109 protein-coding genes and 3 riboswitches (2 of these 112 running past the window's edge) are annotated in these 115,089 nt (G+C 54.9%); of the genes, 31 read left to right on the top strand and 78 right to left on the bottom strand.

The features are described from left to right. Positions 1 to 1,261, bottom strand: the 5' portion of a protein-coding gene (locus MYS68_RS10415) for a spore germination protein (RefSeq protein WP_420852212.1). It extends 290 nt beyond the left edge of the window; only the first 1,261 of its 1,551 coding nucleotides appear in the window; the start codon lies at positions 1,259 to 1,261; its stop codon lies beyond the left edge, outside the window. 267 nt (positions 1,262 to 1,528) lie between these two features. Here MYS68_RS10415 and MYS68_RS10410 point away from each other — a divergent pair, with 267 nt between their 5' ends. Next, positions 1,529 to 2,539, top strand: coding sequence for an asparaginase (locus tag MYS68_RS10410; RefSeq protein WP_248925779.1), 1,011 nt, complete (start codon positions 1,529 to 1,531; stop codon positions 2,537 to 2,539). Positions 2,540 to 2,595: 56 nt separating this feature from the next. Here the strand turns inward: MYS68_RS10410 and MYS68_RS10405 are convergent, their stop codons facing one another. Then, positions 2,596 to 2,940: a winged helix-turn-helix transcriptional regulator gene (locus MYS68_RS10405; RefSeq protein WP_248930868.1), complete on the bottom strand. Its 345-nt coding sequence runs from the start codon at positions 2,938 to 2,940 to the stop codon at positions 2,596 to 2,598. Positions 2,941 to 3,133: 193 nt separating this feature from the next. On the opposite strand from MYS68_RS10405, the gene MYS68_RS10400 reads away from it, so the two are divergent. Beyond that, positions 3,134 to 3,448 carry a hypothetical protein gene (locus MYS68_RS10400; RefSeq protein WP_248925778.1) on the top strand — a complete coding sequence of 105 codons (315 nt, stop codon included), beginning with the start codon at positions 3,134 to 3,136 and terminating at the stop codon, positions 3,446 to 3,448. Positions 3,449 to 3,559: 111 nt separating this feature from the next. Here the strand turns inward: MYS68_RS10400 and MYS68_RS10395 are convergent, their stop codons facing one another. Beyond that, entirely contained in the window at positions 3,560 to 4,777 is a 1,218-nt protein-coding gene (locus MYS68_RS10395; protein WP_248925777.1) for a metallophosphoesterase, read from the bottom strand. A 239-nt stretch (positions 4,778 to 5,016) separates the two neighbouring features. Next, complete coding sequence (locus MYS68_RS10390) at positions 5,017 to 6,108, bottom strand: citrate synthase/methylcitrate synthase (RefSeq protein WP_248925776.1); 1,092 nt, start codon at positions 6,106 to 6,108, stop codon at positions 5,017 to 5,019. A gap of 242 nt (positions 6,109 to 6,350) precedes the next feature. Here MYS68_RS10390 and MYS68_RS10385 point away from each other — a divergent pair, with 242 nt between their 5' ends. The 4 genes from MYS68_RS10385 to MYS68_RS10370 all read left to right on the top strand — a co-directional run bounded on the left by MYS68_RS10385 (position 6,351) and on the right by MYS68_RS10370 (position 9,966). Beyond that, positions 6,351 to 7,208: a MurR/RpiR family transcriptional regulator gene (locus MYS68_RS10385; RefSeq protein WP_248925775.1), complete on the top strand. Its 858-nt coding sequence runs from the start codon at positions 6,351 to 6,353 to the stop codon at positions 7,206 to 7,208. A 3-nt stretch (positions 7,209 to 7,211) separates the two neighbouring features. Then, on the top strand, positions 7,212 to 7,940 hold the full coding sequence (gene nagB, locus MYS68_RS10380; RefSeq protein WP_248925774.1) for a glucosamine-6-phosphate deaminase: 729 nt from the start codon (positions 7,212 to 7,214) through the stop codon (positions 7,938 to 7,940). Beyond that, positions 7,937 to 9,127 carry an N-acetylglucosamine-6-phosphate deacetylase gene (nagA, locus tag MYS68_RS10375; RefSeq protein ID WP_248925773.1) on the top strand — a complete coding sequence of 397 codons (1,191 nt, stop codon included), beginning with the start codon at positions 7,937 to 7,939 and terminating at the stop codon, positions 9,125 to 9,127. Before nagB ends, nagA begins: the two co-directional genes overlap by 4 nt. Before the next feature lie 194 nt (positions 9,128 to 9,321). Continuing rightward, positions 9,322 to 9,966, top strand: a complete 645-nt coding sequence (locus MYS68_RS10370; RefSeq protein ID WP_420852107.1) for a thiamine diphosphokinase — start codon at positions 9,322 to 9,324, stop codon at positions 9,964 to 9,966. 7 nt (positions 9,967 to 9,973) lie between these two features. On the opposite strand, the gene MYS68_RS10365 is transcribed toward MYS68_RS10370, so the two are convergent. Then, positions 9,974 to 10,459 carry an LURP-one-related family protein gene (locus MYS68_RS10365; protein ID WP_248925771.1) on the bottom strand — a complete coding sequence of 162 codons (486 nt, stop codon included), beginning with the start codon at positions 10,457 to 10,459 and terminating at the stop codon, positions 9,974 to 9,976. Between the two features lie 151 nt (positions 10,460 to 10,610). Between MYS68_RS10365 and MYS68_RS10360 the strand changes: the two genes are divergently transcribed. Next, on the top strand, positions 10,611 to 11,882 hold the full coding sequence (locus tag MYS68_RS10360) for a PAS domain-containing sensor histidine kinase (protein WP_248925770.1): 1,272 nt from the start codon (positions 10,611 to 10,613) through the stop codon (positions 11,880 to 11,882). Between the two features lie 63 nt (positions 11,883 to 11,945). On the opposite strand, the gene murQ is transcribed toward MYS68_RS10360, so the two are convergent. The 7 genes from murQ to MYS68_RS10325 form a co-directional block, all read right to left on the bottom strand. Beyond that, the gene (murQ, locus tag MYS68_RS10355) at positions 11,946 to 12,854 is read right to left on the bottom strand and encodes an N-acetylmuramic acid 6-phosphate etherase (protein ID WP_248925769.1); all 909 of its coding nucleotides are present in this window, start codon (positions 12,852 to 12,854) and stop codon (positions 11,946 to 11,948) included. Continuing rightward, on the bottom strand, positions 12,838 to 13,884 hold the full coding sequence (locus MYS68_RS10350; protein ID WP_248925768.1) for an N-acetylglucosamine kinase: 1,047 nt from the start codon (positions 13,882 to 13,884) through the stop codon (positions 12,838 to 12,840). Before MYS68_RS10350 ends, murQ begins: the two co-directional genes overlap by 17 nt. Next, positions 13,871 to 14,695, bottom strand: a complete 825-nt coding sequence (locus MYS68_RS10345) for a carbohydrate ABC transporter permease (protein WP_248925767.1) — start codon at positions 14,693 to 14,695, stop codon at positions 13,871 to 13,873. The genes MYS68_RS10350 and MYS68_RS10345 overlap by 14 nt, the downstream gene beginning before the upstream one ends. A gap of 18 nt (positions 14,696 to 14,713) precedes the next feature. Then, a complete protein-coding gene (locus MYS68_RS10340) occupies positions 14,714 to 15,670 on the bottom strand; it encodes a carbohydrate ABC transporter permease (protein ID WP_420852106.1) in 957 nt (318 codons plus the stop codon). 49 nt (positions 15,671 to 15,719) lie between these two features. Next, the gene (locus tag MYS68_RS10335) at positions 15,720 to 17,033 is read right to left on the bottom strand and encodes an ABC transporter substrate-binding protein (RefSeq protein WP_248925766.1); all 1,314 of its coding nucleotides are present in this window, start codon (positions 17,031 to 17,033) and stop codon (positions 15,720 to 15,722) included. A gap of 88 nt (positions 17,034 to 17,121) precedes the next feature. Next, a complete protein-coding gene (locus MYS68_RS10330; RefSeq protein ID WP_248925765.1) occupies positions 17,122 to 17,982 on the bottom strand; it encodes a MurR/RpiR family transcriptional regulator in 861 nt (286 codons plus the stop codon). Positions 17,983 to 18,183: 201 nt separating this feature from the next. Continuing rightward, on the bottom strand, positions 18,184 to 18,582 hold the full coding sequence (locus MYS68_RS10325) for a hypothetical protein (protein WP_248925764.1): 399 nt from the start codon (positions 18,580 to 18,582) through the stop codon (positions 18,184 to 18,186). 196 nt (positions 18,583 to 18,778) lie between these two features. Here MYS68_RS10325 and uraA point away from each other — a divergent pair, with 196 nt between their 5' ends. After that, positions 18,779 to 20,059: a uracil permease gene (uraA, locus tag MYS68_RS10320; RefSeq protein WP_248925763.1), complete on the top strand. Its 1,281-nt coding sequence runs from the start codon at positions 18,779 to 18,781 to the stop codon at positions 20,057 to 20,059. Positions 20,060 to 20,178: 119 nt separating this feature from the next. Then, positions 20,179 to 20,631: a hypothetical protein gene (locus MYS68_RS10315; RefSeq protein WP_248925762.1), complete on the top strand. Its 453-nt coding sequence runs from the start codon at positions 20,179 to 20,181 to the stop codon at positions 20,629 to 20,631. Between the two features lie 87 nt (positions 20,632 to 20,718). Here the strand turns inward: MYS68_RS10315 and MYS68_RS10310 are convergent, their stop codons facing one another. Next, positions 20,719 to 21,528, bottom strand: coding sequence for a hypothetical protein (locus MYS68_RS10310; protein WP_248925761.1), 810 nt, complete (start codon positions 21,526 to 21,528; stop codon positions 20,719 to 20,721). A gap of 216 nt (positions 21,529 to 21,744) precedes the next feature. Between MYS68_RS10310 and MYS68_RS10305 the strand changes: the two genes are divergently transcribed. Beyond that, positions 21,745 to 22,590, top strand: coding sequence for a chitosanase (locus tag MYS68_RS10305; RefSeq protein WP_275983455.1), 846 nt, complete (start codon positions 21,745 to 21,747; stop codon positions 22,588 to 22,590). 42 nt (positions 22,591 to 22,632) lie between these two features. Here MYS68_RS10305 and MYS68_RS10300 read toward each other — a convergent pair whose 3' ends face one another. Then, positions 22,633 to 23,355, bottom strand: a complete 723-nt coding sequence (locus MYS68_RS10300) for a glycosyltransferase family 2 protein (RefSeq protein WP_248925760.1) — start codon at positions 23,353 to 23,355, stop codon at positions 22,633 to 22,635. 125 nt (positions 23,356 to 23,480) lie between these two features. Between MYS68_RS10300 and MYS68_RS10295 the strand changes: the two genes are divergently transcribed. After that, entirely contained in the window at positions 23,481 to 24,122 is a 642-nt protein-coding gene (locus MYS68_RS10295) for a polysaccharide deacetylase family protein (protein WP_248925759.1), read from the top strand. A 401-nt stretch (positions 24,123 to 24,523) separates the two neighbouring features. Here the strand turns inward: MYS68_RS10295 and MYS68_RS10290 are convergent, their stop codons facing one another. Further along, positions 24,524 to 24,844 (bottom strand): hypothetical protein, encoded by a 321-nt coding sequence (locus MYS68_RS10290; protein ID WP_248925758.1) that lies wholly within the window; start codon positions 24,842 to 24,844, stop codon positions 24,524 to 24,526. Between the two features lie 152 nt (positions 24,845 to 24,996). Here MYS68_RS10290 and MYS68_RS10285 point away from each other — a divergent pair, with 152 nt between their 5' ends. Further along, positions 24,997 to 25,980, top strand: a complete 984-nt coding sequence (locus MYS68_RS10285; RefSeq protein WP_248925757.1) for a YpdA family putative bacillithiol disulfide reductase — start codon at positions 24,997 to 24,999, stop codon at positions 25,978 to 25,980. Between the two features lie 40 nt (positions 25,981 to 26,020). After that, a complete protein-coding gene (locus MYS68_RS10280; protein WP_248925756.1) occupies positions 26,021 to 26,890 on the top strand; it encodes a pentapeptide repeat-containing protein in 870 nt (289 codons plus the stop codon). On the opposite strand, the gene MYS68_RS10275 is transcribed toward MYS68_RS10280, so the two are convergent. The 5 genes from MYS68_RS10275 to MYS68_RS10255 all read right to left on the bottom strand — a co-directional run bounded on the left by MYS68_RS10275 (position 26,862) and on the right by MYS68_RS10255 (position 32,226). Next, positions 26,862 to 27,536 (bottom strand): FMN-dependent NADH-azoreductase, encoded by a 675-nt coding sequence (locus MYS68_RS10275; protein WP_248925755.1) that lies wholly within the window; start codon positions 27,534 to 27,536, stop codon positions 26,862 to 26,864. The two genes, MYS68_RS10280 and MYS68_RS10275, sit on opposite strands and share 29 nt — an antisense overlap. Positions 27,537 to 27,706: 170 nt before the next feature. Then, the gene (locus MYS68_RS10270; protein WP_248925754.1) at positions 27,707 to 28,432 is read right to left on the bottom strand and encodes a phosphonate ABC transporter ATP-binding protein; all 726 of its coding nucleotides are present in this window, start codon (positions 28,430 to 28,432) and stop codon (positions 27,707 to 27,709) included. 120 nt (positions 28,433 to 28,552) lie between these two features. Next, positions 28,553 to 29,539, bottom strand: a complete 987-nt coding sequence (locus MYS68_RS10265; RefSeq protein WP_248925753.1) for an ABC transporter permease — start codon at positions 29,537 to 29,539, stop codon at positions 28,553 to 28,555. Beyond that, positions 29,536 to 31,044 (bottom strand): sugar ABC transporter ATP-binding protein, encoded by a 1,509-nt coding sequence (locus tag MYS68_RS10260; RefSeq protein ID WP_248925752.1) that lies wholly within the window; start codon positions 31,042 to 31,044, stop codon positions 29,536 to 29,538. The genes MYS68_RS10265 and MYS68_RS10260 overlap by 4 nt, the downstream gene beginning before the upstream one ends. A gap of 81 nt (positions 31,045 to 31,125) precedes the next feature. Further along, positions 31,126 to 32,226 (bottom strand): sugar ABC transporter substrate-binding protein, encoded by a 1,101-nt coding sequence (locus tag MYS68_RS10255; RefSeq protein WP_248925751.1) that lies wholly within the window; start codon positions 32,224 to 32,226, stop codon positions 31,126 to 31,128. A gap of 392 nt (positions 32,227 to 32,618) precedes the next feature. Here MYS68_RS10255 and MYS68_RS10250 point away from each other — a divergent pair, with 392 nt between their 5' ends. From MYS68_RS10250 to MYS68_RS10225, 6 genes are all read left to right on the top strand, one after another. Continuing rightward, a complete protein-coding gene (locus tag MYS68_RS10250; RefSeq protein WP_248925750.1) occupies positions 32,619 to 32,813 on the top strand; it encodes a hypothetical protein in 195 nt (64 codons plus the stop codon). 111 nt (positions 32,814 to 32,924) lie between these two features. Further along, positions 32,925 to 33,548, top strand: a complete 624-nt coding sequence (udk, locus tag MYS68_RS10245) for a uridine kinase (RefSeq protein WP_248925749.1) — start codon at positions 32,925 to 32,927, stop codon at positions 33,546 to 33,548. 125 nt (positions 33,549 to 33,673) lie between these two features. Further along, the gene (locus MYS68_RS10240) at positions 33,674 to 34,552 is read left to right on the top strand and encodes a polysaccharide deacetylase family protein (protein WP_248925748.1); all 879 of its coding nucleotides are present in this window, start codon (positions 33,674 to 33,676) and stop codon (positions 34,550 to 34,552) included. A 126-nt stretch (positions 34,553 to 34,678) separates the two neighbouring features. Next, the gene (gene namA, locus MYS68_RS10235) at positions 34,679 to 35,692 is read left to right on the top strand and encodes an NADPH dehydrogenase NamA (protein WP_248925747.1); all 1,014 of its coding nucleotides are present in this window, start codon (positions 34,679 to 34,681) and stop codon (positions 35,690 to 35,692) included. 27 nt (positions 35,693 to 35,719) lie between these two features. Next, positions 35,720 to 36,457, top strand: coding sequence for an ABC transporter ATP-binding protein (locus MYS68_RS10230; RefSeq protein ID WP_248925746.1), 738 nt, complete (start codon positions 35,720 to 35,722; stop codon positions 36,455 to 36,457). A gap of 5 nt (positions 36,458 to 36,462) precedes the next feature. Further along, a complete protein-coding gene (locus tag MYS68_RS10225) occupies positions 36,463 to 37,704 on the top strand; it encodes an ABC transporter permease (RefSeq protein ID WP_248925745.1) in 1,242 nt (413 codons plus the stop codon). Between the two features lie 240 nt (positions 37,705 to 37,944). Here the strand turns inward: MYS68_RS10225 and MYS68_RS10220 are convergent, their stop codons facing one another. The 8 genes from MYS68_RS10220 to MYS68_RS10185 form a co-directional block, all read right to left on the bottom strand. Continuing rightward, complete coding sequence (locus MYS68_RS10220) at positions 37,945 to 38,178, bottom strand: hypothetical protein (protein ID WP_248925744.1); 234 nt, start codon at positions 38,176 to 38,178, stop codon at positions 37,945 to 37,947. A gap of 60 nt (positions 38,179 to 38,238) precedes the next feature. After that, on the bottom strand, positions 38,239 to 40,071 hold the full coding sequence (locus MYS68_RS10215) for a copper amine oxidase N-terminal domain-containing protein (protein WP_248925743.1): 1,833 nt from the start codon (positions 40,069 to 40,071) through the stop codon (positions 38,239 to 38,241). 37 nt (positions 40,072 to 40,108) lie between these two features. Beyond that, positions 40,109 to 40,798 carry a YdeI/OmpD-associated family protein gene (locus MYS68_RS10210; RefSeq protein WP_248925742.1) on the bottom strand — a complete coding sequence of 230 codons (690 nt, stop codon included), beginning with the start codon at positions 40,796 to 40,798 and terminating at the stop codon, positions 40,109 to 40,111. A 49-nt stretch (positions 40,799 to 40,847) separates the two neighbouring features. Continuing rightward, positions 40,848 to 42,125, bottom strand: coding sequence for an erythromycin esterase family protein (locus MYS68_RS10205; RefSeq protein WP_248925741.1), 1,278 nt, complete (start codon positions 42,123 to 42,125; stop codon positions 40,848 to 40,850). Positions 42,126 to 42,201: 76 nt separating this feature from the next. After that, positions 42,202 to 43,989, bottom strand: a complete 1,788-nt coding sequence (locus tag MYS68_RS10200) for a stalk domain-containing protein (protein ID WP_248925740.1) — start codon at positions 43,987 to 43,989, stop codon at positions 42,202 to 42,204. A 39-nt stretch (positions 43,990 to 44,028) separates the two neighbouring features. Then, on the bottom strand, positions 44,029 to 45,159 hold the full coding sequence (locus tag MYS68_RS10195) for a glycerate kinase (protein WP_248925739.1): 1,131 nt from the start codon (positions 45,157 to 45,159) through the stop codon (positions 44,029 to 44,031). A 360-nt stretch (positions 45,160 to 45,519) separates the two neighbouring features. Beyond that, the gene (locus MYS68_RS10190; RefSeq protein ID WP_248925738.1) at positions 45,520 to 45,666 is read right to left on the bottom strand and encodes a hypothetical protein; all 147 of its coding nucleotides are present in this window, start codon (positions 45,664 to 45,666) and stop codon (positions 45,520 to 45,522) included. An 87-nt stretch (positions 45,667 to 45,753) separates the two neighbouring features. Beyond that, positions 45,754 to 45,915 carry a hypothetical protein gene (locus MYS68_RS10185; RefSeq protein WP_248925737.1) on the bottom strand — a complete coding sequence of 54 codons (162 nt, stop codon included), beginning with the start codon at positions 45,913 to 45,915 and terminating at the stop codon, positions 45,754 to 45,756. A 170-nt stretch (positions 45,916 to 46,085) separates the two neighbouring features. Between MYS68_RS10185 and MYS68_RS10180 the strand changes: the two genes are divergently transcribed. The 4 genes from MYS68_RS10180 (at position 46,086) to MYS68_RS10165 (ending at position 49,666) form a co-directional block, all read left to right on the top strand. Beyond that, complete coding sequence (locus MYS68_RS10180; RefSeq protein WP_248925736.1) at positions 46,086 to 47,690, top strand: glycoside hydrolase family 26 protein; 1,605 nt, start codon at positions 46,086 to 46,088, stop codon at positions 47,688 to 47,690. A 117-nt stretch (positions 47,691 to 47,807) separates the two neighbouring features. Then, a complete protein-coding gene (locus MYS68_RS10175) occupies positions 47,808 to 47,966 on the top strand; it encodes an aspartyl-phosphate phosphatase Spo0E family protein (RefSeq protein ID WP_248925735.1) in 159 nt (52 codons plus the stop codon). A gap of 215 nt (positions 47,967 to 48,181) precedes the next feature. After that, the gene (locus MYS68_RS10170) at positions 48,182 to 48,367 is read left to right on the top strand and encodes a hypothetical protein (protein WP_248925734.1); all 186 of its coding nucleotides are present in this window, start codon (positions 48,182 to 48,184) and stop codon (positions 48,365 to 48,367) included. Positions 48,368 to 48,487: 120 nt separating this feature from the next. Beyond that, positions 48,488 to 49,666, top strand: a complete 1,179-nt coding sequence (locus MYS68_RS10165) for a M20 family metallopeptidase (RefSeq protein ID WP_248925733.1) — start codon at positions 48,488 to 48,490, stop codon at positions 49,664 to 49,666. Positions 49,667 to 49,742: 76 nt separating this feature from the next. On the opposite strand, the gene MYS68_RS10160 is transcribed toward MYS68_RS10165, so the two are convergent. The 5 genes from MYS68_RS10160 to MYS68_RS10140 form a co-directional block, all read right to left on the bottom strand. Then, a complete protein-coding gene (locus tag MYS68_RS10160) occupies positions 49,743 to 50,783 on the bottom strand; it encodes an NADH:flavin oxidoreductase (RefSeq protein ID WP_248925732.1) in 1,041 nt (346 codons plus the stop codon). 86 nt (positions 50,784 to 50,869) lie between these two features. After that, positions 50,870 to 51,451 carry a TetR/AcrR family transcriptional regulator gene (locus MYS68_RS10155; protein ID WP_248925731.1) on the bottom strand — a complete coding sequence of 194 codons (582 nt, stop codon included), beginning with the start codon at positions 51,449 to 51,451 and terminating at the stop codon, positions 50,870 to 50,872. 202 nt (positions 51,452 to 51,653) lie between these two features. Continuing rightward, positions 51,654 to 52,376: an amino acid ABC transporter ATP-binding protein gene (locus MYS68_RS10150; RefSeq protein ID WP_248925730.1), complete on the bottom strand. Its 723-nt coding sequence runs from the start codon at positions 52,374 to 52,376 to the stop codon at positions 51,654 to 51,656. Beyond that, positions 52,373 to 53,050 carry an amino acid ABC transporter permease gene (locus tag MYS68_RS10145; RefSeq protein WP_248925729.1) on the bottom strand — a complete coding sequence of 226 codons (678 nt, stop codon included), beginning with the start codon at positions 53,048 to 53,050 and terminating at the stop codon, positions 52,373 to 52,375. The genes MYS68_RS10150 and MYS68_RS10145 overlap by 4 nt, the downstream gene beginning before the upstream one ends. A gap of 15 nt (positions 53,051 to 53,065) precedes the next feature. Then, on the bottom strand, positions 53,066 to 53,932 hold the full coding sequence (locus tag MYS68_RS10140) for a transporter substrate-binding domain-containing protein (RefSeq protein ID WP_248925728.1): 867 nt from the start codon (positions 53,930 to 53,932) through the stop codon (positions 53,066 to 53,068). Positions 53,933 to 54,120: 188 nt separating this feature from the next. Here MYS68_RS10140 and MYS68_RS10135 point away from each other — a divergent pair, with 188 nt between their 5' ends. Next, positions 54,121 to 55,011: a DMT family transporter gene (locus tag MYS68_RS10135; protein WP_248925727.1), complete on the top strand. Its 891-nt coding sequence runs from the start codon at positions 54,121 to 54,123 to the stop codon at positions 55,009 to 55,011. Positions 55,012 to 55,748: 737 nt separating this feature from the next. On the opposite strand, the gene MYS68_RS10130 is transcribed toward MYS68_RS10135, so the two are convergent. The 10 genes from MYS68_RS10130 to MYS68_RS10085 all read right to left on the bottom strand — a co-directional run bounded on the left by MYS68_RS10130 (position 55,749) and on the right by MYS68_RS10085 (position 63,617). Further along, positions 55,749 to 56,063 carry a hypothetical protein gene (locus tag MYS68_RS10130; protein ID WP_248925726.1) on the bottom strand — a complete coding sequence of 105 codons (315 nt, stop codon included), beginning with the start codon at positions 56,061 to 56,063 and terminating at the stop codon, positions 55,749 to 55,751. Positions 56,064 to 56,104: 41 nt separating this feature from the next. Further along, positions 56,105 to 56,665 (bottom strand): NADPH-dependent FMN reductase, encoded by a 561-nt coding sequence (gene ssuE, locus MYS68_RS10125; RefSeq protein ID WP_248925725.1) that lies wholly within the window; start codon positions 56,663 to 56,665, stop codon positions 56,105 to 56,107. Positions 56,666 to 56,779: 114 nt separating this feature from the next. Further along, complete coding sequence (locus MYS68_RS10120) at positions 56,780 to 56,983, bottom strand: YezD family protein (protein WP_248925724.1); 204 nt, start codon at positions 56,981 to 56,983, stop codon at positions 56,780 to 56,782. A gap of 63 nt (positions 56,984 to 57,046) precedes the next feature. Then, on the bottom strand, positions 57,047 to 57,877 hold the full coding sequence (locus MYS68_RS10115) for an alpha/beta hydrolase (protein ID WP_248925723.1): 831 nt from the start codon (positions 57,875 to 57,877) through the stop codon (positions 57,047 to 57,049). Positions 57,878 to 57,900: 23 nt separating this feature from the next. After that, a complete protein-coding gene (locus MYS68_RS10110; protein ID WP_248925722.1) occupies positions 57,901 to 58,962 on the bottom strand; it encodes a sulfate/molybdate ABC transporter ATP-binding protein in 1,062 nt (353 codons plus the stop codon). A gap of 3 nt (positions 58,963 to 58,965) precedes the next feature. After that, positions 58,966 to 59,847 (bottom strand): sulfate ABC transporter permease subunit CysW, encoded by an 882-nt coding sequence (gene cysW / locus MYS68_RS10105; protein WP_248925721.1) that lies wholly within the window; start codon positions 59,845 to 59,847, stop codon positions 58,966 to 58,968. 19 nt (positions 59,848 to 59,866) lie between these two features. Further along, positions 59,867 to 60,703 carry a sulfate ABC transporter permease subunit CysT gene (cysT, locus tag MYS68_RS10100; protein ID WP_248925720.1) on the bottom strand — a complete coding sequence of 279 codons (837 nt, stop codon included), beginning with the start codon at positions 60,701 to 60,703 and terminating at the stop codon, positions 59,867 to 59,869. Between the two features lie 13 nt (positions 60,704 to 60,716). Next, positions 60,717 to 61,817, bottom strand: a complete 1,101-nt coding sequence (locus tag MYS68_RS10095) for a sulfate ABC transporter substrate-binding protein (RefSeq protein ID WP_248925719.1) — start codon at positions 61,815 to 61,817, stop codon at positions 60,717 to 60,719. 221 nt (positions 61,818 to 62,038) lie between these two features. Continuing rightward, positions 62,039 to 62,482 (bottom strand): Fur family transcriptional regulator, encoded by a 444-nt coding sequence (locus tag MYS68_RS10090; protein WP_248925718.1) that lies wholly within the window; start codon positions 62,480 to 62,482, stop codon positions 62,039 to 62,041. Between the two features lie 76 nt (positions 62,483 to 62,558). Beyond that, positions 62,559 to 63,617: a CobW family GTP-binding protein gene (locus tag MYS68_RS10085; protein ID WP_248925717.1), complete on the bottom strand. Its 1,059-nt coding sequence runs from the start codon at positions 63,615 to 63,617 to the stop codon at positions 62,559 to 62,561. A 205-nt stretch (positions 63,618 to 63,822) separates the two neighbouring features. Between MYS68_RS10085 and MYS68_RS10080 the strand changes: the two genes are divergently transcribed. Further along, positions 63,823 to 65,163, top strand: a complete 1,341-nt coding sequence (locus MYS68_RS10080; RefSeq protein WP_248925716.1) for a glycoside hydrolase family protein — start codon at positions 63,823 to 63,825, stop codon at positions 65,161 to 65,163. A 158-nt stretch (positions 65,164 to 65,321) separates the two neighbouring features. Next, complete coding sequence (gene trhA / locus MYS68_RS10075) at positions 65,322 to 65,942, top strand: PAQR family membrane homeostasis protein TrhA (RefSeq protein ID WP_248925715.1); 621 nt, start codon at positions 65,322 to 65,324, stop codon at positions 65,940 to 65,942. Positions 65,943 to 65,965: 23 nt separating this feature from the next. On the opposite strand, the gene MYS68_RS10070 is transcribed toward trhA, so the two are convergent. The 3 genes from MYS68_RS10070 to thyX form a co-directional block, all read right to left on the bottom strand. After that, positions 65,966 to 68,353 carry a type IA DNA topoisomerase gene (locus tag MYS68_RS10070; protein WP_248925714.1) on the bottom strand — a complete coding sequence of 796 codons (2,388 nt, stop codon included), beginning with the start codon at positions 68,351 to 68,353 and terminating at the stop codon, positions 65,966 to 65,968. A 320-nt stretch (positions 68,354 to 68,673) separates the two neighbouring features. Then, on the bottom strand, positions 68,674 to 69,201 hold the full coding sequence (locus MYS68_RS10065) for a DinB family protein (RefSeq protein ID WP_248925713.1): 528 nt from the start codon (positions 69,199 to 69,201) through the stop codon (positions 68,674 to 68,676). 87 nt (positions 69,202 to 69,288) lie between these two features. Further along, the gene (thyX, locus tag MYS68_RS10060) at positions 69,289 to 69,993 is read right to left on the bottom strand and encodes an FAD-dependent thymidylate synthase (protein WP_248925712.1); all 705 of its coding nucleotides are present in this window, start codon (positions 69,991 to 69,993) and stop codon (positions 69,289 to 69,291) included. Positions 69,994 to 70,637: 644 nt separating this feature from the next. Here thyX and MYS68_RS10055 point away from each other — a divergent pair. The 3 genes from MYS68_RS10055 (at position 70,638) to MYS68_RS10045 (ending at position 72,879) form a co-directional block, all read left to right on the top strand. After that, a complete protein-coding gene (locus tag MYS68_RS10055; protein ID WP_248925711.1) occupies positions 70,638 to 71,192 on the top strand; it encodes a DUF1697 domain-containing protein in 555 nt (184 codons plus the stop codon). Between the two features lie 322 nt (positions 71,193 to 71,514). Continuing rightward, complete coding sequence (locus MYS68_RS10050) at positions 71,515 to 72,558, top strand: hypothetical protein (protein WP_248925710.1); 1,044 nt, start codon at positions 71,515 to 71,517, stop codon at positions 72,556 to 72,558. A gap of 60 nt (positions 72,559 to 72,618) precedes the next feature. Further along, the gene (locus MYS68_RS10045; protein ID WP_248925709.1) at positions 72,619 to 72,879 is read left to right on the top strand and encodes a hypothetical protein; all 261 of its coding nucleotides are present in this window, start codon (positions 72,619 to 72,621) and stop codon (positions 72,877 to 72,879) included. 105 nt (positions 72,880 to 72,984) lie between these two features. Here the strand turns inward: MYS68_RS10045 and MYS68_RS10040 are convergent, their stop codons facing one another. From MYS68_RS10040 to queD, 16 genes are all read right to left on the bottom strand, one after another. Next, positions 72,985 to 74,022, bottom strand: coding sequence for a BtrH N-terminal domain-containing protein (locus MYS68_RS10040; protein WP_248925708.1), 1,038 nt, complete (start codon positions 74,020 to 74,022; stop codon positions 72,985 to 72,987). 28 nt (positions 74,023 to 74,050) lie between these two features. After that, a complete protein-coding gene (locus MYS68_RS10035; protein WP_248925707.1) occupies positions 74,051 to 74,314 on the bottom strand; it encodes an acyl carrier protein in 264 nt (87 codons plus the stop codon). After that, a complete protein-coding gene (locus MYS68_RS10030; protein ID WP_248925706.1) occupies positions 74,229 to 75,596 on the bottom strand; it encodes a UDP-glucose dehydrogenase family protein in 1,368 nt (455 codons plus the stop codon). Before MYS68_RS10030 ends, MYS68_RS10035 begins: the two co-directional genes overlap by 86 nt. Next, positions 75,593 to 76,738 (bottom strand): NAD-dependent epimerase/dehydratase family protein, encoded by a 1,146-nt coding sequence (locus MYS68_RS10025; protein WP_248925705.1) that lies wholly within the window; start codon positions 76,736 to 76,738, stop codon positions 75,593 to 75,595. The genes MYS68_RS10030 and MYS68_RS10025 overlap by 4 nt, the downstream gene beginning before the upstream one ends. Then, positions 76,678 to 77,469, bottom strand: coding sequence for a glucose-1-phosphate cytidylyltransferase (gene rfbF, locus MYS68_RS10020; RefSeq protein WP_275983812.1), 792 nt, complete (start codon positions 77,467 to 77,469; stop codon positions 76,678 to 76,680). The genes MYS68_RS10025 and rfbF overlap by 61 nt, the downstream gene beginning before the upstream one ends. A 15-nt stretch (positions 77,470 to 77,484) precedes the next feature. Then, the gene (locus tag MYS68_RS10015) at positions 77,485 to 78,501 is read right to left on the bottom strand and encodes a Gfo/Idh/MocA family protein (protein WP_248925704.1); all 1,017 of its coding nucleotides are present in this window, start codon (positions 78,499 to 78,501) and stop codon (positions 77,485 to 77,487) included. A 16-nt stretch (positions 78,502 to 78,517) separates the two neighbouring features. Next, positions 78,518 to 79,708, bottom strand: a complete 1,191-nt coding sequence (locus tag MYS68_RS10010) for a radical SAM/SPASM domain-containing protein (protein WP_248925703.1) — start codon at positions 79,706 to 79,708, stop codon at positions 78,518 to 78,520. 34 nt (positions 79,709 to 79,742) lie between these two features. Further along, the gene (locus MYS68_RS10005) at positions 79,743 to 80,852 is read right to left on the bottom strand and encodes a radical SAM/SPASM domain-containing protein (RefSeq protein WP_248925702.1); all 1,110 of its coding nucleotides are present in this window, start codon (positions 80,850 to 80,852) and stop codon (positions 79,743 to 79,745) included. Between the two features lie 19 nt (positions 80,853 to 80,871). Further along, positions 80,872 to 81,981, bottom strand: coding sequence for a glycosyltransferase family protein (locus MYS68_RS10000; protein ID WP_248925701.1), 1,110 nt, complete (start codon positions 81,979 to 81,981; stop codon positions 80,872 to 80,874). Between the two features lie 34 nt (positions 81,982 to 82,015). Then, positions 82,016 to 83,359, bottom strand: a complete 1,344-nt coding sequence (locus tag MYS68_RS09995) for an ATP-grasp domain-containing protein (protein ID WP_248925700.1) — start codon at positions 83,357 to 83,359, stop codon at positions 82,016 to 82,018. Beyond that, on the bottom strand, positions 83,356 to 83,595 hold the full coding sequence (locus MYS68_RS09990; RefSeq protein ID WP_248930865.1) for an acyl carrier protein: 240 nt from the start codon (positions 83,593 to 83,595) through the stop codon (positions 83,356 to 83,358). The genes MYS68_RS09995 and MYS68_RS09990 overlap by 4 nt, the downstream gene beginning before the upstream one ends. 32 nt (positions 83,596 to 83,627) lie before the next feature. Further along, positions 83,628 to 84,473, bottom strand: a complete 846-nt coding sequence (locus MYS68_RS09985; protein ID WP_248925699.1) for a class I SAM-dependent methyltransferase — start codon at positions 84,471 to 84,473, stop codon at positions 83,628 to 83,630. A 194-nt stretch (positions 84,474 to 84,667) separates the two neighbouring features. Beyond that, positions 84,668 to 86,434, bottom strand: coding sequence for an ABC transporter ATP-binding protein (locus MYS68_RS09980; protein ID WP_248925698.1), 1,767 nt, complete (start codon positions 86,432 to 86,434; stop codon positions 84,668 to 84,670). Continuing rightward, complete coding sequence (locus MYS68_RS09975) at positions 86,406 to 88,214, bottom strand: ABC transporter ATP-binding protein (RefSeq protein ID WP_248925697.1); 1,809 nt, start codon at positions 88,212 to 88,214, stop codon at positions 86,406 to 86,408. Before MYS68_RS09975 ends, MYS68_RS09980 begins: the two co-directional genes overlap by 29 nt. 27 nt (positions 88,215 to 88,241) lie before the next feature. Further along, a complete protein-coding gene (locus tag MYS68_RS09970; RefSeq protein ID WP_248925696.1) occupies positions 88,242 to 89,309 on the bottom strand; it encodes a hypothetical protein in 1,068 nt (355 codons plus the stop codon). 759 nt (positions 89,310 to 90,068) lie between these two features. Further along, the gene (gene queD, locus MYS68_RS09965; RefSeq protein WP_248925695.1) at positions 90,069 to 90,488 is read right to left on the bottom strand and encodes a 6-carboxytetrahydropterin synthase QueD; all 420 of its coding nucleotides are present in this window, start codon (positions 90,486 to 90,488) and stop codon (positions 90,069 to 90,071) included. A 362-nt stretch (positions 90,489 to 90,850) separates the two neighbouring features. Here queD and MYS68_RS09960 point away from each other — a divergent pair, with 362 nt between their 5' ends. Next, positions 90,851 to 93,007, top strand: coding sequence for a HelD family protein (locus tag MYS68_RS09960; RefSeq protein WP_248925694.1), 2,157 nt, complete (start codon positions 90,851 to 90,853; stop codon positions 93,005 to 93,007). A gap of 49 nt (positions 93,008 to 93,056) precedes the next feature. On the opposite strand, the gene MYS68_RS09955 is transcribed toward MYS68_RS09960, so the two are convergent. From MYS68_RS09955 to MYS68_RS09920, 8 genes are all read right to left on the bottom strand, one after another. Beyond that, a complete protein-coding gene (locus MYS68_RS09955; protein WP_248925693.1) occupies positions 93,057 to 95,372 on the bottom strand; it encodes a helix-turn-helix domain-containing protein in 2,316 nt (771 codons plus the stop codon). 71 nt (positions 95,373 to 95,443) lie between these two features. Next, positions 95,444 to 96,322 (bottom strand): carbohydrate ABC transporter permease, encoded by an 879-nt coding sequence (locus MYS68_RS09950; RefSeq protein ID WP_248925692.1) that lies wholly within the window; start codon positions 96,320 to 96,322, stop codon positions 95,444 to 95,446. A 17-nt stretch (positions 96,323 to 96,339) separates the two neighbouring features. Further along, entirely contained in the window at positions 96,340 to 97,305 is a 966-nt protein-coding gene (locus MYS68_RS09945; protein ID WP_420852105.1) for an ABC transporter permease, read from the bottom strand. A gap of 84 nt (positions 97,306 to 97,389) precedes the next feature. Next, on the bottom strand, positions 97,390 to 99,000 hold the full coding sequence (locus tag MYS68_RS09940) for an extracellular solute-binding protein (protein ID WP_248925691.1): 1,611 nt from the start codon (positions 98,998 to 99,000) through the stop codon (positions 97,390 to 97,392). A 218-nt stretch (positions 99,001 to 99,218) separates the two neighbouring features. Then, positions 99,219 to 99,722: a hypothetical protein gene (locus MYS68_RS09935; protein ID WP_248925690.1), complete on the bottom strand. Its 504-nt coding sequence runs from the start codon at positions 99,720 to 99,722 to the stop codon at positions 99,219 to 99,221. A gap of 139 nt (positions 99,723 to 99,861) precedes the next feature. After that, positions 99,862 to 100,662, bottom strand: a complete 801-nt coding sequence (locus MYS68_RS09930; protein WP_248930863.1) for an ABC transporter ATP-binding protein — start codon at positions 100,660 to 100,662, stop codon at positions 99,862 to 99,864. Positions 100,663 to 100,665: 3 nt separating this feature from the next. Continuing rightward, positions 100,666 to 101,469, bottom strand: coding sequence for an ABC transporter permease (locus MYS68_RS09925; protein WP_248925689.1), 804 nt, complete (start codon positions 101,467 to 101,469; stop codon positions 100,666 to 100,668). A gap of 17 nt (positions 101,470 to 101,486) precedes the next feature. Then, a complete protein-coding gene (locus MYS68_RS09920) occupies positions 101,487 to 102,524 on the bottom strand; it encodes an ABC transporter substrate-binding protein (protein WP_248925688.1) in 1,038 nt (345 codons plus the stop codon). A gap of 66 nt (positions 102,525 to 102,590) precedes the next feature. Then, positions 102,591 to 102,693, bottom strand: a riboswitch (guanidine-I (ykkC/yxkD leader). Between the two features lie 199 nt (positions 102,694 to 102,892). Continuing rightward, a riboswitch (guanidine-I (ykkC/yxkD leader) is annotated at positions 102,893 to 102,995 on the top strand. A gap of 70 nt (positions 102,996 to 103,065) precedes the next feature. Here MYS68_RS09920 and MYS68_RS09915 point away from each other — a divergent pair. Further along, the gene (locus MYS68_RS09915) at positions 103,066 to 104,409 is read left to right on the top strand and encodes an APC family permease (RefSeq protein WP_248925687.1); all 1,344 of its coding nucleotides are present in this window, start codon (positions 103,066 to 103,068) and stop codon (positions 104,407 to 104,409) included. An 88-nt stretch (positions 104,410 to 104,497) separates the two neighbouring features. On the opposite strand, the gene erm is transcribed toward MYS68_RS09915, so the two are convergent. The 8 genes from erm to larE all read right to left on the bottom strand — a co-directional run. Beyond that, positions 104,498 to 105,358, bottom strand: coding sequence for a 23S ribosomal RNA methyltransferase Erm (erm, locus tag MYS68_RS09910; RefSeq protein ID WP_248925686.1), 861 nt, complete (start codon positions 105,356 to 105,358; stop codon positions 104,498 to 104,500). A 334-nt stretch (positions 105,359 to 105,692) separates the two neighbouring features. Continuing rightward, entirely contained in the window at positions 105,693 to 107,483 is a 1,791-nt protein-coding gene (gene atzF / locus MYS68_RS09905) for an allophanate hydrolase (RefSeq protein ID WP_248925685.1), read from the bottom strand. Continuing rightward, the gene (gene uca, locus MYS68_RS09900) at positions 107,480 to 111,130 is read right to left on the bottom strand and encodes an urea carboxylase (RefSeq protein ID WP_248925684.1); all 3,651 of its coding nucleotides are present in this window, start codon (positions 111,128 to 111,130) and stop codon (positions 107,480 to 107,482) included. Before uca ends, atzF begins: the two co-directional genes overlap by 4 nt. A 33-nt stretch (positions 111,131 to 111,163) precedes the next feature. Beyond that, the gene (locus MYS68_RS09895) at positions 111,164 to 111,814 is read right to left on the bottom strand and encodes an urea amidolyase associated protein UAAP2 (protein WP_248925683.1); all 651 of its coding nucleotides are present in this window, start codon (positions 111,812 to 111,814) and stop codon (positions 111,164 to 111,166) included. 53 nt (positions 111,815 to 111,867) lie between these two features. Next, complete coding sequence (locus MYS68_RS09890) at positions 111,868 to 112,587, bottom strand: urea amidolyase associated protein UAAP1 (protein ID WP_248925682.1); 720 nt, start codon at positions 112,585 to 112,587, stop codon at positions 111,868 to 111,870. A 47-nt stretch (positions 112,588 to 112,634) separates the two neighbouring features. Then, positions 112,635 to 112,785, bottom strand: a riboswitch (guanidine-I (ykkC/yxkD leader). A gap of 242 nt (positions 112,786 to 113,027) precedes the next feature. Next, entirely contained in the window at positions 113,028 to 113,564 is a 537-nt protein-coding gene (locus MYS68_RS09885) for a GrpB family protein (protein WP_248925681.1), read from the bottom strand. A 72-nt stretch (positions 113,565 to 113,636) separates the two neighbouring features. After that, the gene (locus MYS68_RS09880) at positions 113,637 to 114,623 is read right to left on the bottom strand and encodes a 2-hydroxyacid dehydrogenase (RefSeq protein WP_248925680.1); all 987 of its coding nucleotides are present in this window, start codon (positions 114,621 to 114,623) and stop codon (positions 113,637 to 113,639) included. Continuing rightward, positions 114,616 to 115,089, bottom strand: the 3' portion of a protein-coding gene (larE, locus tag MYS68_RS09875) for an ATP-dependent sacrificial sulfur transferase LarE (protein WP_248925679.1). It continues 369 nt past the right edge of the window; the window shows 474 of its 843 coding nt (coding positions 370-843); the start codon falls outside the window, past its right edge — the gene reads right to left on this strand; the stop codon is at positions 114,616 to 114,618. Before larE ends, MYS68_RS09880 begins: the two co-directional genes overlap by 8 nt.

Genomic DNA, 115,089 nt, shown 5'->3' with positions numbered 1-115,089 from the left:
TAACCATGATCGGACTGACGATGCCCGCTTGAACGGCGGCCTGGCCTATGACCAAACCGCCGACGATGCCGACGGCTTGGCCGATCGGTTTGGGAAGCCGGATGCCGGCCTCCCGGAGTATTTCTATCGTCATTTCCATCATCAGCGCTTCGATCAGCGAAGGAAAAGGAACTCCTTCCCTGCCCGAGGCTATGGAAATCGCCAGCTTCGTCGGAATAAGCCCATGATTATAGGAAATCATCGCGATATAGATGGAAGGCAGGAAAAGCGCCATAAACACTGCCAAGTAACGCAGCAGCCGAATGAGCGACCCCGCAAGCCAGCGGTCGTAATAATCGTCCGGCGCCGTGACGAACGTTTGAAACGTAACCGGGACGATAAGCGCTTTGGGCGAGCCGTCCGTCAATATGGCGACGCGGCCCTCCAATAAGGCGCTCGCCGCGCGATCGGGGCGTTCTGTGCTTTGAACCTGCGGAAAAAAGGACAAGTAATTGTCTTCGATCATCTGCTCGATATAACCCGATTCCAAAACGTCATCGATATCCATCGCTTCGATGCGCCTTCTAACTTCGTCTACGAGCTGATTTTCGCATAAATCTTTGATATAAATAACCGCTACGTTCGTTTGCGATCGGCGGCCCGTTTTGTAAGGAATAATCGTGAGGTTCGGGTCTTTGATTCGCCGGCGAAGCAAAGGTATGTTTTGATGCAAAATTTCCACAAAACCTTCATGGGGCCCGCGTATAACCGCTTCGGTAACCGGTTCGTCTATCGATCGTCCATTCGGTTTGGAAGTATTCAGGACCATCATGTCGTTTGCTCCGTCGATAAGAAGAACGCAATTTCCGGATAAAATCTCTGAAATACAAGCATCTAACCGAGTCTCCATCTTCAAATGGCCAAGCGAAATAACCGTTTTCATAAAATATTCCTTAAGCGGATCCAGAAGCGGCAAACCGGATTCGGGGTCGGCCATCACCTTTTCGGCCTGCATCAGCGGCTTGATCACTTGTTCCTGAATGGCAGCCATATCGACCAACCCATCTATGTAAACGATAGCGGCATTCCTGCTGCCCTTCTCAAGCAAAAAGGACCGGAAAACGACATCGGGGTTATGCCCGATCGCTTCGTTCAGTATGTGCAGTTTATCTCCGAGTACGCCGGTAACCGATTTGGCCTCATCGTTCCCGGAGCTTTCGGATTGTGTCCCGGAACCGCCGTCTTTTAAATCGGAGCCTCTTCCCTTCTTTCCCCACGTCATTCTGTAGGCCAACAGCAGCCGGAACATACGGGAAAGCCCCCATGGCACGAGAAAAGCAACCAAACCGCCTATCCAAACCCGCTCGTTTGATAAAAAGTCCAGAAGCTGTTGAACCATCCCGCCATATTCCGTCCTTCCCTGCCCGTTGTACATTTATCATTACCACAAAAATCTATTTTATGAACTTGCTTCCGATCAAAGGATAAATTCGTTTATTATGCGGAACCCTGAGGGAAAATCAGTTTCGAAGGAAGAGGCTGTCCAAGAATGAAGAAAATATTGCTCACCGGGACAGGCGGTACGATCGCATCCGTTCAGGGACCCGAAGGATTGACGCCGGTGCTCGGTCCCGACGATATCATCCGATATTTGCCGAAGGCAACGATGGGGCACTACAATATCCACTGCCTTCCTCTCATGCAGCTGGATAGCGTCAACATTCAACCGAGGCATTGGCAAGTGCTGGCCGAAACGATCCGTGAACATTACGAGTCGTATGACGGCTTCGTCATCACCCACGGAACCGACACGATGGCTTATACATCGGCGGCGCTAACCTACATGCTTCAAGGAATCGGCAAACCGGTCGTACTTACCGGCTCGCAGATTCCGATTCGCTTCGACGGAACTGACGCCATTCGCAACGCTACGGACGCTCTGCGTTTCGCAAGCGAGCCGGTCAGCGGGGTTTATGTGGTTTTTAACGGCAAAGCCATTCTTGGAACAAGAGCGGTTAAGCTTCGTTCTAAAAGCCTCAATGCCTTTGAGAGCGTTAACCATCCTTATATCGCCGCCGTTGAAAACGGGGTCGTCCACTATTTGTCTGCAGTTAATCCCGGACATCATGAGCAGTGGAAGTTGGACGTCGGTTTTTGTACGGGTGTATTTCTTCTGAAGTTATTTCCGGGGTTGGGCCCTCAAATTTTTGATTTGATCCGGCATCGCTATAAAGGGGTCGTTATTGAAAGCTTCGGAAACGGCGGCGTTCCGTCGCGGAGCCATCCGGACCTCATCAAACCGCTGGCGGAGCTTCTCGATGATGGGGTGGCCATAGTACTGACGACACAATGTCTGGAGGAAGGCCAAGATTGGAATTTGTATGAAACGGGAAAAAGGCTCGACAAGAAACGCTTGATCGACGGCGGGGATATGATTACGGAGGCTCTTGTTGCCAAGCTGATGTGGGCCTTGGGGAAAACGGATAATTTGTACGAGGTAAAAAAGTTGGTGGAGACGCCGATTGCCGGCGACAGGAGCGGCGGAACTTTCCGGTTCTAGCCGGAAAATCCGGTTGTTCTCCGCTGAGCGGCACAACGGGTTCTCGATGGCTGGTCCTACCTGAGATCCGTTTCTCTTTTCTTTAAACCGATATAGTGCTCTCCCACGGCGATCATTTGTTCGAGAACGGGCTGCAAGCTCTTGCCGAATTCGGTTATGCTGTACTCTACTTTCGGGGGAACGGAAGGGTACACCTTTCGCTCAACAATTCCGCTTTCCTCCAGCTCCCTTAACTGTACAGTCAAAACATGCCTGGATACTTGTGGAATCAAGCGATTCAGTTCGCCGAATCGCCGTGTTCCTTGAAATAATTCAAATAAAATACGCGGTTTCCACTTTCCGCCGAGCATCTGCAAACCTACTTCAACCGGGCAGCCGTACATTCCATCTTGATAGGGCATATCCATCTCCATGCAGCCCGACGGAAGTTGGCGGTATATCGTTGATCACCCGTTCGGAGCGGATCGTTTAGACCGTCTGGCAATTTTGCCGGAAAAAGCTCAAAAAGCCCACTCATAGGAATAGTGGCCAAGCATTGTTCATACGCTTTTACAGATTCCCCTCATTCATAAAACGAATGGAGTGTGGTCTGTGATGAAAGCGTTAAAAGCTAAGGTTTCCGCATTTGCCATCTGCTCTTCATTGATGCTGCTGGCAGCAGCGGGTGAAGCCGCAGCCGCTTCAGCCGAAACGTCGAACGCTTCTTCGGCCAGCGTGTCAACCGGCAAAGCTGCCCCCATCGCAACGATTTCGATTCCGCAAACCAATGTGAACGGAGTGAATGTGCCCGGTATTTACGTGGTGACGAAAGATTCGAAGGTTGCGTTTATTCCCGGAATCGGATTGGTCGTAGTCGATAAAAGCATTCCTCTGCCTAGCGGAGCTTATTATGTAAAAAATGACCGCTAGTCCATACGTGAACAAAGTCCCTCATTTCCTGGCAAAAAGCCCGCCTGTCGCGGCTCCGACTCGACTTACAGCCGAATCGCCGCAGTTGGCGGGCTTTTTTTGCATTATGGTTTATTTTACAATCTTCTCCTGTTTCTTGTTCCCCGGGATCGGAGCCGGTTCCACGCTTTGGTCGTTCGCCGTCAGATCGATGCCGTAATCTTTGGCGAACACCATATGGGTATCGACCAAAACGTCCGGAGCCTTTTCATCGAGCAGGAACACCCTGGCGCCGCGAAGCCGGTTTCGATCGGCGCCGGGCAAACCGTAAGTGCCGAAACCCGCGCTTCCGGCATAGCCGAGCAGCACGCCGTAATAATTGCCATGATATGTATTGACATGATCATGACCGCAGAAGACTCCCTTGACATCGCCCCGGGCAAGAATCGCCGAGAACATACCGCTGTTGATCGGACCGGGGCACTCGTCTTCGTTCCGCTCCCCGACGATCCGGTGTTTTGCGAGAGCTCTCGCGTGATCCTCCTCCGACCTTCCGTCCACGCTGGCAAACCACATGAATCGGTGCTCCCAAAGCGGAATATGAATGAACATGAGCGACGGCACTTTAAACCCAAACTTCTCCTCCAGCTTCTTGGAGGTTTCGTAATACCACGCCACTTGATCGAACCGAAGCCAGTCCCAAATCGGGTATCCTTCAAAGTCTTGACCGGCTATTTCATTCGGCGCGTACCTTCCGCTGTCGAGCAGCCATACGTTAAAAGCCGGTTTGGACCCTTTGGAGGCCCGGATCAGCAAATGACCGTTCCCTGTTCCGGTAATTCCCCGTTCTCCGGGAGGGTTCACGTTAAACTTGTACGCCATATAAAATTTGAGCATGTCCGCTTCGTCCAGCCCGCCGCTCGGAGTCGAATCTTCATCGTGATTGCCGAACGTGACGGCCCACTTGATGCCGCGTTTTTCCATCGGCTGAGCGATGTTGTTCATCGCCTGCTTCATTTCCGCCGCCGTATCGCAGCCGCCGGTGATGTTGTCGCCGTTAAGGACGACGAGATCCGGTTTTTCGGCATCGAGCACCTTCTCCATCAGCTCCACGGTTCTTCGGTCGATATGCTCGTCATCCTGCATGTCGTTAAACTGAACGATTTTGAACTTTCCGTCGGCGTTGAACTGCAGCTTCCCATTGTCGCCGGCAGCAGCCTGTACCGTGCCGCCGCCGATCCATTCCCCGGGTATGCCGGCCGTTCCGAGCGTAAGGGCCAGCGCCCCGGCCCCGCCCGCTTTAATGAATTCCCTCCTGCTCATACTTTTACTGGCTTCGTCACGGCTCATCGAACCTATACCTCCTGCCATTTCATGGAATCGGAACATTCTCAATCTACCGAATATTTGTAAGACGGAGATTAGCCCGATTTAAAAGTTAAGTAAAATCAAGATCGCAATAAACGCCTTTCCTTTTATAGTTAGCCGTTTCGCCGGTTATAAGCCGCCGCTAACATATAAAGGAAAGGCGTTTTTTCAACGTGCATGTTTGCCTAAGGAAATTCCGCCGATAAGGATACGTGCGCAAATCACTCGGGCATGTCGCCCGTATATACCGACTGCGGCCGGAAGATGCGGTTGTTCTCCGCTTGCTCCAAAGCGTGAGCGGTCCAGCCGACAACGCGGGCAACCGTAAATGTCGGCGTAAACAGCTCGGCCGGCAAACCGATCGAGCGCATCACGGCCGCCGCATAAAACTCCACGTTCGTATAAAGCCTGCGCCCCGGCTTGTATTCCTCCAGCAGCCGGATGCCGGTTTGCTCGACGTGCAGCGCCAGATCGAGCCACGGATCCTGGCCGTTCAATTCTGCGGCCACAGCTTGCAGCGCTTCCGCGCGCGGGTCTCTCGTTCTGTAGATCCGATGGCCGAAGCCCATCAGCCTGCCGCCCTGCTCGAGTACGTTTCGCAGCCATGCTTCGGCACGATCCTTCGTGCCGATCTCCTCCAGCATCGCAGTCACCTCGGACGGCGCCCCGCCGTGCAGCGGCCCCTTCATCGTGCCGATTCCTCCGCATACGGCAGATACCAGATCGGACTGCGACGACAGAACAACCCGAGTGGCGAAGGTCGATGCATTCATGCCGTGCTCCATGCCGAGCACCAAATACGCATTTAAAGCTCTCACATGCGCTTCTTCGGGCTGCTTGCCCTTCAGCATGTACAAATAATTGGCCGTATGGCCGAGAGCCTCATCCGGGCCGGACCAAGGGGCTTTTGATAGTTTGGCATGCCGGTATGCGATGATCGTCGGCAGCTTCGCCGTCAGCGACATTGCCTGCTGCGTTGTCGGAGGCCACGCGAACTCGGGCTGGGCGAGCGCTGATACCGCCGTCAGCAGCACCGACATCATGGACATATCGTCCGGCAGCGCATCGATCAGGGTCAACACATGATCCGGCAGCTCGCGTAATGCCGCCATTTGGGCGGTAAAGCGCTGCAGCTCGTCTGCTTCCGGAAGCTTGCCGAACCAGAGCAAATAGGCAGCCTCTTCGAAGCTGCACCTGACAGCCAAATCTTTCGCCCAATAACCCCGGTATACGAGCTGCCCCTTCTCGCCGTCCACCAGACCGATCGCGGTTTCGGCGGCGACGACTCCTTCCAAACCGGTTACTTTTGCCATATGAAAAACCTCCCTCGAGAATTTCTGATTTGATTTCATCATAAACCCTCCGGATGATAATGTATATTTTTATGTTTTTATAGTATTGATAGTATTTATTTATTGGGACGCCACTCTTTTCGAAATCTAAATATTATGCGGATTGCAAGCAATTAAGTAATCGTATATATTAAATATGTAAATAATTTTCGAATCAATGCGTTAATTTGTGTAAATTATTTTCTTGACGAGGTGACCGAAAATTGTCCGCCATCCTCCAAACGATCCGCGAGCTTAGTGCCGGGATGAATCCCAAGGAGCAGGAAATCGCCGGATTTATCCTGGAGCACGCCGGCGACGTCGTCTCTATGTCGATCACCGAGCTGGCGGAAAAATCCGGAGGCAGCACGGCAACGGTTTCGCGGTTTTGCCGGATGCTGCATTTTAACGGGTTTGCCGAATTTAAAATGAAGCTCGCCGCCGAGCTCGCCCAACCCGATCCTCGGCAGTCGTATCAGGATATCGTCGCCGGAAATCCGTTATCCAGCATCATCTCGGCGATGGAAGCCAATCACCTTCGCTCGATTACCGATACGACGAGGCTGCTCGATGTAAAGCAGCTGCAAAAAGCGCTCGGTGCGCTGAAAAACGCCCGGCAAATCGATTTGTACGGCGTGGCGACCTCCAGCGTCGTGGCGATGGATTTTTACCAGAAGCTCGTTCGGATCGGACTGAGAGCCGTCACCTTCGCCGATCCGCACATGCAGATCACATCGGCATCCACGCTGACCCGGGAAGATGTCGCGATCGGCATCTCCTACTCCGGGGAAACGCCGGAAACGTGCGCCGCCCTGCGCTGCGCTGCGGAGAACGGGGCGACCACGATTTCGCTGACCAAATTCGGCGCAAGCACGCTGGCCGGCTTGTCCGATATCCAGCTGTTTACGTCGACGCTTGAGGAAGGCATGCGCCGCGGCGACATGGCCTCCCGCATCGCGCAGCTGCACGTGATCGACATTTTGTTCATGGGGCTGGTCAGCGAGCAGTTCGAGGTGCATGTCCCGCGACTCGAGAAGTCTTTTCAAATGGTGAAAAAATATGTCGGCAAAGGAGAGCTGTAAGCCGTGAACCTGCTTAAATTCGATTCCACGGAAAAATTAAACGAAGCCGGCGCAGGCATTATAACCGGCCTGATCCAAACGAACCGCCGCGCCGTGCTGGGGCTCGCCACAGGCGGAACGCCGGTAGGCATCTACGGGGAAGTGGTCGCTTCCTACCGCCGCGGGCTCGTCAGCTTCAAGGAAGTGACCACGTTTAATCTCGACGAATACGTCGGATTGCCCGAGGAGCATCCGGAGAGCTATCATTCCTATATGGAGCAGCACCTGCTTAGGCATATCGACCTGCCTCGGGAACAGGCCCACATCCCCAACGGCAACGCCGCCGATTTGCAGGAGGAATGCCGCCGTTACGACGCCCTGCTCGACAAAGCCGGGCAAATCGATCTGCAGCTGCTCGGCCTTGGACATAACGGTCACATCGGCTTTAACGAGCCGGATCATGCGCTGATCAGCGGCGCTCATGTCGTCACGCTGCGCGAAGAAACGCGCCAGGCGAACGCGCGGTTTTTCCCTTCGCTGGCCGATGTGCCGACGCAGGCGATCACGATGGGCGTGGGCACCATTTTGAAGGCGAAAATGATCCTGCTTGTCGTTCGCGGCGCAGACAAAGCGGAAATCGTGCATCGCGCGCTGACCGGCCCGATTACGACCGACTGTCCCGCCTCGCTGCTGCAAACGCACCCTCATCTCGTCGTGTTGCTCGATAACGAAGCCGGGAGGTTGTTCCCATGAGCTCCATATTAATCTTTAATGCCAAAGTCGTAACGCCTCAGGGTGTGAAGGAAAACGGCTGGATTTTATGGCGGGACGGCCGCATCGCGGACATAGGCTCGATGCCGGCGCCGGCTGCGCAAAGCTGCGAGAATTGGCCCGCCATGGAGAAAATCGATGCCCGCGGGGGCTGGGTGCTGCCGGGCTTCATCGACGTCCATGTGCATGGCGGCTATGGCTGCGACTTTATGGACGCGGACGCCGAGGGGCTTGACGCGATTACGCGTTTTCATGCAGCGCACGGCACGACCGCCATGCTGGCCACTACGGTGACTGCGCCGAAAAACGACATCGACGGCGTGCTGGAGCGCGTCCACCGTTACATGCAGGGTCCGATGCCTTACGCCCGGCTTGCGGGCGTGCACCTCGAAGGCCCGTTCATCAGCGCCAAATGGCCGGGCGCGCAAAACCCGGCCCACATCGTCCCGCCCCAGCCGGCCTGGCTGGAGGAGTGGGTTTCCGCGCATCCGGGCGTGATCCGGATGCAGACGCTCGCGCCGGAGACGGACGGCGCTCTGCCCTACATCGCCGCGCTGCGGCGGCACGGCATCGTCGCCGCGTGCGGCCACACCGACGCGCTTTATGCGCAGATCGAAGCGGCCGTGGAGCACGGGCTCAGCCACGCGGTGCATACGTTCAACGCGATGCGCGCGCTGCATCACCGCGAGCCGGGCACCGTCGGCGCGGTGTTGAGCGATGAGCGCATCGCCGCCGAGGTGATCGCCGACGGCCACCACGTGCATCCGGCGGCGATCCGCCTGCTCGTGCGCGCGAAAGGCGCGGACCGCGTCGTGCTGATCACCGACGCGATCTCCGCGGCCGGCCTTGGCGACGGCGACTACGAGCTCGGCGGCCTCGCCGTCGTCGTCAAAGGCGGCGTCGCGCGGCTCGCGGACGGCTCCAGCCTCGCCGGCAGCACGCTGACGATGATCGGCGCGCTGCGCTTCGCCGTGCGCGAGGTCGGCGTGCCGATCGAGGACGCCAGCCGGATGGCGAGCGGCAATCCCGCCCGCGCCATCGGTCTGTACGGCGAGACCGGCTCGCTCGAGCCCGGCAAGCTGGCGGACGTGCTGCTGCTGGACGCCGATTTGAACCTGCAGCGCGTCTGGGTTAGCGGCCGCGAAGTTGCTTTAAACATCGGCGGCTGACGGCCGCGCCGCCCGTTATGGCCGATGACGTTCGTCATTCCGGCTGCCTGCTTTATTGCAGCAAACGGAGCGTTAGAGGATATCGTTCTCCTCTGACGCTCCGTGTTTTATTCCGATGCCGCTGGAAACCCGGCAATCTATGGTATAATCGCCTTATCCGTTTTTTCGGCCTTATAAGAGTAAGGGGGATGGCAATGTCCGAACGAATCGTAATATTTTCAGGAGGAAATCTCGGCGAATGGGCGTTCGAATATGCCCGGTCCGGCGATATCCTTGTCGGAGTGGACCGCGGCGCCTGGTTTCTCGTTGGGCATGGCCGCGCGCCGGCGCTGGCGATCGGAGACTTCGATTCCGTTTCGCCGGACGAGCTGAGGCAGATCGAAAACGCAAGCGGGCAGTTTATTACGTGCGATCCGGTGTTCAAAGACTTGACCGATACGGAGATGGCGTTCGAATGGGCGCTTCGCCGACGTCCGGAGGAAATCGTCATGCTCGGAGTCCTCGGCACACGGTGGGACCATTCCCTTGCCAACGTCCATCTGCTGAGAAAGGCTGCAGACGCCGGAATATCCAGCTTCATCGCCGACGAGCATAACCGGATTGCCATGGTGAGCGGACCGGGCATTCATCGCGTCACGCGCAGCCGCTTTGCGCAGGTTTCCCTTCTTCCGCTAAGCCTGGAAGTTCGCGGCATTACACTGCGCGGTTTTCAATACCCGCTGGAACGTGCAGCACTCGCATTGGGCCAGTCGCTCGGCATCAGCAACGTGCTCGTCTCCGAATCCGGCTCGGTGGAAGTGGCGGAAGGACTTTTGCTTGTGATCGAAAGCATCGACTAGATCAGTTTCAGCTGCTCCTGTGCCTCTTCTGGATTTCGTGCATGCCGAGAATGACGGCGATCCACTCAAAGCTGTCGATTTCGCGGGAGCGGTTTTCAAGGCAAAATGCAGAAGCCTCAAAAAAGCCGTTCACCTTTGCAAAAGCCGCGACCATAACCCCGGTTTCATGGTGAATTTCGTATTCGCGGGAAAACGCAGGGGATGTAATTTCATAAAGTCCTCTTCCAAACGCATCGTATTCATATTTTTTATTAAAAAAAGACAGTCTATGCCTAAGCTGACCGAGCTCTTCCCCCTCCTCCCCCGTCACCAGCCACCTGCCGGACATAAACGGAAATTTCCCGCCGAATAGCGGCTTGCCGTTTCGGTCATATATATCGAGAGTGGAACCGAACGCGCTGCGCAAATCAACCTCTCCTACCCGTTCATTTCTTTCGTTTAAAATGTCCGTCTGACCGGCATTAAAAAAGTTATCGCGAAAATATAACTTCATCACGGCCACGCTCCTTTCTGCATTTCAGACGAAATGAAGCCATAAAAAGTTACCTTCGGCAAGCGTCATAAATGTTGCATAACGGTTCGAATGGAGGTACGATAGGTTTTGTAAGAATTTGTTGAAAAATGTTGATTTGTTGGAGATGAATATGAAAAAAACGGGCCGTATCGCCGGTGTGATGTTTACTTCGATCGTCGGTGTATGCTTTTTCTTATATTATTACTTTATCATTAAAAGCGCCTGGGAAGGGCAACTTCTGGGGGCCGTCGCCTGCAGCGTCGTCGCCTGGTGGCTTGGCGGTTATTACGACAAAGCCCGGTATTACGCAAGCGAACTGGAATCGAGAACGAAGGAACTGGAGCGCAGCCGCGAAGAGCTGCAAAATTATTTTGACAGCAGCAACATCATGATATGGGAATACTCGATTTCGACCAAAGCGTTTAACATGTCGTCGGGGGCCAAAGAGACTATCGGCATCTCTTCCGACGTACTGCTTGATCCGACGGAATGGGCCGATACGGATCTGTTCCATAAGGATGACAAAGAAGCCGTCCGCAGTTTTGTAAACGATTTTTTGTCCGGTAAACCGGCCAAGCTGCAGCACCGCATTTTGCCCCCGGACCGCGATGAGGTCCTATGGGTCGAATCGATCGCCAATCCGATATTCCGGGGCGGCGTTTTCACTAAAGTGATCGGTTCCTTAACCGATATTACGGAAGAAAAAGCGGCGGAGGAAATGCTGCGGCGCTCGGACAAACTTCATGTCATCGGCGAACTTGCGTCCGGAATCGCACATGAAATCCGCAATCCGCTCACGACCATCCGCGGATTTATGCAGCTGATCAAGCCGAAGCTCGAGCAGCAGCATTACATCGACATCGTTTTGGAAGAAATCGACCGGATCAATCAAATCGTCAGCGAGCTGCTGGTGCTCGCCAAGCCTTATGCAGCTCATTTTCGCAACAAAAACATCATCGACCTGATCCGCGATACCGTGTCGTTTATGCAGCCCCAGCTCATCCTGCATTCCGTGCAGCTCGATATTCAGGTTCAGCCCGGGGAAGGGTCGCCGATTGTTTACTGCGAGGAAAACCAGTTAAAGCAAGTGTTTATCAATATTATTAAAAATGCCATTGAAGCGATGCCCGGAGGCGGAGACATCTCGATTTTGATCCAAAGAACGGGCTCCTATATTTCAATTCAGGTGAAGGATCAAGGCTGCGGGATTGAAAACGAACGGCTCAGCCAAATCGGTCTTCCTTTCCACACGACGAAAGAAAGCGGCACCGGGCTCGGGCTCATGGTCAGCAATAAAATTTTGCAAAACCATAACGGCTCAATTGCGATAGCAAGCGAGGTCGGCAAAGGGACGACGATTCGCATATTGCTTCCTGCCGTAGAAAACGTCTTTAATGAATAAGCACCGCAAAAAAAGGCCGCCCTTCATACTCGTTCAATCGCGAGCACAAGGGACAGCCTTTTTTTATTTTCTCTCCAACAGCTTCATCGCTTCGCCGAAATGCTCGCCGCTGCTTCGCAGCGCGTTCAGAGCCTGGGTGCGGTCGATGCCGAATTTCAGCATCAAAATCGCCACCCGGGCATCGCCGTCTGCACGCAGACTGTACGCTTCCGCAGTTTCGCGGTCCGCGCCCGTCGCGTCGATGACGATGCGCACGACGCGGTCTCGCAGCTTCAGATTCGTCGCCTGCACGTTCACCATCAGGTTGCCGTATACTTTGCCGAGCTGAATCATCGCCGTCGTCGAAATCATGTTCAGCACCATTTTTTGCGCGGTGCCGGCTTTGAGCCGGGTTGAGCCGGTGACGACCTCGGGCCCGACGGGCACCTCGATGCCGTGCACAGCGGCGCGGCTGAGCGGCGTCCCTTCGTTGCAGGAAACGCCGACCGTGAGCGAGCCGATCCGGTTCGCTTCACGTATGGCGCCGAGCACATACGGCGTGCGACCGCTGGCCGTGATGCCGACGACAGCGTCGCGCGGAGAAACCAACGCAGCGATATCGCGGACGCCGGCCTCCTCGTCGTCCTCCGCGTTTTCGACCGCGTTTACGATTGCGGTTTCGCCGCCGGCAATGATGCCGGTGACGAGCTCCTTCTCTACACCGAACGTCGGCGGGCATTCGGAAGCGTCCAAAATCCCGAGCCGGCCGCTAGTTCCGGCGCCGATATAGAACAGCCGGCCGCCCTGCTTCATGCGCTGCACGATGGCGATAACGGCGGCCTCCACCTGCGGCAGCGCCTTTTGCACCGAGACGGCAACCGTCTGATCTTCGGCATTCATCACTTCCAGCGTTTCTCTAATGCTTAAGCGGTCCAAATGAACCGTCCGTTCATTTCTTTGCTCCGTGACGGGTTGACTAACGCCTAAGTCCATGATGTGTTCCCTCCTCGTCCCCCATAAATCCTATCCGTTGTCTGATCTGTTCGCTGATCTCGATTCCCGCTTGCTTGAGCGCCAGTATATAACAGCCGGCGACCGGCGGGATACGCAGCTGCCGCAGCTCGAAGCCGGCAGCCGCTAGATCGGCGGCCGCCTGCAGGCGCGCAGCGAACCATTCGTCCGCAAACACGCCTCCGCTCAGCACAAGCGGCAGGCGGCGGTCCTCCGCCGGCCCGCCGTCAAGCAACCTCGCGCGAACCGTCTGCGCGAGCTCCAGCAGCTGCCGGATAGCCTCGCTCACAATGCGCTCAGCCACGGCATCACCCTGCTTAGCCGCAGCAAGCACAAGCTTCGACGCATCCGCGATCGATGCGCGTACATTCGGCTGCGCATAGATATAAGTGATAAGCTGCTCGGGCCGCTCCAGCCCGAAATGCTCCAGAGCCAGCGCCGTCAGCGCCGTTTCCTCGCCTCTGCCGTCGAACTGCCGCATGACGGCGGCGAGCGCCTGCCGGCCGATGTCGAAGCCGCTGCCCTCGTCACCGAGCAAATAACCCCAGCCGCCGACGCGCACATACCTCTGCGTTTCCGGCAAGTAGCCGCAGGCGATCGAGCCGGTACCGGCGATCAGCACGATACCGGCTTCGCCCCAGGTGCCCGCAGCCAGCGCCGTCACCGCGTCGTTCTGCAGTGTCACCGGCACGCCGGGCGGCAGCAGCTCGCTCATGTACGCGAGCACGGGTCCTTTCTCCTCCGGGCGGTCCGTACCGGCCAGACCGAGAAAGACGCCGGCGAGCTGCGAACGGTCGCTGCCCGATGCCTTGAGCGCCTGCCCGAGCAGACCGCTCAGCACCGCCTTCACCTCGTCCCATGGCTTCGACTTCACGTTGCTTGAATCGCCATGAACCACAGCAAGCACATGCCCGCATTCGTCGCCGATGACGCACGCCGTCTTCGTTCCGCCGCCGTCGATGCCGATAAACCTGCGCTCTCCTATAAGTCGATCTGCGTTATTTGACGGCACCTGCGGTCATCCCTTCCATAAACTGCTTCGAGGCGATCGCAAACAGCACGATCATCGGCAGCGAAGATAACGTAAGCCCTGCGAAAAGCACGCTCCAGTCGGTTGAATATTCGCTGAACAGCGTCAGCATGCCGACCGGAATCGTCTTTTTCATTTCATCCTGAATGAAAATAAGCGGGAAAAAGAAATCGTTCCATACGGTGATAAAATTTATGATCATGACCGTTCCGAGCGCCGGCCGCATAAGCGGAGCCAGGATGCTCGTGAGCACGCGCATATCGGAGCAGCCGTCGATTTTTGCGGCCTCCTCCAATTCCTTCGGCAGCGTCCGGAAAAATCCGGTCAAAATGAGCACCGACATCGGGATGCCGATCGCCGTATATACCAAAATAAGCGACAGGCTGCTGTTCATCAGCCCGAGGTTTTTCATCAGCAGGAAAAGCGGTACGATGCCGAGCTTGATCGGAATCATCATGCCGAGCAGGAAGAAGAAAAATAGAGCCGGGTTCCATTTGAAAGGATATCTGGCGATATAAAACGACGCGAGCGCGCCGAAGATGAGAATGAGCGCTACCGATATGACGCTCACCCACAGGCTGTTGCCGAAGTAATCGAAGTACGGCAGCTGCTTCAGCAGCTTGGCATACGCCGTCGTACTCCAGTTTTTCGGCAGCGCCATCGGATTTTTGAATATTTCGATATTTGTCTTGAACGATGACAGGATCATCAGGAAGATCGGGTACAGACTGATGACCGCAAAGACTAGCGCTATGGCGTAATGGCCGACGCGCAGCCCGATATTCGTTTTCATGGCCGCCGCTCCCCTTCCTCAATGATCCATTTCTTTTTTGCGTACATAAAACATAAACAATGCCGACAGCGTTGCGATGATGAAGAACAGCACCACCGCCAGCGCCGAGCCGAGACCGATCGCCACGCTGTCTCCGGTCGACCCGCCGAACGCAATCCGGTAAAAAAATACGGCGAGCGTGTCCGTGGAATGGTACGGCTCCCCTTGCGAGCCCTGCATCGCGTACACCAATTCGAACGCCTCAAACGCGTGTATAAACGTGAATACCGTTATAATGACGACCGACTGCATCATCATCGGCACGATCATCGAGCGGATCATGCGGAAGCCGCGCACCCCGTCGATTCTCGCCGCCTCCAGCACCTCCTGCGAAATCGACTGCAGGCCGGCGAGGAAAATGAGCACCGAAAAACCGATGCCGAACCAGCAGTTGGCCAGCACGATGGAAGTGAGCGCCGTCTCCGGATCGCCGAGCCAAGGCCGGGTCCATGTGTCGAGACCAAGCTTTTTGAGCGTGACGTTAACGAGTCCGTAATTCGGATTAAGCATCAGCTTCCAGAGGAAGCCGACGACGATGACCGACAGCAGCCTCGGCAGGAAATAAGCGATTTTGAACAGCTCGGCGCCTTTCACTTTGGAGAAAATAATGTAAGCAAGTGCGAAAGCGATGCCGTTCTGCACGATCATTTCCAGCGCAAAGTAATACCAGTTGTGCCCGAAGGCGTTCCAGAACAGCCCGTTAAACGGCTCCACCGTAAACAGCTTGACGAAATTGCCGATGCCGATAAAGTCGCCCTTTTGCAGCCCTTTCCAATCATACAGGCTATAGCTGAAAGCCGCCGCGATCGGATATACGATAAACAGCGCATACACGGCGAGGGCCGGAATCGGGAACAGATGGATGAAACTGTTTTTCCAGCTCCATGCTCCCGGCTGCCTTTTCATTTTACGTTCCAATGCCGTTCCTTGACTCATGTGGCCTCGCCGCCCTTTTCAAAATAAATGACGTTTGCACCTGTCGGGATTACTTCGCCGCCGGCTTAAACCACGAATCCGCGCTCTTCTGCACTTCGTCGGCCACCTGCTCCGGCGTCAGCTTGTTCAAATACATGCCCTGCATCGATGTTTCCAGCGTTGCCTTGGTCGTCGGATTGCCTGCGGCAAAATGAACGACCATCATATAAGGAGTCGATATGCTGTTCGCGTACTTCGAAATTTTCGTGACGAGCGGATCCTTTGCCTCTACGCCGGGAATCGTGCTCGGCTTCATCAGCTCGTTGGCTACAAGTGTGCCGAATTCTTTGGTCGTCATAAACTCGATGAACTTCATCGCTTCCGCTTTATGAGCCGACTTGGCGTTGACCGCATAGGAGCCGTCCACCCACGTGGTCACCGACGCCTTGCCGTCCGCTTTTTGCGGAGGCACCGGGAAAACGTCCATGTCGAGATCCGGATTCATTTTCTTCATCACCGCGATCTCCCAGTCGCCCATCACCATCATGCCGGCCTGCTCGGTCACGAACATGTTGCGCATATCGTCCATGCTGACGCCGGAATAGTTGTCCGGGAAGTATTTGGCGAGCCCCTGCATCATCGCGATCGAATCGGTGAACTCCTTGCTCTTGAAGTTCGTTTTGCCGGAGGTGATGTTTTTCACGAAATCGGTGCCGCCGTAAATTTGCGGGCCGAGCGCGCCGTGCGTCAGCGACAAAATCCAGCCTTCTTTGGAGCCGAATGCGAACGGAGCGATCTTGTTTTGCTTGAGCGTATCGGCCGCTTTGAGCAGCTCATCCCATGTTTTAGGCTCTTGAATGCCGAATTTGGCGAACAGCTTCTTATTGTAAAAAATTTGCGTCGAGCTGAACACGGTCGGAATGCCGTACACTTTGCCGTCCTTGCCGGTCGCCGCGGAAAGCGTTTCCTTGCTGAACTGATCCAGTCCCTTCACGCCGTCAAGCGGTTCCAAATATCCGGCGTCGGCGAGCGCGATGCCGGCCGCATAAGGGCGGAGCTGGATGATGTCGGGGCCGCTGCCCGTCTGCAGCGCCGTGTTCAGCACTGTGTTGTATTCCGTATTTTTGGTCGGGTTGAAGGCGATTTCGATGTTCGGATTTTGCTTGTTGAACTCTTTGATGATTTTCTCGTAAGCGTCCCGGTCTTCGGTGCGCCAGCTGCCCATGGTCAGCTTGACCTTTGCCTGCTGCTGCTCGGTCTTCTGCCCGCCGTTATCCTTCGGCGTTTCCCCCGCCTGGCTCGGCCCGCCCGACTGGCTGCAGCCGGCAAGGCTGAGAGCCGCCGCGGCAGCGACGATCATCGACGATTTGAACATACGTTTCATGCCAATTCCTCCTCGGATATATCCCTTTGTATATTTATCCTCTCGGCGAGGTATAAACCGGTGTACCGCGTCTTCAGCAGCGGGGCCGCTATCCGTTCCGCTTCGCCCAGCTGACCGCCTTCCTCGTGCGCTCCAGCGACTGTACGCTTTGCTCGTAATTTTGGCTTGCGATGCCGATGTACAAAATGTCGATCACATTGAGCTGCGCGATCCGCGAAGCCATGGCTCCGCTGCGGATGCTGTTTTCGAGCGAACTCGTAAAGAGTCGGATATCCGCCGTTTCCGCAACCGGATTGTTGCCGAACTTCGTCAGCGTCACGATGCGCGCCCCGTTTTCCTTGGCGATTTGCAGCGACTGGATGATATCCTCCGTCTGTCCGGAATAAGATACGCCGAAGGCGACATCTTCTTCCGTCATGTTGGCCGCTAGCGTCGCCGCCGAGTTGAAATCGAACGCCGTTTCGCACCACCGGTTGATTCGCGTCAGCTTCTGCTTGAAATCCTCGGCGATGACAGCCGATGCGCCGACACCGAACACGCCGATTTTTCTCGCCTGGCTGAGAGCTTCGATCGCCCTCGCCGCATCCGCGGACGACAGCACCGTCATCGTATCCTGGATCGACTGCATGTTATTGTGGGATATCGAGTCGATCAGCGAATCGATCGAACCGTCGATGCGGATTTCCTGGTAGGACGATTCCGCATGCTTCGGCTTCGTCGCCAAATCGGCTGCGATGCGCAGCTTCAGCTCCTGAAAGCCCTTTAAATGAAGCGAACGGGCAAGCCGCACGATCGTCGCTTCGCTGACCTGAGCGAGCTCGGCGAGCCGCTGCACCGAAACGTTCACCACCTGCTCGGGATGCTCCAAAATGTATTTTGCCACCTTCTGCTCGGTCGGCTTCAAGGAGCTTAACGCTTCCCTGATGCTTACCAGTCCGCCGCTCATCATCGGTCCTCATCCTTTGCGATCATGGTTTAATGACGTTTACAATTTCATTATAAAATATTATTACATTTTGTAAATACTATTTTGAAATATTGTTTCAAGTAAATGATGTAAAAGCCGGCAACCCGGAACTTTTGTTCCTGGCGGATTGCCGGCTTAACGTCATTACTTGATGATGTTCGCTTAAGATGGATTGCGCGTCGTTTACTCGGTCGCAATCGCGCCCATTCCTCCATAGCGGGAAATCGCCGCAAGCAGGTCCGGATGGATCGGCATGACAAACTCCGTCGGCCCCATCGGAAAAATGCCGCTGCGGTTATGAATCGTCGCCTTTTGGGCAAACACTTTAAAGAGCGGACTGCCGGGTCCGCCAAAATGCGCGAAATCGCTGCCGTAATACGTTTGAAGCTGCGAAATGCCTCTTGCCGCTGGCGGATCGAACGGAACGACGCTGAATATATCCTCAAGCCTGATATGATAATTGACATGCGGCTTTTGCAAAACCATTTCCCGGGTCGACACGGTAAGACCGAAATCGTATTTTTTATGGGATATTTTCAAATCGCCTTCGAGCGTTTTTATTTGGATAAAATCGCGGTTCACGGCGTTTCCCTCCCTTAAGGTCGTATAATGCTGCGGCAAAACCTATGTCTAACCTATATTACCACTGATCTTCCTGCCCGTACAGTTTTGAAGCGGCTTTTTTCACGGATCTCCTTTTCGCGCCAGAAATTATTTGGTAATATGGTCAATGGCTTATTTTGTCGAATTACATACGATGGAAAAGGAGAATTCCCCCATGAAACCACGCGCTCTTCAAGTGGACGAACGTCCGCCGCTGCTGCAAAGCTTGCCTCTCAGTGTGCAGCATCTGTTTGCGATGTTCGGCTCCACCGTGCTCGTGCCGGTGCTGTTCAAAGTCGACCCGGCAACCGTCCTGCTCATGAACGGCATCGGCACCCTGCTTTATTTGCTGATTTGCAAAGGCAAAATACCGGCATACCTCGGCTCCAGCTTCGCCTTTCTGTCTCCGGTGTTCGTCGTGCTCGGCGGCAGCGCCGGCGGCAGATACAACGCCGCTCTGGGAGGTTTTATCGTCGCCGGGCTGATCTTTACCGCCGTTGCGCTGCTGATCCGGGCGGTCGGCACACGCTGGATCGACGTCGTATTTCCGCCCGCCGCGATGGGGGCGATCGTCGCAGTTATCGGACTCGAGCTCGTGCCCGTCGCCGCTGAAATGGCCGGTTATATCCGCCCTTCGTCGGGGGCTCCGGCGAACTGGACGCCGGATGCCGGCGTCATCACGATTTCCACGGTAACGCTGCTCGTGACGATCGTCGGCTCCGTCGTTTTCCGCGGCTTTCTGAAAATCATCCCGATTCTCGTCGGGATCGTAGCCGGCTACGCTCTCGCCTATGCGATGGGTTACGTCCGGTTCGATGCGGTCGCAAGCGCACCCTGGATCGCGCGTCCCACCTTCTACGCGCCGTCTTTCGAATGGAGCGCGATCGCCGTCATCGCGCCCGCTGCGCTTGTCGTCATTGCGGAGCATATCGGCCATCTTATCGTAACGAGCAATATCGTCGGCCGCGATCTGTCCAAAGATCCGGGCCTCAGCCGCTCCCTGCTCGGCAACGGCATCTCCACGATCATCTCCGGCTTTGCCGGATCGACGCCGAACACGACCTACGGCGAAAATATCGGCGTGATGGCGATCACCCGCGTCTACTCGGTCTGGGTAATCGGCGGCGCTGCGGTCATAGCGATCGTGCTGTCCTTTTTCGCCAAGCTCGCCGCACTTATCTCTACGATCCCGTCTCCGGTCATGGGCGGCGTATCGCTGCTCTTGTTCGGCGTCATCGCCGCGTCGGGCATCCGGATGCTTGTGGAAACGAAGGTCGACTATTCGCGGGCGTCAAACCTCATTTTGACGACGGTGGTCCTCGTCATCGGCATCAGCGGGACCTCCGTTACGATCGGTCCGCTGTCGCTGAAAGGCATGGCGCTGGCCACCGTCATCGCCATTTTGCTCAGCTTGTTTTTCAAGCTGCTGGATGTACTCGGTCTGTCTAACGAATAATGCTTTTTCGACAAAAAGAACGGTATTTCCCTCCCTGTATTATGACAGACTTCTTGCTCCCATTCATTTACAATTATTTTTGTCACCAAATTTCTGTTGAATGGGGAGTCCAATATCGAATGACGAATCGTTATGTACACGGAAGCATCAAATTTACCGTAACTCAGCTCATCGAAGCCAACCGGAAATCGGCCGCTCTGGAAATGGCGCACCATCAATGTCACGAGAAAAACATGGAGTTGTCTCGTTTGATCTTGCTGGATGAAGATGGAAGGGAACACCGCGTGTATGTCAGCAAAATAAGCGGAGTGAAATGGTATTACGCCGAGCCTACGGAAATCTGCAACCGGTTTAGCGTCAAAGGCAAAATCGGACTCGAAGTGTACATGGAGGCAGACGAAGAAACGACCGGCGAGCTGCGAAGGCGCAAGCTCAGTCTCCGGGCATTTAACGACATACCCGCCATCGTCATTACGGTTGGAGCGGAAAACGTCTTTTTGCGGGTCCAAGATTTCGATATTCAATGGGATATCGGACTGTTCGAAGCAAACGGATATTTGGCAGCAGTATAAAAGGCAAACGAAACAAGGACATGACGGCAGCTCCCCGCTGCTTCGTTCATGTCCTTGCCGTTTTTCCGCCGATTTCGCGAATGGTAGTCACAGCGGATTCGTATTTTTGAGCGCCATCATCTGGTATACCTGCCGCGTATCTCCCTTGAGCTCCGCTTCCCGGCAAAGCAGCTGGGACGAGCCGTCCCCGTCGAGAAATACGCCGTCGATCAGATGGCCGGGCGCCACCGTTTGCCGGATGGCTTTGCGAAATTCCTCCACCGTACACTTCGTTTCCGAAACAATCATGTAGACGTATCCTTCCCGGTCATACACAACCGCGGAGCGCAGCCGCTTCTCGTCGAACGCCGGCATATCTTCGGCCAGCGCTTCATCGACCCATAACTCATCGCGGGTCAGCGACATGCTCACTCCCCCCTGCGCCCAAAAGCGAGATCGGTCCGTCACCTTCAGCTCGTCCGCCGACTGGACGACCTGCACCGAAAACTGCTTCGCAGCATCGTCCCAAACCAGCGTTCCTTTACGATAATCGATATTGTACCATCCGGAGCCGTAATCGCCCTGCTTGCCCTTCAGCGGCTGGTCTCCCATCACCGCGATGCTGAGCAGGTATCCTTCCCAGAAAAAGCCGCCGTTGATGCCGTATTGCCCGGTTTCCGTGACGTTGGAGTCGATCGCCTTTAACGTAATATTGTCCGGTGTGGTGCGAATCGTATGCAGCACGATCCGGCCCGGAGCCGTCAGCTTTTCGTATGTATAAGGCAGTGCATACGGCTTGTCCTGAGGCCCATACAGCTTGATGGCCATCCCGAACCCGAACAGAAACGAAGCAAGCAGCAGCAGCGAGTACAGCTTGCGGTTAATGGTGAGCTGATACGTCGCCCGGTAAACGATCATAGGGAAACCTCCTCTATCTTCCTCTCATATTTTTCTCTCACTATTATGATATATTCATAGTTTACCTATTTATGACAACGCGGAAAAGCTCTATTGAATCGTCTTACATAAATTAAAAAAAGCTGCCGAAGCAGCCGGATGAGTTTGCCTATTCAGGAAATGATAAATATCGCCGCCAACTACCGACCCAAGCATAATGAACCCGAAGGAGTGGTTATGAAATCTGTACTTGTTATGTTGCTGCTGACAATGCTGTTTCTTTCCGGCTGTACGAAAACCGTTCCCGAAGAGACGGCAAAAACGGACAATGCCGGCCAAATCTCCGTCCTTTCCGCAGGCTTGAATGCAAACCAAAAACGGCGCGCCGAGCAGCTTATCAGTTTGTTTGAAAACGGCACGCTGGTGCTACAGTACGGATATGCGGAACGGCTGCATGACGGCAGAGGCATCACATGCGGGCGTGCCGGTTTCACAACGGGAACCGGAGACGCCTACGAAGTCGTCAAGCTGTATACCGATGAGGTGCCCGGCAACAAACTTGCCAAATATTTGCCGGAATTAAAAAGATTGCTCACGGCGCGAAATAAGGACGACGTCTCGCGTCTAAGCGGCTTTATTCGCGATTGGAGCAGTCTTGGGAACAATGCCGTGTTCCGTTCCGTTCAGGATCGGGTGGTTGACGACATGTACTATAAACCATCGGAACGGTATTCGAACAATTTGAATCTTGCAACCCCTCTCGCCCGGGCCGTCATTTACGATACGATTATCCAGCATGGCGACGGCGACGATCCCGATGGGCTGCGCTCCTTAATCAACCGGACGAACCAAGCTATGGGAGGTTCTCCCAAACAAGGGATTGACGAAAAAAAATGGCTGGCCAAATTTTTGGACGTACGCAGGGCGGATCTTCAGCACCCGGCTGACCGCAGCTCGCAGGACGTATGGGCGCAGTCGGTCGGCCGCGTCGATGTGTTCAAGTATATCGCAGCCAAAGGCAATTACCGGCTGGACGGCCCCATTCGAATCCGTACGAGAGATTACAATGTAACGATACCGTAGAAGAAACGGAAGATTACCTCGCCCGGAAGGTAATCTTCCGTTTTATCTGGTCACATATCTTTTGTAATTTTTGACCCCGCGCACCACTCTGACATCGCTGCTTAGCAGCGTTTTCTCGGAAATGATCCATGTATGGTTCCTGGAGTGTTTCCTGCGAAACGCGGCGAAGTTAAATCTGCCTCCGGAATATATTTTATAACCTTTAGCTTTGCTGTCCCGGCAAAACTGGTCATCCTCACCAACGTTGACATTATGGAATCTCACACGATTGCAAACCGATTTTTTAAAGATGAGGGTGGCTCCGGGAAGTATTTTCACAAATTTATGCTCCTCCCTCGGAAACCTCAATATCAGCACCCTGTTGCCGCTAAGCCATACATAATGGGCTCTCTTTCCGATCAGATCCGCCTTTTTCCTTCTCATCAAACGAATCGATTCGGGCAAATACCTGGGGGAGTAAAAATCGTCGTCATCGAATTTGGCTATATAGCCATATTTCGCTTTCGCGACGCCGAAGTTCATACAGCTGCCCAGCGTAACTTTTCCCGGCAGGCGGTATACGGATACATTTTTGTATTTTCGGGCCATCTCCCGGTAGGGGTCGATTTTTATACGATCATTATTGATAATGACAATCAGCTCTTTCCTGCTCCATCTTTGCCGGGCATAGTTGGCAAACAAATTATGGATGTATTCGGCTCTTTTGGTGCAAGTAATGATCGAAACGCCCTTCGCGGCGTATTTGAAACTTTTGTTCGCAGGCACGTATACAGCCTCCTTCTGCAGCTCCCATATATCTCCCCATTTATCACTTTATGTTTACGTTGAGAATAAAGTAATGCAACGGCGTTTTGCCGGTGAGAATGAGCGGAAATCGACGGAGGCAATGTATGGAAAATAAAAAGGAATTCAAACGTGCGGTTCCCTATCCAAAGTCGGCCTATCTTACTTTCGATGACGGACCGAACGATGCTACGGACCAAATTTTACGGATACTGGCCGATTATAAGGCGGTAGCTACATTTTTCATGTTGGAACCTAATATGCGACGTTACCCCCGAACGGTAAAAAGGATGATCCGCGCAGGGCATGCGGTCGGATTGCATGGAGTTACGCATCAAGTCAGCCGGTTTTACGCTTCGAAGCGCTCCGTCGTTCAAGAAATGAAGCGGACACGGCAAACCTTGCGGCGGATTACCGGCAAAGATACCGTTTTAATACGGGTGCCGTACGGAAGTTCTCCTTATCTGAAGCGATCGTATTTGAAAGCTTTGAAGTCGGCAGGGTATCGAATGTGGGATTGGAATGTCGACAGTCTGGATTGGAAATATAAAAACCGTTACTCCATCGAGTTAATCGGAAAGAAAGTGAACCGTCTCGGCAAGCTTAAGGTAAGTCCGGTTATATTGTTGCACGATCAGAAGGAGACGGCAGCCATTCTTCCGGACATCCTCATGCTTCTCAAAAAAAGAGGCTACGTGTTTCGAAAGCTGTCCCCTTCCTTATCCCCCGTTCAATTCGTTCATGAATAGAAAATGAAAGGAGAATCGTTCGTGAATAAACAAAGGAAAAGACGTGTTTCCGACTATGGACAATACCTTGACCCGTCGATGAATGAACTCGAATGGCTGGACGAGACTCCCGGGGCTGAACCGCCCCCGGCTGAAAACAAGACGAAAGTCCCCGTACGTACACCGGCCGGAAATAACCGCGTAATCAAAAAAAAGAAAAAAACGCAGCAGCAGCCAAGATCAATAACGCGAAACGCCAAGGCACGGAACAGGCCTCGGAAAAATATTAGTTCATGATTAACAGCTCCGGCTTATTGGAATCATTCTCGCTGTTGTCTATGGTCGTTCAAAAGCAACAAAAAAAACAGGAGCATCCGCGGTATAGGTGCAACCTGTTTTTTTGCGCAGCAAGCTTGTCCATGTCATCTGTATTTCATATGACGGCGCTGATCTTTTAACCTTTGCATATGTATGAAATATTGATTTCTATCGTATGAAGGCTCCATGTTTGCCGGAATCGGACGGCAAATGTGCCGCTCGCTCCATTCTTCCGCTTCGATATGTATTGTTGAAGTCTCCACCGGATCATATTTAATGCGTACCTTCCACATTCCCTCCGATCTTGCCTTATCAAACCAGCGTTCCTTGACGGCCAGCCCGCAAGTGTATACGTCGGAGCGAAAAGCGATGCCCGCATGGGTAACAACCGCTTCCCCGCTGACCCATCCCTTCGATAAATCCACTTCATCTTCCTCCCGGCTATGAAACTATAATGACGATAGTTCCATTTTTGCCGCTCCCCGCTTCAATTGCAACGACCAATTGTTGCTAAGTAAGCTTTTCATGCAGTAGTATGATAGTACGCCAATGTCGCAAAGAAGGAGCAAACAGCCATATGGAACAAGTCATTATCGTCGGAGCGGGTCCTTGCGGGTTGTCGGCCGCAGTCGAGCTGCAGAAGCGCGGGATTACGCCGCTCATTATTGAGAAACATGCCGTCGTGCATTCGATTTATTTATACCCGACCTATATGCAATTTTTCAGCACTCCGGAGCTGCTGGAAATTGGCGGGGTTCCCTTTACGACGCCACATGAAAAGCCTACACGCCAGGAGGCGCTGGCGTACTACAGGAAAGTCGCTAACCACTATGGGCTGCGGATATTGCCCTACCGCGAGGTTACGGCGATTTCGAAAGAAGCGGGAGTGTTCACCCTGCAAACCGTTGACCGCGCGGGCGAGCAAACCGCTTTCAGCGCGGAGCATGTGGTCGTGTCGACAGGCTACTTCGACCATCCGAATATGCTGGGCATTCCCGGCGAGGAGCTGCCCAAGGTGACGCATTATTTTCGGGAAGCGCACCCGTATACCGAAACCGAAGTGGCGATTATCGGGGGAAGCAACTCCGCGGTCGATGCGGCGCTCGAACTGCTGCGGGCGGGAGCCCGCGTAACCATGGTTTACCGCGGCGAAACGTATTCGCCAGGCATCAAACCATGGGTGCGGCCCATATTTGAAAGCATGGTAAATAAAGGCCTTATCCGCTTGATGTTCAAAAGCCGCGTCGAACGCATCGACGAGCGCACCATCGTCGTCAACGAGGACGGCGAACTGCATACGATCGCCAATGATTTCGTGCTCGCCTTAACCGGATTCCGTCCGGACCGCAAGCTGCTTGCCGGAGCAGGCGTCGCATTCCGGGGCGAACACGAGCTGCCGCAATTCGATCCGCAGACGATGGAAACCAACGTTCCCGGCTTGTACATCGCCGGAGTCATCGCTACGGGCAAAGACGCAAACGAAGTGTTTATCGAAACGGGGCGCCTGCACGGCGTCGCTATTGCCGAGCATTTTGGCGGCAGCGCGGAGAATGTAAGGTGAGCAAGTCCAATCTAAAGGGAACCACCAAGGGAGACGTCTTATGTCTGAGAATAACGAAAAAAAACATCCGGCGCCAGGCAGCAGACGGCTCCGTCTACAGGCAGACTGCGGGAACTGCTACGGCTTATGCTGCGTTGCACTGCCTTTCGCAGCGTCTTCGGATTTTGCAGAGGATAAAGCCGCCGGGCAGCCGTGCCGAAACCTACAGCCTGACTATCGCTGCGCCATTCACAGCAAACTCCGGCAGACGGGCTTTCGGGGCTGCACCGTGTACGACTGCTTCGGCGCAGGGCAGCAGGTGTCTCAAGTAACCTTCGGCGGAAAGGATTGGCGGCGGACGCCGGAAACGGCAGAGCAAATGTTTGAGGTGTTTCCGGTCATGCGGCAGCTCCACGAGCTCCTCTGGTATTTGGACGAAGCGCTGACGAAGGAAGCGGCCCATCCGATCCGCAAGGAGCTTCTCGCGGCGCTTGAAAAGACGCAGCGCCTGACTGAGCAGGGTCCGGACTCCATTTTGCAGCTGGATATGGCATCGCTCCGTACGGAAATTAACGATCTGCTCCTGCGAACGAGCGAACTCGTGCGGGCCGAAGCCGCGCGCACTTGGAAAGGGGCCTCGCCCCGGCGCAAAAGCTACGGCAGAGGCGCCGACTTGATCGGCGCCAAGCTCAGAGGTGCCGATCTGAGGGCGGCCAATTTACGGGGAGCCTACCTGATCGCCGCCGATCTCCGGGAAGCCGATTTAAGAAGCGCCGACCTCATCGGAGCCGATGTTCGCGACGCCGACCTGAGAGGAGCCGATCTTACCGGAGCCCTTTTTCTAACCCAATTCCAAATCAATGCGGCGAAGGGAGACGCTCAAACGAAACTTCCGCCGGCACTCACCCGGCCGGAGCATTGGTCCGCTTAGCTTCGGCCGGCTTTCCCGCAAGAGCCGCCGCCGCCATCTCCGCTTCTTGATACGCTTTGGCCAATTGAGCTTCCCGGCCGAAGGAATATTTGCCCTGTGCACGAATGATCCGGTAATCCATGACCCCGAGGAAGTTGAATATAGACTTCAAATATTTATGCGAATATTCCACTTCCGTATACCAATCGTTGTTGGTATACACTGCATCGCTGGCTTGAATGACCAGAAGGCTTCGCCCGTCGGTAAGCAAACCGGCGGAGCCTTTTTCCGTATAATGGTATGTCTCCTTCGGAATAATGATGTTGTCCATATAATCTTTCAGCTTGGAAGGTATGTTGAAATTGTGCACCGGCATGGCGATGACGTACTTGTTCGCACGTTTGAACTGCCGCATGATTTCCGACATCCGTTCGCTGATTCTCAGTTCATCTTCGTTTTGCGGTTCACCGTTCCTCCTTTTATCCCATGCGCTTAAAAAAGTGGCGTCAATGCCCGGCACATAATCGCGATACAGGTCGATACGGTCTATGGGACCGTCAGGATTCACCTTTCTGTATTCCTGCAAAAAGCGGCCCAGCACCTGCAAGCTGACCGATTTCTCCGAATCCACAGTAGGGTGCGCATTAATGACAAGCAATGTTTCCATGGTTGTCTCTCCTTATGAACTTATATTTTTGAGTACACTCATCTATAAAGACAATTGACGTCTGCAAATTGTGACAGATTCGCCTGCAATCTTCGCCGCCGCCAAAAAAGCAAAAAGCCGCAAAACCGCATCGGATGCGGCTTTGCAGCCTTTCTTCACCACATATGATGTTAAGAGAATATAAGGTCCTTCTCGCGCTGGGTCAGACGGCGGCCGGGAATATCGACGACCAGCCTGCCGGCGTTAAGTCCCCAAATGCGGCTCGCATATTTTTCCGCGAACTCGACCTGATGCAGGATGCAAATCACGACCACCTTTTCCTTCACGCAAATCTCCCTCAAATCTTTGAGCACGTTTTCCGCCGACTCGGGGTCGAGACCGGACACCGGCTCATCCGCGAAAATCACTTTCGCGCCGCGCAGCAGCGCCTTCGCTACCGCAACCCGCTGCTTCTCGCCGCCGCTCAGCTTTTCCGCTTTTTCCAGCGCCTGATCGAGAAGTCCGACTTTTTCCAAATAATCCATCACGGTAATGCGCTCATCGGTCGATACCATGCCGAGCATCGCACGCCACCACGGCACATAAGACGGCAGCACGTTTTTGTAAGCGGTTTGATTCGGATTCAGCGACGGCTTTTCCTCGAGGTACGCCCACTGCCGCTGCTGCTTCCATTTATCGAGCAGACTGAGCTGAGTGATGTCCTTGCTGTCGTAAATGTATTGACCGCTTGTCCACGATTCCTTGAGCGATAAACAGCGCAGCAGCGTCGTCTTCCCCGTCCCGCTGGAGCCGAGCAGCGCTACGAGTTCCCCCTCGTCGACCTGAAAGCTGACGCGCGACAGAACCTCTTGGCCGGTCGCCGGAAATGTTTTGGTCAAGTTGCGTACGATGATCATGGTCCGAGTTCTCCTAAGATTTTTTTGCGCCAGCAACCAGTCCCAGGTAAAACTGGCATGTGCATTTAGTACCATTATATACAAACCGGACGCAAAATCATAGAACTTGTCTTTGTACGCTTACGTGCGGCGGCGGTTCAAATGAACGAACGTAATCGCCAGCGCGAACACGAGCACCGCTCCCTTGACAATGTCGAAGGCGAAATACGGCAAGTTCAGCATCGTCAGCCCGTTGAGCAAAACGCCGATCAATACCGCACCGAAAAAGGTGCCGATCACGTTCGGCTTGCCCGCACCGAAAACGGAATAGCCGACGAACACGGCGGCAACCGCCTCCATCAGCAGCGGAGCTCCGGCGTCGATCTGCCCCGAGCCGACCCGGGCCGCGAACAGAATGCCGCCGATCGCAGCGAAGATGCCCGACAGCACGTAGGCCGCCACGCGCACTTTGTTTACCGGAATGCCGGATAAGCGCGCCGCCTCCTGGTTGCCGCCGGTCACATACAGCTGCCGCCCCCAGCGGGTGTACGTCAGAAACACGTGAACGACCGCCACCGCCAGCAGCATCAGGATGACCGGCACCGGGATACCGGCAATTTTGCCTTGACCGATCCACAAAAACGCGTCCTGAAATTTACCCGGCGCTTTCGTGCCGTCGCTCATCTGCATGTTGTTATAGATGGAAAAACCTTTCGTATACGTCTTTTGCACGCCGCCGATGATGTACATCACCGCAAGCGTCGCCAGCAAATCCGGAATGCGCACTTTAACGATAAGCAGAGAGTTGAGCAATCCGATGATGATGCCAAGCGCCAGAGGCACGGTCAATACGACGACAAGCGGCATCTGGTACCAAACCATCAGCGTCGCCGCCACCACGGTCGTCAGCGAGACGGTGGAGCCGACGGAAAGATCGAAGCCGTCGACAATTTGCGAGAATGTCACCCCTATGGCGACGAACGTCACAATGGATATGGAACGAAGAATATCGGCAATATTGTCATAGGTCAAAAAGTTTTCGTTCAAGGCGGTAAACACGACGAATACGGCGAAAATGACGACCAACGCCCCGTATTTGTAGCTGTAATTGAGAAATTTCTCGTTCACCTAAGATCCTCCCCTGCGCTGGCATAATACAAAATATTTTCCTGGGTCGCTTCGCCGCGCGCAAGCTCCTTGACGATGCGTCCGTAGCTCATGACCAGGATGCGGTCGGCAATGCCCAATATTTCCGAGATTTCGCAGGAAAAATAAACGATTCCCTTCCCCTGCTGCGCCAGCCGCCCGATCAGGCGGAAAATATCGCTTTTCGCTCCCACGTCGACGCCTTTCGTTGGCTCGTCGAACAAAAACAGCTCCGCATCGGTCGGCAGCCATTTGCCGATCGCGACCTTTTGCTGATTGCCTCCGGAAAGCAGCCTCACTATTTGCTCCGGATACAGGGGACTTATACCGAGCTCGCCGATCAGCCGCTCCGCATTGCCCGCCTCCGCGCGCTTCAGCACGAAGCCGAGCCGGCTTAGGCTGCGCAGCGACGGCAGCGCCAAATTGCGGCGGATCGAATCGTTCACGAAGACGCCCTGCTTGCGCCGCTCCTCCGGCACGAGGCAAATCCCTTCGCGGACGGCGTCGGACGGCTGCTTCAGCACAAGCTTGCGACCGTTCATCGCAAGCTCTCCCGCATCCAGCGGATCGGCCCCGAAGATGAGGCGCGACAGCTCGGTTTTACCGGCGCCGACAAGGCCTACGACACCAACGATCTCCCCGCGCCGGACCGATAAGCTCACGCCGCGAACCTTCGTGCCGCTGGTGACGCCCTTCGCTGCGAACAGCGTTTCGCCGATTGCGGCCTGCGCTTTCGGAAACTCCTCGTCGAACGATTTGCCGAGCATTTCTTCGATCGTGCCTTGCGGCGTCGTTTCCGCAGCAGCTTTGGTGCTGATCCGCCTGCCGTCTCTCATGACTGTAATCCGGTCGCATATTTCGAAAACTTCGGATAGCCGGTGCGAAATAAATACCGCGCCGACGCCTTCTTTCTTCAGCCGCCGCATGATCTCGAACAACCGTTCCGATTCCTCCAGACTGAGAGGAGCCGTCGGTTCGTCGAAAATGATAAATTTGGCTTTTTGCGCCAGCGCCCGAGCGAGCAGCACAAGCTGCTTCTGCGATATGCTGAGCTCGTCCACGCGCCTCCGCACGTCGACATCCAGCCCGATATCGCGCACGATCTGCTCGGCCTGCTTGCGCATATGACCGGGGCCGATCCAAGCGCCTCCTTCGGTCAGCCGGTCAAGCAAAATATTTTCCGCGACCGTAAGCTGCGGAACGAGCGCCGTATCCACTTCCTGGTAGACGCATTGTATGCCGGAGCGCATCGCGTCGAGCGGCTGTCTGATCGTCAGCGGTTTCCCGTCGATGCGGATCTCGCCTTCGTCCGGAATATAGGCGCCGGACAATACTTTGATCAGCGTGCTTTTACCGGCGCCGTTGGCGCCGAGCAGAGCGTGAACTTCCCCGCCCCGGACTTCAAAATCGACCTGCTGCAGCGCTTTAACGCCCGGAAACGACTTGGATATGCCGTTCATTTGAAGCAATGACGGATTTGCGGCCATAGCGGATCGCTCCTTCCCCCAAGTTCTTGAATGTATAAATCCCACCGGCCGCGGGGACCGATGGGACAGCATACGAATCGATTATTTTTTCGCTTTGCCTTCCAGTTCCTTCAGCCAATCGGTATAACCTTGCTGGCTGTTCCCCCAGCCCTTGACGTGCTTGCTGAGATCGGCGGTGGAAATTTGGTTTTGCGGCAGCTGGTCGCGGGAGACGAATACCGGATCAAGCACCACTTTGTCCGGCGTTTGATCGCCGTGCATCTTCTGGTATGCGTAACGAACCTGTACGCGGCCGATATCTTTCGGGTCGACGGCAGCGGATGCGATCCATGGATTTTTCGGATCCTGGATCATCTGCAGGTCCTCGTCGCTCATATCGATACCGTACAGCTTGATTTCCGTACGGCCCGCTTGCTGGATCGCACGTGCGGCGCCTTTCGCGAATTCGTCCCAGGACGCCCAAACGGCGGTGATATCGCCTTTGTTCGGGTACTTTTTCAGAATCGCTTCCATTTGCGCCTGTGTATCGAGCGCCGTATTTTGCGTCGCTGCGCCGAAGGCGGCGATTTCTTTAATGTCCTTGTTTTTATCGAGGAATGCTTTATAGGCGATTTGTCTGCGCTCCATCGGAGCGAAGCCGGCTACCCAAATTTTGACGATATTGCCTTTGCCGCCAATGTCTTGGGCCAGACGGTCCAGCGTCTGCTCGGCCATCTTCTGGTCGCCCTGCTCGAGCACGGTGACGCCCGGCACTTTGAGATCGGCATCGAAAGCGATAACCGGAATTTTCTTCTCCACTGCTTTCTTCACGCCGGCTTCCAGCGCTTCCGGTGTTCCATGGTCTGTCAGGATCGCGTCGAACTTCTGGTTGATGGCCGCATCCAGGTTAGAGGACATCTTCGCAAGGTCGCCATCCGAGGTGAATACGGTCACTTTGCCGCCGAGCTTCTCCACCTGCTCCTTCACGCCTTCTATGTACTGCGCGGAGAATGTGCCGAGATTGATTTGCATGATGAGTGCGATTTTTTTGTTTTCCAGCGAATTGGCTGCGGCCGGAGCGGCTCCTTGTTTGTCGGCCGCGGGCCCGGCGGCTTCCTGAGGTTTGGCTCCGCACGCCATGAGGCTGGCGGACATGACAATGGCTAATGCAGGTACTAATGCGCGTTTCCATTTAAAAGACATTAACAATTCCTCCCCTTTTCATTTCAATACTATAATTAATCCAATGAGGTTACTAGGTATTGCTACTATACCATCAATATTTGAAAACCGTCAATATTCTCTTTTCAAAGAGTCGCCACTATTCGACAAAGCCGGAACCCAAGAAGATATATTAACACAGCTTCATAGAATCCGTAAAGATTTATTAACCGTTTGTTAGATTTTGAGAGCGCCGGATGTTCCGATGAAAGAATACTGCAGACTTGTGCTGAAAATCGATGTGAATGCGAGGACGGGCCGCTTTTGTTATTTTACCATAAAACGGACAGTGCGGACTGCGGCTTTGGCATAAAAAACCGTCCGTTGACAGAGGCTAAGGACGGAACTAACGTTCAGCGATTGGAGGTCCCGACATGAAGCATCAAATCGTGAAGCTGGTCTGCGAAAAAGCAGGCATTTCCGAAGAACAATCCACCGAAGCGGTCGAAACCGTCATCGGCTACTTCCGCAACCGGCTGCCGGCGGAAATCGCCGAGCAAATCGATAACCTGGCTCACGGCCACAATGGCGGCAACGGGCCGGAAGGCGGCTCCCGCCTGCTGCAGTAAGCGCCCTCCCGAAGCCTTAGAAGCCGCGACGTTTCTAAGGCTTTTATTTTGTGGTAAAATAATCGAATCGACATAAACCGACTTTATATATTGGGAGGCTCTTCATCTATCATGCTGATCATCGGTATTGCCGGCGGAACCGGCTCGGGGAAAACGTCGGTAGCCCACTCCGTCATAGATAAGCTGGGCAAGCAAAACGTCAATCTGATTTCCCAGGATAACTACTACCTCGATCACTCCGATCTGCCCTTCGCGGAGCGCGAGCTGATCAATTACGACCATCCGCTCGCCTTTGACGACGATCTTCTGCTCAAGCATCTTAATCAGCTGAAACTAGGCCATAAAGTACGTTCTCCGCTGTACGACTTCGCGAACCATGCCAGATCTTCCGAAACGGTGGAGATTGACATCAAGCCTATCGTCATAGTCGAGGGGCTGCACGTCTTGTCCAATCCGGCGCTGCGCGAAATATTCGACATCAAAGTATTCGTGGATACCGATCCGGATGTGCGCATTTTGCGCCGCGTAGTCCGGGATATCCATGAGCGGGGCCGCACGATCCAATCGATACATGATCAATATTTGTCCACCGTCAAGCCGATGCATGACGCTTTCATCGAGCCGTCCAAAAAATACGCGGATATCATTATCCCCGAAGGCGCTCACAACGAGGTCGGCATCAGCTTGCTGACGATCTGGACGGAAAAATACATAAACGGCGTAGGCCAGCGCTGATGGAACCAAGGATGCGGGAAAGACCCGCATCTTTTTTTGTCGCGCCCGGCTTCCATATATGGATAAAATATCGCGTCTAGCCGCACATTAAGGGAAGAATTCCAAAGTTCCCGGAGGTTGAGACGATGAAACTAAAGAATCTGCTTCTTGCTGCAGCTCTTTTTTCCTTAGCCGGCTGCAGCCAGGCGGGACAAAACGCAGCGCAAGGCGGCGACAACACCAATTCCGGCGGCCGGGGGACGGGTTCCTATACCGCCCAGTCGGCAGGGGACAATCGGAAGCTGAATGCAACCGAAACGCCCCGATTGAAAGCAGGTGCCGAACAGGTGCACCGGCAGCCGCAACCGCTCTCCCTTGCCGATTTGCATCAAAAGTATAAGAGCACGTTTTTGTTTAACGGCCCGGCATCGCTGCGCGAGGTTGCCTTAACGTTCGACGACGTGCCGGACAACGAATTTACGCCGCAGGTGCTTGATGTTTTGAAAGCATACGGCGTACGCGCAACCTTCTTTGTCGTAGGGAACCGGGCCGAGGCTCATCCGGACATCGTTCGGCGAATCGCGGCCGAAGGGCACGTTCTGGGCAATCACTCCTACGATCATCCGAATTTGCCGAAAATGTCGGATGACGTGTTTCACGATCAGGTGAAGCGTACCGGGGATATTTTAGCAAATATCACCGGTATTCACACGAGGCTGTTTCGCCCCCCTTACGGGAATATCGACGAAGACCAGATCAAGTGGCTGGCGAGCCAGCAATACCACGTGATCAATTGGAACGTCGATTCGCTCGACTGGAAAGGATTAAACGCCGATCAAGTAGCCACAAACGTGCTCAGCCACGTCAATCCCGGATCGATCGTGCTGCAGCACGGAGCCGGAGGCACCGGAGAAGATTTGAGCGGCACGGTCAAGGCGCTGCCGACGATCATCGAGCGGCTTCAGGCAAGGGGCATCAAGCTTGTCACCATCCCCGAGCTTCTGCAAATTCCTGCCGGATTATAACGCTCAGTCGGCCAACCCCGCGGCAGTCACTTACTGCTTCGGGGTTCTCTTTTGTTCATCGGCCGCAACCATGGTAAAATATAACTTTAGCCTTGCTATTACAAAAAACGGATAGGACGTGATCACATGGCACATCTGTTTAACCCGCTGACCATCAAGGAGATGACGTTGAAAAACCGCATCGTTATGTCCCCCATGTGCATGTACTCTTGCGAAAAAAAAGACGGCAAAGTGACCAATTGGCATAAGACGCATTATACGAGCAGAGCGGTCGGACAAGTCGGCCTCATTATCGTCGAAGCGACCGCCGTTACGCCGCAGGGACGCATTTCCGAACAGGATCTAGGCATTTGGAGCGATGAGCATGTCGAGGGTCTGGCCGAATTGGTCAGGCTTGTGCATGAGCAGGATGCGAAAATCGGCATCCAGATCGCCCACGCCGGCCGCAAATCGCAGGTAAGCGGCCCGATTGCCGCACCGTCGGCCGTTCCGTTTTCGGAGACGTCCAAAATGCCGGAAGCCCTTTCGGCCGACCAAGTGGCGGAAACCGTTCACGCCTTCGTGTCTGCCGCAGCCAGAGCCAAGCAAGCCGGGTTCGATGTCATTGAAATTCATGCGGCTCACGGTTATTTGATCAACCAGTTCCTCTCCCCTCTCGCCAATCATCGGGATGACGGGTACGGCGGAGATGCGGAGCGCAGATACCGCTTCCTGCGCGAGATTGTTGACGGAATCCGGCGGATTTGGGACGGACCGCTATTTGTCCGCATATCGGCTAACGAATACCATCCGGAAGGCAACTCTATAGAGCAGTACGTAGAGTATGCGCGAAAAATGAAAGATCAAGGCGTCGATCTCGTCGACTGCAGCTCCGGATCGGTCGTGAACTACCCGATAACTGCATATCCGGGTTACCAGGTTCCTTATGCCGAGGCGATTAAACGACAAGCCGGCATACTGACGGGCGCGGTCGGTCTTATCACCGAACCGGCACACGCCGAAGAGATCGTCGCGGGCGGCCGCGCCGATCTCGTATTTTTGGCCCGCGAGCTGCTTCGCGAGCCGTATTGGCCGCGCCTGGCCGCCAAAGCGCTGGGCCACGAGCTTGCTGCTCCGAAACAATATACGCGAGGGTGGTAATGCCATCCTCCCGAAAGGAAGTGCGGCATGAACCAGATTTTGCAGGTGGACGGAATCACAGGCGGGTACAGCCTCACAAGGCCTGTACTGCATAACGTATCGTTTGATGTCGGTCCAGGAGAAATGATCGGCATGATCGGCCTGAACGGCGCCGGTAAAAGCACGACGATCAAACATGTGCTCGGCGTGCTGCAGCCGCATAAGGGCGTGATCCGCGTCAAAGGCCGTACGCTGCGGGAAGACCCGCATCAGTACCGCTCCGCCTACACGTACGTGCCGGAAAATCCGTTGCTTTACGATGAGCTGACGGTGGAGGAGCACCTGCGTTTTGCCGCAATGGCTTACGGACTTGACGACGCCGTTTACGAACTGCGAATGTGGGAGCTCGCCGAACAATTCCGGATGAGGGACAAGCTGGGATTGCTGCCGGGCCATTTGTCGAAAGGGATGCGGCAAAAGGTGATGATCATGAGCTCATTCCTCGTCCGGCCGGATTTGTATGTCATCGACGAGCCTTTTCTCGGCCTTGACCCGCTCGGCATCCGCTCGCTGCTGGATATGCTGGTGGAGCGCAAAGCCGAAGGGGCCGGCATTTTGCTGAGCTCCCACATCCTCTCGACGATTGAAAAATATTGCGACCGGTTCGTCGTGCTGCATGACGGCAAAGTGATTGCCGGAGGAGACCTGCAATCGTTAAGAAGGCAAGCCGGCAAGCCGGATGCGCCGCTCGACGATTTATTTTACGATATGGTCAAAGGACCGTGATCCGAATGTCTATTTCATCGTTTGTGGCAAAACGGCTGAGAGCCGAAAGATCCGCCCGTTTCTGGCGGGAGATCGTTCCTTATCTGCGTTATGTGATGGCCAGCGGCATGCTCGGCTTTACGATTTTTGCGATCGTCGGCCTTTATGCTTATTCCGAGTGGGTCAAACAAATACCGCCGGGTCAAACGGCGGTTTGGGCTTTCACGCTGGCGTTTACGCCGTTTATTGCGATCAGTCCGGTCCGGACGTTTTTGCGTCAGGCCGACCTCGCCTTTCTGCTGCCGCTGGAGGCCCGGATGGACGGTTATTTTAGCAGCTGCCTCCGTTCCGCCTTCGTCACGCAGTCCGTGCTGATCGGCGCCGTTTGGCTCCTGCTGTGGCCGATGTTCAGAACGAAAGCCGGGGCCGGGCATATGCCTTATGAAATGGCGGTCATTTACGGCGAACTGCTGCTTTTGAAAGGGCTTCAACTGTTGTTCAGCTGGAAAATCCGGCAATTTCGCGAAAAAAGCCACCGTCTCCGGTTCGAGGCACTTCGCTGGCCGATGACCGCCGGCTTGCTTTACGCGGTGGCGGCCGGCGGGCCGGCCTGGTCCCTGCTGTTGATCGGTATCGTCGGCATCTCCTACTCGCTGGCGCTGCGCCTCCCTCCCGCTCATTCGGTTCATTGGGAGCATTTGATCCGGCTCGAGCAGTCGCACCGGTCGAAATATTTTTCGTTTATCGGCGTTTTTGTCGACGTGCCCCGCGAGCAGCCGCCCGCATCGACCAACAAGCTCGCTCCTTGGTTCGCCCGCGTATTCGCGTCCGGCAGGTCGGGACGTAACAATCCTTTCCGATACCTGTACGCGCTCACCTGGTCCCGCTCGGAGTTGTTCGGCATCACGGTCCGTTTAACCGTCCTCGGCGTTCTGCTCATCGCCTGGATTTCCGGGGACGGCATCAAAGCGGCCGTTTACGTACTGTTCGTCTATATGCTGGGCCTTCAGCTCCACGCTCTTAAACAATATCATGTGTACAGCGATTGGATGTTCGTCTACCCGCTGACGGAGGGGCAGCGGACCGCCGCAGCAGCCGGCGTCGTCCGATCCGTCCATGTCTCGGCGGCGATGCTGCTGGCAGTCCCGCTTCTCGCCACCGTCTCCCGCCCCGCGTGGTTCGCCATAGCGCTTGCCGCCTGCGGAGCTATTCTTTTTGCTGCCGGCCGTCTGCGGGCATTTGTGAAAAGGAAACAAGCCCGGCTTTGATGATGGCCGGGCTTCCCAGTACTGCGATTAAGACTGAGTCGTCATATATGCGGTAACGACAAAGGCGATTAACGCCAAAAGCGATATGACTCCCAAAAAGATGCCATGGGAGGAATTATCGTCGCCTCGCACCTTCATATCCGGATCACCCCTCATCCATCGCTTTCTTTTGATGATAGGATGCCCGAAAAATTGAATGGCTCGGCCGCCACTTCATGGAAACTTCGGTTACGGCCGACGTTACTGGCCGTCCTTCACACGGGACATATACTCATCGTAACGGTCGTCTACTTCACGAGCGACCTTGCGGATGCGCTTCGTTTCCTCGACGATCGGATCCACGCTCGCCTGCACGCGCGCTTCGTATTTCGGGTTCAGCATATGGCGGGCGCTGAATTCCGGGTCCATCGCGGACCATTCGCCTTCCGTCAGCTTTTCGTAAATTTCCTGCTCCAGCTGCTCCTTGTTTTTCATCGCCAGCCTCCTGTCCGGTATTATCTATAGCGTGTCCCGGCGACAAAAAACATAATCGGCTTATTTGTCGTCAAGCGGGTAAAAGATCAAATCGACCGGAAATGCCGAACCGGCCGCCGGAGTAAACTCGATATCGAGCGACTTTTCGGCGCCCGTCGTCCGGGCGAGGATCGTGTACCCTTCGTAATCGCTCATGACTCCCGACGCCGGTGCCAGCACCATTTTGCCGTTTACTTTGAACGGGCCTTTAAACACGCCGCCCCGCGGCAGCAGCAGGACGGACATTTTACGCGGCTCGGGAATATGGATTTTATAAACGACACCATAGTTGCCCAAATTCAGCGCGTCCTTTTTCATAAAAAAGTCCGTGCCGGTTACGAACGGATCCGAAGTTCCGTCTCCGATCGTCAGGCTGGACGGCTTGGTGAACGATTTCGCGTCGACCGTCCACTCGACGTCCGACCAGCCGAATGTGCCGCGCACGTTGCCCGTATATTCCAGCTGCCGGTATTGGCCCACATTCGTAAGATCGGCCCCGGCATCCATCGCTACGAACGAGAAATACACTTCTCCGTCCGTTTCCACGTCGTACATGACGTTCATGCCTTGCCCGGGATAAAAGTCCGGCATTTTTTTATAATATACCGTCTGCATCGGACCGACCGCCATCGTCTGCGGCTGCTTGTCGTTTTCCAAAAATTCCACGGAAGCTTCGTTGCCGATCAGGTTGGCGTAAATCGACGGGAATACCTCGCCCTGATTCGTCGTTTTGATCGTAACCGTCTTGTCCGGGCTCGGGTTGCGAACGATAATGCCGAACTGAACCTTTTCGTTCATCCCGTTCACATGGTCGGCATATAAACGCGCTTTGCCGTTCACTCTCTCTTGATACAGGAAACCTTTTTGCGTAAACGTCTCCGGGCTGTCGCTGACGATCAGCGGCCGGTCCTTCGGATGTTTCACGACATTCGGCAGAGAAGGGATACCGCGCAAATATTTGCGCAGCGTCGGTTCGTCGTATTTCACGAAGGTGCCGACAGGCTCGTAATAAATTTGATAATCGAAATGAGACAAATATAGTTCGTCGGTTATCGTGATGACCTTTGAAAAAGTATCGCTTACATTACCGTGACTATCTGTAACCGCCAAGCTTATTTTAAAATCACCCGGCTCGAAAATCGCATCCGCACGGCCTGTCCAGTCCGCCGTCAGGTTGTCCATGTCCGGATCGTAGCTGAGATCGACATATTGGATCGGCTCCCCGATCCGGTATGTATCTTTTGAGGTGGCGAATTTGGCAACAGGCCTTGCATTGGGCATCGCATCGTTGTAAAAGCCGTTCGAAACGGAGCCCGATTTGATATAAAGCAGCTCGTAGCGCTTAAGTCCCTCATTGTAATTCAGTTTATACGAGATGAAGGAGGACAGCCAGTCCGCATCGACCAGCAGCCGTTCGTTTTGAAGAAGCGCGGCTTTGGCAAAGTCGTCTTCCTTGCCGTTAACGAACATTTTTTTTCCGGCAAGGTCGAATTCCAGAAACGCTTTCGGCGTCGTCATCTTGACCGTCTGCTCCTGCGCAGCCCATTCGACCTTGCTGCCGAGTTGCTCAACGAGCCATTTGGCTGGCACATACAGCTTATCGCCGACGACCTCGGGCGCAATGTCCAGCGAAATGCTCTCGGACCCGACGAACGCGCGTTTTTCACCGGGATACAGAAGCACAAACAAACTGATTTTGGCAGCGTCATCTTTCTCCATGTTTACGGCAGCCCGCCCGGCCGGAGCGGCGGACGTCGCGGACGAATCCGCGGCCGATGCCGCCGCATTCCCTGCCCCGGCACATAGCAGAAGCATCGCGAGCGCCGCAAATGCCGTTTTATACTTGTTTTTCATGAGTCATTTTTTCCCCTTTGATTGCACGCAGGTTGCTTTACTCTCCCTTGGCGGAAGGGCTTTTCAGCCCTTTCTCCAGCATGTCGATCATTTTTTCAAGCCGGCGCAGCCGGGTTTCTTCCTTTTTGGCCCCGGTTATCCACTGCACGTATTCTTTTTTATGCGAATACGACAGCTTGCCGAATGTTTCCGCCGCGGCCGGATGTGCCTTGAGCCGCTGCGAGATCTCCTCCGGTACTTCGATCACCCGGTCCTTGGCTTCTTTTGGTTTCGCTGCGGCGGAACTGCCCCGCTCGTCTCTGCGTTTCGAGCCGGCCTGGTCAGCCGGACGGAAGCGCATTGCCGACCATGTATTATCCACCGAGACAAGCGAGATCCCTTCCAGCCCATAGTCCGATACGATCTGCCACAAAATATCGCGGTTCAAATCCGAACTCGCCTTCGAGCTTTGTTTCGGATAGCAAATCCACAGCAGCGCATCCTCTTTCGCACATGACTTCATATCCGCTATATGCTCTCTCACCTGCCGGCTTTGCGTGACAAACCACTGTACGAAGCCGTAGCGCCGCTCTGCCGCGCGTATGGCCGGGGCATCGCCCGGAAAAGCCAGAAACTCCGCTTCGTCTCCCAGTGCGCCGAGCTGCTGCCTGTATCCTTCCGGCGCATCTACGACCAAGTGACCTTGGCCTTCCCGGATGCGCAGCTTTTTGATCAAATCCTGATTCATCGTTGATTGCTCCTTTGGGCAAAAGCGGAAGTTAGATAGTGAGATAACCTTAAACGGGCTGAGCTTCGCGAACGAGAGGATTAAGCGCATGCGTCCGGTCGATAAATATAAACGCGTCGTAGCGCTGAGAAAGCGAGGTGGGCACATAATTGCCCCATCTCTCATGCTCCGGACGGTACACCACGCCGATCGCGCGATGTCCGAGAACGGTCCGGTAGATCGGACTCGATGCGCCGCGTGTGAACAAAAGGAGCCGGTCGCCCTGGCCGGCACGGTGCATCAAATCTTCCCAACTGCCGGGCTGCGACTCGGGGACATTTATGACCTCATGCGGTGCTCCCCATTCTTTACCCGCTATCACCGTGCCTTGGTAGGTACCGAAGCCGACGATGAAGACGGAGTCGGACTTTTCGCGGACAAGCTGCCCGATATTGACCATGCCGTCTTCCTTCATGTCCGTGAACCGCGCGTCGCCAACGTGAGTGTTGTGTTCCCAGACGATCGCTTTGGCATCCGGACCGTGAAACTGCATCAGCTTCTCCAGCACTTCCGCCATATGGCGGTCGCGTACGTTCCACGACTGCGGCCCGCCCTGCACCATCGCACGGTAATATTTCTCCGCATTGACGGCGACAAGCGCATTCAGTTCGGCGCTGAGCGCATCCTCCTTCTCGCCCGGCTGAGCCGCCTTCCGTTTATCCTGCATCGCCTTCAGCAGCCCGATCACATCTTCTTCGCACGTATCTCGCAAAAACGCCGCCGATATGCCGTACGACTGTTCGTCGCGCCGGTACGGCTCGAAGCATTCGAACGCCATCTTCGCTTTCTGAAGGTCCTCCGAACCTTCCTTCTCCAGGTAACGGATAATTTCGTCCATCGATTCCCACAAGCTGTATACGTCAAGCCCGTAAAAACCGACTTTCCGACCATCCGGCCGGGACGAGTTCTCCTCGCGCAGCCATTCGGCCAATGCGGCGATTTCTTCGTTAGCCCACATCCAAGCCGGCCAGCGCCGATATTGTTCGGAGAGCAGCGCTTTCGCGCTCTCCGCCTCGGCCGAAGGCCCCTCGCGTTTGATGTAGCCGTTGACGCTGTAGCATGGCGGCCAGTCGCCCTCAACAGCGATAAACGAAAAGCCTTTTTCCTTGATCAGCCGCTGTGTCAGCTTCGCCCGCACCTTGTAAAACTCGGACGTACCGTGCGACGCCTCTCCAAGCAGCACATATTTGGCTTCGCCGATCGCTTCCAATAGCGCTTCATAGGCCGTCTCATTGTCAAAGGAAAGGCCGCTTTCCCGGATGTCTTCGATAATCGACGCGAGATTCACTGAAATCAGCCCCTTTTTTTCGTCAAAAAATGTAAAGCGTTCCGGCTGATTTCAGTATGTCTTTATCGATACCGGGCTATTCCCCGTCCTCCAACGGATATACAAGCAAATCGACCGGCAGCAATGAGCCGGAGGTCGATGTCCATTCCACCTCAACGGCCGGCTCCGCACCGGTCGTTCTATGAAGCAGCAAGCCGCCGTCCAGCGGCGTCAGCACGCTGTTTTGCGGCATGGCGACGATTTTGCCGCCCACTTTGACCGGGCCCTGGAAGTATCCGCCCCGCGGCACAAGCACCAGCGCCGCTTTGCCCGGACGCTCCAGGCGCACCGTGTAGGTCACGCCCGACCCGCTGGCGCTGCCCGTTTCTTTGCCGGTAAGGGCGTCCCGCCCTTTCAGCAGCTTGTCCGTATCGTCGCCCCCGATCGTAAGCCGCGATGGAACGTTGACCCGGGAAACGTCCGCGTTCCATAAAATATCGGCCGCCGGAAACGTGCCGCGCAGCTTCGTTTTGCCTTCAAGCATCCGATACTGCCCCAGATCGTAAATCGTTTCCCCGGGCGACGTAGTGACGATCGAGACGATCGCTTCTCCGTCCGTTTCAATATCGTACAGCGCTTCGAGGCCTTGTCCCGGAGAAAGCGGTTCGAATTGCTTGTAAAATGCCGCATCGAGCGGTTTTACCGTAAGTTCGCTATCCTCGGCATGGCTGAGCAAAAAGTCCGCTACCGCTTGAGGGCTGAGCTGCCGGTAAAACAGCGACGGCGCCGATTCTCCGTGCCGGGTCGTTTTGACGGTAACAGGTTTCGAGCCGCTTGCGTTGCGGATAACGATGCCAAGCTGCTCCTTACCGGTACCGCGATTGAAGTGATTGATATACAGCCGCGCTTTGCCTTTGATTTTCTCCTGGTAATAAAATCCTTTTTCCGCCGGGCCCGAAGCCGCCTCGTTAGTGACGACGGAGACGAGCGGACGTTCTTCATATTGGTGAACTTGCTTGCTCACCGCCGCCAGCTTGGATGAATCGATGATCGCTGCTTCTTTGTCCGCCTTTAGAATCGAGCCGGGCGGAACATAGTGCAGCGAGTACTGGAACGGGTCGAGATAAACTTTGTCCTCAATATGCAGCGTGCGCGAAAACTCGTCGCTGACGTTGCCCTTCGGATCGGTCACTTTGAGACTTACCGTATAATCGCCCGGTTTGAAAAAAGCGTCCTGACGGCCTTTCCATTCCACCCCCGGCAGCCCTTCCGCATCCGGATCGTAGCTTAGATCGATGTAATCGACCGGCTCGCCGATCCGGTACGAGTCCTTGCCGAACATAAATTTGGCTACCGGACGGGAATTCGGCAGCTCGTCCCCGGGCAGCGCGGATTCCTTATACCGGGTCGTCGGATTTTGAATGTAGATGATGTCGGTCCGCCGCTGCCCTGCGTAATATTTCGTCTGCATGCCGATATAGTCGGCAATCCAAGACAATTTGACGAGCAGCCGGTCCTCCTCAATCTTCGCCACACCGCTCATGGGGGAGCTTTTTCCGTTGACCGCCACCTGATTTTCCGCCAAATCGAATTCGATAAACGCTTTCGGCGCTTGTACCTGCACCTTGCCGGTTTCCCCGTTCCAATCAACGTTAAAATCGAGGCGTTCCCCCATCCACTTGAGCGGGACATATACCGCTTCCTCCACGGATTGGACCGGTATGTCCAAACGCATCTTCTCCCCGTTTACGAACGCCTCAGGCTGACCGGAAAACAGTTGGATATACGTCGTTGTCGTCGAAACGGCTTCCGCCTGCCTTGCGGGCAGCACTGCCAGTCCCGAAGCCATGAGCAGTGCGAGCGCCCATTTACCGCTTGTGTTCATGCATAAAAGCTCCTTCGTTTATAATCGCCTGATGCCCGGCTAGCGGATCGTATAGACGCGCATGACTCTTTCCGCCGCATTCGCCAGCAGCGCGCGCGCCGACGCCATAGCCTCCTCCAGCTTCATCGGCTTGTCGACCATCGAAAAAACGCTCGCTACGCCGCTTTTGTACAGCACCTCGATACCCGTACCGACCGACCCGGCAATGAGAATGCAAGGCACCCCCTGCTTTTGCGCCGTCGTCGATACGCCGTACGGCGTCTTGCCGCGCTCCGTCTGGAAGTCGCATTGCCCTTCGCCGGAAAAGACGAGGTCGGCGCCGGCCAGCTGCCGCTCGAGTCCGGATGCGGCGATCACGATGTCGACGCCGCGCTTCAGCTCGGCGCCGAGAAACGCGACGACGCCTGCGCCGAGACCGCCGGCCGCTCCCGCGCCGGGAATCCCGGCCACGTCCGCGCCGAGATCGCGCTTCAGCGCCTCGGCGTAGCGGCCGAGCGCCGCGTCGAGCTCCGCAACCATCGCGGGCGTGGCCCCCTTCTGCGGGCCGAAGACGGCGCTCGCGCCGGCAGAGCCGAGCAGCGGGTTGTCCACGTCGCACGCGACGGTAAACGCGCTCTCGCGCACGCGCGGGTCAATTCCGCTCGCGTCGATGCGGGTGAGGCGGCTCAGCGCTCCGCCTCCCGGCGGCAGCTCGCGGCCGTCTTCATCCAGCAGGCGCACGCCGAGCGCCTGTGCCATGCCGGCGCCGCCGTCGTTGGTAGCGCTGCCGCCGAGCCCGATGATGAAGCGGCGGCAGCCTTGATCCAGCGCCGCGCGAATGAGCTCCCCCGTCCCGTACGTTGTCGTGGCGAGGGGGTTGCGCGCCTCCGTCGGGATTAAATATAATCCCGACGCTTCCGCCATCTCGATGACGGCCGTTTCGCCGTCCCCGAGAATGCCGTAGGCGGCCTCCACCCGGCCGCCGAGCGGCCCGCTGACCGCCGCCTTCAGCAGGCGGCCGCCCGTCGCGTCGACGAGGCTCTGCACCGTGCCTTCGCCGCCGTCAGCCATCGGCACCTTGACGACCTCGGCGTCCGGCACAACCTTGCGGATGCCTTCCTCCATCGCGTCGCATGCCTCTTTGGCCGTCAAGCTGCCTTTGTAAGAATCCGGAGCCAGAACGATTTTCATATACTTTGTCTCCCCGTTATATGTATTGGATGGCTCACTCTATGAATCTAGCGATTTCGGCGAGCCGACTAAACCCTATGATAGCATAAGCCACCCTGCGGTTGAACCGATTTCGCCATATTTCGGCAAAAAGTCGAATCGACGGACCCGTGGTTCGTCCGGGGCGACCGGTTTTGGCCGACCAAAGTAATATACGGGTTTGGCCGCCATTCGTTTCGCGATTCGCATGAAATATCTGCCTCGCAAAAAAGCGAAAACTCCTTTGCTTTCCTAAAGGAATTTTCGCTTTCGCGGTCGAAATCATTGTATGGTCCATGCGCGGGACTTTCGCTTATGATTCCGCAAATCTTTCATGAAATCTTACTGCGGATTCGTCTGCTTCGGAATTTCGTTCAGGCTAGGGGGACGGTCGGCTGCTTTATCCGCATGCATGATCGCCTCGTCCTCCGTAAACTTCTGCTCCTTAAAATTCGGATTGTTGGGCGTATTCGCTTTTCCGCTATCCATCGTATCACCTCCGACGGCTCTTAGAGTGTGTTCAAAAAAGGGCGCTTTTTGAACATACTCCATTAGTATTTTGGCGAAGAAGCTTTTTTATTCCGGCTTGGTCCGTTTGCCCGTAAACTCTTCTTCGATGTTATCGATCATTTCCTCGACTGCGTCGCTCAGCAAATCGGTAGCCGTGCAATCCTGCTGATCCTCCGGTGTATTGATGCCGGCAGCCGTATTGGATGTTTCGTTGAACAAATCGCTCATAGGCGCTATCCCCCTGCCTTTCGCCAGTAAATACGGGTTTAACGTTAGATTGCTTCCTCCGGCTGCAAAATATTCCTCCGCCCGCTTGTCAGCGGGCTTCATCGGATTGTTTTTTTCAGAACCCTTCTCATGTATAGTAAATATAAATCATTTAGCACTTTGCAGATGGGGTGTTTGCGATTCCGTCCAAACCTGGTTTGTTCCGATCGAAAATGATGCTCGTTCCGGCAGCCGTCGCGGCGGCTGTTTTCATCCTGGCCGCTTACGCCGCTGTAAAGCCGGACGAACCTGCCGGACCCGCCGCGCCCGAGCCTAAAAGTCTTCCTTCCACCGTCGTCTGGTGGGATGAAATGATAGAAAAAGCAAAGCAGACGAACCGTCTTGATGTGGCGGCGGACTACACGTACCGCAGGGCGGCCTATGCCAAAAGCGTCGGGCAAGAAGCTGAAGCGGCCGCATTGTATGAACGAAGCTCGGAGCTGTGGAAGCAAAGCGGCGCAGCCGGAGCGCCGCCCGGCGGCGAGTCGTCCGCCGTACAGGGCGAATCCGTTTTCGAAATTTATATGGAAGCGCCCGCAGCAGCAGACGCGAGACCGCCGGCCAAATTCGAGCCGGGCCGCGGAGTTTATCTCGGCATGCTGGGTGCGGACCGCAGAGTCGGCTTCGATTTTTCCAAAATCGAGTCCGTATACGGCCGCAAGCATGCGATGTTTTTGTCCTACGTCGGATGGCGCAAATATCAGGCGGATACCGACTCGTACTTTCCGTTCAGGCAGGCGGGCATGGCCAAGAAAGCCGGGGGCGCGCTGCAGATCGGCTGGGAGCCGAGATACGGCCTCGACGATGTAAAGGACGACGAATATGTGCGCAGATTCGCCCGCGAAGCCAAATCGTCCGGCATCCCTGTCTTCTTGCGGTACGCTTCGGAGATGAACGGAGCCTGGGTGCCGTGGCACGACGATCCGCAAACATATATCGAAAAGTTCCGGCTCATTCACGATATTATGAAAGAAGAAGCGCCTAACGTGGCGATGGTTTGGTCTCCCAACTTTTTGCCGGCGGACAATATTGACGCTTATTATCCGGGAGACGGCTACGTCGACTGGATCGGTTTTTCGCTGTACGCTACTCCATATGCGTTGGAGAAGCTCGATTTGTCGACCAACCAGATCGATTATTTCCGCCCGCTTTACGAAAAATATTCGCACAAGCCGATCATGATTTCAGAAGGTGCCGTATCGCACTACCATCTGAAATCGGGCACCGACTTCGCCAAATGGGGCGAGGGTCAGCTCGGCTACATGTACGGCTACCTGCCCAAGCTGTTTCCGCAGCTGAAAGCGATCACGTATTTCAATTACAGCAAATCGCGGGCCGTACAAACCGGGATGGAGCATGTTTACGATCTCGGCGAAAACCCGCTCATGGACAATTTGTATCAGCGGCTCATCCGGCAGGCGGACTTTTTAAGCGACATCGGATCCGTTTCTCCGGCGCCGGAATCGGCGTTTTCGCGGATAAGCGCCATTCCTTTCGAGGCCGGCGGACGATTGAAGCTGCTCCCATATATCAAACTGCCGGAAGGCCGTCAGCCCGTCGTCGTCGCCGTAAGCCAAAACGGCGCAAATATTGCCTTCAGCTATGAAATACCGTGGCAATTCGACATCGACATCCGAACGCTCGATCCTTCCCACCCTGTCGTCTTCACCGCGTATAACGGCAAAATGCAGCCGCTGGCGCAAGTTTCCGTACCTTGGGATTTTCGAAAAAAATGATGATTTTTGTCGAAAAATTTGCCAAACCGGTTCGACATGGATTTACACTATTTTCCCAAGACATATAATATAATGTTTCGGTGACTGCTGATAGATGCTGCTGATAGGAGTATGTCCATGGAAGAAGATGAGCTAACGATACAAATCGAGCTGTTAAAAAACAAGCTGTACAGTCTCGTCGAGCGTACAGGCAGCTTTGTCGCACCCGAAGTTGTGGAACTGAGCCAGATCATCGACCGGCTCATTATAGAAATTCAACGTTTGCGAAGACAGTAACAATACGATATGAGCCGCCGTATGGCGGCTTTTATTTTGCGCTTCGACAAAAAAACAGGCATGCATTTTTCCATCATCCCCTTGAAAAACATTACATGATATGTTATATTAAAACCAAGGAAAATCAAGGCTTTTTTCCAATCGACACCCTTCTTTTTCTGCTAATCTACGGTTCGCCTTGCCTACTTTTATCTATCTCTAAAGGAGCGATGAGCATGAACTCGGAACAGATGAGCCACATCGGTAAAGAAACGATTTCCGTTGAACTCACCGTGAATGAAGCGCTTGCGTTAATGGGAGTCCGTTTCCACGAAAATCATCGATTGGAAGTCGATGCGCTCCAAAAAATCAAGCGCACCCTGGAGCATAAGATTCTTCCCGAACGAGCCAACTACCAGTAATGCAAACGTTTCCGCAATCCGGACCTCTCTCGGCCGCATACGCCGAAGAGGTCTTTTTTTAAATTCGTTAAGGTTCATGTTAAAATCAATCTAACCAACTAATATTCAAAGGAGCGGTACATGAAACAGCGCATTTACGATACGGTGCAGCGGTTTGCCGGCCGTTTTAAAGAGATCTCTCAGTTTATCTGGAAAAATCCCGAGCTCGGCCATGAAGAATTTCTCGCCTCCGAAAAACTGGCAGCCGAACTCAGCTTCCACGGTTTTCAGGTGGAAAAGCCGGTGCTTGGGCTTGCCACCGCCTTTCTCGGCACGTACCGGGCTCAGAAGCCCGGCCCGACCGTCGCTTTCCTGTGCGAATACGACGCTTTGCCGGAGCTTGGCCACGCCTGCGGCCATCATATCATCGGCACGATGAGCGTCGCTGCGGCGATCGCTCTAAAGTCGGTTATCGATGAAATCGGGGGTACGATCCGCGTGTACGGAACGCCGGCCGAGGAGACGAAAGGCGCCAAGGTGACGATGGCCGAAGCCGGACTTTTCGACGATGTCGATGTGGCTTTGATGGCCCACCCTTACCACACCTTTGAAAGATCCGGCCAAACGCTTGCCATGGACGCGCTTCAGTTCGAGTTTTTTGGCAAAGCGGCGCATGCCGCCGCCAGTCCCCACGAAGGCGTCAACGCACTCGATGCGGTACTGATGCTGTTTAACTCGATCAGTGTCCTGCGCCAGCAGCTGCAAAGCCATGTGCGCATCCACGGCATCATCGCCGAAGGCGGCAAGGCTCCGAATATTATTCCGGACTATACGGTCGCCCAGTTTTATATCCGTTCGGCAAACCGCCCTTATACGGATGAGGTCGTGCAGAAAGTGATCCGCTGTGCGGAAGGTGCGGCACTGCAAACCGGATGCGCGTTCAAATGGTCCAACTACGAATTTTCTTATGACGAGCTGATCACAAACGAAACGCTTTCCTCTTTGTTCACCCGTAATTTGGGGCTGCTCGGCATCGACGAAAACGCCGTCGAATACGGCAAAGATCACGGCTCCCTCGACCTCGGCAATGTGTCGAGGCGATGCCCGGCGATACACCCATACATCCAGGTGATCGACGAAAAACATTTGCTGCACACGGCCGAGTTCCGCGACCTGGCGATGACCGATCGTGCGATGGACGGCATGCTGCTGGGTGCCAAGGCGCTGGCCGCTACCGCCTACGACGTCATCGTGAATCCGGATGCGCTGCGCTCGGTCCGCCAAGAATTTGAGGCTGCCGTAAAACGTTCACGCGCCTGAGCGATAATATTAAGCAAAAAGACCGGAACCCCTTCGCCAGCAAGGAATCCCGGTCTTTTTAATTCTGTCAAAAAACTTAATACAGTGTTTTCACTGCCTCGGGCGTAAAAGGGATCAAGTCGGCTGTTCGGCTTTCACGAATTTTGTTTGCCCAAGCAGGATCAACCAATAATGCCCGGCCTACGGCTACGAGATCGAATTCCTCACGCTCCAGCCTTTCGATTAACCCGTCGATTTTGGTATTTTCAGCGCTCTTTCCTTCCGTAAAAAGACTCATAAAATCGTTATCCAGGCCGACCGAACCAACTGTAATCGTCGGTTTCCCCGTCAGCTTTTTGGTCCATCCGGCAAGATTCAGATCGGAGCCTTCGAACTCAGGCTCCCAGAAGCGGCGGGTCGAGCAGTGGAATATATCGACGCCTGCATCGACCAATGGTGCCAGGAATTGTTCCAACAGCGCCGGCGTTGCAGCCAATTTCGCCGTGTAATCCGTCGCCTTCCATTGCGAGAACCGCAGCACGATAGGGAACTCCGGTCCGACGGCCCGGCGGCATGCTTCAATGACCTCTGCCGCGAAGCGGGTGCGGGCAATCATGTCCCCGCCATAGCTGTCCGTACGAGGGTTCGTTTTTTCCCAAAAAAATTGGTCGATCAAATATCCATGCGCCCCGTGAAGTTCGATTCCGTCAAACCCAAGACGCTTGGCCTCGGATGCCGCCTGCGCGAAAGCTTGGACAATTGCGGCGATATCCGCTTCCGAATAATCTCCAACATGGCCTCGCGCTCCCATATGCCAAATCTGCGGTATGATCCGTCCGCCTGCCTCGTGTACCGCGGCCACGACGTTTGCCCAACCGTTTAATGCAGCCTCGCCGTAGATGTGCGGTACGTTCGTTTGGTTGGAAGCATCCGGATGGCGGATCACCGTACCTTCCGTTACGATAAGACCGACGCCGTTTTCAGCCCTGCGGCGGTAATAGGCGGCCACATCCGCACCCGGAACTCCGTCCGGAGAAAATTGTCTCGTCATCGGTGCCATCACGATTCGACTTGTCAGCGTCTTATCGCCGAATGCGAATGGTTTAAACAGGCTTTGAATCGATTGGGATTGATTCATAATAATTTACCTCCAACGGAATGATATAGTTTGCTGTACATCGATCCATTTTTATTGACTGCATAGTCAAGAAAAATGCAAAAAAATCAAGGTGCCAGCATCGCAAAAGATGTACGCAGGATCATTTCGATCCGTTCACGCGAAGCACCCGACTTCCCCATAATTTTCGCGCCGAGTAGAGAGTTGTTCAGATAAGCCGCAAGCTCTTGGCTGGTATGGCGTGCCGTAATTTGCTGCCGTTCCTGGCCGCTGCGTATTATTTTCTCAAGTATTCCTTCGACCTCGGCGAACATCATCTCAACTTCGCGGCTTACCTCCTCGTCGCAGCTGCCGAATTCCAGCATGGAATTGACCATAAGGCATCCCCTGCACACGGTTGCGTTGCCATGAGATAACGTAATGTCGCGTATGGCCTCAAGCTTCTGCAAAGGATGCGCATCCCCGGAGGCCAGTTCTTCCAGCATCGCTATGCTCTGTTCGCGGTAAAGCGCCAACGCCTTCAAAAACAAAGCCCGCTTGTCTGCAAATACGCAGTACAAGCTTTGCTTCTTAACCTTCGTCGCGCGGGTCAAATCCTCGAAGGAGGTCGACTTAAAGCCTTTCGTCCAAAACACTTCCATGGACTGATGCAATGCGCGATCGACATCAAATTCTCTTGGTCTGCTCATGGGTTTATAATATCAATTATTGACCATGTAGTCAACAATGATGACAGATCGATATGCCGCCATTGGGAAATGCCTCTAACAAAGTCTTTCAATCAAGTGCGCCCAAGTTCAGCGAAAATTTTAAAAAGCTTCCGAAGTTTGTTTCGGAAGCTTTTAATACCGGAATATGCTTCATTGAATCGCTTCACTTTAAGGGGCCGGCCTACAACACCTTGCTTAAAAACTCCTTTGTACGCGGATGCCGAGGGTTGCCGAAAAGATCCTCCGGCCCCCCCTCCTCGACGATGCAGCCCCCGTCCATAAATAGAACACGCGAAGCAACCTCGCGGGCAAACCCCATCTCGTGGGTTACGACGACCATCGTCATTCCTTCCGCGGCCAGCTCCTTCATCACTTCGAGCACTTCGCCGACCATTTCCGGATCAAGTGCCGACGTCGGTTCGTCGAACAGCATCACATCCGGTGACATCGCCAGCGCCCGGGCGATAGCGATCCGCTGCTTCTGACCGCCGGACAGCTGTCCCGGGTAAACGGCGGACTTATCGGATAGGCCGATACGTCCAAGCAGCTCCGCTGCTTTCTTGTTCGCGTCGCCCTCTGTGAGTTTCTTCAGCTTGCGGGGAGCCAGCGTAATATTTTCCTGAACGGTCAAGTGAGGAAACAAATTAAACTGCTGAAATACCATGCCCATCTTTTGCCTCAGCTTGTTGATGTCGGTCTTTTTATCGGTAATGTTCACACCGTCGAACACGATCTCCCCCGCCGTCGGCTGCTCCAGCAGATTAAGGCAGCGCAGAAACGTGCTTTTTCCGGAACCGCTCGGACCGATCACGACAACGACTTCCCCTTTGCCGATTTCCGTTTCGATTCCCTTCAGCACCTTCGTTTTACCGAACGATTTTTCCAATCCGTACACTTGGATCATAAAGGGCTCATCCTCCTTTCGGCGACCCCGAGCAGCTTCGACAGTGCAAACGTCATGACGAAGTAGATGACCGCCGCTACGATGAGCGGCTCAAACGGCTGGAACGTGTTGCCCTTCACAGTATCGGTGTTGTACATCAGCTCGCTCAGGCCGATGATCGAAACGATCGACGATTCCTTAATGACGACGATAAATTCATTTCCGAGAGCCGGAAGCACGTTGCGAAACGCCTGGGGCAATACGACAAACCGCATCGCCATGCTTTGCGTCATCCCGAGCGAACGCGCCGCTTCCATTTGCCCCTTGTCGATCGCCTGAATGCCGGCCCGGAACGTTTCCGCGACGTAAGCGGCGCTGTTAATGGACAGCGTGACAATGCCCGCCATAAAGTCCGGAAAAGCGGAGCCGAACGCGGGAACGTCGGGAAAATGAATGCCGATCTTCGGCAGCCCGTAATAAATGATGTACAGCTGAACAAGGAGCGGCGTGCCGCGAATAAATTCGATGTATGAGACAGAGATGAGCTTCAGCGGCGTTACTTTCGACAGCCTCATGAGCGCCAGCAGCATGCCCAGCACGACGCCGAGCAGCACGGTGAACACCGACAGGATGATTGTGTTTTTGGCGCCTTCGAGAAAAAATCCGTAATATTGCGGGATGAATGAGAAATCCATAAGATCACCCTGTCACTATTCGACGAGATCGTTGGCTTCTGCTACGAGCTTGTCAATCGTTTTGTCCGCAAGCAGTTTGTCCAGCGATTTATTGAGCGCGTCGACGAGCTCCGGACTCCCCTTCTTCACGGCGATCGCCGAGCCGCTATCTTCGTTTTGCAGCTTCATATCCGTCAGGGCAAGATCCTGGTTTTTGCTCAGATAGGCGGTTGCCACCGGAACCTCGACGACGAGCGCATCGATCTTTTTGTTTTTCAGCTCCAGCATCAAATCGGAAATTTTGCCAAGCGCCTTAAGCTCGGAAGCCGGCATTTGTTCCTTGACGATTTTCTCCTGAGTCGCTCCTTTTTGCGCCCCGACCTTCTTTCCCTTCAAATCGTCGATCGACTTGATCTTGTCCTTGTCTTCGGAACGGACGACGACGCTTTGTACGGCTGTGTAGTAAATTTTGGTAAAATCGACGTTTTTTTGGCGTTCTTCGGTCGGAGTCATTCCGGACATGACGAAATCGACATTGCCCGCATCCAATGCGGCGAGCAAGCCGTCGAATTTCATGTCTTTTATTTCCAGCTGGACGCCAAGGTCTTTAGCGAGCGCCTTCGCAATTTCAATATCGAATCCGACGATCCCATCCTTTTTGTCGATTTCTTTGTGAAACTCGTAAGGCGGATAGTCGGCGCTTGTACCCACGACGATTTTTCCCTTTTTCTTGATTTCATCCAGCTTCGTTTCTTTCTTCGGCTCGGAGGCAGCGGTGGATTTGCCCGCAGATGCATTCTGCGGTTCGGATAGAGACTGGGCGGCAGGCTTTTGCCCGCAAGCGGACAATACGAGTGCGAAACAAATAAAAATCATCAACAATGTGGCGTTCTTTTTAATCATAGGTCAATTCTCCTTTTCTAAGATGCGCTCCACATTATATCCCATAATGCCCGGCTCAACAACGGATGCGGTTTGCGGATTATGACCTTTTTGTGAAAAAGGACATGGTAATTTGAGGCAATAGCCAAGCTGCCTGATTGTTTGTATAATCTTGGATGGGGCTTGGCCCGGGAAAGGAGGTTTCCGGATTGACGCGTCGTCCAGGAACCGTTCAATTTGGATTGATCTATTTCACAGGCATCGTTGCCATCTCGTTCTCCTCGATTTTCATCAGGTGGTCGGAAGCGCCGGTTTCTGTGCTTGGCATGTACCGGCTGCTTTTTACCGTCATCCTGATGAGCCCGTTCATACGACCTTATATTTCGGAGATACGCGGTCTCACGCCAAAACAGTGGGGGCTCCTGCTGTTATCCGGCTCTGCGCTCGGGTTGCATTTCCTGTTCTGGATGGGGTCATTGCGTTATACGTCCGTAGCCAGCTCAACCGTTTTGATGACGCTGGAGCCGGTGCTGGTTATGGCAGGAGCATATATTTTCTTCGGGGAAAAAGCTTCCCGCCAAACTGTAGTCGGTATGGCGGTTGCGGTAAGCGGCGCGATGATGATTTCGTGGGGAGATTTCGGTTTGTCGCTGCGGGCTCTTCAAGGGGATTTGCTTTCGCTGCTAGGCACAGCCGCCGTTGCCGTACACATGCTGCTCGGACAGCGGCTGCGGCGGCACGTTTCGTCTTATGTATACAGTCTGCTCGTTTTTGCGGTTGCCGCGGCCGTCTTCGCTTTGTATAACGCAGCGGCTGGGTATTCCTTTGTCCATTATGAGGCGCGTGAATGGGGTTTGTTTGCTCTGCTTGCCGTCGTCCCGACGGTATTCGGGCACCTGCTGTTCAACTGGCTGCTTAAATATATGAACGCAGCCTCCGTCTCGATGTCCGTGCTCGGTGAGCCGGTCGGCTCCACCCTTCTCGCCTTCTGGCTTTTGGGCGAACCGGTGGGCGTCTTTCAGCTGTTTGCCGGGCTCGTCATGTTGGCAGGAGTATGGATTTTTATCGATTCGGGCAGTCGTAGGAGGTCCACCCCCTAAATCTAGGGCCCACCCCCTAAATCCCCCTTCAAAGGGGGACCCCAGGCGCTCGGGCGCCCTGGACCCGCCAGCAGAGAGTTCATACTCGCTGCTAGCTCGCGTCTGTCGGGCATGCAGTTTTTGCTTTCAGGCAAAAACTGCTATGCCCGACACGCTCTACTTTTGGCGCGATGCCGTGGGAGTGGGTAGGTGCCTCGGGCCCGCGTTTGTCAGGCATGGATTTTTGCCCTTCGGCTAAAAATCCTATGCCCGACACGCTCTACTTTTGGCGCGATGCCGTGGGAGTGGGTAGGTGCCTCGGGCCCGCGTTTGTCAGGCATGGATTTTTGCCCTTCGGCTAAAAATCCTATGCCCGACACGCTCTACTTTTGGCGCGATGCCGTGGGAGTGGGTAGGTGCCTCGGGCCCGCGTTTGTCAGTCATGGTTTTTTGCCCTTCGGCTAAAAATCCTATGTCTGACACGCTCTACTCTTGGCGCGATGCCGTGGGAGTGGGTACGTGCCTCGGGCCCGCGTTTGTCAGTCATGGTTTCTTGCCCTTCGGCTAAAAATCCTATGTCTGACATGCTCCACTTTTGGCGCGATGCCGTGGGAGTGGGTACGTGCCTCGGGCCCGCGTTTGTCAGTCATGGATTTTTGCCCTTCGGTTAAAAATCCTATGACTGACACGCTCTCCTTTTGAGGCGATGTGTTGGGTGTAAGTGTGTGCTTTGGGCGTACATAATTGTGAAAAGCGACTCACCCGCCCTGGCTGTTTCGGTAAACGAACTGCTGAAGCTGTTTGGTCAATCCGCCTTTGCCGAATTTGAGCAGCGATCTTCGCGGCTCCGCTTCCCGATCTTGCCGGGCCGCCGCCAAAAAGCGCACGATCGCTTGACGCCGCTCGACGATTTCGCGCAAGCCGGCATCGAACATCCAGCTGTCAATCGTATTGTAAATACCCCGATTGAGTCCGAACGTCGTGAAGCAGTATTCGATAAACCGGATATCCGGCAAATGGAGCACCTCGTCATCGATTTGCTTATCGGTTTGAAGCTCTGCGGCATAAGCCATTTGGACTCACTCCTTTTTGAAAGCTGCGAAAGTGAAAAAAATTACGGAGAAACCGTATCCCGCTTCCCGCGCAAAAGCTGAACGTCGCGAACAAACTCGCGCACCGTATGGTTCAGCCGTTCGCGTATTTCATCCGCGAGCGTAAACCGATTGCTTTCGTCACGCTGCACCTGAGAGTCGACCACATAAGCGCCGGTAAAAATATTCCGCGCCCCGAGGGCGGACAGCACCGGCTTCAGCGCGAAATCGATAGCCAGCAGATGTGCAATCGTACCTCCGATCGCAAGCGGCAGGACGGTTTTGCCTTCCAGCCCTTTTTGCGGGATCAGGTCGAGGAATGTCTTGATGACGCCGGTATACGACGCCTTGTAGATCGGCGTAGCTACGACGACGCCGTCCGCTTCCTCAATCGCGCGGTTCGCGGCCTGGATCGCAGGACTGTCGAACCGCGTATGGATCAAATCCTCCGGCGGCAGTTTATGGACGCGAATCCATTCGACGTCAACCCCCGCTTGGTACAGCTGCTCGCTTACGTAGTCCGTGATTCCGTTTAAGCGGCTTGTTTCGGACGGACTTCCGGAAATAATGACGATTTTGGACATGGAAATGCACTCCTCTCAAGTATCTGGATATATTGGGGGTGAAAAAAAGACTTCCGCACACTTGCAGACTGTCTGCGAGTGGCGGAAGTCTCCGGCGATCCGGTAGACCGGGAATTACGATTTGGCCCGTTTGGCCTGCTCCGCTGCCGTTCTCTGGGCAATGGAAGCTTCCGGCTCGAACCGCTTTTTCTCGGTTCTTTCAATTTGCACGATGCGCCCGTCATGGATGACGATTTGCACGCTGCCGTATTCCAGCCCATTGACGCTGTTCACAATCCGTTTCACCCAAATGTCGTCGACTTCCAAAGGTTTAACCATACATATCCCTCCGATATTCCTTTTATCATATCTATTTAGTCGGATTTTGCGCAGAAGGAACGACTAGATCGTCCAGTCGTACCATTCTTCCCGCCGCTTTTCTTGGTAAATGAGCCAATTCCGCGTTTTTTCAATCACTTGCTGTGCCGCCGCTCCCGAAGAGAACGTATGGTCCGCCTGAAAAATGATGTCCTTGTCGCAAAGCCCCTGCGATCGCAGCCAGAACACCTTCTGGTAGAGCGGGCAGTAATCGGGTGGAATCACTTCGTCGGCCGTTCCGTGAACGAGGAACACATCGCCGTTAAATCGGCGGATTTGCTCAAAGGGATGATGATTGGAGAGCGACTCGAAAAAGGCCGGCTTAAACTTGTAACCTAAGTAATCCGCTTCGCCAAGGCGGACGGCATCCTCATAGACCTGTTTCCCGGTTATTTTGACGATATCGTTGAAAGGATGCGCCACCGCGGCCCACATGACAAGCGTTTTGATCCGCTTATCCTTGGCTGCGGTCAGCAGCGCAACGGCCCCGCCCAGGCTGTGTCCGAGCAAAATGATGCGCTGCGGATCGACGCAGTCGATCGAATGTGCGTAATCGACCACGTGCCGCGTCTGCTCGATCAGCGAATCGAGGCCGCCTGCGCCGTATTCGCCCGTGCTTTCGCCGCAGCCGCCGTAATCGAAGCGCAGCACCATGTAGCCGTGTTCGCTGAAATCGCGGGCGGCCTTCACGAACAGCCGGTCGACGCCGATCCGGTTGCCTACGAAGCCGTGCGCAATGATCACGAGCGGATATTTGGAGCCGGAGCGGCGGCTTTGGCGGTCTTCCGCCAAGGGATAATGGAGAGTTGCCGCCAAGTCCAACGTTCCGCTTTTTATCGTGATGTGATGTTCCAAGTCAACCCTCTCCCTTCGGAAAATTAAATGTGCACCGGCATCGGATCGATTTTCAGACCGTTTTCGAGTGTAATATGTTCATTATCGTTAAACATATACAGCCTGTGGATCAAAACCTGCACGCGGTCGCCGGGCTGTAAAGCGGAGCGTTCCAGTGAACGGTAAGCGAAAAGCTTCAGTCCCTCGACCTCGACTTCCACCTGCCAGTTCGAGCCGCGGAAATAGATGTTGGTCACGATTCCCTGCTCCGCAGCGGAAGGGTACGATACTTCCCCCGGCGTGCCGATTTCGATAAACTCCGGACGGATGATCGCTTTCGCACTGCCGAGCGCGCCTTCTTCAAACCCTTTGAACCGCGAAACGTCGTCCAGCACGTTCGATTCCCCGATGAAGCCGGCCACAAAAGGCGTTTGCGGATTTTTATAAATGTCGATCGGCGTGCCTTTTTGCTCGAGGCGGCCTTCGTTTACGATCATGATTTCATCGGCGACCTCGACCGCTTCCTCCTGGTCGTGCGTCACGAAAATGGTTGTGATGCCGAGCCGGCCGATCATGTCCTTGAGCCACGTCCTCAGCTCCTTTCGGACTTTGGCGTCGATCGCGGCGAACGGTTCGTCGAGCAGCAGCAACTGCGGTTCCGGCGCCAAGGCGCGGGCGAAGGCGACGCGCTGCCGCTGTCCGCCGGAAAGCTGGTGCGGCAGCCGCTTCTCCAGCCCTTTCAGGCCGGTCAGCTCGATCAGCTCACTCACGCGCTCCTTGATCTGCTGCTTGCTGCGCTTTTTCACCGTGAGGCCGAAGGCGATGTTGTCGAATACGTTCATATGGCGGAACAGCGCGTAGTTTTGGAAAACGAATCCGATCCCGCGCTCCTGGGGAGGCAGCCCGCTCACCTTTTGCCCATGGAACAAAATCTCTCCGCCGTCCGGCTCCTCGAGCCCGGCGAGCATGCGCAAAATCGTCGTTTTCCCGCCTCCGCTCGGTCCGAGCAAGCCGATCAGACGGCCTTTTTCAATCTCAAAGCTGACATCTTTGGTGGCCTGGAAGCTGCCAAAGCTTTTGGTCAAGTGTTTGGCGACGATATGCATCCGTCATTCCCCTTCCCTTTGCTCATGCTGTTGAAACTTCCATTCGACAACGCTTTTGACGATCAAGGTGACGACCGCCAGCAAAACGAGCAGCGAAGCGATCGCAAACGACCCGGCAAAGTTGTATTCGTTGTATAAAATTTGAATATGAAGCGGGATCGTGTTCGTGTAGCCGCGAATGTGGCCGGATACGACCGAGACGGCGCCGAATTCGCCCATCGCCCGCGCGTTGCACAGGATCACGCCGTACAGCAGCCCCCACTTGATATTCGGCAGCGTCACCTTCCAGAAGATGCGCCAGCCCTTGGCGCCGAGCGTCACCGCAGCTTCCTCCTCCTGCGTGCCCTGAGACTGCATAAGCGGAATGAGCTCGCGCGCCACAAAAGGAAACGTGACGAACGCCGTGGCCAGCACCATGCCGGGAAGGGCGAAAATGATCTTAATGTCGTGTTCGCCGAGCCATGGCCCGAAAAATCCGCGAGCCCCGAACAATAAGACGAAGATCAGACCGGAAATCACAGGAGACACCGCGAACGGCAAATCGATGAGCGTGATCAGGAAATTTTTCCCTTTAAAGCGGAATTTCGTAATCGCCCAGGCGGCCGCAAGGCCGAACAGCGCATTGAGCGGTACGGCGATAGCCGCCACGCTTAAGGTGAGCCGGATCGCCGAAGCGGCATCCGGTTCCGTCAAAGCGGCGAGATAGACCTCGGTTCCTTTGCGAAAAGCTTCCACAAACACAAGCACAAGCGGCAAAATCAGCAAAAATCCGAGAAATAACAATGCTATAGTGATTAAAATCCATTGGATGACCTTGGATTCGGTAATATGCTTCGGTCTGTCGACAGACAGACCGTGAGCCCTTGCCGTAACAGTTCCGGCCATGTTCTCTCCCCCTCTGCCTCTAGGCCGATGTCATGTGACGAGTCGTGCGCCACTGCAGGTAGTTGGTGATCAGCAGCAATACGAAGGAAATCACCAGCATGACAAGTGCGATGGCGGTAGCGCCGGAATAATCGTATTGCTCCAGCTTCGTCATGATGAGCAGCGGCGTGATTTCGGTTTTCATCGGCATGTTGCCGGAGATGAACACGACCGAGCCGTATTCCCCGACCGATCTGGCAAAAGCAAGCGTAAATCCGGTAAGCAGCGGCGGCAAAAGCTGCGGAAAAATGACCTTGATGAAGGTGCGCCACCGGTAAGCGCCAAGGCTGACCGCGGCTTCCTCGGTCTCTTTGTCAAGCTCCTCCAAAATCGGCTGCAGCGTCCTGACGACGAACGGCAGGCCGATAAAGGTGAGCGCCAGCATGACGCCGAGCGGCGTGAAGGCGATTTTGATGCCGAGAGGCTCAAGAAAACTGCCGATCCAGCCGTTTTTCGAATATATCGTCGTCAGGGCAATGCCGGCGACAGCCGTCGGCAAAGCGAACGGCAAATCGACCAGCGCGTCGACGATGCGTTTGCCCGGAAACCGGTAGCGGACGAGCACCCAGGCGACGATAAAGCCGAAGAAGGTGTTGATGAGCGCCGCTCCGAACGATGCTCCGAAGCTAAGCCGGTAAGACGCGACGACCCTTGCATCCGTCACCGTTTTCCAAAACTGCTCGAAGCTGAGACTCGATGTTTTAATGAAAATGCCCGACAATGGCAAAAGAACGATCAAACTTAAATACAATACGGTGTACCCCATAGACAGCCCGAAGCCGGGCAGTATACTGCGCTCTTTCCAAACTTTTGCCATTTATGATTTCCCCTTACGGCTTATATAATTGGTCAAACACGCCGCCGTCGGCGAAGTGTTTCGCCTGTGCCTTCGTCCAGCCGCCAAACGGTTCTTCGTCGATCGTGAACAGGTTCACCTTGGCAAACTTATCGGCGTATTTTTTCGCTACCGTCTCGTTTCTTGGGCGGTAAAAGTTCTTTGCCGCGATTTCCTGTCCTTCGTCGGTATACAGGTAATCCAGGTAAGCTTGAGCGACTTCGCGCGAACCTTTTTTATCTACGGTTTTGTCGACGATCGCTACGGGAGGTTCTGCAAGCACGCTGATCGACGGCGTGACGATTTCGTATTTGTCCGCGCCGAACTCTTTAATGGACAAATAAGCTTCGTTTTCCCAGGCGATCAGGAGGTCGCCAATTCCTTTTTGCACGAACGTGTTGGTCGCATCCCGCGCACCGCTGTCCAGCACCGGCACGTTTTTGTACAGCTTTTGCACGAACTCCTGCGCCTTTGCCTCGTCGTTGTTGTTTTTCTTGTAGGCGTAGCCCCATGCTGCAATGTAGTTCCAGCGCGCGCCGCCGGACGTTTTCGGGTTCGGCGTGATGACCTGCACTCCGGGCTTGACCAGATCGTCCCAGTCTTTTATGCCCTTCGGATTGCCCTTTTTCACAAGGAAAACGATCGTTGAAGTATAAGGCGAGCTGTTGTTTTTAAAAGCTTTCTGCCAATCGGCTTTGATGGCACCGGTTTTGGCGATCGCGTCGATGTCCGGCTGCAGCGCCAACGTGACGACGTCGGCTTCCAGACCGTCGGCTACCGAACGGGCCTGGCTTCCCGAACCTCCGTGCGATTGCTTGAACGTTATGGTTTGACCGGTTTTATTTTTCCAATAAGCGCCGAACGCTTTGTTGAAATCCTGATAAAGCTCACGGGTCGGATCGTACGATACGTTTAGAAGCTCCACCGGTTTGGCGGCGGATGCAGCGGGTTTGTTTCCATCGGCCGGCGCTGCCGGTGCGGATGTTGTCTCGGTTTTTCCTCCGCATGCGGCAAGGCTGAACAATGAAAGCGAAAGCAAGGTGAGTGCGGACCACTTTTTCCAATTGGCGACGATCGGTTGGTTTGATCTGGACATACGGTTTACCCCTCTCTGTGTAAAACGAAAATGGTATGATCTGCAATCCGTCATCGATGTTTCGCGGGCTCCGGTGGTCCGGTCGTCCTCCTTTACAATTCCGATGCGATTACTCAGATTTGTTGTCAGTATATTCCGTGCTTGCGAGTGTGTCAATCGGTTTTTCGCAAAAAAACGAAAAACCCAACTTGGCAAAAAGTCGGGTTTTTTCGGGGTGTTTTTTATGCTTTGGGCGAGCAGTCGCTGCAGTAGCCGAAAATCTCGAAACGGTGGTTCACGACCTGGAAGTTTTCCGGTAAATGCGGCACGTCCTTCATCGGACAAAACTCGAACGACACCGTCTTCTCGCATTGCAGACAGATCAGGTGATGGTGATGATGCGAGTGGCAGCGGGCGCGGAATTTGACGCCCTCGTTCAAATAAAACTGCTCGAGCACGCCCATTTCGCTCAGCAAACGCAGGTTCCGGTACACCGTATCGAAGCTGACGCCGGGGTACTTCTGACGCATATATTCATAGACGTCTTTGGGCGATAAATAACCGGTCGCTTCGGCAAACAGCGTCGCCAAGCTTCGGCGCTGGTCGGTGATCCGCCAGCCTTTGTTCGCCATGGCGGCAATGATCTCTTTTATCGTATCTTGCGTTTCATGCGAATGCGCTCCCATAGGCTCTCCTTTGCCCTTCGTCACAAACGTTAATATCGTTAATCATTATAATGCCCGATCTCGCCGGAGGAGTCAACTATTCGCGGCCCTCCAACGCAAGGAGCTGACTGCGGATCTCTTCTTTGGAGAAATGCTCGCCGATAAATACCGCTACATCCGGAACGTCCCCTTGCGGCGTTATTTTCATAAAGTCAGCTTCTCGGTAAGCGAACTGAAACATGAACCGGCTCGCCGTATCGGTAAACCGTAAAATGCCTTTGGCCCGGTAAACCTCTTGCGGAAGACGGGAAAGCAGTTCCTCGAACTTCAGCGAATCGATCGGTCCGGCAAAATAATGCGTGTATGCCATCACATGGTCATGCGTATGATGCGCGTGCGCTTTTGTGTGCGCATCGTGCTCCGAGGAGGGATCATGCCGGTGCTCCGCAGCGGAATCGTCGTGATGGTGATGCTCGTGCGAACAGCCGGGACCGCAGGCGTGATCCTCCCGCTCCTCGCCTTTATCCGGTCGCGGCAAACTGCCGCCATTCCCCAGCCGATCGAACATCGCGATATCCGTATGGCACATCACCGTCCCCTCGATCGGGGCGTATTCGTTCCACTCGCGGATCTGCTTCTCCAGCAGTTTCAGATCGTGCGGAGCGACCAGGTCCGTCTTGTTGAGCAAAATGACCGAAGCGCAGCGGATCTGCTCCTGCATAAGCTTGAACGTTTTGCCTTTGCCGTGCTGCATTTGGCCGAGCAAATGCGCCGCGTCGATCACGGTGACGACCGACTTCAGCTCGATGGCGGCGAGCAGCGAGGCGTCGGTTACGCCGTCGATGATTTCCAGCGGATTCGCGACACCTGTCGCTTCGATAAAAATGACGTCCGGCGAGCTTTCCTGCACCAGATTGCGGATCTCAAGCCCCAGATCGCCGCGGATCGTGCAGCAAATGCAGCCGCTAAGCATTTCCGTCATCGGCACGTCCCCATCAACCAGCATGCCGTCCAGGTTGACGTCGCCGATTTCGTTCATCAGCACGGCAGGTTTTTTCCCGAGCTGCTTGTAATAATCGAGCGCCTGCGTAAGCAGCGTCGTTTTGCCGCTGCCGAGAAATCCGGCCAAAATATGAACGGGCACCGTAGGTAGCATGTTCTCTTCCTCCCTCTCTAAATCTCGCTTCCTCCGTTTTCGGTAATTGTACTCTTCGCGCGCATCCGATGTCAAACTTCGTGTCATTTTGATAAAAAGACACTTCCGCTTCATGTGTATATCGTTTCCGCCTGGACCTATTTGCGAGGCGAACGCGTATAATACTTAAAGATAGACATGATCACTATGGCAAAGGGGGATCGCTGTGAAAGAGCATCTTGGCCCTTCGATCCAGATCGACCCGACGTTTTCATATTACTTGAACCGTACGGAAGACAGCATCGCCGATGAAATCGAGCTGGCAGGATACGGCGTCGTCCGTTATTTTGTTACGAATGAATATCAAGTGAACGGCCGACTTGTCGAAGCGTTCCGCCGCAGAGGAATCAAGGTGTGGGCGATGACGCTGGGCAACGGGACGTATACGACGGACCATCTGCCCAAGGAGTGGCCCGATTGGCAAATGACGCTGCTGAAGCCGGTCAAGGACGGATTTTGGCGGTTTTCTCCGTTCAGCTATAAATATGTGAAATGGAAAAAGGAAGTGCTCGCCGGGCTCGTTCGGCGCTATCCGTTCGACGGCCTCGAGATTGCCGAGCCGTATTTTCCCGAATGGAACGGCTTGTCCAGCGGAGTATACGGCGATGTAGGGCCGCTGGCAAGACTTGCGTTCAAAACCGAATACGGAGTCGATATGCCCGATTTCAGGCATGTCACTTCCCCCATCTACTATTTGAATAACAAAGAACGTTATCGCTGGTGGGTGCAGTTTCGGGTCGATGCGGTCAACCGTTTTTTGCACGAGCTGGTCAACGGCTTCGGAGGCGTTCGGGACGTGCGGCCGGACATCCGCATCGCGACATGGTCGATTGCCGTACAGGCAAGCGGTGATCCGGTGGAACTCGTCCGCGAATATCAAGGCGTCGACGCAGCCGCGATGATTACGCGGGTGAAGCCGGATGTGCATTTTATTCAGACGCATTGGCCGGATTGGATGAGAGGCTGGCTGAAGCCGGATTACATCAAGGCGTACCAGCCGTTCGCCGAGCAAATCCGCGCTGTGCACCGGGACATTCCGCTCGGCGTGCAGGCGGATATCGGTTCAATCCGCAAAATCCGGCGCAGCCTTGAATGGGTGGATAAGTTTGCCGCCGCTGCGCAGTCTTGCGGTTATGCGACATGGACCGCTTACGAGTACCACTTGGGCAAATATATGTACGACGAAAAACCCGTCCCGCTTAAAGCGGTTCGCACAGACCGGCAAGCGGTGCAGCTATCGTTCAGCAAACGGATCGATCCGGAATCGGCTTCGGATGAGCGCAATTATGAGGCGAGTGCCGATGGCCGGCGGTTATCATGCGCGATAGGAGTAGCTGAAGTAGACGGCAACCGGGCGGTGCTGCATTCGGACGATTTTCCCGCCGGCGGCTTTCGCTTGTATGTGCGAGGCGTGAAGGATACGCCGTCGCTGTGGCTGGTGAAGGACGGCAAAGTGAACGAGGTGCCGTCAGGAGCCTTTGTGACGGTACCCGCATGGAACGAATAAAAAAGCTGAACCCTAATTCCTGCTTACGTCTCTTTATTGGAGACGTGCAAAGAGCCGTACGATGGCGGCGTCCGGTCGAGGGAATTTTTGGGCTCAGCTTTTTTGCGATCTTGGGCACAATAAGGGACATACTTCCAGTGGCCCAGGAGATGCAGCTTATGGAAAAGACTCATTTGTCGAAGGAAGAATGCGCCAACATTTGGACCCACGGCGCGGCGGCCCTGCTAAGCGTCGTCGCGCTGGCGATGCTGCTTCAACAGGGCTTGCGGATCGGATCTTTCCGCCACATGGTCAGCTTCGGCGTATTTGGAGCGTCGCTTGTTCTTGTCTATAGTTCGTCGACATTGCTGCACCGCTACCAAAAAAACATACTGGAGCTGCTCGACCATGCCGCCATCTATCTGTTGATAGCTGCAACGCAGACGCCGTTTTTGCTCATCACGCTGCACGATCGGCGCAGCATGGCGCTGCTGGCGTTGGTATGGTCGCTGTCGCTCGCCGGCATCGCCGTCAAGGTGCGGACGTACCGCAGCGGCATCAGCGGCTCGGTGCTGTATTACGCAGCCGTTTGCTGGACCGCCGTCTTTGCCGTCCCGCCGCTGCATGACCGGCTCCCGCCGGCGGGCTTCGGGCTACTGCTCGGCGGCGTGCTGCTGTATATGTTCGGCGTTATCTTTTACATATGGCGCAAAATCCCGTATCATCACGCGATCTGGCACCTCTTCGTCGCGGCGGGCAGCGCCGCGCACTTTTTCGCGGTGCTGCGGTATGTGAGGTAGCTCCGTCTTGTCGCTTGGACTCGCTACATTTCGACGGCAAGCTCACCGGTTTCCGTATTTTTGACGACCAGCCTCGCTTCCGCAGCTGACCCTCCCGGGAGAGTCAGCTTCAGCTTGGCGGTCTTGCCTTTTTCGATCAGCGCCTTCACTTGGGCATCCGTCAAACTCCGTCCGTAGCTTTCTTTCCATATGACGAATTTGCAGCCTTCCTTGTAATGCGAGCAGCCGTACCCTTTGCGGCCCATGAAAATCGTGCCGCCGCAGCCGGAACGCGGACATTTGCCGATTACGCCCGGCGCGGCGGAGACGGAGGCGGCTGCCGTTTCCCGGCGGGCGGCATCCGCTGAGCTTACAGCGAGGGAACGGTTTCGGGCGGAGCCGGGTTCGCCGGCAGCGCTGGCCGAAGAGGCATTCCCTGCGCCTTCTCCTGAAGCGGCTGCAGCCCGACCGGCACTTCGACGCGAACCGGCTGCTTTACTTTGGAGTTCCCCTGCATCAGCCTCCTGGCGTCCCCCTCTGCCCCGCCCTTTCGAACCGCCCGACCTGGCAGGAGTTTCGCTCTCAAACGACGTTTTCGCCGCGCGAGATTGGACCCGCACCTTATCGACGATCATCGTCGCGAACTTTTTCACGTTTTCCATAAACTGGTTGTCTGACGCAGCTCCACGCGAAATTTCGTTCAAGCGGCGTTCCCACTGCCCGGTCATCTCCGGCGAAGTAAGCAGCTCGATGCCTGCGCCGCGGATCAGCTCGACGACAGTGCGGCCTTTTTGCGTGATCATGATCTTTTTACCCTGCATTTCGATATAACCGACCCGCTTTAGCCGCTCGATCGTCGCCGCGCGCGTAGCCGGCGTGCCGAGGCCCGAATCTTTCATCGCCTCGCGCAGCTCTTCATCTTCAATTTGCTTGCCCGCGCTTTCCATCGCTTTCAGCAGCGTGCCCTCCGTGTAATGCTTGGGCGGCTGGGTCTCCTTTTCCTTGACAACCGCATCGGCGCAGGATACCCCGGCATTCGGATTAACGAAGAAAGGCTCGCTCACCTCAATCTCCTCGTTTTCCTCTTCCTCCTTCTCCTTGCCCTTGCTTTTCGGCTTTTCCTTCTTCATGTCGGCGTAAATGACCTTCCAACCGAGACTGAGCAGCTCCTTGACCGTCGTTTTGAACGTTTCGCCTTCCACTTCGGTCAGCACCGTGTGCACCTTGTATTCCGCCGCCGGATAAAACTGCGACAAAAACCGGCGCACGATCAGGTCGTACAGCTTTTGCTCGTCCGGGTTCAGCCCGGAAGCTTTGCGGTTCGTCGGCAAAATCGCATGGTGGTCCTCCACCTTGGCCGGATTGCAGATGAATTTGTTACCGGTATGCACCAGGCTGCGGTTCGCGCCCTTAACCAACTCGTCATAGGCGGTACCCTGCAGGGCGGACAGCGCTTTATGCATTTCCGGAATGTTTTGCTCCGTCACGTAGTTGGAATTGGTCCGCGGGTACGAGATGACCTTATGTTTCTCGTACAGCGACTGAGCGATATCGAGCGTTTTTTTCGCGGAAAAGGCGTATCTGCCGTTCGCTTCGCGCTGTAGCAGCGTCAAATCGTACAGCTTGTTCGGGTACTCCTTCGTATCCTTCACCTCGTACGAGGCGATCCGGCCCGGCTTGCCCTTCACCTTGGCGGCGAGCGCCTGCGCTTTGGCCGGATCGGTGATCCGCTCTCCCTGCCACATCCCTTTGTACGACACGTCGCCCTGCTGCAGAAAGTGCCCCTCCAGCTCATAAAACTTGAGAGAAGAGAACGCTTCGATCTGTTTTTGCCGGTCGTAAATGAGGGCAAGCACCGGCGTCTGCACCCGGCCTACGGAGATGAGCACGTTATGTTTGGTCGTAAACGCCCGCGAGCCGTTCATGCCGATCAGCCAATCCGCCTCGCTGCGCGCCCGCGCCGCCTTCGTCAAGTTCTCGAATTCCGCGCCGTCCCTCAGCTCGGCAAACCCTTTGCGGATCGTCTCCGGCGTCAAGTCCGATATCCACAGACGTTTGACGGGATGCTTCAGCTTCTGATGGCGCTGGATCAGCGAAAAAATATGCTGCCCTTCGCGCCCGGCGTCGCATGCGTTAACGAGCATATCGCTCCGCTTGGCCAGTTCGGCGATCACCTTGAGCTGATCCTTCGTTTTCGGATTGGGCACGAGCTTGAACTGGTCGGGGATAATCGGCAAATCGGCGATGTTCCATTTTTTATATTTTTCATCGTAAGCGTCCGGCTCGGCCAGCTCGATCAAATGTCCGATCGCCCACGTGATGATATATTTTTCGCCTTCCAAATATGAACGGTGATTTTTTGCTTTAGGATCTATTGCGGCAGCGATATTCCGCCCCATATCCGGTTTTTCCGCAATAATGAGTGTTTTCAAAAGATCATCGCTCCTTGATTTCGCATTTCTTCGCCCATCTATTTTACCGATTTCCTTATGAAAAAGAAATCCCTAAAGAGTGTGTTCAAAAAGCGAGCGAAGGAGTTTAGGGGTATGCTGGAGGAGCGCCAGCGTTCGCCTTTGAGATCGTAAATAATCCACTTTATATTATTTAAAAAAATTTACGATCTCAAGAGTGACCGGAAGCATTCCCCTACTTCGAAGCGACGTACCTTTTTGAACACGCTCTTAAAGAAAAAACAAGAGACCGGACCGCCGTACGCGGCGGAAGATCCGGTCCCATTCTTTGGGCGCAGAGGTCAGACGGATAATTGTGAAAGATAACGTTCCTTCAAGATGTTCCGATGATGGATCTCATGTCCGGCAATGACGCATGCCGCGGCGCGAGCGGTCAATTTATTGTGATAAAGCTGTCCTTCCTTCAGCCACACCTCTTCCGGAAGACCTTGCAGAAGCAGTGCGGCGGAACGCCTTGTATAAATAAACTCGTCAAGCAAATCCCGCAGCGATATCCGGTCAAACTGCGCCTCGCGCACGAATTGTTCCTGCTCGTATCCGGGAAAAGTCAGGTTATCGCCGCGTGCGATGCGCAGCAGCCGGTAAGTCCATACCCGCTCGTTATCCGTGATGTGGCCGAGTACCTCCTTGATGCTCCATTTGCCCTCGGCGTAGCGGAATTCGGCTTGTTTTTCGTTGAGAGGCTCGAGCAGAGATACCAATTCATCGAGGTTGGAACGCAAAATATGCACGATGTTCCCCTCCGGAACCGCATTGACGTACATGCCGAAAATCGGTGCGTATTCGTTCGTTTGCGGACGAGCTTCCATAAAGTTTCTCCTCCTTTTTTATTCGGAAAAGCGATCATACACTAAGTTCTATATCGAAGTTGAAAATCCTTCCATTTCTCTTCGAAACTAATCGGACAATAGCTGCTCGAGCGAAACGGGAAATATCGGGCGAACCGACTCCAGAATGGCTTTAGCGTATTCCTGAGTTTCTTTTTGCGCATCATGCTCCAGTCTTTGCGCCAAAAAATGAGCGACCGATTGCAGCGAAGCCGTCCAATACCACCGTACATACATCCCGTATGCGGGAAGGAACAGGCGCGCCTGCTCCGCACAAATCCCGTCCGCCAAAGCCGCCTCGTATTTGGAAATTCCCTCCTCCACATACGCCATCAGTTCCCGCGTATGCTTCTCGCCAAGCTCCCACGCGATCGCGTCTCCGCTGCCTTGCTTGGAGTTTTCGGGCTGCGCTCTCAACTCGCCCGCTTTCGGGATATAGAAAGCCGGTTCCTCCGTAATATAACGGCGGCTGGATTCGTTCCACGCTTCCAGACTATCGCCGGTTCCTTCGTAATGAGCTGAACCGACGACATACTTCCACCACTGTCTGGCTACCATCAGCGGAGCGTAGACCTCGAATTGTGTCATCGCATGCCGAAACGGCGAGGTATGCCCTTCGCGTGCGAGAAACTTGATCAGCTTGACATCCCGTTCGCTTAACTCCAGCGATTGCTTGGCGTAAGATACACGGGCCGCATTTACGACAGTAAGGTCAGACCCCATATGGTCCACCAAACGCACATAACCGCGATCCAAAACTTTGATGATCGACATTTGAAAATCCCCCTTCGCTTAGTAAAGCCGTCTTGTGTAGCTTTCCTGCAGCCTTTGTGCGATGGAAGCGGCGTCCGCTCCCGGCAGATCGACATGATCTGCCAATATTTGAGCCGGATCGGGCAGCGTTTCTTTATCAGCCCAAGTTAGAGGATTCCATAATCCCGAGCGGATAACGCAATGGATGTAACACTCCTCGACTTCGATCCCGATTGTTTCAAGTGCTGTCTCCGCTTCCCTTCCCACACTTACATGACGAATATTGTACGTACTATTATGGTTTATTTTAGCACCTGTCTTGTAAATTGTCAGATTCGTGGGAGTATTGTGCCGGCAGCGATCAGGTCTTTGACCTGCCTGCCCGAATTGTCCCAATGAAGATGCTTGAATTTGATATCCGGGAACTTCTTTTTAATGAATTGGCCGGGTAAGACGGGTAAATGAACAGCTCATTATCCGGGGTTGTGAACCGTCTTGTCGGGAGACGTCTCCCCTTTTTTGTAGGAGCATAGGACTCTAATTTCTTCTCCAAATCCCTCGTCTACAGCCTGTTGTTTAATTGGTGCTATATGGTATACTACCAACAGAACGTGCGTTCGTTATCAATGGTTACGTAATAAAACGTACCAATACAGGAGGTAATAATGGTCTATGCTGCTCTGCTACGCGGGATCAACGTCGGCGGAAACAACAAAGTGGATATGAAAATACTTAAACAATCATTCGAACGAGCCGGTATGAAGAACGTCGTAACTTATATCAATTCGGGCAATATCATTTTTACAAATACCGAACATTCCAAAAATGATATAGCGCATATTCTCGAAGAAGCTATTCTGGAAACCTTCGGATTGCAAATCAAGGTACTGGTGCTTAGTTTGGAAGACATGAAAAAAGTGATGTCCTCGCTCCCCGATCAATGGACAAACGATGACAAAATGAGAAGCGACGTCCTTTTTTTATGGGAAGATATCAATGACGAATCCGTTCTTGAGAAGCTGACCTTCAAACCGGAGATTGAAACGGTGAAATACGCTCCAGGCGCGATTCTGTGGGCGATTGACAAAATAAACGTGACTAAAGGCAGCATGACAAAGTTGGTTGGTACGAAATTGTATCAACAAATGACGATCAGGAATGTAAATACGGCACGAAAAATATATGAGCTTATGTTGACAGCAGAAAAACATTTAATATAATGAATGTCGGACAAGTGGAAGTTACTGTATATTAGCGATAAAGACGAAGGCAGCCGTTCTGAATGATCGGCTGCCTTTTGCCATTCAGTTTAATTCTTTTTTCCATAAAGACCCCAATATTATTGAGTAAAAATGAATTGCGGATAGACGGAAGTATCGTCGCGAAGTACCAATGTCGAGGCTATCAAGGCAGAGTGGAATTGTTACCCGGAACCTTACCTCTACATCATAACGCATATTTGCCGCAAAAAACAGACTACCATTTTCTGTATGTCTGATTATAATAACAATCATCACATAAAACCGTTGGGAGATGATCTCTATGAACGTCGGAACTGCGCGTATGAAAGCGGCCGAATGGGTTATGCGGTATGCGAGCGGGGAGAGTTGGTTTCGGGGTGCCTATTTCAGCGGCTCTACGGTCGGGCTGCCGGACGAGGCGCAGCTGTCTGCGGCGTCGGACATCGATGTCGTGATCGCGACCGCGCATGCGGAACCGCCGCTCAAACCGGGGAAGTTCCGCTACGACGGCGTGCTAGTGGAGGCGACGTACTTATCTGCGAACCAGCTCTCCTCGGCCGAGGCAGTTCTCGAGTCTTACCATCTGGCAGGCAGCTTCCGTACGGATACGATCATCTCCGATCCTGCCGGACATCTGCGCACGCTGCAGCAGCAAGTGTCGCGCCGTTTCGCCGAGCGGTATTGGGTATACCGGAGATGTGAGAACGTCCGGCAAAAAATCGAAAACGGACTGCGGGCCATCGATACTTCAGCGCCGTTTCACGATTTGGTGACGTCATGGCTGTTTCCGACCGGGATAACGACCCATATGCTGCTTGTCGCCGCGCTCCGCAATCCCACCGTCCGGCTTCGTTACCTTGCCGCTCAAGATGTGCTTGACCGGTACGGCTTATCCGGATTCTATTCCGAGCTGCTGGAGCTTTTGGGCTGCGCCCGTATGACACCGGAACGGACCGACCATCATCTCGAGGGGCTCGCAAGCACGTTCGACGCCGCCGCATCAGCTGCCAAAACTCCGTTTTTCTTCAGCACGGACGTAACTCCGTCGTCCAGGCCCATCGCCATCGACGGCAGCCGCGAGCTTATCCTTTCCGGCCGCCACCGCGAAGCGGTGTTCTGGATGGTGGCAACCTTCGCCCGCTGCCATAAAATATTCGCCGCAGACGCACCCCATCTGCAAAAAGAACATGAACCGGCGTTCAAGGAGATCATGACCGACCTCGGCTTCTCCGCTGCCGACGACTACATCAGCCGCGCCGCAGATGTGAGCCGTTTCTTGCCCAGGCTTTGGACAATGACAGAAGCAATTATTTCCGCCAACCCTGATATTTCACAAGAAATATAGTTAATTGTACAAGCATGGCTATTCATGAAAGCATATTTTAACGCGAGGGGGTGGTATAACATGGCAGTCATTTTCAAACGAAATTTTACTTTGTCCGACCTTAGCAATGAGGATCTTATTTTCGACAAAAACTGGAAAAGGGTTTTCAGGAATGGCCGCGCAATCTATATTGCCACTAAAGATAACGCGTCGATCACTATTAATAGAATCGTAAAAGGAAAATTAATTCCGGTCGTCCTTCAAAAATTCAAAAAAGGAAAACGGGTTGTCGTCGTTGGCACAGCCGTTCACAACCCGCCGCATACGGTTAAACTTCTTTAATCACATCATTCTCTGCCCGCAAAAAATGAGGACCGTTACCGTGGTCCTCATTTTGCTATATGCAACGACTGCGAAACCACCCACCGTTACAACAGCTTCTTTGTATTACAGCAGTGCCGATTCGCGTGTACGCATCGTTCGTGCTGCGTCAAGCAGTTCCCGAACAAATCGCTCATGCCGGTCCAGCAGCGAGATGCACCGCTCCTGCAAGGAGGCGAGCTTTTGCCGCTGCACGGACAGGCCGATTTTGTACAGCTGCATTAACGCGGGCCTCCAGTCTTTGCGCAGCTCCTCCAGAGCTGCGGCCAGTTCGTCCATCCGTTCGAACCGGTGTCTATGCCGCGCCAGAAACCGACTAAAATATTCAAGCTGGTGGACGACACCGCCGATCCGCAAGCCGTAATACGCGTGTTTGCACATGTCCGTAAAAATACGGTCTTCCAGGTCGCTCAGATTGGCGAGGTTGTCCATCAGCGCCCGGTAAGCGGACATGCCCTGCCAGCGGCCACCGGGCAGCTCCCGGCCGCGAACGAACGCGTCCATCCGTGCGAGCGCTTCCTGAACCCGCCTCGGCTCGGGCAGCGGTTCGCGGCCTGGAGCGGCTTCGAACGAGGCGCAGCCGGTCAGCCCCTCCCGAAGCAAAGGGAGCGGAATCGCGCCGGAAAAGGTTTGCACGCTGCCGGCGTTATCGTAAAACGCCGTATCGGCGATGAAAGCCGCTTGCCGTACCTCATCCAGGCCGTGCAGCAGCACGATATGCTGGCGCGCGGACGCATCGCGAAACGCTTCGTGATATTCGATGACCGACGTGCGCAGGAACAAAACGGCAAGCCGCCCCGCCGCAAGCGTATCCCGGAGCGGCTCGATCGCATCGGCTCCGGATTCGACGTGAAGCGATATATGCGGCTGCATCCCGTACAGCTCGGCAAAACGCCGCAATATTTGTTCCCGGGAAGCGAGCCAAATCCGAAACGCCCCGCGTTCGTATTCCACATTCAAGCCGCCTGTTTGAAAATAAATATCCGCTTCGTCGGCCGTTTCCGCCGCTTCCGGGAGCTGATGCACCAAAACGTGCCTAAGCCCGGAAAACAGGCAGTGCACACCCGGTTCAATTTGTAATGCCTGCATTCCGACCGGAGTCATTGTATCTCTCCCTTCAAACCTCGCGAGATCATCCGGCCGATTGTTCCAATCGCTTGTATTTGTCGACCAACTGGTTTATCCGCCGAAGCGTCGAAACCTGTTCCGGGGTCAGATCGTCGTCCTCCACCGAAATGGAGAATGCCAGCTCAAGCTCCACAATCAGCTCCACGGCCACTACCGAGCTTAAATTGTACTCCAGCAGGCTCTCATCCGGATCGAGCCGTTCGAGCTCCGCCCTCTCCCGTTTCAGCACTTTCGCCAAAATATCGAGAATATGCAAATTCCCTGTCATCCCGCGACACCTCGCCCGTATCCAAGAAATATCTACCATCCACTACTTTTTTCCCGGCCAAAAGCTGCTGATGCCGCTTGAACTCGCTCCAGGCGGTGACCAGCGCTATCGCATCGGCACGCTGCGCCAGCTCTTCCATTGAAGCGGCATATTCGATCGGCAGCGCGTACGCCTTGCGAAAAGGCTCCATCGCAAGCGGATCGTACGCCACGATGCGGGTAAACCCGCGCTCCAGCAGCAGCTCGATGATCTCGCGGGAAACCGCTCCGCGCACATCGTCGCTCTCCGGCTTAAACGACAGCCCGAGTATGCCGACCGTCTCGGCTGGACGGCAAACCGCGGCAATTCGCTCCACGATGTTCCGTTTGATCGCATCGTTCACCGCAAAAACCTCGCGCAGCAGCGATCCCCGGTACCCGACCTGCGATGCATGATGGACCAAAGCCGCCGTATCCTTCGGCAGACAGTAGCCGCCGAAGCCGCAGCCGGGGAACACGTATTCCGTCATTTTCGCCGGCCGGCCGCTCCATCGTTTGTCTTCATGCAGCAGCCGGAACACCTCGGGAACGTCGATGTCCCCGGTTTTTTCGGCGATCATCGCCATTTCGTTGGAAAAGCTGATCAGCGTGGCGAGCAGCGCGTTCGAGCCGTATTTGACGAACTCGCCGGTAGCAGCGGAGACGCGATGGATCGGCACATCGAAGCCGGACGCATACAGCTCCGCCGTTCGCCGGCCGCCTTCGGCGTCGGCTTCCCCGATGACGATCCGGTCCGCTTCGATAAAGTCGCGCCACGCCGAGCCTTCCCGCAAAAACTCCGGGTTGTTGACGAGCCCCGCCGTCTCGCCGAGCCGAAAGCCGCTTCGTTCGATCATCGGTCCGATAAACCCGGCTGTCGTGCCGGGCGGTACGGTCGATTTGATCGCATGCACGCGAAACCGGTCCGGGGACAGCTGCTCCAGGCATGCCCGGACGGCTGCGATCAGATCGCTCAAATCCGTCGCTCCGTCAGGCCCGCTCGGCGTGCCGACGCAGTAAAAAATATAGTCGGCGGGCTGAACCGCATCCGCCAGCGTCTCGCACAGGACGAAACGCGAGCCGCCGTACAGCGCAAGATGCTCCGCAAGGTGCGGCTCGTGAAACGGGACGATCCCCTTGCGGTACAGCTCCCTCTTCGCCGCGTCCGCTTCATAGGCATATACGCTGCAGCCGAGCTTATGGGCAAGACCGAGCCCCGTTGTCAGGCCGACAAATCCTAACCCGATAATCGCGACATTGGTCATACCGGCAGCAGCTCCTTCCGCAAATAACGCAGGTAGCGGCGCACTCCCCGCTCGACGGAAATTTCCGGCCGAAAGCCGAGCGCCATCCGCGCTTTCGTAATGTCCGGGCAGCGGCGGTTCGGGTTGTCGGTCAAATAATCTTTTTCCTCCGAGACGATAAACCGCACTTCCCCGCCGTATCCCCACAGCTCCGCCGCCGCTTCCCGGTATATGTCGGCCAGCCGGCGCACCGAAATTTCCGGACGGTCCATTCCGATATTGAAGCAGCCGAACTCGTCGTGCGTGAGCACCCGCAAATATCCGTCAACCGCATCGGCGATATAGCAAAATGTCCGTGTCGGCCTCCCGTCCGAATAGATGACGACATCTTCGCCGCGCAGCACCGCCTGTGCGAAATCGGCGGGGACCCGCTTATCCGTGAGCGCCATGCCCGGTCCGTAGTTGTTGAACGGCCGCACGATGCGGATCGGCATGCCGTACGTCTGATGATACACGTAGCAAAGCGTCTCCCCCATCCGCTTCGACTCGTCGTAACAGGCGCGCGGACCGATGCTGGCGACATTGCCGAGATACGTTTCGGGCGTCGGGATCGCCTCCGGGGCCGGATCGCCGTACACCTCGCTGCTGGAGAAAAACAACAGCCCGTCAAGCGGGCGGTGCTTATAAAACTCCAGCAGACGGCGCAGTCCCAGCACGTTCGCTTCGATCGTTTCGACCGGGTATTTGCGGTAGTAGGAAGGCGATGCAATAGACGCCATATGGATAACGAAATCTGCGGATAAAGCGGAAGCCGCCTGCTCCAACTCATCCCGGGCGATATCGAACCGGTGAACTTCAACGTCTTCATGATGCCGCTCAAGTTCCTCCAGCCAGCGCGGCCGGCCGAAAAGAAACGTATCGAGCAGTATTAGCTTGCGGTATGGGAATCCTTTGCTTTTTAAATAAACGAAGCAGTTCGTCAAATAATATCCCAAAAAACCGCCGCAGCCCGTAATGACGATCGTTTTGTCCACAAACCGCTGCGCGCTGCCATTTTTGCCGAACACGTACTCCATGTCCTCGAGCATAATTTCGTTATCGATCACGGCCCGCACTCCCTTCCGTTTGGCCAGCGTTTCCAAGGCGCTTCGCCAGAAGCCCATAACGACTCCAAATAAATCTTGTCCCGCATCGTATCCATGCACTCCCAAAACCCTTTATGCCGATAAGCCATCAGCTCTCCATCCTCGGCAAGCCTTGTGAACACATCGCTCTCCAGCACCTCTTCGTCCCGGCTTACATATTTCAGAACCCCCGGCTCGAACACGAAAAATCCGCCGTTGATCCAGCTTTCCGTCTCCACCTTCTCCTTGAAGCGCACGACCTGATCGCCCGCCAAATCGACCGTACCAAACCGCGCCCGCGGTCTGACTAGCGTCAAAGTGGCAAGTTTGCCGTGTGACCTGTGAAAATCGAGCAGCCGCTTCAGATCGATGTCGCTTACGCCGTCCCCGTAAGTCATCATAAACGTGCCGCCGGCCAATCGGTCCCGCAGCCGGTGCATCCGGCCTCCCGTCATGCTGTGCAGCCCCGTATCGACGAGATGCACGGTCCAATCGAGAGGCCGGCGCTTCATGACATCGATCGAAGATTTTCCCATATGAAGGGTAAAATCACTCTGTAAGTACATATAGTTCAAAAAATACTGCTTCACCACCTCGGCTTTGTACCCGAGCGCGACGATAAATTCGTTGAAACCGTGCGCACTGTAAATGTTCATGATATGGCACAGCATCGGCAATCCGCCGATTTCCACCATCGGCTTCGGCTTCACCGTCGTTTCTTCGCCAAGCCGGGTGCCGAAGCCGCCGGCGAGCAGCACAACCTTGATCATCGTCATCACCGGCTTCTATATGGAATGGATTCTGCAGGCGCACTCGCGGATTTCCTCCAGCCAGCGCACCCGTTCAAACGATTCCCGAAGCAGCATATGCGGGGCCGGGCCAGGCTCCGGCTCCAGCAGCGCATCGCGGAAATACTTCAGCTGATTCTCGTAGTAATGCATCGGCTCGAACACGATGCTATCGAGCGGACGTCCATCATGATCCTCAACCTTGATCGTTATTTTGTACCTGCCGACATTCGCCCGGAAAAAATCGTTGATCGTCAAGACGGCGTGCTCCGTTTCCAGTACATGCCGGGTCCGGTACGGGCGTTCGAACGACGCGGCGAACGATGCCGACGTCCCGTCCGCATACGCGAGCGCCGCCTCGAACGTCCAGTCGCAGCCGCGCGGCCCGGCAAACTCGGAAGCGCCGCGAATGTCCCGGACGCGCGAGCGGTCCAAACCGGGCAGCAGCTGAACGAGCTGCAGCCAGTAGCAGCCGAGGTCGTTCCAGACGCCGCCGCCTTTTTCGGGAAAGCAGCGATAGTTACCCTCCGGCGGCGATTTGAACGGAATGAACATCTCGGTGTTCATCCGCAGCAGCCTGCCGTACGTTTGTTCATGCACGATCCGCGTCAGCTCGCGCTGCCACGGATGATGCCGGACCATCATCCCTTCGAGCACAATAACGCCGCTTCCGGCCAGCTCACGTTCCAGCATCGCGCATTCCCGCCCGTTTAACGCAAGCGGCTTTTCGACCAGCACATGCTTGCCCGCGCGTGCCGCTTTCAGCGCCCATTCCGCATGAAGCTCATTGCTCAGTGCGATGTAAACGGCGGCAGGCTGCGGACAGCCGATCAGCTCTTCGAGGCTGTCATAAACACGCGGCACGCCGAATTCCGCAGCCATCGCTTCCGCGCGGCTGCGCGTCCGGTTGGCGATGCCGCACACCCGCACGCCGCCGACGTAAGACAGCGGTTGGAAAATCGCGCGCCTTACAATATCCGCGCAGCCGGCGATGCCAAGTGAAATTTCCGCCATATTTCGGCCTCCGCTCCTAGATGTGCTTCAGCGACGATACCCCATGCAGATACAACACGTTGCATTTGGAGCAAGCGGGAGTAAGGCCGCTGTTGATCGTCTCCCGGATACGGTGATACGCTTCCGATTTCCAAATTTCGCTCAGGCTCGTCTCCTTCAGGTTGCCGACGGAAAACTCGGAGAAAAACTTGCAGGCGGAAACATTACCCGTCGGCGTGACATCGACCCGCGTCGCCAGCGCCAGGCAGTCAGTCGCGCAGCGGCTCGTCATCGCTTCGCCGGTGACGAATTTTTCGATCTCGTCGAACTCGAGGCCGGGCTGGTAGCGAAGGCGCATTGTCCAGACGCGCCCGTTGATTTTGCGCAGCTGCTCCATAAGCGGCGGCAGATGGTGCGGCTCGATTTTATACTTGAAGGCGTGCCAGCTGTTTTTTCGGTGATCGTCCAAAGATAGAAGCCAATCGAAATGCTCGGCGAAATAGTCGTCCATTTGCGCCGACGTTTCATGTGAGATGTACCAGGGGAAGGTCAGCAGCACAAGATCGATCCCCGTCTTTTCGAAGCTGTCCATCAGGTCGTACAAATAATAAATATTGGCGTTATTGATCACGCAATGAACGGAGATACGACCGCGGAAACGGCCTTCCCGGCGCAGCTCCAGCAGCGAATCGACCGCTTCCATCGTTTTGCGGAACGACCCTTTGCCGCGGATCAAATCGTGATCTTTCTCGAATCCTTCGACGGCGATGAGCAGCTCGAGATTTTCGGAAATATCGCAAAGCTGCTCCATATACTTATCCATCAGCAGGCCGTTCGTGCAAATCGTCGCCTCGCGCGGGTCCTCCTTCAGCATTTGCAAAATGTCGCCGAAACGGTGGTGGAACATCGGTTCTCCGCCCCACAAATACAGCCGGGATTTCACCTGCTTCGTATCGTCCAGCAGCTGCTTTACGATGGCAAGATCGATGTCGAGATTTTGCTCTTCCTTATCCATGTGCTGGTGGTAGCCGTCCTCGTTCCACTGGTAGCAGTGCTTGCAGCGCAGGTTGCAGCGGTTCGTCAGCTTGATGCCGATAAATTCGGGCAGCTCGGTCTTATATGTCAAGCTGCCGGCACGCTTGCGCATCGGAACGACGGCATTGCGAATCGTTCTTTTGAGAATGTCGAACGATTTTTCGTCCATCTTGATCCTTGTTTTCGGCTGCATTCAGGTCCCTCCTTCTTACAATTAAGAAGATTTGCTACATCCGCGGCTTCTCGTTGTAATACAGGCAGCAGCCGGGGCAAATCGGGAACAGCGTTTTGCGCAAATAATCGCGGTATTCCTTGTATTTCTGCCCGTTCCATATGTTCGTAATGCTCGCCTCATACACGTTGCCGAGCGTCAGATCGTAAAAGTTGTGGCAGGAGGTCACGTCCCCGCGCGCGTTGATCTCGGCGCTGATCCACGGAAACACGCAGCGCTTTTTCATGTTGGTAACCTTGGACCAGTTGGCGCTGAAGTAATGGCGGATGTTTTCCTCGCTGATAACTTTGGGATAAGCGTTGAAATATTTGCCCTGCTCCAGGCAATACCGCTCAATCCTCTTCAGCTGGCCGGCCAGCAAAGCCGCATCGATCTCCCGGAACCGCTCGGGATCGGCGATAAACCCTCTGGCGATCGGCGCCGAATCGATCTCGAAATGATGCTTCAGCACATAAGCGTATTGATCGTACCTTTCCTGAGTAACGTACTGCTGCAGCTCCACGCTGATGCAGTCGAGCATCGACAGGTCGAGGCTTTCGAAATAAAACCGGTCCAGATGCCGGTAATTGGTCGGGGTCACCGCGGTGCTGATGCCGATTTTCGGGTATTCGCTCCCCCTTGCCTCGCGCAGCTCATACAGCGTCCGGATGCCCTTCATCGCCTTGGCGAAAACGCCGGCCCCCCGCTGCGCATCGTTGATCTCCTCCGGCCCGTCGAGCGATACCCATACCCGCTCGGGCGGATATGCCATGATCATTTCCGCATTGCGCTCCAGCAGCGTACCGTTCGTCGGAAAATGCACCTTGCTGCCGTGCCGGTGAATGAGCTCCAGCACCTCGTCGAACCACGGATACAGCAGCGGCTCTCCGCCGTACAGCTCATAATAAGGCTGCATCGGACTGCAGTCCTCGATAATTTGCCGGACAACGCTCAGATCGAGCTTTTTCAGCTCCGGCTTTTCCTTGTACGATCCGCTTTCGCCCCACTCGAAGCACATTTTGCAGCGCAGGTTGCACGTTTCGATCAGCTGCAGAAATACCCATTTCGGCGCACTCAGATCGAGCCCCGGTGCGGAAGCCGGCGCGGCATTCGCTTTTGCCAACATAAACGATCCCTCCTTTCGACTAACCGATTCTCCCGATCAGATCCTCCGTATAATTGCGGGCCTCCGCCTTTCGCTGCAAAAGCCGCCTGTGTACAGGCTCGAGCAGCTCCTCGGAGAAACCCGACTCCTTCCACGTTTCATAAGAAATGCCGAGCCCGTTCGCCTCCCACACCGCTGCATTTTGCTTCTCGTGTGCGCCGAACGGCTCGAGCATGATCACCGGCGTCGCCGACGACAGCGAATCCATCAGCGTTCCCGCCCCCGGCTTGCTGACGATCGCCTTCGCCCGGCGGATCACCTCGTACAGTCCGTGATGCGAAGGCAAATTCGCATAGACCGGCGGTTCCTCCGGCTTGATCTGCCCGAACAGCGGGAACTCGTGCTCCCCCGACCGCCCCTTGCGCCAGGCGACCCACTGCGGGTCATTCATGTAATACCGGTTTCCCGGCTTTTGCGCGAGCGCCTCTTCCAGCTCATACGCGACGATATCAAGCGCCAGTCCGTGCTGCTCGAGCTCGGGGATTTTTCCCTGATAGGTGCCCATCCCCCAGCCACCGCCATGGACGACGTACCGCGACGGCCTTTGCGCCAGCGGAATTTCTTCCTCATCCCCCACCTGAATGTAGAAAGGGATCGTCCTTTCCCTCGCGTCGTAAAGCCATACGTCCCGGTAGCGCGCGTTATAGTCCGGATTGAATTTCTTCAGTCCTTTCCAGGACGGCGACAAATCCGAATCGACATACAGCAGATCAACCTGGAGCTCGGCCAAGGCGCCAAGCTTCTCCCTGTACATATCCAAAATGTAAATCCAGTGCCCGGATAACGATATAAAATGCCTGCGCCTTTCCTCCGCCCACTGCCCCAGCAACCGGTCCACCTGCGCGAAATCGATGCTGTCGCGAATGTCCTTCGGAATTTTTGTAGCGACGAGAGCAACCGCAAAATTATCGTGGTACGCCTTTTTGCTGTCCAAAATTTTGTCCTGCTTGTCTTGCACCATATATGTTTCGAAAACGAGCACTTCGGTGGCGAAGCCGCGCCGCCGCAATTGGTGGCTGACGATCAGCCCCGGATTGTAAAAGCCGAGCCCGAAGCCGGAACAAAGCACGGTTACGATGTTCGGATTCAACGTCTCCCCTTCCTTTCCGCTTAAATCACGCCATTCAATTCGATAAAACGATACCAAGCGATGCAATCAGCTGCTTAAACTGCGCATCCAGCCTGCTTCGCTTAGCGGCATCGTCCGCCACGACGGATACGTACAATCTGGCTTTGCTTCGTTTGCCCTCCCGCTGGTTGACGCCAAACGTGTTCGCGCTGAGCGGAAATACGCCTCCATCCCGTTCCGGGCGGTAAAGGAGATGTTCGCGCTCCAACGCCGCAAGCAGATGCACAAAGGGCAGCTCACCGGGGCAAACCAGGGACAGATAGGTCAGGTTGCCCGTGAGCGATCTTTCCGCCAAATAACGATCCAGCTGATTTTTGATCAAGCTCATCGATTTTCTCGCATTGATTTCGACGATCGGGACAAGCGAACCGTCCTTCAGCTCCATCGAGTCGACGCACACGTGGCCGAAATAACCGCTTTCATGAAGACAGCGGGCCGTTTCGCGCATCAGCCGGAAATACCCGGCCTGCTCGAGTTTTTCCAGAAAGGCGGGGCTGGCACTGACCGAGCCTTGATAAGCAAAATCGGAATTGACGACCTGCTGCACGGAAATGAACCGATAATCGCCGTCTTCATCCACGTAAAACTGGCATGAGAAATCGTTCTCTTTCGCGAGAAGCGGCTCCAGGATGAACAAAACCGCTTTTCCCTGCCGTTCCTGCCCGGCTATGTAGGACGCGATCCGCTCCAACACGCCTTCCGTCTGCACGAGCAGGTTGCCTTTGCCCGATACGCCGAACGTATCTTTGATCAGAAGCGGTCCGGTCATCAGCATTTCCTCGCCGATCTCCTGCAGCTCCCGGTGGCTCGTGACGATCCGGCTGACGTTCGGCAGGCCGAGCCGATCCTTAAGTCTTGTCGAATATAATTTCGAATTGACATTGCGAATCGTATCCATCTCCGGCGCGCGGCTCTGCAGCGCGAAACGCGAACATAATTCGTCCATTCCGTCCAAAACGGCAAAGGCATCGATGGTGTATTTTTCTTGAAGAAATTGATGGATACTCTGTGAGGAAGAGGATGCGAGCAATCGTTTGAACACATTCGGTTCGAAAGCTCCGGAAGAATCTTGATGATCGTCGAGGTTCCATTCGTTCGTCGTAAAATCAAACCCGAGCCCGCGCAAATAATCGACGTGCGCCGGGTCCATCCGATAGCGCGTCAAAAGCGCGTCGCCCTTGCGGCAAAACAAAAACAGCAGCTCATCCATCGCATGGACGATCCGGCGCGATTGCGGATCCGGCACCGCCGGCAGCTTCGCCAGCACCTCGTCCCGCCAAAGCGTCTCCGCGTCAAACGTCCCTAGCAGCAGCGCTTTGGCTGCAGCCGTCCCGGTCATACGTGCTGCGCCTGGATGAATTCGCAAAAACGTTCGATCGATTGCAGATGCTCCATGTCGAATTGATCGAAATCGATCTCGATGCCGAATTCATCTTCAATGCGAAGAATGAAATTGATGAGCTGCAGCGAGTCAAGGCCCGCGTCGTTCAGCACGTCGGAGGATGCGGTGAGCCGCCCGGCCAAGTCCGGCTCGTTTTTGATCTCGCAGATGATCGAAATTACTTTTTCATGTATCATACCTAAATCCACTCCTTCGGCAATGAGGATCATTTCGGCGCGTCTGCGGTTTTTTCGATCACGGCCAAAATGTCGGTCTGCGGGTATTTCAAATTGTAGTTGGTCATGTGGGGCTGCCTGACGTCGGTGATGGAGACGAGCCGAAGGCTTTCCGAAAGCGAGTCGGCCAAATGCTTCACGAAAGCGGGCTTCGTGAACCTCCAGATGACCCCGTCGATCGACGAGTTGGCCATGTAGCCGGCGTTCATCTGCTTTCCGGAGCCTTCCTCCTGCAAAATGACCGGATCGGCAATCCAGATCTGCCCACCATCCTTGAGCAGCCGGGCGCATTCCTTGAACGCTTTTTTATGGTGGCGAATGTGGTGAAAGCAGCGGGCGAACACGATGATGTCGAAGCTTTCGTCTTCCAGGGGTACATCGTAAATGCCGGAATGCACGGTGTTCTGGTACCTGCCCTTTTTCAAGCCGTACTGCAGGTAACGTTCGTTGATGTCGAGGTTGACGAACTCGGCGCCGCCCATATGCCGCGCCCATTTGTTGAGCAGGCCGGTACCGCAGCCGACCTGCAGCACCTTCCCCTCCATCGGCGGAAAAAACCGATACACCGACGTCGGATGCGGAAAATTGAGCACATACATGGACAGCTCGTACAGAAGCGGATGCTTCTCGATCAGGCGGACAAGCTTGCTGACGTAAAACGGATTTTTCTTCGTCTGCCTGCTGAAATCCCGTTTGTTCCAAAAGTAATAAAACGGGTACAGCAAAGCATAGTAAACGACGTACACCGCTTCCAGACATTTGATCAAGACCGGATTGTTGCGATGGTCCATCCGATGGGCGACTCCCAATTGCTGCAAGTCCCGATCCAGCTCCAAGCTTTTCTTTCACCTCCTACGGAGAAATCCATTTTTTCCGCACTCAGCATATTTATGGCAACCGCTGCGGTAAAATGATCATATTCCAGGAACGATATGCGCGCAATGTAAATATTTTGTAAACAGCCGTTTTTGGAATGTGCACTTTTTTGCACACCCAGTACAAATTCGCAGCGAAGCGAAATTGCCGGCTTTTAGCTGGCCGCGACAGTTTTCTTTTGATGCTGCAAACGGCTCATGCGTTCGTATAGTCCGCCCAGTACGAGCAGCTCGCTGTGCGTTCCTCTTTCCACGACCTTGCCTTCGTCGATCACATAGATCATATCGGCGTTCTCGACCGTCGAAAGCCGGTGAGCGATGACGAGTGTCGTCCTGCCTTCCATCAGCCCGTGCAAAGCTTGCTGCACCATCAGCTCCGATTCCGAATCCAGCGACGATGTCGCCTCGTCGAGCAGCAGGATCGGCGCGTCCTTGAGCAGCGCGCGGGCAATGGCGATGCGCTGGCGTTGTCCCCCGGACAGCTTGGTGCCCCGCTCGCCGACATGGGTCCGGTATCCTTGCGGCAGCTCCACGATGAAATCGTGGGCGAATGCGGCTTTGGCCGCAGCCCGCACCTCCTCGTCGCTGGCGCCCGGCCTGCCGTGCCGAATATTTTCCTCCAGCGTTCCGTCGAAAATATACGCATCCTGCGGCACATAGGCAATGCGCCTGCGCAGCTCCTGCATATCGCTCTTCCCCAGCGGCATGCCGGCGATCGTTATCGCGCCGCCGTCCGGCGGGTAAAAGCCAAGCAGCAGCTTGACGATCGTGCTTTTGCCTCCCCCGCTAGGACCGACCAAGGCAATCGTTTGTCCTTGCTCCGCGGTAAGCGTAATGCCGTCCAGCACTTTTTTCCCGGGATCGTAGCTGAAGCTGACGTCCCGCAAAACGATCGCTTCGCGGCCCTCTTCGTCAGCAGCGGCAGCGGCATTGCGGCAGCATTCCGCTTCCGTCGGTTCGCCAAGCATTGCAAACACGCGTCCGGATCCGGCCAAAGCCGTTTGCATCTCCGGAATGTAGGCGGCCACCTCAAGAAAAGCCGAATTCAGCCTGCCCTGCAGATGGATGATCGCAAACAGCGTACCGAAGCTGACGAAACCGCGGCCAGCCAAAAAAGCTCCGACGGTCAGGAGGCCGATGCTGCTCGCCATGCCCAGCATATGATTGGTGCTGCCGAGCAGCGCCGTCAGACGATAACGTTCGATCCGGTGCCGTGTCGATTCCTCGTTGACTGCGGTGAAGCGGCTTCTGACAAGCCTTTCTCCCTGGAACAGACGGATGGCCGAGTACCCTGCCAGCACATCGATCAGCCGTGCGTTGAGCGTGCTTATGCTCGTCTGTATCCGGTCGCTGGCCCGTCTGACGGGAGCCGCAAACCTCACGTTGACGGCAACCGACACGAAGTTCAGCACAACCAAAGCGGAGGAAATGCGCCAGTCCAGCACAAACATCGGCACTGCTGCGGCCGTTCCGTATATGATCGGATAAATGAGCCGGCGCAACCTGCCGGTATACAGCCCGTTCATCGTCCCGATATCGCTTGTCAGCAGCGTCAGCATATGGCTCGAATGATACTTCTCGAAATAGCGCACCGGCAGATGGCCGCGATGCTGAAACAGCGCCGATCGCGTTTCCCTCGCCGTTTGATGGGCACAGCGGTTGTACATGTATTGAAACCGCGGAATCAGCGCGATCAAAAGCACGCACACAGCGAGCAGCAGCAAAATTCCGTAGACCAGCGGGCCCGCCGTTTTTTGCGCCGCTGCGTCGGCAATGAATTTCAGCGTATAAGCCTGAGCGACTGCAATGCACGACGACAGCACGGACATGCCGATCATGCCGGTCAAATACGGTACCATACGCGGCTTCATGTAGCTCATCGTGCGGAAAAATTCACCGTTTGCAAGCCGCCTCGCGTTCATCGGCGTTCCCCCCTTCCGATTCGGCAATCTGGTTTACGTACAGGTTCGTATACAAGCCGTTTCTTGCAAGCAGCTCTTCGTGTGTGCCTCTTTCGGCGATAACGCCTTGATGCAGCACCATGACCTCGTCGGCCGAGCGGATCGTGGACAGTCTGTGAGCGATCACGAGTACGGTGCGTCCTTTCGTGATGCGAAGAAACGCCTCCTGAACATACGTTTCCGACTCCGCGTCGAGCGCAGAGGTAGGTTCGTCAAGCAGCAGGATCGGCGCATCTTTCAGCACGGCGCGTGCCAGCGACAGCCGCTGTTTTTCCCCTCCGGACAGCGTGCTGCCTCTTTCACCGACCATGCTTTGGTAACCTTCGGGCAGCTTCATAATAAATTCGTGGGCATAAGCCGCTTTCGCCGCTTCGATGATTTCGTCCAGCGTCGCGCCGGGCCTTCCGAGCGCTATGTTTTCCGCCACCGTCATCGGAAACAAGACAGCCTCCTGGGAAACGAGCGAAATGTACGAACGTGCCGCGGCCAGATCCCATGCTTGCAAATCTTTGCCGTACAGTTCGACTGCCCCCCGCTGCGGCTCATAAAAACCGCAAATCAGCTTCAATATCGTACTTTTGCCGCCGCCGCTCGCTCCGACCAGGGCTGTCATTTTATGGGCCGGAATCGTAAAACTGACATCGGCCAGCACGGGAGCATCCGGATTATAAGCGAAAGCGACTCGATGAAAAGCGATGGCCGACTTAGAGGCGGACGCCTTACATACGTCTCCGTTCGTACGTTCAACGGGAAGATCCAGGATTTCAAACAACCGCTTGGCCGCGACCATCGTTTGCCGGAATGCGGCGATTTGACCGGGAACCATCGCCAGCGGCTCGGTCAGAAACTGCAGCAAATAAACGAACGCAAACAAACTGCCGGCCGACAGCTGCCCCTTCACTGCGAGATACCCGCCTAACAAGGCGCAGCACAAGAAAGGGATGAGGCGGATCGTCATGTTATACGGCGCCAGATTCGCCAGCTGCTTCTGTTCCTTTAACCTGAATTCCAAAATATCTCCGGTCACACCGTTATATTTTTGCTGCATCAGCTGCGTTAAATTAAACGCTTTTTCCACATAAACGCCGCTCACCGCATCGACGGCGACGGCCGCTGCTCTGCTTTCTCCTTCCTGCGCCTTTTTCGTGAATTCGTTGATCGGGCGGCTTACCTTGTTCGCCAAGTGAATCGTCAGCGGAATCAGCACCATCGCAGCTGCCAGCAGCATCCAATTGAGCCACAGCAAATAAGCGAACGTGCCGATGAAAACAAGCGGGCGATAGACGGCTTCGGACAAGCTGCTTTCAAAATAAGATTGCAGCATCATCACATCGTTGTTCATCCTGGAGACAAAATCCCCCGAATGGCGTTTTTCCAGCTCCCTTGCAGGCAGGCTTGCGATATGATTGCCCACGGTTTCCCTAATATCCCGCAATGCCAGCGAGCTGAATCTTCCCGCGCCGTATTTCATTACATATTTCGCGGCAACCGTGACGACCGTCAGAACGATAACCTGCAAAATCATTGCGTAAAATTCGGTCAAGCCGCCGAATCCTTTGTCGGTCACTTCGCGAATCAGGTTTCCGGCCAGCATGTCCGCAACCGCGTTGACCAGAGAAGCCGCGATGGTCAGCAGGAGCCATAGACGAAAAGGTCTCGCGAAGGAGAGCAGCTTCCAAAAAACGTTTTCTTGCTTTGCATCCGTTCGTAACACCCTTTCCGCTTCCGTCCCGCCAGCCATCTCCTCACGCTCCTTTGCTTCTTTGAATCATGAATTGCCAAAACCAATCCGCTCTGCGGACTCCCGGCAGCGGGCTTTGATTTGCACAAGCACTTCCGACAAAATAGCGGTCTCCGCCGCGGCCATGTGCCTCATCCGCTCAAGTATGCGCTGCAGGCAAGCTTTATCCCCGGTTTTCGTATACTTGAAAAAAGTGCTGCGAATGATGAAAGCGCCGTCTTCAATTGCGGAGTAACCTTCGATCATATGATCGGAGGCTGCGGCGTATTCTTTCTCGCGCAAATATCGGAGCAGCTTGCCGATGCATTTTTTATGCTCCCATAACACCTGAAAAGGAAGCACGTTATTCCCGGCCTGCTCTTCGAGCAGCAAATGCAAATAATGCTCCAAATGATCGTATACGCGGATGCCGTACACGACATCGGCGGTGTGGATAAGCGGGTGGTCCTGGAACTGAATCGTCAGCTCGGCATGATTCGTCCCGGTCACATAATCCTCCAGCAGTCGCTGAACGACGTTCAGGTTGAAGACATATTTGGGCTTGCTCACCGGCTTCAGCATCCAGATGCGCTGCGCTCTTCCGCCGGGCACCTCGCTCAAAAACGACTGCCTCATTTCGGCAAAACTTAACGTGAGGCTTTCGAACCGGTTATTCGTCGTATACGAGTAATCCATGATGTGAATGATTTCCTGCTCCCGGTCAAAGCCGTACGCCAGGAAACCGCTTACACGATGATGCTGCATGTAGCTGTTACAGTGCGGCAAATAATACTGATCTCCTTCGATCGGCACGTATTTGTCCTGTTCGATGCAGCGGATGATCACCTCGATCGGATCCGCAAACGGACCGATCACCGTCCGGTCCGTCCGCTGCACCGTAACAAACGGGTTGTTCGGACGGTTCATGACCGTATCGAGTAAATAAAAGTCCAGCCAGTGCACATCCTGCAAATATTTACGGGTGTAAAGCTGAATGTAGTTGCTCAGGATCCAGGGCTCGCTTTCCTCGAAAAGCGATATGATCGACAGCGGCATCGCATGATGCTTATAGCCGTCAATAAACGGCTGCTTGATCGGCAGCTTCTTGGCGTTCATCAGTTCCCTCCCCATTCGGCAGATTAGGGTCAGCAATTGTCCGTCCCCTTAACACAACTATAGGTTAAGGGGCTTTTTTCCATCAATAGGACTTTTTTGCACAGCGTTTTTGCCCCCTAAATCTGCGAAGTCCCCCCTAAATCCCCCCACCGGGGGGACCCCAGGCTTCCGAAGCAGGCTTTGCTCCGCAAAGCCCTCAAGGCGCCCCAAGCGCCCTGGACCCGCCCGCCTGAAGTTACTGCTCGCTGCTAGAGTCGCGTTTGTCGGGCATGGATTTGGGGCTGTTTCGCCCAAATCCTATGCCCGACACGCTATACTTTGGGAGCGAGTGACGTGAAGTTACTAATGTGCCTCGGGCCCGCGATTGTCTGCCATGGTTTGCTGACGCAAACCGATGGCAGACACGCTTAACCGCTCGCTTATAAGGCGATATTTCTAAACTTCCAATGATTATCGTACTTACCTGCCACCGGGGATGAAGCAAATTGAATATGATGAGATTCTAACGGTTGTCACAGAGGTTATTGAGGGCAAATTAGGGATATTTAAATTCTGATATGAACGTGACCTGTCAAGTAGTTTGTATAGGGCACGCAAGATATTTTTCGTACAAAAGCGAAGTGATCCTCGGAAGCTTATTCCAGGTTCGTTTGGGGGGAGCAACGGTTATCCACAAAGAAAACCCGCTATAATTTCCTGAACTCCCAAACTGCAAAAAAAGCAGCTGCCCGGTAATTGGGCATGCTGCTTTCAATCTTTTTATGAGTTTTTCACAGGCCGGTAGATGACGTAGCTGGTCGGCGTTTCGCGGACGATGACCTGCAGGCATTGAGGTTTGTTTGATTTGGAATCGAGCAAAGCCTGGATCGAACGGTGAATTTCCCTGGCCACAACTTCCGTTGTCGGGAACTGTTCCCGGTATTCGGGGTGGTCGTTGAGCAGCGTATGGTCGTACCGGTCGTGAACGGCCTGTTTGACGGTTTTGAAATCGACCAGAAAGCCCGTTTCGTCCAGTTCGTTTCCTGCGATCGTCACATTGATTACGTACGTATGTCCGTGCATGTGCTGGCATTTGCCAGCCAGCGCGGACGGAATAAAATGCGCCGCCGACATATGAAAGTCCTTGTTCAGCTCAAACGCAAACGAATGCTGAACCTGCGGATAATATTGAAAAAGCACGCGGGTTTTACCTCCATGTTCCACCAAAGTCTTATGGATGATGCACTTTTACAATACCACGAATAACCGATTATGAAAACATCAGCCTGAGCAGCGACAGCAACATCACGCCGGTGACGACAAGACACGTAATGACGAGTTTTTTCTCCTGACGGTCGAATTGATTCATGGCTGCCCGCTCCACTTCTTTGGTTATCTCTATATTGTCATTGTACCCCGAAGATAAACGTTTCTGCAGCCGGGACCGCCTCGTTTTTGTGATCATTTCATGACAAAGTTTCCGCTTGAATCCGGTTTCATTATGTGATATATTATTATCCTGCTTTTTTCTAATATAAGGAAACTATGGAGGTAACGGACGCTTGGAACCTACGATTCAGGATGCTTTTACCGAAGAATCAGAACGGCTGGATCAAGTGCTTCATGAAATCGACTCCCAGTTAGCTTATTTGCGAAAAATTCCCGTTTACCACGGACCCGATCACACGGAGCAGGTGCTCGAATCGATCCGCGATACGAAGCGCAAGCAGCTTGCCATCGCCAGCGGAGAGCCGTATTTCGGAAGGCTCGATTTTCACGAATCCGGCAAACCCGGCCCTTCCCCGCTGTACATCGGCAAGGTCGGCGTCGACCGGGAAAACAGCGGTGAGCTGCTCGTGATCGATTGGCGGGCTCCTGTAGCCAGCTTGTTTTATTCGTTTACCGGGGGCAGCGAAACGGCCTCCTACGAAAGCCCCGAAGGTTTGATCGAGGGGCTTGTTTATTTGAAGCGCAACATCGTCATCCGCAAGCAGATTTTGCAGCGTGTTGTCGATACGTTTAACAAGGCGGACGGCGATATGTCCGTAACCGACGAGTTTTTGCTCTACCGGCTCGGCGAGAACAAGGATAACAAGCTGCGGGACATCGTTTCCACGATACAAGCCGAACAGGACCGCATCATTCGCGCCGCGAAAAATACCGCTCTCATCATCCAGGGCGTCGCCGGAAGCGGCAAAACGACCGTCGCCCTGCACCGTCTCGCCTTTCTCCTCTATCAATACCGCGAACAAATCCGTGCGGAAAAAATGATTATTTTCGCACCGAACCGGATGTTTCTCGATTACATTTCCGGCGTGCTGCCGGAGCTCGGCGTCGGTCACATCCAGCAAACGACGTTTGCCGATTGGGCATTGGAGCTTTTGGAGCATGAAGTGAAGCTGACCGATCCGGCGTCCCGGCTGAAGCTTTGGTTCGCGGTCGGTCCGGGCCGGCCGACGGTGACGCCGGAAACGCCCAGCCGTTTTAAGGGCTCCCTCGCCTTTCTGCAATGGCTGGAAAAATGCATGATCTTGTTCGAAGCGAACTTCCTTCCTCCGGCCGCATTCGTTCCTTGGGAGGGACATTCGCTGCCGGCGGAGACGATTCGGCAGTGGTATGAGGTGGAGAACAAGCATTATCCGCCGGCAAAACGCCGAGAGCGCGTGCTGGCGAGGATCAAGCGCTGGCTCGAGATGGAGCTGGATAAAATATGGGAACAGTCGCGCAAAAAAGAGCTGAAAAAGAAGTCGGCCGCGCGGCTTCGCGATTATACGAAGGCATGGACGGAGCATACGCCGTTTTCGCTCTACCGGACGCTGCTCTCTCCTGCCGAACGTCCGGTCTGGCTGCCGGAAGTGCTGCTCCGGGAGCTGCCTGAGGCCGTATACGCGAACACCGACAAGCTTTTCCGCAAAAAGCTTGTCGATCCCGACGATCTCGCTCCGCTGCTGTATTTGCGAAACCGCCTGCACGGCATCGAAGCGGAGCTGATGTTCGATCACACCGTGATCGACGAAGCTCAAGATTTCTCTCCGCTGCAGGTCGCGCTGCTGCAGCAGCATACGCGCAATCAGTCGTTTACGATTCTCGGCGATTTGTCGCAGGGCATCCACGCGTACCAGGGCATCGAAGCGTGGAGCGAATTCGAGGCGCTGTTCCCGGAAGAACAGCGCGGCTATTTCCAGCTCGAAAGGAGCTACCGCTCGACGATGGAAATCATTTATTTCGCGGACGAGGTGCTGAAACGTTCGCGCACCGATACGCCGCTCGCCGTGCCGGTGTTCCGCAGCGGCGACCCGGTTCGCCTCGTGAAGACGCCGGCCGGCGGCATGCACGAGGCGCTTGTCCGCGCCGCACGCGAGCTGCAGGCCGCGCAGGCGATTACAACCGTCGCCGTCATCGGGCGGACGGAGGACGATTGCGCGCAGCTGCACAGCGCGCTTAAAGCTGCCGGCCTCGAGGCCCATCTGATCGAGGCCGGGCAGATGAGCTACCAGGGCGGACTGTCGGTCGTGCCGGTATATTTGGCCAAAGGCCTCGAGTTCGACGCCGTGCTGATCGCGGATGTCGACAAGCGGCGCTACGAACCGACTCCGCAGGACGGCAAGCTGCTGTACGTCGGCTGTACGCGCGCGCTGCACGAGCTGCGGCTGTTTTACAGCGGCGAGCCGTCCGATCTGATCGCCGGTATCGAAGGCGACTTCGCCGTGCACGCATAAGGCCGTAAAAGGGCCGCGGACAAACCTTAAGTCCGCGGCCCTTCCCTTTTTACAGCGATTCGCGATATTTTCCGGGCGTCGTTCCTTCATATTTTTTAAATACCCGAATAAACCCGATATCGTTTGCGTAACCGACTTTGTTCGCGATTTGCGTAAACGTCAGCTTTTTGTCCTGCATCAGTTTTTTCGCCTCGTCAATGCGCACCCGCGTCAAATAATCGGTCAGGTTCATCCCCGTCTGCTTCTTGTAAAACGCCGACAAATACTGCGGCGTCAGCCCGAAATGCTCGGCGATCGTCGTCAGGCTGAGCATGTCGTCGCCGTAATGCCGTTCGATGTACGCGGCGATCCTTTCCGCAAGCTGCCGACCGTGGCTGCTGCGGCTTGCATTCAAATATTGGCACAAATCGAGGAACCAGTCGCGGATTTTCAGCTTCATCTCCTCCACCGTCGGACAAACGGACAGCTCCCTTAACGGGTCGAAGCCTGCGCCGAACACTTCGCGGTATAACGGGTCCATCGGATTGATGATTTTCCATAACGTGCTGACCATGTTGTTGAACAGGCTTCTTCCAAGCTCGGGAGTAATCCGCCGCTGACTGAAATGCGCATGGAACAAATTGCCGATCAGCTTGTCGACATTTTCCACATCGCCGCTTTTTGTGAAGTTGATCAGCTGAATTTCCGTTTCGATCGGATAATAGTAGTGGCGGTCGGCATCCGCAATTTCGCGGTAGCGAATGATTGCGCCGTGACCTCTGAACATTTTGTAGTCCAGAGCGCTGAGCGCCTCGAAATACGATTCGCAGACCCGGTCCAATCCTTCGTGCACGTCCCCGATCGCAACCGTCATATACGTTTTAAACCGCTCTTCGATAACCTGCTTGAGCCGGGCGGCGATGCTGTCCAGCTCCTGCGGCGCTTCCGCACGCCGCTCCGCGTAAAAATTGACCAGCAGAGCGATCCGGCGCTGATCCAGTTCCACCGCGTATCCCCATTGCCGCTCGCGGATCAAGTCGCCTGCAATGTTGGAAATGATAAAGCGAACGAGCGCCCACTGACGTTCCGATTGATCGGCGCTGAACCTGCTGAAATCGGCGATGTCGATCAGGATGACGGCAAAATATTCGGAGACGAGGCGAATATCCATAAACTGCAGCGACTCCTCCGTCATTCGGGAAGCGTCCACATGCCCGCGGATGAAGCGAGACAGAAAGCTCGCCCGAATGACCGGAGTTTGGCGGCTCAAAATTTTCCGAAGCTCCCGTTCCTCGTTCATGGTCATGCGAATCGTTTCCCGGATAAACTCGTATTCGTTGGCCGGCTGCCCCGTTTGCGCCGGCTTCTCCTTCTGAAGCGCGCGTACCACGGCCTGCAGCGGGGCGTAATTGCGGTGCAGCCAGAAGCTGATCGCCGCTCCGCCGCCGGCCAGGCAAATCAGGAGCAAGGTGATCATCCAATTTCTCAGCGAATTGACCCGCTCCAGATAAACCTGCTTGGGCATGACATGAACGTATTTCCAGCCATTATGCTCGGATACGGTATAAGACAGCATCATATCGACGCCGTTATCCTCGTATTCGTACGGTACGCCGCTCGCACTTACTTCCTGCAGGATCTTATCCCAGCGGAGCGACTCGCTGTTTTTCCCGGCGATAACGCGGTCCCCTCGATCAAGAATGTAAACCGAGCTTTGATTGGCGGATTCGATCTTGGACAGCATGCTGCGAACCTGGTTCATATCGAGCAAAATGACCAGCGCGCCGCGAATCTCGGATGGCTCCCCGAGGGGAAGCGTCTGAACGTAGGTGATCGTATCGAGCGTGCCGCTTGGCGTCTCGTAGGTGACAGGAAAATAATCCTGATAATGGGGGCTTCCGAGCAGCTCGCTGCGCCACGTATGAAAGCTGGTGCCGACCGGCAAATACAGCCGTTCATACAGCACATCCGCCGTTGTTTTGGCGGTCGGCAGCAAAACCGTATCGTTCGCACCGAAGTAGACATAATAGCCTTGTATGAGATCGCTTACATTTCGATACCGCGACATATGATCCGACACGAACTCGACGAATTTGTACGCATCCGCGGATTCGGCCGTTTCGGCGTTATTCATCAGCCACTGCAGCTTCGGATTCAAAGCGATCTGCTGGGACATCATCTCGACATCCCTCAGCTTACTGTCCATCACCTGGCGAAGCTGCTCCAGCATCGCCAGGTTCGCCCGGTTGGCGTTGTCCGTCATAATGTTGATGGTCTTCGTGTACAGAATCGATCCGAGGGCAAGAGGAAGCAGGAAAACGGCCAAATAGGACAATAAGAGGGTGATAAAAGCGCTTCCGCGCGGTATGCCTTTAATCCGCACCATGAACCACCCTTCCCAATTCGGTGATATATTATATTATTCTGAAAACGCCGCCGTTTTCCTGCTTTTCTTCCCTACTCCTTGAGCGCCCCGATCATGACCCCTTTGACGAAATATTTTTGCAGGAACGGATACAGCACCAGGATCGGAATCGTGGCGACCATGATTGTGGCGTATTTGATCGCTTCTCCGATCGGCATCTTATCGACACCGGACGCATCGGTCGTCATGTTGTCCGTGCTGTTCGTGATAAGAATTTCCCGCAAAATAAGCTGCAGAGGATACAGCTCGCGGTCGCGCAAATAAATCATCGCATTAAACCAGGCGTTCCAGTGGCCGACGGCGTAAAACAGCACCATGACGGCCATAACCGGAATCGACAGAGGAAGAATAATCCGCCACATCACGGTCCATTCGCTCGCTCCGTCGATTTTCGCCGACTCCTCGAGACTGACCGGCACGGCCTGGAACGAAGTGCGCATAATGATCAAATTCCATGTATTGATCGCTCCGGGAATAATCATCGCCCACGGCGTATCGGTAAGCCCCAGATTGCTGACAAGCAGGTAAGTCGGAATAAGCCCTCCCTGAAAAAACATCGTGACGACGATCATAAACATAATCGCGTTTTTAAAAAAAACGTTTCGCCGGGAAAGAAAATATGCCCCGAGCGCCGTCATAATCAGATTAAAGAATGTTCCTACGACGACATAAAACAGTGTATTCCGGTAACCGCTCAAAATGTTCGGATTGGCAAAAACGGCTTTATACGCATTTAAGCTAAAGCCGTACGGCTTCCATAACAAACCGCGGTGCTGCGCCAGCAATCCCGGATCGCTGAGCGATGAAAAGGCGACGAACAAAAACGGGTACAACGTCAAAAAACAAAGAACGATCATTGCGGTCACGTTCAGCGCATCGAACGTTTTTTCGCCTAAAGTCGGTTTGATCATCGTACTTCTCCTCCCCCCTACCATAACTTCGTCTCGCTTACCCGCTTGCTTATGCTGTTGGAGAGGACAAGCAGGGTAAAGGCGATAACGGCGTTAAATAATCCTACGGCTGCCGTGTAGCTGTAATTCGCCTCCAAAATCCCTTTGCGGTACACGAAGGTGGAGATCACATCGGCCGTATCGTAGGTCAGCGGATTGTACATGAGCAAAATTTTCTCGCTGCCGACGGACATCATCGAACCCATTTTCAAAATGAGCAAAATGATGACGGTCGGCATAATCCCCGGAATGGTGATGTGCAGCATCTGCTTCCACCGCCCCGCCCCGTCGACTTTGGCTGCTTCGTACAGTGTGGGATCGATATTCGACAGCGCGGCCAAATAGATGATGGAGCTCCAACCGACCTGCTGCCAAATGCCCGAAGAAACGTAAATGAAACGAAACCATTCCGGCTCGGACAAATACGACTTGGACGCAATGCCGAAAGAGGACAGCAGTTGGTTCACAATCCCGTCTCTGGCCAAAAAGTCGACCAGCATCCCGACCACGACGACAACCGATATAAAATGCGGCAAATAAGTGATCGTCTGAACAATCCTTTTGAAATACTGCCGGCGCAGTTCGTTCAGCAGCAGCGCGAGGACGATCGGCGCGGGAAAACCGAAAATCAGCTCATACACATTGATCAGAAGCGTGTTGCGGATTAACCGCCAAAAATAATAGCTGTTGAAAAATTCCACAAAATGATCGAAGCCGACCCACGGGCTGCCCCATATGCCGTCACCCGGGCTGTAATCTTTAAAAGCTATCTGCAAACCGTACATCGGACCGTAATCGAAAATCACGTAATACGCGATGACCGGCAAAACCATCAAATAGAGCAGCTTGTTGCGCCTTAAATCGCGGCCTATCGTCAACCATATGCTCATCTCGGAACGAGCCCGCTTCCGGGCGGCTCCTGCGGCCGTTTTGACCGTATCCATAAGGCGTACCTCCTTCGCTTGGAAAAAATCAGGGAGATGAACGGATCATCTCCCTGCCATGTGGAGTTTCCTGACAATCGGGCGTTATCGTTTGTTGTATCTTTCCAAAGCGGCCTGCTGAATTTTGGTCGCTTCCTGGATTCCCATACCTTCGATCGTTTTCACATACTTGTCGAAGTTATCGAGCGGCTCCGCGCCCATAATAAACTTGTTGAACATCTCGTCTTTGAACGTATTCACATCGTTCATGATCGAAGCGAACTTGCTGCTCTCATCCGAAGTCGGCGTGACGAGCGGCAGCTTCCTTTCGTTGGTCGGCTCCGACCAGATCCGGATCGACTCCTTCTGCTCGGGCATGGCTGCATACTGTTCCATATACCTTTTGTCCTGCACGAAAGGACCGTTGAAATTGGCGCGCACATGGCGGGCCATCGCTTGGGCTACCGACAAATCCTTAGGATTCATGATGTCGTCCGTGTAGGTCGGATAACCATTCACCATCTTATAAGAGACGCCCTCCACCCCGAAGTTAAACAGCATCATGCCTTCGTTGCTGTAGGCATAATCGAGCCATTTGGCCGTCGCTTCCGGATTCGTATTCGAGGTGGAAATCGCAGCGCCCACCGCGCCCGAGAAGTTGAACGTCTTGGCGCTCCACATTTTTTTGTCTCCCTTGTTGACGACGGGGAACGGAGCCGCCGCAAGCTTGAATCCGGGAATTTTATTTTTAACGAGCGAGGTGTAGTTGCCGATCCCCGAGCCGGTGCTCATCACGGTGGCGAACAGCTGGTTCCCCGTGATCTTCGCGTCCTTCAGCTTGCTGTCGGTGACGGCGAAATCCGGATCCAGCAGCCCTTCCTTGTACCACTTGTTCATCAATGTGAGAAACTGCTTATATTCCGGCTGAATCGGCCCGTAGCTCACTTTTCCATTGACGTGGTAAAAATCGTAATTGACGCCGAACGAGCCGAGAAACGGCACCGCTCCGCCCATATCGCCTTTGCCGATCAAGAGCGGAATTTCGTCCGGCTTGCCGTTGCCGTTCGGGTCGCTTTTCTTGATTGCCGTCAGCACGTTATACCAGTCGTCGAGCGTCTCCGGCATTTTCAGATTCAGCTTTTCCAGCCAATCTTTGCGGAGCGCGATCCCGTTGCTGACCAACAAATAATCGTCGCCGCGCAGAAACGGAAAGCTGTAAATACTGCCTTCGTCCGTCATAACCTGCTTTTTCCAATCCGGATTGGCATCCAATATTTTTTTCAAGTTGGGGGCATGTTTATCGATGATGTCGTTCAGCTTGATGATTTTTTTATCTTTGATCGCTTTCTCCGGCCCGCCGGGATACCCCGTCCAACCGTATTCGATTACATCGGGCAGTTTTTTTCCGGTAATCATCAGATTAAACTGATCTTTTTCTTGCCCTGCCGGGGGATGCTGGAATTCCACCTTCACTCCGGTCTTTTTTTGCAGCTCCTGATAAACCGTCATATCTCCGAAGCTTTTTAACGTTGCAGCTACATTGCCAGCCAAGCCGACCCAATACGTAAGCGTTTCCAATTTTGGCGGTTCTTCGACCACCTGCTTTCCGGTCGTCTTGCTCCCCGTGCCCGAACCGCTGCACCCAGCGACGAGCGACACGGACAGCAGCGCCGAGGTGCCTGTGGCGAGCCATCTTTTCCGACTGACATTTTTCATACCCCTTTTGCCTCCTTCATATAAGCTGCATGCTTGGCGACGGCCGGCAACCGGTGAAGAAGCGCCGGCTTTTCCGCTATTTCTTCATTTTACAAAGATTTCGCCATTCGGAAACCATTAAGTTTTTGCGGAATAAGCCGGGGTTAATATTTGACGTAATCCGATTTTAAGGTCGGTTATCTGAAATTAAGAATGCGTTCTCACCGTTTGACCGGCCATCAACGATAGTCCAGTTTATCGGCGGTCCGTTCCATAATACGCAAATGTACGGGCAAGTAGTAGTAATAAACGACCAAATAGACCGGTACCGAAAAAAGGGTGTGCCAATTGTTAAGCTTCATTAAACCGACAGCCACGGTTGCCCACTCGGCAAGCCCGGATAAAGACGTAAAAATCAACGTATAAAGAAGTTTATGGCGCTCCTCATAGTAATTCAAATAAATGACGGAAAAGCTCGGCGGGATAATCGAATATAGGAAAAACTCGCCGATCCCCCGCTTGTGAGGTTCTCCGACGTCGAATAAATCAAACCACACCGCAAAAACCGTATCGGTCGCCCAGACCAGTCCGGCAATGACACCGAAGGTCAGGTAGATTTCCCGCCAGTTCACGCCCCTCTTCGGCATAAATGCGACAAATAAAAGAAGAAATAGGCCAAGTACAACCGGGTACCACCAGCCGGTGCTAAAATCCATTGAATCGACGATGTCGTTTAAGTTCATACCGATTTCCTCCAAAATTACAGGGTTGATGCTTAATATTTCCAAATCACTACAAAAAATATGCGCAGCATGAAAAACCTGACGGAAGATCCCCGCCAGGTCCACATTTTAAACTATGTCACATCTGTAGAGCTTCGCGTCAGCCGTGATCTCCGATCAACTCGACGATCATTTTGCGCAGCTTGATGAACGCTTCCGAATCCTTGACACCCGGTTGATTGCGAAAACCCGGCGGCACCTGCACCTCCTGCTTGATGCGGCCGGGGTTCGCCTGCATGACGAACACGCGCTGCGATAAAAATATCGCTTCATCGATATCGTGGGTGATAAACACGACCGTCGTCTTCTCCTTCTCACAAATGTCGAGCAGCATTTCCTGCATCGAGCTTTTGGTCATCGGATCGAGCGCACCGAACGGCTCATCCATCAAAATCACCTCCGGATTGTTGGCAAGCGCCCGGGCGATGGCCACCCGCTGCTTCATCCCGCCGGACAGCTCCTTCGGATACGATTTCGCGAACGGCGTCAGCTTCACCAGCTCCATGAAGCGGTCGGCGATCGCCCTTTTTTCAAATAAGTCGACGCCCTTCAGCGTCAGGCCGAATTCGATGTTTTGCCGGACCGTCAGCCAAGGGAACAGCGTGTACGACTGGAACACCATGCCCCGGTCGCTTCCCGGCCCATCGATCTCGCGCCCGGATATGAGCAGCTGCCCCTCCGTCGATTCCTCCAGCCCGGCCAAAATCCGCAGCAGCGACGATTTGCCGCAGCCCGAAGGGCCAACGAAGCTGACAAATTCGTTCTGCTTCACGTCGAAGGACACATGATCAAGCGCGAGAAAGGACGATTTTTTTCCGGTATATACTTTCGTGAGGCCGCTGGCTTCAATTTTTACAGGAGCGGCATATGACTCCGGATATGCTTGAACTGCATGCAGCATCAATTATCGCACCCCTTCCAGCCATGGGAAAAACCGTTTGTGGCAATAGGCGAACATGCGATCGGTAATCAACCCGAGCAGACCGATGACGATGATGCCGACAAAAATAATGTCGGTGTTCAGAAACCGCTGCGCTTTCATAATCGCAAAACCGAGTCCGCTGCTTGCCGCAACCAGCTCGGCTACGACCAAATACGTCCACGCCCAGCCGAGCACAAGGCGCAGCGTGTTCATCAAATCCGGCATCAGGGCCGGAATGAGCACACGCTCGAACACCTGCCATCTTTTGGCCCCCATCGTATAAGACACCTGCAGCAAATCGTTCGACACCGCTCTCGCGTTGTCCGCCACCATCAATACCAATTGGAAAAAGCACCCAACGAAAATAACCAGCACCTTCGCCGTTTCCCCGATGCCCGCCCATACCATGATAAGCGGAACGAACGCCGTCGCTGGCATATAGCGGATAAATTCCGTCGGCGGTACGATCAGCGCTTCCGCCAAACGGAAGGTCCCGGCGGCGATGCCGAGCGGAATGCCGATCAGGCACGCCAGCAAGAAACCCATGCTGACGCGAAACACGCTGATTCCCACATGATCCCAGAAAGCGCCGCTCGCCATCTGTTCCACAAACCGGGCGAAAACCTGATCCGGAGTCGGCATAAAGGTACGCTCAACGAGCTGCCCGTAGCTGAGAACAGCCCATAAAACAAGCAGCAGCACGAACGCGCCGGCCACCCCGCCGGAATACCACGATTTGCTTATTTCTTCGCGGATTTGAAATAGCCGGGGCCTTTTTTTCTTCATTCCTTTCACCTCCGGGTTTATTTGCCGCGTTCCTTGGCGACTTCTTCAATAAAATGCCCGTCCAGCACCGGTTTCAGATCCGGTACTTTGGACAGCATGTCAAGCCCCTTCAAAAATTCGGCTGTTTTCTGTCCGGTATATTGCAAGGATTGGAAGTCGCTGCCGCTTTGAAACGCCTTGCGATTATCTTCGATGCCGAATATTTTCACGCTCTGCACGCTTTTTTTATATTCATCAAGCGGAGTTTCCGCCGCCTTGGCCATGATGGCCAACGACTCCTCCGGATTTTTTTGCCAGTAATCCAAAGCGTCGAACCAGGCGTTCACGATCTTTTTCACATCGTCCGGCCTGTTTTTCACCACATCTTCGCGAAACACGAGCAGGTCGGGAATGAGACCGGGCGTATCCTTCGAGGAAAACAGCAGCTTGCCCTTCCCTTCTTCGATCGCTTTGCTCAAAAATGGCTCCCACAACACCGCTGCATCGAGCTTGCCGGATATAAATGCGGGACCCGCGTCGTTGACAGTCATGTTCGTAAAGCTTACATCTTTTTCTTTAAGCCCTTCCTTTTCCAGCGCGGTCAGCATCAGCAGATGATCGACGGTGCCGAGCTCGGTTGCGATTTTTTTGCCTTTCAATTCCTTGATCGAGTTTATATCCGGCCTTACGACGATCCCGTCCCCTCCCGCCGAGTTGTCGTTGACAAGCACGGCTTTCACCGGGATTCCTTTGCTCGCCGGCGCAAGCGTATCGCTGAGCGTCTGGCTGTTTGCATCCACCTTGCCGGCGGCCAATGCGGCAAGCGAATCGCTGTATACCGGAAACCATACCAGTTCGGCATTAACTCCGTTTTTCTCGAAAAAGCCTTTCTCCTTCACAAGGTACCAGACAAACCAACCCGGCCAGGGACTTAACGCGATTTTGATCGCCCCCGGCTTCCCGGCGCCACCGGAAACCACCGGACTGCCGGCTTCCTTTGTCTGAGTGCCGCAGCCTCCCAGCACGAAAGCTAACGCAAGAAGTAAACAAACCGATGACAACAACCCTTTTTTCATCTCAATCCCTCCCGAAATTATGACACTAAAAAGAAAAAACCCGAGAGAGATATCGTGAAAAAGATATCCTCCCGGGCTTTTGTCCCTCCGTGTGCACGATGACGCATCGTGTGTCTTCTCTTGGACCAGACCGGCTTTGGATAACCGCGGAACCCTAGATGACATGATGTATGCTGTTAACGTCATGATACAACGTGATTTTCGTTTATGTCAATATAGCTAACACATAAATTTTTCAAAACTAATTTTTGATGTGACATTTTAACATAGATCCTTTTCAAACAAATTTAATTATGTTATATTATCTAACATATATTTGGCTGCGCAGCCTGGTTTTTATGTGATAATTCGTAACACAAAAATGCAAAACGCTTGTTTTCTAGGGTTCCGCGGTCTGCAAGCAGCCGGACAGGTCCGAGAGAAAACGCACGGCACAAGCCGTGTTCACGGAGGGATAAAAGCCCGGGAGATCATCTGAACAAGATATCTCGCCGGGTTTTTCATATTTTTCCGATATAACCCGCTCAAAGGAGTGTCCCCCATGAGAGAAGAAACGTCATTCCGAAAAACGCTATCTTTATTCCAGGTTGTCTATTTGGGGCTCGCCTGGATGACGCCGATGATTTATTTTTCGATTTACGGCATCGCTTACGAAACGTCCGGCGGCATGCTCAGCCAAGCCTATTTACTGGCCTTTATTGCCATTTTCTTTACAGCCTACAGCTACGGAGTGATGTCCAAAACGTTCTCCGCCTCCGGCTCCGCTTATACATATGCCAAAAAAAGCATTCATCCCGTCTTGGGTTATCTGGTCGGATGGGCACTGCTTCTGGACTACTTCTTCTCGCCGCTAATCGCGTGTTTGACGTTCGGACTGTATATTCACGCGCAATTTCCATCTGTCCCCGCCTACGTTTGGATCATATTGCTGAATGCCGTGCTGGCCGCCGTCAATATTATAGGCATCAAATTTTCGGCCAATCTCAGCAGGCTGTTCGTATGGGTTCAAATCGGATTCATCGCCGTCTTTTGCGGGTTTCTGATCAATAATATAAGCGGCGGTGTGCAGCCGTTGGAAACGTTCGCCGCTTCCGGCGTGCCCTTCTCGACAATACTGTCCGGCGCATCGATCATCTGCTTTTCATTTCTCGGCTTCGACTCGATCACGACGATGTCGGAAGAGACGGTGAATGCCGGCAAAACGATCCCGAGAGCGATTATGATTATTATTTTCTCGGCGGTTATCCTGTATTTGACCCCGTCTATTTTGACGCAGCTCGTTTACCCTCATGTCACCTTTGCCAACATCGATTCCGCCGGGCTGGAAATCGTCAGGCTCGTCGGCGGTTCGGCTCTAGCCTCCTTGTTCACCGTCGTGCTGATCATGGCGATTTTTACGCAAGGCCTATCGTCCGTCACCTGCGTTTCCCGGCTTCTTTACGTGATGGGACGGGAATCGATCCTGCCGAAGCGTTTCTTCGGTTCGCTGCACCCGCGGCTCAATACGCCCGTATTTAATATCGTGCTGGTCAGCGCCGTATCGCTGCTCGCACTCGTCGTCAATCTGGACACCGCCGTCAAATTCGTCAATTTCGGCGCTTTGAGCGCCTTTGTCGTTGTCAATTTATGTGTCATCGCTCAGCTGTATATTAAAGAAAAACGCCGCTCCTTCAAGCAAACGTGGCTGTATCTGATTTTCCCGTTGACGGGCGCGGGATTTATCGGCTGGCTGCTGTCCCTGCTCGATAAAGACGCGCTGCTCATGGGAGGCGTCTGGCTGCTCATCGGAATCGCTTATCATGTCCTCAAAAGCAGATTAAATCGTCCTTTGTCTAATTCGGACAGCACGATTCCTGTAAAGCCTGCCTCCGGAATGGAATCGTGACGGAAAAAGGCGGCCGATAGCTTTGAATTTCAAAGCTGTCTGCTGCCTTTTTCAATTTCATGAGCCGTTAACCGCGAGTTTCCGGGATTCATTTACGACAGGGGCGGCACCCTTGCCGGCGAAGCTTCGGATGGCGGACAGGCGGGGCATGCCGCAGCATCGCGGCGAACACGTCGGCCCACTGACCGTCTCTTAGCGTGCAAACCCGCGACTGCCGGTCGACACGGAGCGCTTTAGCCAGCTTGGCAATTTGCGGTGGCGTAAAAACGCCAGCAAGCGCTGTAAACAGCGGCTGATGCGGGCTGCGCAAGGCGTATGCGGCGAGAGCGGCGAATTTAGCCAGCAAATGCGCGGGAATAAGCGGCTGTTCTCTGCGGCTTATCGTTAAGATGGCGGTATCTACAGCGGGCGGAGGCGAAAATGCGCTCCTTTCCACCGTCCTCACGACACGAAATTCGTAGAGCATGCGCCAGGAGAGCAGTCGCGGGTTGGCGGATGGAGCTTCCGTAAACCGCCGGGCGGCCCCTTTCTCAACGATCAGGACGGCACGGCGCAGCGGCGCGTCCGGTTTGCCGAGCAGCTTCTCGAGTATCGGCGTCGTAATCGAAAACGGGATATTGGCCACTACAGAAAACGGCTGTTTCGGAAGCTTGCTTTGCAAAAAGTCGCATTCCTGAACCCGAATGTTCGGGATCCCCCCTGTCTTGTCTATAAGCTTGCGGACAAAGGCGGGATCGTTTTCGATTGCGAGCACACGGGCGGCTTTTTCAGCTAAAGGAATTGAAATGGTTCCTGTTCCTGCGCCGATGTCGAGAACAGTCTCATGGGGCGTGATACCGGCGAGTTGTATCATATCCCTGACCACTCGGCCGTTAATCAGCAGATGCTGTGCCGAGAAATTGCCGGGAGAGCACGACGCTCCCCGGTACGTATGATTGATTTTTGACACAAAAAAGCACCTCGTTCATTCGTTTTTGGGAATGAAAAAGGCGCAGATCAAATAAACCCTTCCTTAATTCAAAAAAAATGGAGGGTTTACCGAATCTGCGCCGTCATTACCTTATACGAATGAAAAAGATGCCATTGTAATACACGAGCGATGCTCCTCCTTAAGCGAAAAAAGCGGTGAATCGTTTTCATTATAGCGCTCCCGGCCTAAGAACACAATTCCGGGAGAACGAAAATGGTAAAATCGAATCGGGTTCTCAACGATACTGTAGAAGTGCACCGGTCGCCCGCTGAAAATGTGAGGGAGCGACCGGTGTATCTATGGCTGACGGTCGTCAGCCTGCCGGAAAGACGTTGCGCCAGCCTCCGGCCGCGGTAATATCCTCCGCATGCGCCGCCGCGTACGCCTCGCAGATGAAGCCGGGCACCTCGCGGCCGTCGGACAGCTCGACTTTGCCGATGCCGAGCGGCGAGGGAATCAAAGCGGCGAAGCGGCCGAAGCTGGCCAGCGGCATCTCCCACAGCTCCAGCGAAACCGCGGCACCTCCGGCCGGCCTTTTGATCAGCCCCGGCTTGGCCGGAGTCGTAGGCAGCCTGACCAGTTGGTATTTCGCGGCCGTCGACGCTTCGCAGACGAAGCGGGCGCCGCATTCGCGCATCTGCTTCTCAAGCGGATACCCGCGCATATGAAGGCCGCAGACGGCGACCAAAGTCGTTTCCGGAACGGCGGGTTCTCCCGCGTTTTCCGCCGTTGCCGGGGTTGCAAGCTGTATTTCCGCTCCCTTCACGAACAAACCCGCGGCTCCCCAGATAAGCGATTCGCTGTCGGCAAGGCCGAACAGCGTAATGCCGAACGGAAGATCGTGCGCAGCATCGTCTGAAGGTACGGCAACGGCGCACAAATCAAGCAGGTTGCAATGGTTCGTGTAACGGCCCATCGCGCTGTTCGTCGCCACCGGGTCCTGCCGCACCTGCTCGCGCGTCCAAGTGCCGCCGCATGTCGGCATCGCCAGCACCGCTCCTTCCAGCAGCTGTTTCGCCTGCAGCTTGAACGACTGCAGCTTGTGCATCGCCCGAAAGAGAGAAGCTGCCGAATGCTCCGGTGCGGCTCCTGAGCGCAGGATGCGCTCGGTAACCGGAAACGCCGCTCCCGGGTGCGCTTCGATGAATCCGCCGACGGCGGCCCATCGCTCGGCTACCCACGGTCCTTCGTAAAGAATGGCCGCCGCTTCATCGAACATCCGGCCGTCGATATATTCTAGAGGCAAGCCGAGCCCTTGCAGCCGTTCCACAGCCGCATGCCATGCTTTCCGGTATTCGTCCGCGTAAGGGCCGAAAAACACCGGCGGCTCCGCAGGCAAGCATATTTTCTCAGGCAGCTTGGGCTCGTGCCGGGGCACGAAGCGGGACCGAGGGTCGGCGGCATGCTCCCCGCGCGCAACGAGGTCGACGGTCGCTGCGTCCTCCAGACTGTTCGCGAACACGGTGATGCAGTCCAAACTCGCGCAAGCGGGGACTAGCCCTTTCACCGGCCATGCGCCGATGCTTGGTTTGAAGCCGACAAGCCGATTGAGCGCCGCGGGAATGCGGCCGGAGCCCGCCGTATCGGTGCCAAGCGAGAAGGCCGCCTGGCCGCGGGCGACGGCAACGGCGGAGCCCGAGCTGGATCCGCCGCTGATCAGCTCGCCGCGCAGCGAATTATGCGTTTCGCCGTATGGGCTTCTTGTACCGACAAGGCCGGTGGCGAATTGGTCGAGATTCGCTTTGCCGACCGGGATCGCTCCCGCGGCGACAAGGCGCTCGACCACAGCGGCATGTTCGTCCGGCGTATACGCGAATTCGGCGCAGCTCGCGGTTGTCGGCACTCCCGCGACGTCGATATTGTCCTTGACGGCGAACGGGATGCCCCAAAGAGGCGCATCCGCCGGATCCATTTCATTCAGCCGCTCGATATAAGGCATAAGCATATCCATTGAGGGTGGAGCGATCCAAATGTTCATCGCCGCGTCCTGTTCCGCCCTGCGGACGATCTCGCGGACGACTTCCAAAGGCGTGATTTCTTCCCTATCATACATTTCGCGGAGCAAGACGATAGTCAGCTCGCGGGGCAGCACGTTCTCATTCATGCCGGAAGCGCCTCCTTCTCCTCGGTCGTTTTGGTCAAAATCGCGATCAGCTGTCCAGCGCTCACTTGATCGCCGGGCTTTACATTCACGGATTGCACGATACCGTCGCAAGGGGAAACCATCGGAAATTCCATTTTCATGCTTTCCTCGATGATGAGCGTCTCGCCTTTCTTCACCCGCTGGCCGGGGGCCGCAAGCACCTTCCAAACGCTGCCCGGCATCGTGCAGCGCACGCCCTCCGCCCCTTCCGGAACGTCCTCCTCAGGAGTTTCCTTGGCCGCCTCGGTCTCCGATACGTATTCGGCGAGTCCGAGCGCTCTCCAGCTTTCCCGCTCCGCCTGAAAAGCTGTCTGCTGCTGCGTTCGGAATGCATCCGCGCTGTCCCGGATCGATTCGAGGAACTGCAAATATTCGCCGAGATCAAACGTCGTCTCCGTAATATCCGCCTCAAACCGTCCCCGCAAGAAATCTTCGCGCAGCCTGAGCAGTTCGTCCGCCTCCACCGGATAAAAGCGGATCTGGTCAAAGAACCGCAGCAGCCAAGGTTGGCCAGGCTTAAAGCTTTCCGTCGGGCGCAGCCGGTTCCACATCTGGATCGTTCGCCCGACAAACTGGTAGCCGCCGGGCCCTTCCATCCCATACACGCACATATAAGCTCCGCCGATGCCGACGGCGTTTTCAGGAGTCCAAGTCCGTGCCGGGTTGTATTTCGTCGTCACCAGCCGGTGCCTCGGGTCGAGCGGCGTCGCTACAGGGGCTCCCAGGTAGACGTCGCCGAGCCCCATGACCAAATAGTTTGCATCGAAGACGATCCGTTTGACGTCCTCGATATCGGCAAGCCCGTTAATGCGGCGAATGAATTCGAGATTGCTCGGGCACCACGGCGCGTCAGGACGCACCGTTTGCTGATAACGCTGGATCGCCAGCCGGGTCGCCGGATCGTCCCAGGACAGCGGCAGTCGCACGATGCGTGAAGGCACGCGCATCGACTCGAGCGGCGGGAGGCTGCGGTCCAGCTCCAGAATGCGACGGCAAGCTTCGCTCACAGTCATCCGCGAGCGGTCGATGTGAATCTGCAGCGAGCGGATGCCCGGCGTCAGATCGAGCACGGGAATCGCATCGCTGTCCTTGATCGCCTGCATGAGCGCGTGCACCTGGAAGCGCAGCTGCAGATCCAGCTCCATCGGGCCATATTCGACCAGCACGTTTTCGTCGCCGCTGCAGCGGATCGAAATCGGAAACCGACGATCGTTCTCTTCCTGAACGAGCAAAGGGTAGTTCGGCGTAAACGACGCGGCAGGCTTAGTCATCATCGCAGCTGCAGTACGTGAAAGGCCGGATCTGCGGCCCTCTCCCACCTCGGATAAAAACTGCTCCTGTGCGCTGCGCAGCTCATCGGCCTCCTCCAACGCAAGGAGCCGGAAGCGGACCGTATCGCCCGGATGCAGCTGGCCGATTTTCCAAAACTCGGCCGACGCCGTCGTCACCGGACAGACGAAACCGCCGAGACTGGGCCCGTCGGGCCCGAGCAAAATCGGCATGTCTCCGGTCAGGTCCAATGTGCCGATCGCATACGCGTTATCGTGGATGTTCGACGGATGAAGGCCCGCCTCCCCACCGTCCTGGCGCGTCCAATGCGGCGCCGGCCCGATCAGGCGCACGCCGGTGCGCGAGCTGTTAAAATGCACCTCCCAGCCTGTTTCCGTCAGCTGCTGCAAATAATCCGGCTGCAAAAACTCCGTCGTGCAGTGCGGTCCCGGAATGACGCCGATCGTCCATTCCCGCGCCATCGCCGATCTATCTTCGGCGGCCAGTCCCGCCATGTGCTGCGGCGCTTTGCCTTCGTTCACGCCAAGCACGTCTCCTACCCTCAAGGCGCGCCCCCCGTGACCGCCGAAGCCGCCAAGCGTAAATGTTGCCGAGCTGCCGAGAATTTTCGGCATATCGAAGCCTCCGGCAACGAGCAAATACGCGCGCATTCCCGTCTTTGCTTCGCCGAAGCTCAGCACCTGCCCGCGGCCGGCATAAACCGGCTCGCACATCGGCACCGGCGCATCGTCCAGCTTCGCCTCCATATCGGCGCCGGTCAGGCAAAACCACATGCCCGAGCGGAATTTGTACGAGCCGCCGCGCAGCGTCAGCTCGAGCCCGCTTGCACTTTCGCTGTTGCCGAGCAGCATGTTGCCGAGTCGGAACGAATGCGGGTCCATCGGTCCGCACGGCGGCACACCAACGTCCCAGTGGCCGACTCGGCCCGGCCAATCCTGCACGGTTGTCTGCACGCCGCCGTCCAGCACCTCAAGCGCTCTTTCCTCCGGCTCAAAGCCGTTTAGCATCTGCGTGTATACGCTGCCTTCACGGCAATCCTTCTCGTTCAGCAGCGCCTGCAAATACTGCAGGTTGGTCGTGACACCGTATATTCGCGTACCTTGCAAAGCGCGAATCAGCTTATCGATCGCCTCCTGCCTCGTTTCGCCGTGAACGATGATTTTCGCCAGCATCGGGTCGTATAACGTCGTGACGTTCAAACCGTCCCTGACCCACGTTTCGATCCGCGCCCCGTCCGCAAACTGCACCCGGTCAAGCTGGCCGGCACTGGGGCGGAACTGCTGCAGGCAATCCTCCGCGTAAATCCGTGCCTGAATGCTGTGTCCCCGTGGCTCCCGCAGTTGCGCCCGCAAGTTCGTCAGCTCATCCGCAGCTTCGCGGACCATCCATTCGACAAGGTCGACGCCGAGCACCTCTTCGGTAACGCCGTGCTCGACCTGCAGCCGCGTATTCACTTCCAGGAAATAAAATTCCTGCGACTGTGCGTCATACAGAAATTCCACCGTACCGGCGCTTCGGTAGCCGACCTCTGCAGCCAGCGCACGCGCAGCTTCGAGCATCGCCTCGCGCACACGTTGCGGAAAATTCGGCGCCGGGCTTTCTTCGATGACCTTCTGGTTGCGCCGCTGGATCGAACAGTCCCGCTCGCCCAAAGTAACGATCTCGCCGAACCCGTTGCCGAAAATTTGCACCTCGACATGCCGCGCTCTCGCGATGTACTTTTCCAAAAACACCCCGCCGTTTTTAAAGTTCGTCTCCGCCAAATGGCGCACTCCGTCGAAAGCGGCGCGAAGCGCAGCCTCGTCGGTACAGACGCGCATGCCGATGCCGCCGCCGCCGGCGGTGCTTTTTAGGATAACCGGATATCCGATGCGCGCCGCTTCACCGAGCGCCTCCTCAAGCTCCGCGATGAGCGCCGTACCCGGCAGCATCGGCACTCCCGCCTTGACGGCGATTTCCCGCGCCGAATGCTTGAGGCCGAACTGCTCCATTTGCTCCGGAGTCGGGCCGATAAACGCGATCCCCTTCCTGCGGCAGGCCCGGGCGAAGTCGGGATTTTCGCTGAGGAAGCCGTACCCCGGATGGATCGCTTCCGCTCCGGTTTCCGCCGCCTTTTGCAGGATAAGCTCCGCATTCAAATAGCTGTCTTTGGCCGGCCCTTCGCCGATCAAAAGAGCTTCGTCCGCCAGATCCACATGCAGGCTGTCTTGGTCGGCCTTCGTATAGACGGCTACTGAAGCGATGCCGAGCCTGCGCAGCGTGCGTTCAATCCGCACCGCGATCGCTCCGCGGTTGGCAATGAGCACTTTTTTAAACATAAAACCCTCTCCCCGGCTGAATTTTAACGTTAATTAACTATTCCAAATCAAAACCCGAATCGGCGTCGGATTGTATGCGTTGCAAGGATTATTCAGCTGCGGGCAATTGCTGATCAGCGCCAGTGTACAGCACATCGACTGCAGCTCCACGTAGCAGCCCGGGGCGGAGACGCCGTCGGCAAACTCCAACCCCCCATCCGGAGTAACCGGCACATTCATAAAAAAGTTGATATTCGGCGCGAGGTCCCGCTTCGTATAGGCGCCCTCATAATTCGCCAGCTGCAGCATAAACGTGTCTCGGCAGTTGTGCATATGCAGCTTTTCATGCGCATAACGTACCGTGTTGCTCTGCGCCGAGCATGCTCCTCCGAGCGTGTCGTGGCGTCCGCACGTGTCGGCGACGATTTTCAGCAGCACTTTGCCCGATTCGGCGCGCAGCACCGATCCCGCCGTCAAGTAAATGTTGCCTTGACCGACGATCGTCGCCGCCGCACTGTAATGGTCATCCGGATTATCGGCATCGTAAAACAGCGTATCGGCGGCCTGATTGCCCTCCAGATCGACGATCCTCAGCACCTGGCCCGGCTGAAGCTCATGCGCCCAACCGTCCCCAGCGAGAATCGTTTGATCGAAAACCGCATCCTCCGCCTTCCGCGGGCTTTCCACTCTATTGAATACAGCCATGTCGGCTCCTCCTCGAAAATAAATTCCAGTCTCTTTCGCCAAATCCGATCCGGTCACACGCCCATCAGAGCGTAATACTCCCATGTATTTTCAAAAGCGCGCCGGTTTTCCGGGCGATAATTCACGCAGTAATCGGAGCTTTCCACCCCAGCTGCCGGAAGCACCTCCAGCAGAACCGGAACCGCAGGATATGCGTTTCGCGGATCGAGCGGATTCGGGGTGTTCGACAAGACGAGCAAAATGTCCATTTCGGTACGCAGCGTCACCGTTGAACCCGCCTTGCAATGATCTTCGCAAAAATGCATACAGCCGTCTTCGTCACAGTACACTTTGGAAAACAAATTGACGTTCGGCACCAGATCTTTTCGCCCCAGTCCGCAGCGGACAAGCTCGACGGCAAAGTTTTCCTGCCCGCTGCGCAGCCAGTCGTTACGCTGCTCCTGGTACCGCGTCGCCCCGTACTTGATATCCGTCGCCTCGCGGGTGCTGTACCCGCATATCGCGTCGTGCCACCCGAGGCTGTCCTCCGTGATGCTCGCCATCGCGCGGCCATTGTCGCTCATCAGCACATGGCCGCGGGTCAAATGCGACGTGTGCTGCGCCTTCAGTGTGTCCGGCATGTTGTAGCGCTCGGATAAGTCTCTGGCGTTATACATCAGCATCGATACGTTAGCGCCCGCCTCCAACGCCGTAAAACGCAGCAGCTTTCCTCTGCCGACAAACCCGGACCATTTGCCCCCGGGCCTCATGGTTGTCTTCCAGATCAAGTTCATCTTCCTCGCCTCCTGTTGGATAGAAAAATAAAAAGCCCGGGAGAGAAATCTCCCAGGCTTTTATCCTTCCGTGTTATACGTTCGGCTTCTCGCGTAATGTGAGCCGCCTTCCGTACGCCGTCTCTTGGACCAGACCTCGCGAATCATGTGATCTTATATATCACGTGATTCGCCAGCGGAACCCTAGACAGCTTTTTCGTCCTTACAAATTTTGCTCGAGGACTTATTTTCTTGTGACATAAAGTAACGTGATAACTGGAGTATAAAACAAAATCGAAAACCATGTCAATACTAATGTTACTTTTCATAACACAAATTCGGTTTTCGCGTAAAAAGTTTCATCTTCCGTCGCCCCTGCCGCATTCGATGCAATACCCGCCGGAAACCGGCAAGAGCAACGGTGCTTATCGATTTTATCGCCGTTCCACATCATCGCGGTTTTATTCATGCGTATCGTGCCTGTCTTTTGCCCAACTTTTTGCTCGCTCCAGAAGATTGCCGACAAATTCACCCTTTTCATCCGAGTATTTGAGCAGCGTTCCGGCTCCGTCTTTGACAATCCGCTTCTTCAATTCCCCGTATTGACGGGCTTCATCCGCATTTACGCGCAAGTAATCGCGAAGGATGAGATTGTTATTCCAGATCTCCCCCTTGTAGAGGACAACGTGGGCGTTAAAGTCATGTTCTCCTCTTTTGCGGAGGTACAGCCGCCCCGGAATACCCGCTTCGCCCAAGCTTTCGTATCCTGCCCCCACAAGCTTCCCGGCAATATCGCTGGCCTGGCTCCAATCCGAAACGCCGATCAATATGTCGATGATCGGTTTAGCGACGAGCCCCGGCACCGATGTGCTCCCGAAGTGCTCGATTGCGGCGACGCTGTCACCCACCGCATCCCGCAGCAATCGATACTCCTCCTGAAAAAGCTTCCCCCAGTGTGCCCGGTATTCCTCCAGATGGATCGATTCGTCTAATGTCATAACAAGACCTCCAGTCGAAACAACAACGGCGCACACCCTTCGGATGTGCGCCAGCTAGCTGCCTGCTTTAGATTATTCTCTTAACTCGCCGACCAGATCCGGAGGGGCTTCGCCCTTCAGTCCGGCTACGAGATTTTTGGCCGCTCTCATCGCCATATCGAACCGCGTCTTGGCGGTCGCCGAGCCGATATGCGGCAGCGTCACGACGTTCGGCATCGCAAGCAGCGGATTGTTAGGGTCCGTCGGCTCCTGCTCGAACACGTCGAGGCCGGCGCCGCGGATCAAACCTTCCTGCAGCGCTTCGATCAGCGCCCGCTCGTCGACCGTTTGGCCGCGCGATGCATTGATGAAGAAAGCCGTACGCTTCATCAGCTCAAAATGCTCCTTGCGGATGAGGCGCGTCGTCTCGCTTGTCAGCGGCGTCATCAGCACGACGAAATCGGATTCGCGCAGCAGCTGCTCCAACGCTCGGTAGCTGACACCCAGACGCTCCTCCATTTCCGGTTTGCGGCTGCGGTTATAATACAACACATCCATGTCGAAGCCGAATTTCGCCCGCTTGGCGATCGCTTCGCCGATCCGGCCCATGCCTATGATGCCGACCGTTGCATGGTGAACGTCAAGCCCGAACAGATCTTCATCCTTCAGCTTGCCTCTTTGCCATTTGCCTTGCTTGACGAGCTGGTCGAGCTCCGTCACACGGCGGGCCGAGGCGAGCATGAGCGCAAGGACAAGATCGGCGACGGTATCGTCGAGCACATGCGGCGTGTTCGTACCGAGCACGCCCCGCGCTTTCATCGCGGCGGTATCGAAGTTGTTGTAACCAACCGCGATATTGCTGGCTATGCGCAGCTTCGGAGCGTGCTGCAGCAGCTCCTCGTTGACGGCGATGCCTCCGCCCGTCGTGAGCAGCCCTTCGACATCGTGCAGAAAGGCAAGCTTCTGCTCGTGCGACAGCGTCCGGTCAGACGGCCAGCGGACGAGCTCAGCATGCTCGGCGATATATTGTTCCACCTCTTGCGGAATTTTGCTCGATATGAGCACCTTTGGCTTACTCATGGCTTCCCGCACCTACCTTCAGCTGAGAGGAATCGAGCACTTCATTCAGGCTGCCGGAACGGTAGCCTTTCAAATCCATCGTCACATACGAATAGCCGATCTCCTTCAGCTTCGCATGCACCGTATCGGCGACGGCCGCCAGCTCGGCGATATCCGAGGCGGGCACTTCGATCCGCGCGAGGTTTTCGTGCTGGCGAACACGCACCTGCTTAAAGCCGAGCTGGATCAGGAAGTCTTCCGCCTGGTCGATCATCGACAGCTTTTGCGCCGTAATCAGCTCGCCGTACGGGATACGCGAGGACAGGCAGGCGAACGACGGCTTATCCCACGTGCGCAGCCCGAATTTGCGCGACAGGTGGCGGATTTCGGCTTTCTTGATGCCGGCTTCGAGCAGCGGAGCGCGAACGCCCTTCTCGTGCGCGGCGGTCAGCCCCGGCCGGTGGTCGCCCAGATCGTCGGCGATGGC

Origin of the sequence: Paenibacillus hamazuiensis (assembly GCF_023276405.1) — a bacterium.
In the GTDB taxonomy this organism is placed as follows: Bacteria; Bacillota; Bacilli; order Paenibacillales; family NBRC-103111; genus Paenibacillus_AF; species Paenibacillus_AF hamazuiensis.
The sequence above is the reverse complement of the archived record's forward strand: the minus strand, read 5'-3'. Positions and strand labels throughout refer to the sequence as shown.

Excerpts from the sequence above, each read along its gene's own strand:
- MYS68_RS10140 (WP_248925728.1), bottom strand. The coding sequence starts at position 53,932 with ATGATTAAAAAGAACGCCACATTGTTGATGATTTTTATTTGTTTCGCA.
- uca (WP_248925684.1), bottom strand. The coding sequence starts at position 111,130 with ATGTTTAAAAAAGTGCTCATTGCCAACCGCGGAGCGATCGCGGTGCGG.
- cysT (WP_248925720.1), bottom strand. The coding sequence starts at position 60,703 with ATGGCAAAAGTTTGGAAAGAGCGCAGTATACTGCCCGGCTTCGGGCTG.
- MYS68_RS10365 (WP_248925771.1), bottom strand. The coding sequence starts at position 10,459 with ATGAAGTTATATTTTCGCGATAACTTTTTTAATGCCGGTCAGACGGAC.
- MYS68_RS10015 (WP_248925704.1), bottom strand. The coding sequence starts at position 78,501 with ATGGCGGAAATTTCACTTGGCATCGCCGGCTGCGCGGATATTGTAAGG.
- MYS68_RS09975 (WP_248925697.1), bottom strand. The coding sequence starts at position 88,214 with ATGGCTGGCGGGACGGAAGCGGAAAGGGTGTTACGAACGGATGCAAAG.
- MYS68_RS10360 (WP_248925770.1), top strand. The coding sequence starts at position 10,611 with ATGAAAAAAACGGGCCGTATCGCCGGTGTGATGTTTACTTCGATCGTC.
- MYS68_RS09955 (WP_248925693.1), bottom strand. The coding sequence starts at position 95,372 with ATGGTGCGGATTAAAGGCATACCGCGCGGAAGCGCTTTTATCACCCTC.
- MYS68_RS10110 (WP_248925722.1), bottom strand. The coding sequence starts at position 58,962 with ATGCATATCGTCGCCAAACACTTGACCAAAAGCTTTGGCAGCTTCCAG.
- MYS68_RS10040 (WP_248925708.1), bottom strand. The coding sequence starts at position 74,022 with ATGACTCCGGTCGGAATGCAGGCATTACAAATTGAACCGGGTGTGCAC.
- MYS68_RS10085 (WP_248925717.1), bottom strand. The coding sequence starts at position 63,617 with ATGCTACCTACGGTGCCCGTTCATATTTTGGCCGGATTTCTCGGCAGC.
- MYS68_RS10315 (WP_248925762.1), top strand. The coding sequence starts at position 20,179 with ATGACGAATCGTTATGTACACGGAAGCATCAAATTTACCGTAACTCAG.
- MYS68_RS10340 (WP_420852106.1), bottom strand. The coding sequence starts at position 15,670 with ATGAGTCAAGGAACGGCATTGGAACGTAAAATGAAAAGGCAGCCGGGA.
- MYS68_RS09880 (WP_248925680.1), bottom strand. The coding sequence starts at position 114,623 with ATGAGTAAGCCAAAGGTGCTCATATCGAGCAAAATTCCGCAAGAGGTG.
- MYS68_RS10335 (WP_248925766.1), bottom strand. The coding sequence starts at position 17,033 with ATGAAACGTATGTTCAAATCGTCGATGATCGTCGCTGCCGCGGCGGCT.
- thyX (WP_248925712.1), bottom strand. The coding sequence starts at position 69,993 with ATGTCGATCATCAAAGTTTTGGATCGCGGTTATGTGCGTTTGGTGGAC.
- MYS68_RS09915 (WP_248925687.1), top strand. The coding sequence starts at position 103,066 with ATGAGAGAAGAAACGTCATTCCGAAAAACGCTATCTTTATTCCAGGTT.
- MYS68_RS10145 (WP_248925729.1), bottom strand. The coding sequence starts at position 53,050 with ATGGATTTCTCATTCATCCCGCAATATTACGGATTTTTTCTCGAAGGC.
- MYS68_RS10250 (WP_248925750.1), top strand. The coding sequence starts at position 32,619 with ATGAAGCATCAAATCGTGAAGCTGGTCTGCGAAAAAGCAGGCATTTCC.
- MYS68_RS09930 (WP_248930863.1), bottom strand. The coding sequence starts at position 100,662 with ATGCTGCATGCAGTTCAAGCATATCCGGAGTCATATGCCGCTCCTGTA.
- MYS68_RS09890 (WP_248925682.1), bottom strand. The coding sequence starts at position 112,587 with ATGAACTTGATCTGGAAGACAACCATGAGGCCCGGGGGCAAATGGTCC.
- MYS68_RS10090 (WP_248925718.1), bottom strand. The coding sequence starts at position 62,482 with ATGGGAGCGCATTCGCATGAAACGCAAGATACGATAAAAGAGATCATT.
- MYS68_RS09995 (WP_248925700.1), bottom strand. The coding sequence starts at position 83,359 with ATGACCGGGACGGCTGCAGCCAAAGCGCTGCTGCTAGGGACGTTTGAC.
- atzF (WP_248925685.1), bottom strand. The coding sequence starts at position 107,483 with ATGAATGAGAACGTGCTGCCCCGCGAGCTGACTATCGTCTTGCTCCGC.
- cysW (WP_248925721.1), bottom strand. The coding sequence starts at position 59,847 with ATGGCCGGAACTGTTACGGCAAGGGCTCACGGTCTGTCTGTCGACAGA.
- MYS68_RS10050 (WP_248925710.1), top strand. The coding sequence starts at position 71,515 with ATGAACGTCGGAACTGCGCGTATGAAAGCGGCCGAATGGGTTATGCGG.
- MYS68_RS10035 (WP_248925707.1), bottom strand. The coding sequence starts at position 74,314 with ATGACAGGGAATTTGCATATTCTCGATATTTTGGCGAAAGTGCTGAAA.
- MYS68_RS10175 (WP_248925735.1), top strand. The coding sequence starts at position 47,808 with ATGGAAGAAGATGAGCTAACGATACAAATCGAGCTGTTAAAAAACAAG.
- MYS68_RS10200 (WP_248925740.1), bottom strand. The coding sequence starts at position 43,989 with ATGAACACAAGCGGTAAATGGGCGCTCGCACTGCTCATGGCTTCGGGA.
- MYS68_RS09925 (WP_248925689.1), bottom strand. The coding sequence starts at position 101,469 with ATGAAGAAAAAAAGGCCCCGGCTATTTCAAATCCGCGAAGAAATAAGC.
- MYS68_RS10370 (WP_420852107.1), top strand. The coding sequence starts at position 9,322 with ATGTCCGAACGAATCGTAATATTTTCAGGAGGAAATCTCGGCGAATGG.
- MYS68_RS09950 (WP_248925692.1), bottom strand. The coding sequence starts at position 96,322 with ATGATCAAACCGACTTTAGGCGAAAAAACGTTCGATGCGCTGAACGTG.
- MYS68_RS10305 (WP_275983455.1), top strand. The coding sequence starts at position 21,745 with ATGAAATCTGTACTTGTTATGTTGCTGCTGACAATGCTGTTTCTTTCC.
- MYS68_RS10400 (WP_248925778.1), top strand. The coding sequence starts at position 3,134 with ATGAAAGCGTTAAAAGCTAAGGTTTCCGCATTTGCCATCTGCTCTTCA.
- MYS68_RS10260 (WP_248925752.1), bottom strand. The coding sequence starts at position 31,044 with ATGGCCGCAAATCCGTCATTGCTTCAAATGAACGGCATATCCAAGTCG.
- MYS68_RS10410 (WP_248925779.1), top strand. The coding sequence starts at position 1,529 with ATGAAGAAAATATTGCTCACCGGGACAGGCGGTACGATCGCATCCGTT.
- MYS68_RS10130 (WP_248925726.1), bottom strand. The coding sequence starts at position 56,063 with ATGGCTTATGCCGCAGAGCTTCAAACCGATAAGCAAATCGATGACGAG.
- MYS68_RS10005 (WP_248925702.1), bottom strand. The coding sequence starts at position 80,852 with ATGTTGGCAAAAGCGAATGCCGCGCCGGCTTCCGCACCGGGGCTCGAT.
- udk (WP_248925749.1), top strand. The coding sequence starts at position 32,925 with ATGCTGATCATCGGTATTGCCGGCGGAACCGGCTCGGGGAAAACGTCG.
- MYS68_RS10220 (WP_248925744.1), bottom strand. The coding sequence starts at position 38,178 with ATGAAAAACAAGGAGCAGCTGGAGCAGGAAATTTACGAAAAGCTGACG.
- MYS68_RS10010 (WP_248925703.1), bottom strand. The coding sequence starts at position 79,708 with ATGCAGCCGAAAACAAGGATCAAGATGGACGAAAAATCGTTCGACATT.
- MYS68_RS09895 (WP_248925683.1), bottom strand. The coding sequence starts at position 111,814 with ATGGCTGTATTCAATAGAGTGGAAAGCCCGCGGAAGGCGGAGGATGCG.
- MYS68_RS10210 (WP_248925742.1), bottom strand. The coding sequence starts at position 40,798 with ATGAATCAGGATTTGATCAAAAAGCTGCGCATCCGGGAAGGCCAAGGT.
- MYS68_RS10160 (WP_248925732.1), bottom strand. The coding sequence starts at position 50,783 with ATGAATCAATCCCAATCGATTCAAAGCCTGTTTAAACCATTCGCATTC.
- MYS68_RS10285 (WP_248925757.1), top strand. The coding sequence starts at position 24,997 with ATGGAACAAGTCATTATCGTCGGAGCGGGTCCTTGCGGGTTGTCGGCC.
- MYS68_RS10225 (WP_248925745.1), top strand. The coding sequence starts at position 36,463 with ATGTCTATTTCATCGTTTGTGGCAAAACGGCTGAGAGCCGAAAGATCC.
- MYS68_RS10275 (WP_248925755.1), bottom strand. The coding sequence starts at position 27,536 with ATGGAAACATTGCTTGTCATTAATGCGCACCCTACTGTGGATTCGGAG.
- MYS68_RS10155 (WP_248925731.1), bottom strand. The coding sequence starts at position 51,451 with ATGAGCAGACCAAGAGAATTTGATGTCGATCGCGCATTGCATCAGTCC.
- MYS68_RS10405 (WP_248930868.1), bottom strand. The coding sequence starts at position 2,940 with ATGCCCTATCAAGATGGAATGTACGGCTGCCCGGTTGAAGTAGGTTTG.
- ssuE (WP_248925725.1), bottom strand. The coding sequence starts at position 56,665 with ATGTCCAAAATCGTCATTATTTCCGGAAGTCCGTCCGAAACAAGCCGC.
- uraA (WP_248925763.1), top strand. The coding sequence starts at position 18,779 with ATGAAACCACGCGCTCTTCAAGTGGACGAACGTCCGCCGCTGCTGCAA.
- murQ (WP_248925769.1), bottom strand. The coding sequence starts at position 12,854 with ATGGACTTAGGCGTTAGTCAACCCGTCACGGAGCAAAGAAATGAACGG.
- MYS68_RS10270 (WP_248925754.1), bottom strand. The coding sequence starts at position 28,432 with ATGATCATCGTACGCAACTTGACCAAAACATTTCCGGCGACCGGCCAA.
- MYS68_RS10150 (WP_248925730.1), bottom strand. The coding sequence starts at position 52,376 with ATGATCCAAGTGTACGGATTGGAAAAATCGTTCGGTAAAACGAAGGTG.
- MYS68_RS10330 (WP_248925765.1), bottom strand. The coding sequence starts at position 17,982 with ATGATGAGCGGCGGACTGGTAAGCATCAGGGAAGCGTTAAGCTCCTTG.
- MYS68_RS10170 (WP_248925734.1), top strand. The coding sequence starts at position 48,182 with ATGAACTCGGAACAGATGAGCCACATCGGTAAAGAAACGATTTCCGTT.
- MYS68_RS10280 (WP_248925756.1), top strand. The coding sequence starts at position 26,021 with ATGTCTGAGAATAACGAAAAAAAACATCCGGCGCCAGGCAGCAGACGG.
- MYS68_RS10390 (WP_248925776.1), bottom strand. The coding sequence starts at position 6,108 with ATGGCAAAAGTAACCGGTTTGGAAGGAGTCGTCGCCGCCGAAACCGCG.
- MYS68_RS10295 (WP_248925759.1), top strand. The coding sequence starts at position 23,481 with ATGGAAAATAAAAAGGAATTCAAACGTGCGGTTCCCTATCCAAAGTCG.
- MYS68_RS10120 (WP_248925724.1), bottom strand. The coding sequence starts at position 56,983 with ATGGTTAAACCTTTGGAAGTCGACGACATTTGGGTGAAACGGATTGTG.
- MYS68_RS10095 (WP_248925719.1), bottom strand. The coding sequence starts at position 61,817 with ATGTCCAGATCAAACCAACCGATCGTCGCCAATTGGAAAAAGTGGTCC.
- MYS68_RS10165 (WP_248925733.1), top strand. The coding sequence starts at position 48,488 with ATGAAACAGCGCATTTACGATACGGTGCAGCGGTTTGCCGGCCGTTTT.
- MYS68_RS10030 (WP_248925706.1), bottom strand. The coding sequence starts at position 75,596 with ATGACCAATGTCGCGATTATCGGGTTAGGATTTGTCGGCCTGACAACG.
- MYS68_RS10025 (WP_248925705.1), bottom strand. The coding sequence starts at position 76,738 with ATGGGCTTCTGGCGAAGCGCCTTGGAAACGCTGGCCAAACGGAAGGGA.
- MYS68_RS09945 (WP_420852105.1), bottom strand. The coding sequence starts at position 97,305 with ATGGATACGGTCAAAACGGCCGCAGGAGCCGCCCGGAAGCGGGCTCGT.
- MYS68_RS10345 (WP_248925767.1), bottom strand. The coding sequence starts at position 14,695 with ATGAAAACGAATATCGGGCTGCGCGTCGGCCATTACGCCATAGCGCTA.
- rfbF (WP_275983812.1), bottom strand. The coding sequence starts at position 77,469 with ATGATCAAGGTTGTGCTGCTCGCCGGCGGCTTCGGCACCCGGCTTGGC.
- MYS68_RS09935 (WP_248925690.1), bottom strand. The coding sequence starts at position 99,722 with ATGAACTTAAACGACATCGTCGATTCAATGGATTTTAGCACCGGCTGG.
- MYS68_RS10045 (WP_248925709.1), top strand. The coding sequence starts at position 72,619 with ATGGCAGTCATTTTCAAACGAAATTTTACTTTGTCCGACCTTAGCAAT.
- MYS68_RS09940 (WP_248925691.1), bottom strand. The coding sequence starts at position 99,000 with ATGAAAAATGTCAGTCGGAAAAGATGGCTCGCCACAGGCACCTCGGCG.
- MYS68_RS10065 (WP_248925713.1), bottom strand. The coding sequence starts at position 69,201 with ATGGAAGCTCGTCCGCAAACGAACGAATACGCACCGATTTTCGGCATG.
- MYS68_RS10190 (WP_248925738.1), bottom strand. The coding sequence starts at position 45,666 with ATGGATAGCGGAAAAGCGAATACGCCCAACAATCCGAATTTTAAGGAG.
- MYS68_RS09980 (WP_248925698.1), bottom strand. The coding sequence starts at position 86,434 with ATGAACGCGAGGCGGCTTGCAAACGGTGAATTTTTCCGCACGATGAGC.
- trhA (WP_248925715.1), top strand. The coding sequence starts at position 65,322 with ATGGAAAAGACTCATTTGTCGAAGGAAGAATGCGCCAACATTTGGACC.
- MYS68_RS10240 (WP_248925748.1), top strand. The coding sequence starts at position 33,674 with ATGAAACTAAAGAATCTGCTTCTTGCTGCAGCTCTTTTTTCCTTAGCC.
- MYS68_RS10055 (WP_248925711.1), top strand. The coding sequence starts at position 70,638 with ATGGTCTATGCTGCTCTGCTACGCGGGATCAACGTCGGCGGAAACAAC.
- MYS68_RS09970 (WP_248925696.1), bottom strand. The coding sequence starts at position 89,309 with ATGAACGCCAAGAAGCTGCCGATCAAGCAGCCGTTTATTGACGGCTAT.
- MYS68_RS10395 (WP_248925777.1), bottom strand. The coding sequence starts at position 4,777 with ATGAGCCGTGACGAAGCCAGTAAAAGTATGAGCAGGAGGGAATTCATT.
- MYS68_RS10185 (WP_248925737.1), bottom strand. The coding sequence starts at position 45,915 with ATGAGCGATTTGTTCAACGAAACATCCAATACGGCTGCCGGCATCAAT.
- namA (WP_248925747.1), top strand. The coding sequence starts at position 34,679 with ATGGCACATCTGTTTAACCCGCTGACCATCAAGGAGATGACGTTGAAA.
- MYS68_RS10215 (WP_248925743.1), bottom strand. The coding sequence starts at position 40,071 with ATGAAAAACAAGTATAAAACGGCATTTGCGGCGCTCGCGATGCTTCTG.
- MYS68_RS10195 (WP_248925739.1), bottom strand. The coding sequence starts at position 45,159 with ATGAAAATCGTTCTGGCTCCGGATTCTTACAAAGGCAGCTTGACGGCC.
- nagA (WP_248925773.1), top strand. The coding sequence starts at position 7,937 with ATGAGCTCCATATTAATCTTTAATGCCAAAGTCGTAACGCCTCAGGGT.
- MYS68_RS10255 (WP_248925751.1), bottom strand. The coding sequence starts at position 32,226 with ATGTCTTTTAAATGGAAACGCGCATTAGTACCTGCATTAGCCATTGTC.
- MYS68_RS10310 (WP_248925761.1), bottom strand. The coding sequence starts at position 21,528 with ATGATCGTTTACCGGGCGACGTATCAGCTCACCATTAACCGCAAGCTG.
- MYS68_RS09885 (WP_248925681.1), bottom strand. The coding sequence starts at position 113,564 with ATGACATTAGACGAATCGATCCATCTGGAGGAATACCGGGCACACTGG.
- MYS68_RS10230 (WP_248925746.1), top strand. The coding sequence starts at position 35,720 with ATGAACCAGATTTTGCAGGTGGACGGAATCACAGGCGGGTACAGCCTC.
- MYS68_RS09920 (WP_248925688.1), bottom strand. The coding sequence starts at position 102,524 with ATGAAAAAAGGGTTGTTGTCATCGGTTTGTTTACTTCTTGCGTTAGCT.